The sequence below is a fragment of the Microbacterium sp. HM-570 genome, assembly GCF_054165885.1.
Genome location: NZ_CM135111.1, coordinates 1,598,540 through 1,712,664, shown reverse-complemented (window position 1 = coordinate 1,712,664; position 114,125 = coordinate 1,598,540). Strand labels below are relative to the sequence as shown.

106 protein-coding genes and 1 tRNA gene (2 of these 107 running past the window's edge) are annotated in these 114,125 nt (G+C 67.6%); 52 read left to right on the top strand and 55 right to left on the bottom strand.

Translation table 11 applies throughout. The annotated features are described in order from the left end of the window. From ACT9TC_RS08115 to ACT9TC_RS08090, 6 genes are all read left to right on the top strand, one after another. Positions 1–551 carry the 3' portion of a DNA-3-methyladenine glycosylase gene (locus tag ACT9TC_RS08115; protein WP_458040060.1) on the top strand. 124 nt of this gene lie to the left of the window's left edge, so 551 of the gene's 675 nt are visible here — the last part of the coding sequence; its start codon lies off the left edge, out of view; it ends in the stop codon at positions 549–551. A gap of 192 nt (positions 552–743) precedes the next feature. Further along, entirely contained in the window at positions 744–980 is a 237-nt protein-coding gene (gene rpmB, locus ACT9TC_RS08110) for a 50S ribosomal protein L28 (RefSeq protein ID WP_036301133.1), read from the top strand. Further along, entirely contained in the window at positions 980–1,150 is a 171-nt protein-coding gene (gene rpmG / locus ACT9TC_RS08105) for a 50S ribosomal protein L33 (protein ID WP_029145259.1), read from the top strand. Before rpmB ends, rpmG begins: the two co-directional genes overlap by 1 nt. Positions 1,151–1,152: 2 nt before the next feature. After that, complete coding sequence (gene rpsN, locus ACT9TC_RS08100) at positions 1,153–1,458, top strand: 30S ribosomal protein S14 (RefSeq protein ID WP_036301128.1); 306 nt, start codon at positions 1,153–1,155, stop codon at positions 1,456–1,458. Positions 1,459–1,866: 408 nt separating this feature from the next. Next, the gene (locus ACT9TC_RS08095; RefSeq protein ID WP_036301126.1) at positions 1,867–2,154 is read left to right on the top strand and encodes an HU family DNA-binding protein; all 288 of its coding nucleotides are present in this window, start codon (positions 1,867–1,869) and stop codon (positions 2,152–2,154) included. 132 nt (positions 2,155–2,286) lie between these two features. Next, complete coding sequence (locus ACT9TC_RS08090) at positions 2,287–4,275, top strand: cytochrome c oxidase assembly protein (protein WP_458042899.1); 1,989 nt, start codon at positions 2,287–2,289, stop codon at positions 4,273–4,275. Here the strand turns inward: ACT9TC_RS08090 and ACT9TC_RS08085 are convergent. After that, positions 4,247–5,380, bottom strand: a complete 1,134-nt coding sequence (locus ACT9TC_RS08085; RefSeq protein ID WP_458040059.1) for a hypothetical protein — start codon at positions 5,378–5,380, stop codon at positions 4,247–4,249. The two genes, ACT9TC_RS08090 and ACT9TC_RS08085, sit on opposite strands and share 29 nt — an antisense overlap. A 79-nt stretch (positions 5,381–5,459) precedes the next feature. Between ACT9TC_RS08085 and ACT9TC_RS08080 the strand changes: the two genes are divergently transcribed. Next, complete coding sequence (locus ACT9TC_RS08080) at positions 5,460–6,842, top strand: ATP-dependent DNA helicase (protein ID WP_458040058.1); 1,383 nt, start codon at positions 5,460–5,462, stop codon at positions 6,840–6,842. Positions 6,843–6,908: 66 nt separating this feature from the next. Here ACT9TC_RS08080 and ACT9TC_RS08075 read toward each other — a convergent pair whose 3' ends face one another. Both ACT9TC_RS08075 and ACT9TC_RS08070 read right to left on the bottom strand, forming a co-directional pair. Next, a complete protein-coding gene (locus ACT9TC_RS08075) occupies positions 6,909–7,565 on the bottom strand; it encodes a biliverdin-producing heme oxygenase (RefSeq protein ID WP_458040057.1) in 657 nt (218 codons plus the stop codon). A gap of 43 nt (positions 7,566–7,608) precedes the next feature. After that, on the bottom strand, positions 7,609–7,917 hold the full coding sequence (locus ACT9TC_RS08070; protein WP_458042844.1) for a DUF2470 domain-containing protein: 309 nt from the start codon (positions 7,915–7,917) through the stop codon (positions 7,609–7,611). An 81-nt stretch (positions 7,918–7,998) separates the two neighbouring features. Between ACT9TC_RS08070 and ACT9TC_RS08065 the strand changes: the two genes are divergently transcribed. Together ACT9TC_RS08065 and ACT9TC_RS08060 are read left to right on the top strand one after the other, a co-directional pair. Further along, a complete protein-coding gene (locus ACT9TC_RS08065; protein ID WP_458042843.1) occupies positions 7,999–9,261 on the top strand; it encodes a serine hydrolase domain-containing protein in 1,263 nt (420 codons plus the stop codon). Beyond that, positions 9,252–10,136 carry an EamA family transporter gene (locus tag ACT9TC_RS08060; protein WP_458042898.1) on the top strand — a complete coding sequence of 295 codons (885 nt, stop codon included), beginning with the start codon at positions 9,252–9,254 and terminating at the stop codon, positions 10,134–10,136. Before ACT9TC_RS08065 ends, ACT9TC_RS08060 begins: the two co-directional genes overlap by 10 nt. A gap of 110 nt (positions 10,137–10,246) precedes the next feature. Here the strand turns inward: ACT9TC_RS08060 and ACT9TC_RS08055 are convergent, their stop codons facing one another. Further along, positions 10,247–11,284, bottom strand: coding sequence for a nucleoside hydrolase (locus ACT9TC_RS08055; protein WP_458042842.1), 1,038 nt, complete (start codon positions 11,282–11,284; stop codon positions 10,247–10,249). A 62-nt stretch (positions 11,285–11,346) separates the two neighbouring features. Between ACT9TC_RS08055 and ACT9TC_RS08050 the strand changes: the two genes are divergently transcribed. Beyond that, complete coding sequence (locus ACT9TC_RS08050; protein WP_458042841.1) at positions 11,347–12,195, top strand: ribokinase; 849 nt, start codon at positions 11,347–11,349, stop codon at positions 12,193–12,195. Positions 12,196–12,286: 91 nt separating this feature from the next. Here the strand turns inward: ACT9TC_RS08050 and ACT9TC_RS08045 are convergent, their stop codons facing one another. Then, the gene (locus ACT9TC_RS08045; protein WP_458042840.1) at positions 12,287–12,685 is read right to left on the bottom strand and encodes an SRPBCC family protein; all 399 of its coding nucleotides are present in this window, start codon (positions 12,683–12,685) and stop codon (positions 12,287–12,289) included. 60 nt (positions 12,686–12,745) lie between these two features. On the opposite strand from ACT9TC_RS08045, the gene ACT9TC_RS08040 reads away from it, so the two are divergent. Both ACT9TC_RS08040 and ACT9TC_RS08035 read left to right on the top strand, forming a co-directional pair. Further along, positions 12,746–13,426, top strand: a complete 681-nt coding sequence (locus tag ACT9TC_RS08040; protein ID WP_458042839.1) for an SDR family NAD(P)-dependent oxidoreductase — start codon at positions 12,746–12,748, stop codon at positions 13,424–13,426. A 72-nt stretch (positions 13,427–13,498) separates the two neighbouring features. Next, entirely contained in the window at positions 13,499–15,226 is a 1,728-nt protein-coding gene (locus ACT9TC_RS08035; protein WP_458042838.1) for a hypothetical protein, read from the top strand. A 219-nt stretch (positions 15,227–15,445) separates the two neighbouring features. Here ACT9TC_RS08035 and ACT9TC_RS08030 read toward each other — a convergent pair. Continuing rightward, positions 15,446–15,519: transfer RNA gene (locus ACT9TC_RS08030), tRNA-Gly, on the bottom strand. A gap of 58 nt (positions 15,520–15,577) precedes the next feature. After that, positions 15,578–16,420: a DMT family transporter gene (locus ACT9TC_RS08025; protein WP_458042837.1), complete on the bottom strand. Its 843-nt coding sequence runs from the start codon at positions 16,418–16,420 to the stop codon at positions 15,578–15,580. A 39-nt stretch (positions 16,421–16,459) separates the two neighbouring features. Between ACT9TC_RS08025 and ACT9TC_RS08020 the strand changes: the two genes are divergently transcribed. Continuing rightward, positions 16,460–16,954, top strand: a complete 495-nt coding sequence (locus tag ACT9TC_RS08020) for a MarR family winged helix-turn-helix transcriptional regulator (protein ID WP_458042836.1) — start codon at positions 16,460–16,462, stop codon at positions 16,952–16,954. Positions 16,955–17,109: 155 nt separating this feature from the next. Then, positions 17,110–17,715, top strand: coding sequence for a dCTP deaminase (gene dcd, locus ACT9TC_RS08015; RefSeq protein ID WP_458042835.1), 606 nt, complete (start codon positions 17,110–17,112; stop codon positions 17,713–17,715). Between the two features lie 155 nt (positions 17,716–17,870). Here the strand turns inward: dcd and ACT9TC_RS08010 are convergent, their stop codons facing one another. Then, positions 17,871–18,677 carry a MarR family winged helix-turn-helix transcriptional regulator gene (locus ACT9TC_RS08010; RefSeq protein ID WP_458042834.1) on the bottom strand — a complete coding sequence of 269 codons (807 nt, stop codon included), beginning with the start codon at positions 18,675–18,677 and terminating at the stop codon, positions 17,871–17,873. A 116-nt stretch (positions 18,678–18,793) separates the two neighbouring features. Here ACT9TC_RS08010 and ACT9TC_RS08005 point away from each other — a divergent pair, with 116 nt between their 5' ends. Both ACT9TC_RS08005 and ACT9TC_RS08000 read left to right on the top strand, forming a co-directional pair. Further along, positions 18,794–19,363: a MarR family winged helix-turn-helix transcriptional regulator gene (locus tag ACT9TC_RS08005; RefSeq protein WP_458042833.1), complete on the top strand. Its 570-nt coding sequence runs from the start codon at positions 18,794–18,796 to the stop codon at positions 19,361–19,363. A gap of 128 nt (positions 19,364–19,491) precedes the next feature. Next, entirely contained in the window at positions 19,492–20,883 is a 1,392-nt protein-coding gene (locus ACT9TC_RS08000; protein WP_458041077.1) for an IS1380 family transposase, read from the top strand. Between the two features lie 214 nt (positions 20,884–21,097). Here the strand turns inward: ACT9TC_RS08000 and ACT9TC_RS07995 are convergent, their stop codons facing one another. Continuing rightward, positions 21,098–22,489: an MFS transporter gene (locus ACT9TC_RS07995; protein ID WP_458042832.1), complete on the bottom strand. Its 1,392-nt coding sequence runs from the start codon at positions 22,487–22,489 to the stop codon at positions 21,098–21,100. A gap of 296 nt (positions 22,490–22,785) precedes the next feature. Here ACT9TC_RS07995 and dnaK point away from each other — a divergent pair, with 296 nt between their 5' ends. The 12 genes from dnaK to ACT9TC_RS07935 all read left to right on the top strand — a co-directional run bounded on the left by dnaK (position 22,786) and on the right by ACT9TC_RS07935 (position 35,378). Further along, positions 22,786–24,666 carry a molecular chaperone DnaK gene (dnaK, locus tag ACT9TC_RS07990; RefSeq protein WP_458042831.1) on the top strand — a complete coding sequence of 627 codons (1,881 nt, stop codon included), beginning with the start codon at positions 22,786–22,788 and terminating at the stop codon, positions 24,664–24,666. 3 nt (positions 24,667–24,669) lie between these two features. Continuing rightward, positions 24,670–25,311: a nucleotide exchange factor GrpE gene (locus ACT9TC_RS07985; protein WP_458042830.1), complete on the top strand. Its 642-nt coding sequence runs from the start codon at positions 24,670–24,672 to the stop codon at positions 25,309–25,311. Between the two features lie 12 nt (positions 25,312–25,323). Next, positions 25,324–26,310, top strand: coding sequence for a DnaJ C-terminal domain-containing protein (locus ACT9TC_RS07980; protein ID WP_458042829.1), 987 nt, complete (start codon positions 25,324–25,326; stop codon positions 26,308–26,310). A 28-nt stretch (positions 26,311–26,338) separates the two neighbouring features. Continuing rightward, on the top strand, positions 26,339–26,782 hold the full coding sequence (locus ACT9TC_RS07975; protein WP_458042897.1) for a heat shock protein transcriptional repressor HspR: 444 nt from the start codon (positions 26,339–26,341) through the stop codon (positions 26,780–26,782). 147 nt (positions 26,783–26,929) lie between these two features. Then, positions 26,930–27,616, top strand: coding sequence for a GntR family transcriptional regulator (locus ACT9TC_RS07970; protein WP_458042828.1), 687 nt, complete (start codon positions 26,930–26,932; stop codon positions 27,614–27,616). Between the two features lie 79 nt (positions 27,617–27,695). After that, positions 27,696–28,685, top strand: coding sequence for a tripartite tricarboxylate transporter substrate binding protein (locus ACT9TC_RS07965; RefSeq protein WP_458042827.1), 990 nt, complete (start codon positions 27,696–27,698; stop codon positions 28,683–28,685). Between the two features lie 57 nt (positions 28,686–28,742). Continuing rightward, the gene (locus ACT9TC_RS07960) at positions 28,743–29,273 is read left to right on the top strand and encodes a tripartite tricarboxylate transporter TctB family protein (RefSeq protein WP_458042826.1); all 531 of its coding nucleotides are present in this window, start codon (positions 28,743–28,745) and stop codon (positions 29,271–29,273) included. Further along, positions 29,270–30,955: a tripartite tricarboxylate transporter permease gene (locus ACT9TC_RS07955; RefSeq protein WP_458042825.1), complete on the top strand. Its 1,686-nt coding sequence runs from the start codon at positions 29,270–29,272 to the stop codon at positions 30,953–30,955. The genes ACT9TC_RS07960 and ACT9TC_RS07955 overlap by 4 nt, the downstream gene beginning before the upstream one ends. Then, complete coding sequence (locus tag ACT9TC_RS07950) at positions 30,952–31,821, top strand: dihydrodipicolinate synthase family protein (RefSeq protein ID WP_458042824.1); 870 nt, start codon at positions 30,952–30,954, stop codon at positions 31,819–31,821. The genes ACT9TC_RS07955 and ACT9TC_RS07950 overlap by 4 nt, the downstream gene beginning before the upstream one ends. Before the next feature lie 3 nt (positions 31,822–31,824). Continuing rightward, positions 31,825–32,811 carry an FGGY family carbohydrate kinase gene (locus tag ACT9TC_RS07945; protein WP_458042823.1) on the top strand — a complete coding sequence of 329 codons (987 nt, stop codon included), beginning with the start codon at positions 31,825–31,827 and terminating at the stop codon, positions 32,809–32,811. Positions 32,812–32,835: 24 nt separating this feature from the next. After that, on the top strand, positions 32,836–34,467 hold the full coding sequence (locus ACT9TC_RS07940) for a fucose isomerase (RefSeq protein ID WP_458042822.1): 1,632 nt from the start codon (positions 32,836–32,838) through the stop codon (positions 34,465–34,467). Between the two features lie 20 nt (positions 34,468–34,487). Further along, a complete protein-coding gene (locus tag ACT9TC_RS07935) occupies positions 34,488–35,378 on the top strand; it encodes a ribokinase (protein ID WP_458042821.1) in 891 nt (296 codons plus the stop codon). Between the two features lie 197 nt (positions 35,379–35,575). On the opposite strand, the gene ACT9TC_RS07930 is transcribed toward ACT9TC_RS07935, so the two are convergent. The 3 genes from ACT9TC_RS07930 to ACT9TC_RS07920 all read right to left on the bottom strand — a co-directional run bounded on the left by ACT9TC_RS07930 (position 35,576) and on the right by ACT9TC_RS07920 (position 38,290). Continuing rightward, positions 35,576–36,937 carry a DUF2252 domain-containing protein gene (locus ACT9TC_RS07930; RefSeq protein ID WP_458042820.1) on the bottom strand — a complete coding sequence of 454 codons (1,362 nt, stop codon included), beginning with the start codon at positions 36,935–36,937 and terminating at the stop codon, positions 35,576–35,578. A gap of 41 nt (positions 36,938–36,978) precedes the next feature. After that, positions 36,979–37,617 carry an LON peptidase substrate-binding domain-containing protein gene (locus tag ACT9TC_RS07925; protein WP_458042819.1) on the bottom strand — a complete coding sequence of 213 codons (639 nt, stop codon included), beginning with the start codon at positions 37,615–37,617 and terminating at the stop codon, positions 36,979–36,981. A gap of 79 nt (positions 37,618–37,696) precedes the next feature. Further along, the gene (locus ACT9TC_RS07920) at positions 37,697–38,290 is read right to left on the bottom strand and encodes a hypothetical protein (RefSeq protein WP_458042818.1); all 594 of its coding nucleotides are present in this window, start codon (positions 38,288–38,290) and stop codon (positions 37,697–37,699) included. A 249-nt stretch (positions 38,291–38,539) separates the two neighbouring features. Here ACT9TC_RS07920 and ACT9TC_RS07915 point away from each other — a divergent pair, with 249 nt between their 5' ends. The 3 genes from ACT9TC_RS07915 to ACT9TC_RS07905 all read left to right on the top strand — a co-directional run bounded on the left by ACT9TC_RS07915 (position 38,540) and on the right by ACT9TC_RS07905 (position 42,164). Further along, complete coding sequence (locus tag ACT9TC_RS07915; protein WP_458042896.1) at positions 38,540–39,688, top strand: glycosyltransferase; 1,149 nt, start codon at positions 38,540–38,542, stop codon at positions 39,686–39,688. Between the two features lie 9 nt (positions 39,689–39,697). Beyond that, entirely contained in the window at positions 39,698–40,924 is a 1,227-nt protein-coding gene (locus tag ACT9TC_RS07910; RefSeq protein WP_458042817.1) for a glycosyltransferase, read from the top strand. Positions 40,925–41,171: 247 nt separating this feature from the next. Then, entirely contained in the window at positions 41,172–42,164 is a 993-nt protein-coding gene (locus ACT9TC_RS07905; protein ID WP_458042816.1) for a GlxA family transcriptional regulator, read from the top strand. An 8-nt stretch (positions 42,165–42,172) separates the two neighbouring features. Here ACT9TC_RS07905 and ACT9TC_RS07900 read toward each other — a convergent pair whose 3' ends face one another. The 7 genes from ACT9TC_RS07900 to ACT9TC_RS07870 form a co-directional block, all read right to left on the bottom strand. Further along, positions 42,173–42,883, bottom strand: coding sequence for a M48 family metallopeptidase (locus ACT9TC_RS07900; protein WP_458042815.1), 711 nt, complete (start codon positions 42,881–42,883; stop codon positions 42,173–42,175). Then, positions 42,880–46,122, bottom strand: a complete 3,243-nt coding sequence (locus ACT9TC_RS07895) for a type I restriction endonuclease subunit R (protein WP_458042814.1) — start codon at positions 46,120–46,122, stop codon at positions 42,880–42,882. Before ACT9TC_RS07895 ends, ACT9TC_RS07900 begins: the two co-directional genes overlap by 4 nt. A gap of 118 nt (positions 46,123–46,240) precedes the next feature. Beyond that, positions 46,241–46,987 (bottom strand): DUF3800 domain-containing protein, encoded by a 747-nt coding sequence (locus ACT9TC_RS07890; RefSeq protein WP_458042813.1) that lies wholly within the window; start codon positions 46,985–46,987, stop codon positions 46,241–46,243. After that, positions 46,980–48,161 carry a restriction endonuclease subunit S gene (locus ACT9TC_RS07885; RefSeq protein ID WP_458042812.1) on the bottom strand — a complete coding sequence of 394 codons (1,182 nt, stop codon included), beginning with the start codon at positions 48,159–48,161 and terminating at the stop codon, positions 46,980–46,982. Before ACT9TC_RS07885 ends, ACT9TC_RS07890 begins: the two co-directional genes overlap by 8 nt. Then, entirely contained in the window at positions 48,158–48,928 is a 771-nt protein-coding gene (gene rhuM, locus ACT9TC_RS07880) for a RhuM family protein (protein ID WP_458042811.1), read from the bottom strand. Before rhuM ends, ACT9TC_RS07885 begins: the two co-directional genes overlap by 4 nt. Next, complete coding sequence (locus tag ACT9TC_RS07875; RefSeq protein WP_458042810.1) at positions 48,921–50,447, bottom strand: type I restriction-modification system subunit M; 1,527 nt, start codon at positions 50,445–50,447, stop codon at positions 48,921–48,923. The genes rhuM and ACT9TC_RS07875 overlap by 8 nt, the downstream gene beginning before the upstream one ends. Then, positions 50,444–51,037: a hypothetical protein gene (locus ACT9TC_RS07870; RefSeq protein ID WP_458042809.1), complete on the bottom strand. Its 594-nt coding sequence runs from the start codon at positions 51,035–51,037 to the stop codon at positions 50,444–50,446. The genes ACT9TC_RS07875 and ACT9TC_RS07870 overlap by 4 nt, the downstream gene beginning before the upstream one ends. A gap of 208 nt (positions 51,038–51,245) precedes the next feature. Here ACT9TC_RS07870 and ACT9TC_RS07865 point away from each other — a divergent pair, with 208 nt between their 5' ends. After that, entirely contained in the window at positions 51,246–53,447 is a 2,202-nt protein-coding gene (locus ACT9TC_RS07865; RefSeq protein ID WP_458042808.1) for an ATP-dependent Clp protease ATP-binding subunit, read from the top strand. Between the two features lie 29 nt (positions 53,448–53,476). After that, the gene (locus tag ACT9TC_RS07860; RefSeq protein ID WP_458042807.1) at positions 53,477–54,319 is read left to right on the top strand and encodes a UbiA family prenyltransferase; all 843 of its coding nucleotides are present in this window, start codon (positions 53,477–53,479) and stop codon (positions 54,317–54,319) included. On the opposite strand, the gene ACT9TC_RS07855 is transcribed toward ACT9TC_RS07860, so the two are convergent. Genes ACT9TC_RS07855 through ACT9TC_RS07845 form a run of 3 tightly spaced genes read right to left on the bottom strand, consistent with a single transcriptional unit; the run spans position 54,308 to position 57,419 of the window. Then, the gene (locus tag ACT9TC_RS07855; protein ID WP_458042806.1) at positions 54,308–55,507 is read right to left on the bottom strand and encodes an FAD-dependent oxidoreductase; all 1,200 of its coding nucleotides are present in this window, start codon (positions 55,505–55,507) and stop codon (positions 54,308–54,310) included. The two genes, ACT9TC_RS07860 and ACT9TC_RS07855, sit on opposite strands and share 12 nt — an antisense overlap. Next, positions 55,504–56,229, bottom strand: a complete 726-nt coding sequence (locus ACT9TC_RS07850; protein ID WP_458042805.1) for a methyltransferase domain-containing protein — start codon at positions 56,227–56,229, stop codon at positions 55,504–55,506. Before ACT9TC_RS07850 ends, ACT9TC_RS07855 begins: the two co-directional genes overlap by 4 nt. Next, entirely contained in the window at positions 56,226–57,419 is a 1,194-nt protein-coding gene (locus ACT9TC_RS07845; RefSeq protein ID WP_458042804.1) for a type III polyketide synthase, read from the bottom strand. Before ACT9TC_RS07845 ends, ACT9TC_RS07850 begins: the two co-directional genes overlap by 4 nt. A 148-nt stretch (positions 57,420–57,567) precedes the next feature. On the opposite strand from ACT9TC_RS07845, the gene ACT9TC_RS07840 reads away from it, so the two are divergent. Beyond that, entirely contained in the window at positions 57,568–57,948 is a 381-nt protein-coding gene (locus ACT9TC_RS07840) for a VOC family protein (protein WP_458042803.1), read from the top strand. Positions 57,949–57,964: 16 nt separating this feature from the next. Here ACT9TC_RS07840 and ACT9TC_RS07835 read toward each other — a convergent pair whose 3' ends face one another. Then, entirely contained in the window at positions 57,965–59,332 is a 1,368-nt protein-coding gene (locus ACT9TC_RS07835) for a glucose-6-phosphate dehydrogenase (RefSeq protein ID WP_458042802.1), read from the bottom strand. Positions 59,333–59,420: 88 nt separating this feature from the next. On the opposite strand from ACT9TC_RS07835, the gene ACT9TC_RS07830 reads away from it, so the two are divergent. Both ACT9TC_RS07830 and ACT9TC_RS07825 read left to right on the top strand, forming a co-directional pair. Beyond that, positions 59,421–61,277 (top strand): glycoside hydrolase family 15 protein, encoded by a 1,857-nt coding sequence (locus tag ACT9TC_RS07830; protein ID WP_458042801.1) that lies wholly within the window; start codon positions 59,421–59,423, stop codon positions 61,275–61,277. A 47-nt stretch (positions 61,278–61,324) separates the two neighbouring features. Continuing rightward, positions 61,325–62,500 (top strand): GAF domain-containing sensor histidine kinase, encoded by a 1,176-nt coding sequence (locus ACT9TC_RS07825; protein WP_458042800.1) that lies wholly within the window; start codon positions 61,325–61,327, stop codon positions 62,498–62,500. Between the two features lie 86 nt (positions 62,501–62,586). Here ACT9TC_RS07825 and ACT9TC_RS07820 read toward each other — a convergent pair whose 3' ends face one another. The 6 genes from ACT9TC_RS07820 to ACT9TC_RS07795 all read right to left on the bottom strand — a co-directional run bounded on the left by ACT9TC_RS07820 (position 62,587) and on the right by ACT9TC_RS07795 (position 68,501). Beyond that, positions 62,587–63,699, bottom strand: a complete 1,113-nt coding sequence (locus tag ACT9TC_RS07820) for an ABC transporter permease (RefSeq protein WP_458042799.1) — start codon at positions 63,697–63,699, stop codon at positions 62,587–62,589. Continuing rightward, positions 63,696–64,580 (bottom strand): ABC transporter ATP-binding protein, encoded by an 885-nt coding sequence (locus tag ACT9TC_RS07815; protein WP_458042798.1) that lies wholly within the window; start codon positions 64,578–64,580, stop codon positions 63,696–63,698. Before ACT9TC_RS07815 ends, ACT9TC_RS07820 begins: the two co-directional genes overlap by 4 nt. Before the next feature lie 104 nt (positions 64,581–64,684). Continuing rightward, positions 64,685–65,317, bottom strand: coding sequence for a response regulator (locus ACT9TC_RS07810; RefSeq protein ID WP_458042895.1), 633 nt, complete (start codon positions 65,315–65,317; stop codon positions 64,685–64,687). A gap of 59 nt (positions 65,318–65,376) precedes the next feature. After that, the gene (locus ACT9TC_RS07805; RefSeq protein ID WP_458042797.1) at positions 65,377–66,654 is read right to left on the bottom strand and encodes a sensor histidine kinase; all 1,278 of its coding nucleotides are present in this window, start codon (positions 66,652–66,654) and stop codon (positions 65,377–65,379) included. Positions 66,655–66,716: 62 nt separating this feature from the next. Then, positions 66,717–67,562, bottom strand: a complete 846-nt coding sequence (locus ACT9TC_RS07800) for an exodeoxyribonuclease III (RefSeq protein WP_458042796.1) — start codon at positions 67,560–67,562, stop codon at positions 66,717–66,719. 9 nt (positions 67,563–67,571) lie between these two features. After that, positions 67,572–68,501 carry a DMT family transporter gene (locus ACT9TC_RS07795; RefSeq protein ID WP_458042795.1) on the bottom strand — a complete coding sequence of 310 codons (930 nt, stop codon included), beginning with the start codon at positions 68,499–68,501 and terminating at the stop codon, positions 67,572–67,574. A 60-nt stretch (positions 68,502–68,561) separates the two neighbouring features. Between ACT9TC_RS07795 and ACT9TC_RS07790 the strand changes: the two genes are divergently transcribed. Further along, on the top strand, positions 68,562–69,173 hold the full coding sequence (locus tag ACT9TC_RS07790) for a TetR/AcrR family transcriptional regulator (RefSeq protein WP_458042794.1): 612 nt from the start codon (positions 68,562–68,564) through the stop codon (positions 69,171–69,173). Positions 69,174–69,183: 10 nt separating this feature from the next. Further along, complete coding sequence (pyrE, locus tag ACT9TC_RS07785; RefSeq protein ID WP_458042793.1) at positions 69,184–69,759, top strand: orotate phosphoribosyltransferase; 576 nt, start codon at positions 69,184–69,186, stop codon at positions 69,757–69,759. A gap of 186 nt (positions 69,760–69,945) precedes the next feature. Here pyrE and ACT9TC_RS07780 read toward each other — a convergent pair whose 3' ends face one another. Then, on the bottom strand, positions 69,946–70,518 hold the full coding sequence (locus ACT9TC_RS07780; RefSeq protein WP_458042792.1) for a YdeI/OmpD-associated family protein: 573 nt from the start codon (positions 70,516–70,518) through the stop codon (positions 69,946–69,948). Between the two features lie 59 nt (positions 70,519–70,577). Continuing rightward, positions 70,578–71,408: an HAD-IIA family hydrolase gene (locus tag ACT9TC_RS07775; protein ID WP_458042791.1), complete on the bottom strand. Its 831-nt coding sequence runs from the start codon at positions 71,406–71,408 to the stop codon at positions 70,578–70,580. Positions 71,409–71,509: 101 nt separating this feature from the next. Here ACT9TC_RS07775 and ACT9TC_RS07770 point away from each other — a divergent pair, with 101 nt between their 5' ends. Then, complete coding sequence (locus tag ACT9TC_RS07770) at positions 71,510–72,496, top strand: SDR family NAD(P)-dependent oxidoreductase (protein ID WP_458042790.1); 987 nt, start codon at positions 71,510–71,512, stop codon at positions 72,494–72,496. Here the strand turns inward: ACT9TC_RS07770 and ACT9TC_RS07765 are convergent. Together ACT9TC_RS07765 and ACT9TC_RS07760 are read right to left on the bottom strand one after the other, a co-directional pair. Then, positions 72,485–73,126 (bottom strand): metal-dependent transcriptional regulator, encoded by a 642-nt coding sequence (locus tag ACT9TC_RS07765; RefSeq protein ID WP_458042789.1) that lies wholly within the window; start codon positions 73,124–73,126, stop codon positions 72,485–72,487. The genes ACT9TC_RS07770 and ACT9TC_RS07765 overlap by 12 nt on opposite strands. 65 nt (positions 73,127–73,191) lie before the next feature. Continuing rightward, positions 73,192–74,472 (bottom strand): Nramp family divalent metal transporter, encoded by a 1,281-nt coding sequence (locus tag ACT9TC_RS07760; RefSeq protein WP_458042894.1) that lies wholly within the window; start codon positions 74,470–74,472, stop codon positions 73,192–73,194. A 273-nt stretch (positions 74,473–74,745) separates the two neighbouring features. Between ACT9TC_RS07760 and ACT9TC_RS07755 the strand changes: the two genes are divergently transcribed. After that, entirely contained in the window at positions 74,746–75,390 is a 645-nt protein-coding gene (locus ACT9TC_RS07755) for a TrmH family RNA methyltransferase (protein ID WP_458042788.1), read from the top strand. 19 nt (positions 75,391–75,409) lie between these two features. Here the strand turns inward: ACT9TC_RS07755 and ACT9TC_RS07750 are convergent, their stop codons facing one another. After that, a complete protein-coding gene (locus ACT9TC_RS07750) occupies positions 75,410–76,777 on the bottom strand; it encodes an MATE family efflux transporter (protein WP_458042787.1) in 1,368 nt (455 codons plus the stop codon). A gap of 86 nt (positions 76,778–76,863) precedes the next feature. Here ACT9TC_RS07750 and ACT9TC_RS07745 point away from each other — a divergent pair, with 86 nt between their 5' ends. Both ACT9TC_RS07745 and ACT9TC_RS07740 read left to right on the top strand, forming a co-directional pair. Next, complete coding sequence (locus ACT9TC_RS07745; protein ID WP_458042786.1) at positions 76,864–78,825, top strand: M13 family metallopeptidase; 1,962 nt, start codon at positions 76,864–76,866, stop codon at positions 78,823–78,825. A 37-nt stretch (positions 78,826–78,862) separates the two neighbouring features. Next, positions 78,863–79,780: a serine hydrolase gene (locus ACT9TC_RS07740; RefSeq protein WP_458042785.1), complete on the top strand. Its 918-nt coding sequence runs from the start codon at positions 78,863–78,865 to the stop codon at positions 79,778–79,780. Positions 79,781–80,114: 334 nt separating this feature from the next. Here the strand turns inward: ACT9TC_RS07740 and ACT9TC_RS07735 are convergent, their stop codons facing one another. The 6 genes from ACT9TC_RS07735 to ACT9TC_RS07710 form a co-directional block, all read right to left on the bottom strand. Beyond that, the gene (locus ACT9TC_RS07735) at positions 80,115–80,696 is read right to left on the bottom strand and encodes a PadR family transcriptional regulator (RefSeq protein ID WP_458042784.1); all 582 of its coding nucleotides are present in this window, start codon (positions 80,694–80,696) and stop codon (positions 80,115–80,117) included. Positions 80,697–80,801: 105 nt separating this feature from the next. Next, positions 80,802–82,211 carry a vanillate/3-O-methylgallate O-demethylase gene (gene ligM / locus ACT9TC_RS07730; RefSeq protein WP_458042783.1) on the bottom strand — a complete coding sequence of 470 codons (1,410 nt, stop codon included), beginning with the start codon at positions 82,209–82,211 and terminating at the stop codon, positions 80,802–80,804. A 48-nt stretch (positions 82,212–82,259) separates the two neighbouring features. Then, on the bottom strand, positions 82,260–83,132 hold the full coding sequence (purU, locus tag ACT9TC_RS07725; protein ID WP_458042782.1) for a formyltetrahydrofolate deformylase: 873 nt from the start codon (positions 83,130–83,132) through the stop codon (positions 82,260–82,262). 9 nt (positions 83,133–83,141) lie between these two features. Next, a complete protein-coding gene (locus ACT9TC_RS07720) occupies positions 83,142–83,948 on the bottom strand; it encodes a methylenetetrahydrofolate reductase (RefSeq protein WP_458042781.1) in 807 nt (268 codons plus the stop codon). 177 nt (positions 83,949–84,125) lie between these two features. Further along, positions 84,126–84,671, bottom strand: coding sequence for a MarR family winged helix-turn-helix transcriptional regulator (locus tag ACT9TC_RS07715; protein WP_458042780.1), 546 nt, complete (start codon positions 84,669–84,671; stop codon positions 84,126–84,128). A 109-nt stretch (positions 84,672–84,780) separates the two neighbouring features. Beyond that, on the bottom strand, positions 84,781–86,265 hold the full coding sequence (locus tag ACT9TC_RS07710) for an aldehyde dehydrogenase family protein (protein WP_458042779.1): 1,485 nt from the start codon (positions 86,263–86,265) through the stop codon (positions 84,781–84,783). A gap of 279 nt (positions 86,266–86,544) precedes the next feature. On the opposite strand from ACT9TC_RS07710, the gene ACT9TC_RS07705 reads away from it, so the two are divergent. The 9 genes from ACT9TC_RS07705 to ACT9TC_RS07665 all read left to right on the top strand — a co-directional run bounded on the left by ACT9TC_RS07705 (position 86,545) and on the right by ACT9TC_RS07665 (position 96,449). Continuing rightward, positions 86,545–87,423, top strand: coding sequence for a transketolase (locus tag ACT9TC_RS07705; RefSeq protein WP_458042778.1), 879 nt, complete (start codon positions 86,545–86,547; stop codon positions 87,421–87,423). Beyond that, complete coding sequence (locus ACT9TC_RS07700; RefSeq protein ID WP_458042777.1) at positions 87,423–88,388, top strand: transketolase family protein; 966 nt, start codon at positions 87,423–87,425, stop codon at positions 88,386–88,388. The genes ACT9TC_RS07705 and ACT9TC_RS07700 overlap by 1 nt, the downstream gene beginning before the upstream one ends. Positions 88,389–88,440: 52 nt before the next feature. Further along, a complete protein-coding gene (locus ACT9TC_RS07695) occupies positions 88,441–89,535 on the top strand; it encodes a zinc-dependent alcohol dehydrogenase (protein WP_458042776.1) in 1,095 nt (364 codons plus the stop codon). Continuing rightward, positions 89,532–91,043, top strand: a complete 1,512-nt coding sequence (locus tag ACT9TC_RS07690) for a sugar ABC transporter ATP-binding protein (protein ID WP_458042775.1) — start codon at positions 89,532–89,534, stop codon at positions 91,041–91,043. The genes ACT9TC_RS07695 and ACT9TC_RS07690 overlap by 4 nt, the downstream gene beginning before the upstream one ends. Continuing rightward, the gene (locus ACT9TC_RS07685) at positions 91,040–92,038 is read left to right on the top strand and encodes an ABC transporter permease (RefSeq protein ID WP_458042774.1); all 999 of its coding nucleotides are present in this window, start codon (positions 91,040–91,042) and stop codon (positions 92,036–92,038) included. The genes ACT9TC_RS07690 and ACT9TC_RS07685 overlap by 4 nt, the downstream gene beginning before the upstream one ends. A 75-nt stretch (positions 92,039–92,113) precedes the next feature. Then, positions 92,114–93,106 (top strand): sugar ABC transporter substrate-binding protein, encoded by a 993-nt coding sequence (locus ACT9TC_RS07680; RefSeq protein ID WP_458042773.1) that lies wholly within the window; start codon positions 92,114–92,116, stop codon positions 93,104–93,106. 88 nt (positions 93,107–93,194) lie between these two features. Continuing rightward, positions 93,195–93,974, top strand: a complete 780-nt coding sequence (locus tag ACT9TC_RS07675; RefSeq protein WP_458042772.1) for an SDR family NAD(P)-dependent oxidoreductase — start codon at positions 93,195–93,197, stop codon at positions 93,972–93,974. 9 nt (positions 93,975–93,983) lie between these two features. Beyond that, positions 93,984–94,913: a sugar phosphate isomerase/epimerase family protein gene (locus ACT9TC_RS07670; RefSeq protein WP_458042771.1), complete on the top strand. Its 930-nt coding sequence runs from the start codon at positions 93,984–93,986 to the stop codon at positions 94,911–94,913. 48 nt (positions 94,914–94,961) lie between these two features. Then, complete coding sequence (locus ACT9TC_RS07665) at positions 94,962–96,449, top strand: aldehyde dehydrogenase family protein (RefSeq protein ID WP_458042770.1); 1,488 nt, start codon at positions 94,962–94,964, stop codon at positions 96,447–96,449. Between the two features lie 13 nt (positions 96,450–96,462). Here the strand turns inward: ACT9TC_RS07665 and ACT9TC_RS07660 are convergent, their stop codons facing one another. The 15 genes from ACT9TC_RS07660 to ACT9TC_RS07590 form a co-directional block, all read right to left on the bottom strand. Next, entirely contained in the window at positions 96,463–97,563 is a 1,101-nt protein-coding gene (locus ACT9TC_RS07660; RefSeq protein WP_458042769.1) for an NAD(P)-dependent alcohol dehydrogenase, read from the bottom strand. Continuing rightward, a complete protein-coding gene (locus ACT9TC_RS07655) occupies positions 97,560–99,053 on the bottom strand; it encodes an aldehyde dehydrogenase family protein (RefSeq protein ID WP_458042768.1) in 1,494 nt (497 codons plus the stop codon). The genes ACT9TC_RS07660 and ACT9TC_RS07655 overlap by 4 nt, the downstream gene beginning before the upstream one ends. Before the next feature lie 25 nt (positions 99,054–99,078). Further along, positions 99,079–99,813: an alpha/beta hydrolase gene (locus ACT9TC_RS07650; protein WP_458042767.1), complete on the bottom strand. Its 735-nt coding sequence runs from the start codon at positions 99,811–99,813 to the stop codon at positions 99,079–99,081. Positions 99,814–100,043: 230 nt separating this feature from the next. Then, positions 100,044–101,312 carry a DUF222 domain-containing protein gene (locus ACT9TC_RS07645; protein WP_458042766.1) on the bottom strand — a complete coding sequence of 423 codons (1,269 nt, stop codon included), beginning with the start codon at positions 101,310–101,312 and terminating at the stop codon, positions 100,044–100,046. A gap of 88 nt (positions 101,313–101,400) precedes the next feature. Beyond that, positions 101,401–103,671 (bottom strand): ATP-binding protein, encoded by a 2,271-nt coding sequence (locus ACT9TC_RS07640; protein WP_458042765.1) that lies wholly within the window; start codon positions 103,669–103,671, stop codon positions 101,401–101,403. A 33-nt stretch (positions 103,672–103,704) separates the two neighbouring features. Next, the gene (locus tag ACT9TC_RS07635) at positions 103,705–105,000 is read right to left on the bottom strand and encodes a Bcr/CflA family efflux MFS transporter (RefSeq protein WP_458042764.1); all 1,296 of its coding nucleotides are present in this window, start codon (positions 104,998–105,000) and stop codon (positions 103,705–103,707) included. After that, entirely contained in the window at positions 104,997–105,869 is an 873-nt protein-coding gene (locus tag ACT9TC_RS07630) for an ABC transporter ATP-binding protein (RefSeq protein WP_458042763.1), read from the bottom strand. The genes ACT9TC_RS07635 and ACT9TC_RS07630 overlap by 4 nt, the downstream gene beginning before the upstream one ends. After that, positions 105,859–106,635, bottom strand: coding sequence for an ABC transporter permease (locus ACT9TC_RS07625; RefSeq protein WP_458042762.1), 777 nt, complete (start codon positions 106,633–106,635; stop codon positions 105,859–105,861). The genes ACT9TC_RS07630 and ACT9TC_RS07625 overlap by 11 nt, the downstream gene beginning before the upstream one ends. A 145-nt stretch (positions 106,636–106,780) precedes the next feature. Continuing rightward, entirely contained in the window at positions 106,781–107,485 is a 705-nt protein-coding gene (locus ACT9TC_RS07620) for an ABC transporter permease (RefSeq protein ID WP_458042761.1), read from the bottom strand. Between the two features lie 13 nt (positions 107,486–107,498). Further along, positions 107,499–109,046 (bottom strand): o-succinylbenzoate--CoA ligase, encoded by a 1,548-nt coding sequence (gene menE / locus ACT9TC_RS07615; RefSeq protein ID WP_458042760.1) that lies wholly within the window; start codon positions 109,044–109,046, stop codon positions 107,499–107,501. Between the two features lie 74 nt (positions 109,047–109,120). Continuing rightward, positions 109,121–110,107: an ABC transporter substrate-binding protein gene (locus tag ACT9TC_RS07610; protein ID WP_458042759.1), complete on the bottom strand. Its 987-nt coding sequence runs from the start codon at positions 110,105–110,107 to the stop codon at positions 109,121–109,123. Positions 110,108–110,165: 58 nt separating this feature from the next. Next, positions 110,166–110,618: a MaoC family dehydratase gene (locus tag ACT9TC_RS07605; RefSeq protein WP_458042758.1), complete on the bottom strand. Its 453-nt coding sequence runs from the start codon at positions 110,616–110,618 to the stop codon at positions 110,166–110,168. A 20-nt stretch (positions 110,619–110,638) separates the two neighbouring features. Further along, positions 110,639–111,823 (bottom strand): acyl-CoA dehydrogenase family protein, encoded by a 1,185-nt coding sequence (locus ACT9TC_RS07600; RefSeq protein WP_458042757.1) that lies wholly within the window; start codon positions 111,821–111,823, stop codon positions 110,639–110,641. Beyond that, complete coding sequence (locus ACT9TC_RS07595; RefSeq protein WP_458042756.1) at positions 111,820–112,713, bottom strand: amidohydrolase family protein; 894 nt, start codon at positions 112,711–112,713, stop codon at positions 111,820–111,822. Before ACT9TC_RS07595 ends, ACT9TC_RS07600 begins: the two co-directional genes overlap by 4 nt. A 48-nt stretch (positions 112,714–112,761) precedes the next feature. Then, entirely contained in the window at positions 112,762–113,691 is a 930-nt protein-coding gene (locus ACT9TC_RS07590) for an SDR family oxidoreductase (protein ID WP_458042755.1), read from the bottom strand. 91 nt (positions 113,692–113,782) lie between these two features. On the opposite strand from ACT9TC_RS07590, the gene ACT9TC_RS07585 reads away from it, so the two are divergent. Beyond that, positions 113,783–114,125, top strand: the 5' portion of a protein-coding gene (locus tag ACT9TC_RS07585; RefSeq protein WP_458042754.1) for a MarR family winged helix-turn-helix transcriptional regulator. It continues 149 nt past the right edge of the window; only the first 343 of its 492 coding nucleotides appear in the window; its start codon is at positions 113,783–113,785; its stop codon lies beyond the right edge, outside the window.

Genomic DNA, 114,125 nt, shown 5'->3' with positions numbered 1-114,125 from the left:
CCGAGGTCGAGGCCTATCACGGCCTCGGGACCGGGGATGTCAGCGACCCCGGTTCGCATGCGCGCATGGGACAAACCCCGCGGAACGCCACAATGTGGGGCGAACCCGGGCACCTCTACGTCTACCTCAGCCATGGCATCCACTCCTGTGTCAACGTCGTCGCCGGGCCCGCGGGCGTGGCGGGCGGGTTGCTGTTGCGCGCGGGAGAGATCATCGAGGGAGCGGATGTCGCGGCTGTGCGCCGGCCGGCTGCCCGACTCCCTCGGGATCTCGCACGCGGACCCGGGCGTCTCGGTCAGGCGCTGGGCCTCCGGCATCCGATCCATGACGGTATCGACGCGATCGCCGGGGTGGCGCCCTGGCCACCCGAGCGGGCCGGGGCCGTCGCCCGCCTCGACCTGGCGCGCGAACCGGTGCGCGACGTGTCGCGCGGTCCCCGGGTCGGCGTGGCCGGTGTCGCGGGCACGAGCGTCTTCCCGTGGCGGTTCTGGATCACCGGCGATCCGACCGTTTCGGTGTTCCGTCCCGGGCGCGGCGCCGTCGAGACCTGACGCCTACCGCGCCCGTCAGGCTGGGCCCGCAGACACGCCGTGCTAGGATCATTGTTTGTCTGCGCGCTTTCCCGTGCGCAGTTCGTGCCCATTCATCCCTTTCGAGCCGGAAACGGTTCCCTCGGGCGTGGGCGCAGACAAGGGATCTTGGGTGAGACCGTCCGGTCTCACGGTATTGAAGGAGAAATCACTATGGCAGCAGTGTGCCAGGTGACAGGAGCCGTTCCCGGCTTCGGTCACTCGATCAGCCACTCGCACCGCCGGACGAAGCGTCGCTTCGACCCGAACGTGCAGAAGAAGACGTACTTTGTTCCGTCGCTGGGCCGCAACATCAAGCTCAACGTTTCGGCCAAGGGCATCAAGGTCATCGACGCGCGGGGCATTGAGTCCGTCGTCAAGGACCTCATCGCGAAGGGTGTGAAGCTCTAATGGCGAAGAAGGCTCAGGACGTACGTCCGATCATCAAGCTGCGTTCGACCGCCGGCACGGGATACACCTACGTGACGCGCAAGAACCGCCGCAACAACCCCGACCGCATCGTGCTGAAGAAGTACGACCCCGTTGTGCGCAAGCACGTCGAATTCCGCGAGGAGCGCTAAACATGGCGAAGAAGAGCAAGATTGCTCGCAACGAGCAGCGCAAGGTCATCGTCGAGCGCTACGCCTCGCGTCGCGCCGAGCTGAAGAAGGCCCTGGTCGACCCGACCTCGACCGACGAGCAGCGCGAAGAGGCCCGCCTGGGTCTGCAGAAGCTGCCCCGCAACGCGTCGCCCGTGCGCGTGCGTTCGCGCGACGTCATCGACGGCCGCCCCCGTGGTGTGCTGACGAAGTTCGGCATCTCGCGTGTGCGTTTCCGCGACATGGCCCACCGTGGCGAGCTGCCCGGCGTGACCAAGTCGAGCTGGTAACCACCCGCATCCGCCGAAAGGGCGGGGATTCTTCGGAATCCCCGCCCTTTCGCGTGCGCCCGCGTCGTCCCCGGCCGGACGGCTCACCTGGCAGTAGATGCGGGCCTGGGTGCTCAGCACCGACACCTACTGCCAGGCGAGCGGGTCCATTGGGCCGAGCGAAACGGAGAGCGGACGGTGCGCAGGCCGTGCGCGAGGGGCGCGGGAAGGGCGCCACACGAGTCACATCCGTCACTCGAGCACCGAAAATGCCTCGAAGTTGGACAGAAACCCGCGGAAAGCCGCGGAAATACGCGGCGGGCGGCGGTTCGCGGGGTAGATTCGACGCGGTCGATCGACCAGCCGGGCTGAACGGTCCGGTCACGTTTACATGAGGCGGCGCTTCGGCCGCCGCTGGAGGGTAACCCCATGGCTGACAAGTCCATCACCAAGACCGAGCTCGTTGCGAGCATCGCCAGCGCCACCGGTGAGAGCCAGGCCACGGTTTCGCGCGTCGTCGACGGTCTGTTCACGACCGTTGCCGAGGCCGTTGCCAAGGGCACCAAGGTCTCGATCCCGGGCTGGCTCGCGTTCGAGCAGGTCGACACGGCCGCTCGCACGGGCCGTAACCCGCAGACGGGCGCCGAGATCAAGATCGCCGCTGGCAAGCGCGTCAAGGTCACCGCGGGCTCGAAGCTCAAGGCTGCAGCGAAGTAGTCAGAGGTTCCGAGAGGGAGGATGCCGCACGCGCGGCATCCTCCCTCTGTCTTTGCCGGGCGGGGCCGGGCGTGCACACCGTCCGCCTAGGCTGGGTGGGTGAGCCCCCGAACCCTGCGCGTAGCCGGGCCTATGATCCTCGTGGTCACCGCCCTTACCGCCGCCGTCGTGGCGCTCGCCTACGGCGGGGGAGCGGATGCTCTTCTCGTGGGGGATCCCGGTCCCGTCGTGCGCTGGGGTCTTCCGATCGCCAATCTCGGCGTCAACCTCGGTGCCGCCGCGATGGCCGGGTCGCTCGTGCTCGCCCTCTTCGCGCTCCGCGCCGGTGACACCGAATTCGACACCGCTCTCGATGTGGCGTCCGTGGGCGCCGCCGTCTTCACGATCGCGGCCGGCGCGACGGGCTACCTGACGTTCCTCAACGCCTTCAACGCGACACCCAGCGCGGACGCCGTCTTCGGCCAACAGCTAGGCCGCTTCCTGCTCGACCTGGATGTCGGCCGCGCGTGGCTCATCACGACGCTGGCTGGAGCCGTGATGACGGTTCTCGCGTTCGCGGTGCGCTCGTGGACCTCGACGCTGCTCGTGGGCATCCTCGGCCTCGCGGCTGTCGTGCCGATGGCGACGACCAGCCACGACGGGGCCGCGGCCAGCCACACCGCCGCGGTGACGAGCCTCGCGCTCCACATCGTCGGGGCCGCCGTGTGGCTCGGCGGACTGGTGTTGCTGGTCGTGCTGCGGGCGTCATCCACGCCGCAACGAATGGCGCACGTGCTGCCGCGCTACTCGACCATCGCGCTCGTCGCCTTCGTCGTCGTCGCCCTCTCCGGCTACGCACGCGCGGCACTCGGCTTGGGCTCGTGGGATGCGCTGCTCTCGGCCTATGGCGTCATCATCGTCGTGAAGGTCGTGGCGCTGCTGGCCATCGGCCTGCTCGGTGCCCGCTACCGCCGCCGGCTCATCGCACGGATGGGCGAGACGGCCGCAGCACGAACCTTCTGGGGCCTGATCGCCCTCGAGCTGGCTTTCATGGGAATCGCGAGCGGTGCCGCGGCGGCGCTCGCGCGAACGGCACCGCCGATCGGAGACATCCCGATCACCGATCCCACCCCCGCAGAGACCCTGACGGGCTCACGCCTTCCGCCCGAACTCGGCCTGACCCAGTGGTTTACCGTGTGGGACATCGACCTCCTGTGGGTTTTGGTGTGCGGCTTCGCGATCTTCTTCTACATCGCGGGCGTCATCCGTCTGCACCGCCGCGGCGATGCGTGGCCGATCTACCGCACGATCAGCTGGTGCGCGGGCATCCTGCTGCTGTTCTGGGTCGTCGGCGGCCCGGTCGCCGCCTACGAAAACTACCTCTTCAGCATCCACATGGTCGGGCACATGCTGCTGACCATGGCGATCCCCCTCCTGCTCGTGCCGGGGGCGCCGGTTACGCTCGCGGCGCGGGCGATCCGCAAGAGGGATGACGGAACGCGCGGCGGCCGGGAGTGGATCCTATGGACGGTGCACACGCCCGTGGCGCGGGTGCTCACGAATCCTCTAATCGCGGCGGCGCTCTTCATCGGCTCGCTCTGGGTGTTCTACTACACCGACATCTTCCGCTGGGCGCTGAACGACCACCTCGGGCACCTCTGGATGATCGCCCACTTCGTCATCACGGGGTACCTGTTCGTGCAGTCGCTGATCGGGATCGATCCGGTGCCGTACCGCCTGCCGTACCCGTTCCGGCTGATTCTGTTGATCGGCATCATGGCGATGCACGCGTTCTTCGGAATCTCGATCATGTCGCAGTCGGGTCTGATGCTGGCCGACTGGTTCGGGTCGATGGGGCGCACCTGGGGCGTGCCACCGCTCGAGGATCAATACATCGGCGGGGGCGTCGCCTGGTCGGTCGGCGAGATCCCGACCCTGATCCTCGCGATCGCCGTTGCGATCCAATGGAGCCGCAACGACGACCGTGCACAGCGCCGACGCGACCGCCACGTCGATCGGGTCGGCGACGACGAACTGGACGCCTACAACGCGCGTCTCGCCGCACTCGCCGACCAGGATGCGCGAGGGGATTCCACCCGCGGCGCGAAGGTCACTAGCCCTCCGGCGACCCCACGAGAATAGAAGCCGAACCGTCGGGCAAGACGGTGATCTCGGCGTCGAGACCGAAGGTGACGTCCTCTTCCACCGTTCGCACCGAGCCGTCGAACAGCGAGCGGATGTCGACGCTGATGTGGGCCACGGCTTCCGCCGGCTGCATGGCCCAGCCGGCGCCGTCCGGCACGAGCGTGACGGTCGGGTAGTCGACGATCGACCACGTGGGTAGGTTCGCGATGCGGTTCTGCACGACGAAGCCGAAGGGGCATGCAGTGGGCTGCAGCACCTGTTGCGTCGCGCAGTCGTCGAGGAACGAGTCGACGCGTTCTTGCACGACGCTCACGAACTCTGCCGTCGGCTCGGCCTGCAGTTCGAGCGGAACACGTGCAAGCGGTTCATCCGCCAGCACATCGGCGCCGGTCGTTTCGGCGATCGCGGTGTCGACCGAGACCCGGTAGAGCCCGGGTGAGAACACCAGGAGCGCGACGGGGTCGAGCGGGGGCGCGTCCACACCGAGGGGCGAGACCTGCCTTTTGTCGAGCGTGAATCCGTTGACCTCGAACGCCATGGACCCACGAACGGTGACGTCGATCACCGCGAGTGGGCTCTCGGTGAATCGCCACGAGGGGAGGATGCCCCTCCATCCGTCCTGCTCGACGGTGAATGTCGAGGCGCCCTCGTTGCCGCCGGCGCGGAAGCCGATCGTCACCTCGACAGCGCCGTCGACGATACGCTCGCCGACGGCGCGGATATCGCTCAGTGCGGTGAGAGCATCCCGCCGCAGGAGGGCGTCCGACGCCGTCTCGGGCAGGCCCGCGTCGGCGAGATGTGTTGCATCGACCGCGACCCCGGGGACTTCGAGGGCGTCGGCGGCGCGGCCCGCCGCGATCAAGCCCACGTAGCGCTCGACGAAGGCGCTCGGGCCCCAGAACTGTTGGTACAGGGTCGCCCAGCCCGCGCCGAGGGCGGAGATCAGCAGAACCCCGACGATCGCGAGGATCGTGAGATCCCGGGAGAGGCTGGAGCGCCGGGGTGCACGCTGCGCGCCGCGCCGCGAGCTCGTGTCCACCGCACCCGGCGCGCGGACGGTCGCCGCGTCGTGCGCGCGCGTGTTTACAGCCCCCTCGTCCACCTGGCCAGTTTAGGCGGCGGACTTCACGGACCCGGCAGGCCCGGGCGGGCGAGCGCCGTGGCGCGAATAGCATGTTGCAGTGACCACGCCGCTGCTGTCCTCAGAACAGGACGCGTTGTTCCGGCGCATCGAAGACACCAACGACCACATCTTCGTCACCGGTCGGGCGGGAACCGGCAAATCGACGCTGCTGCAGCATTTCGCGGCGAACACGGCGAAGCAGATCGCGGTCTGCGCCCCGACAGGTGTGGCGGCGCTCAACGTCGAGGGTCAGACGATCCACTCGCTTTTTCGCCTTCCCATCGGGTTGATCGCCGATCAAGAGCTCGAACAACCGGAGGCGACGCGCAAGATCCTGGGCGCGATCGACACCCTCGTGATCGATGAGATCTCGATGGTCAACGCGGATGTGATGGATGGCATCGACCGTTCCCTGCGCCAGGCTCGGGCGCGCCGCGCCGAACCGTTCGGCGGGGTCCAGGTCGTCATGTTCGGTGACCCGTATCAGCTCGCCCCCGTCCCTCCGCGGGGGGACGAACTCGCCTACATCCGCGACCACTACCGCTCGTTCTGGTTCTTCGACGCGCACGTGTGGGCCGGTGCGGACGCGGGTGGCGGCAGCGGTAATGACGGCGGGACCGCGCTCGCCGGCTTCGGGGAACTCGGTCGCTACGGGTCCGAGCTGAACGTGCACGAACTCGTCGACATCCATCGCCAGTCCGACGCGGCGTTCAAGGCGATGCTCAACGCGGTGCGTTACGGACGCGTCACGGCAGACATCGCGGGCGTGCTGAACGGCATGGGCGCTCGAACGCCCCCCGCGCCGGAGGCATCCGAGGCCCCCACCATCACGCTCGCAACGCGCAACGATCGCGTTTCGGCGATCAATCGCAAGCACCTCGAGGCTCTGCCCGGACGATCGCAGACCGCTATGGCCGAGATCACGGGCGACTTCGGGCGGGGCGAGGGCGCGTACCCCGCGGACGTCGAATTACAGATCAAAGTGGGCGCACAGGTCATGTTCCTGCGCAACGACATCGCCTCGTTCGGTGAGGCGCCCCGCTGGGTGAATGGCACGATCGGCACGGTGACGCGCATCACGGGCGGAACGGTACGGGTCGAGGTGGATGGTCGCGAACACGATGTCGAGCCCGCGGTGTGGGAGAAGTACCGCTACAACTACTCGCCGCTGACCAAGCGCATCTCGCGCGAGATCGTCGCCGAGTTCCACCAGTTTCCGTTGCGACTGGCGTGGGCCGTGACGATCCACAAATCTCAGGGCAAGACGTACGACCGTGCCGTGATCGACCTGGGTCAGGGGGCGTTCGCGCCGGGGCAGACGTACGTCGCGCTCAGTCGGCTGACATCGCTCGAGGGCCTCTACCTCTCGCGTCCTCTTCGACCGAGCGATATCCGCGTCGATCCGGACGTCGAACGCTTCATGCGCTCCGTCCGCGGCTGACATCCGGCGGGGGCCCCGTCAGGCGGACGACGTCTCAGGCGACGGATGCCCCAGGCGACCGATGCCTCAGGCGACGGATGCTTCGGTGCGCGCGCGCTCGAGGTCCTGGAACAGATCGGTGTTGAACTGGTACGCCCGCAGCACCTCGTCGACGACGCGCTCACGCTCTTCGTCGTCCCACGGAACGGCGTCCAGCTGCTCGCGGTAGACGTCCTTGAACGCGCGGGGGTCCGCGATGTCGTCGAAGACGTAGAACCCGACGCCGTTCGTTTCGAACCCGAAACGGCGCTGCATGACGCGTCCGATGAAGATGCCGCCGGAGAGGTCGCCGAGGTAGCGTGTGTAGTGGTGCGCGATGAAACCGCCCGGCCACGTCGATCCGACCTCTTCGATGCGAGCGACGTAGCGCTCGGTGGTGGGGAGCGGACGGATGCTGTCGGCCCAGTCGGGTCCGATCAGGAACTCCAGGTCCGCCTCGAGCGCCGGCAACCGGGTCAGTCGCTCGGTGATGAAGGGAGCCGCGACGGGATCGCTCGACATCCGATCCGCGGCCGCCTCGAGGGCCCGATAGATGAAGTAGTGCTGCGCGACGAGCGAGATGTAGTCGTCGCGGGTGCCCTCACCCTTGAGCAGGCCGGACATGAAACCCTCGCCCTCGCTCGCGGAGTGGGCGCCGCTCGAGCGCTGACGGAGCAGGGTGGAGAACGGAACGACGTTCGACATGCAGACAGCATAGCGGGCGAATTTAGGATGCCCTAAGTAAATTTTACGCGTGGGGCCGAGGTTCGATTCCGAGCTCAGCGCAGGCCGCGTCGTAGAGGGCGACGACCTCGCGGCGCACCTCGGGACGTTCACTGATCGGGGCGCCGGGCCACGGTACACGCAACGCCGAAGACGTGCCCGCGGCATCCGTGACACTCCACTCGGCACCATCGCCGTCGAACCCGGTCATGACGGCGCCCACCGCTGCCGGGTGACCGAAGGCGCGCGCGATCAGAAGGTTGTCGTTGTTGTGATCGCTGTTCATGTGGTGCAGCACCGCCGAAACGGTGGCGTCGTCGAAAGCATGCGGCATTCGCACAGCTTAGGACGGCCGGGCGTGATGGAACCGTGACATCGAAGCCATAAACTTCTGAGGACGACGCCGGAGGTGAGCATGGCCGCACGATGGACGCGTCGGCGTGCCCTCGGTGCCACAGCGGCGCTGTTGGCCATGACTCTGGGCCTCGCGGGATGTGCCCCCGACGGTCCCCAGGACGTCGACTTACCGGCGCAGGCAGACGCCGCCCTCGCGGATGACGTCGTCGCTCAGTTGGACGAGGCCGTCCGCAGTGCGATGGCGGCCACCGCGTCCACGGGCGCCATCGCCGGGGTGTGGTCGCCGTGGAGCGGCAGTTGGGTCTCGGCGATCGGGACGGATGCGACGGGATCCGCGCTCACGTCCGATATGTCCTTCCGTGCGGCCGATGTGACCCGCATGATGACGTGCGACGTGCTCTATGCAATGGTCGACGACGAGCTCGTCGCTCTCGACGATTCGGTCGTCGATTACGTCCAGGGCGTCCCCTCGCTCGAGGCCGTGACGCTGCTCGATCTGTGCAACGGCACGGGCGGCATCGGGGCATACGAGCCGGTCGTCGGCGCGTCGTGGGTCACCAACCCGGAGCGGGTGTGGCATCCGCTGGAGATCGCATCGTTCGGCGTCGGCCAGCCGCGGTCCGCGGTCGGTACCGAGTACCGCGGCGCGGACTCCGGCTATGTACTGCTCGGTATGGCTCTCGAGCGGGCATCGGGTGAGACGGCGGCCGAGCTCTACGACCGCTACATCTTCACCCCTCTCGCCCTCGACAACACCACGCTGCCGGGCACGCGGGCGGCCCTCCCCGGTACGCTTCCGCTGCACGGCTATCGCATCCTCTCGAACGCGGACGGATCGCTCGCGTGTGATGCCCCGTTGGATGTCTCGACCCTGTCCTCGTCCGTCGGCTTCACGGACTCGGGTGTCGTGTCGACCGTGACCGATCTCGGCCGCTACGTGCAGGCCGCGGCGGTCGGAGCGCTCGCGCCGGAATCCGCCGAAGGACGCTGGTCCGCTCCGCTACCCGTGTACGCCGGAGCGCCGGCGTGGTTCACGGCGACGGGCGGAGCACTCCAGGCGGGGTCGCTCATCGGCCAGTACGGTGGACTGCCCGGCTACCTCACGGCCGCATTTGCCGATCCCGAGACCGGAATGACCGTCGTCGTCGTGCTCAACAACTCGACCGCCCCGGCCCAGGTGATCGGAGATCTCGCCTTCGAGCTGGCCGCGATCGCTTCCAAGGCCCCGGCCGCCTCCGGCGCGACGGCACCCGAGTTCGGGCTGCCCTGGACCGCACAGCAGTACCACGACGCGATCAACCAGACGAACATCTGCCGGTGAGCCGGGCGCCCCTCGGCCGCCCCGGCGCCGTGGCGCTCGTCGTCGGCGGCCTGGCGTGCCAGGAGTTGGGGGCGTCGCTCGCCGTCTTGCTGTTCCCCTCGACCGGACCACTCGGCATGGTCATGTTGCGCCTGGTCTTCTCGGCGATCCTGTTGTTCGCGATCGCGCGTCCGTCGCTGCGGGGACGGAGTCCGGGGGCGTGGCGAGCCGTCGTCGCCTTCGGGCTCGTGCTCGCCCTGATGAACGGCTTCTTCTACCTGGCGCTCGAGCGCTTGCCGCTCGGTGTGACGGTGACGATCGAGGTGCTGGGCCCGCTTGCCCTGTCGGTCATCGTCGCGCGCCGGCTTTCGGCCTGGCTCTGGGCGGTCGTGGCACTCGCGGGCGTCGTGCTTTTAGCGGGCGGTGGCTGGGACGACCTCGACCTGCTCGGTGTGTTGTTCGCGCTTGCCGCGGCGGCATGCTGGGCCGGATACATCCTGTCGTCGGCGCGAGTCGGACGCGAGTTCTCGCAGCTCGACGGGCTGGCCATCGCGATGGGAATCGGCGCGGTCGTCGCGCTTCCGTTCGGGATCGCGGACGCCGGCGCGGCCCTGCTCAGTCCCGTCACGCTCGGACTCGGGGCCGCCGTCGCGGTGCTCTCATCGGCCATTCCGTATGCGCTGGAGCTCACCGCGTTGCGTCGGCTGCCCGCATCCGGGTTCGCCATCCTGATGAGTCTCGCCCCCGCCATTGCGACGCTTGCGGGCTGGATCCTGCTCGGGCAGATGCTCACGGCAATCGAACTGGCGGGCATCGCGCTCGTGATCATCGCGAGTATCGGCGCTGTCCGCGCGAGCGCACGGGCGGCGGATGCGGCGGCTCGGCCCCTCGGCTGAGCCCGTCGGGTCCACTCACCTGGCAGTACCCGGGGTTTACAGCGCTATCGGGGCGCAACTACTGCCAGGTGAGCCTCTCGGAGTGAGTCCGATGGCGGGGTCCGCAGTGCTTACGGCGTGGCCATTCCCGTCAGGACCTCGACCAGGTGCGGTCCGAGGGGCCGATCGATCTCACGGACGAAGCGCGTGCGGTGCCCCTCGTGGTGCAGATCGCCCAGGCGCTGATTACGCAGGTCGGCGATCGTCTGCCCGCGGCCCGGGCCATCGCTCGTGTCGACCGTGATCGGCACGAGCGGAGCACGGGTCGCCGTGACATCGCCCACGGCGAGTGCGGCAGCGAGCGGGTCGTGCAGTGCGCACATCCGTCGCCCGTAGGTGGGTTCGTAGAAGTCGAAATAGTGGTCGAGGATCTGACCGAGGGCGCGGGGGAAGGGTGCCGCCGCCGCGAGGAAGGCGTCGCGGTCGGCCTCTTCCAGGGTGTGCTCCATCGTCACATCGAGCGGCACGAGGGTGACGTCCCAGTCCGCGGCGAACACCTCGGCCGCTGCCTCGGGGTCGTTGCCGATGTTGGCCTCGGCGACCGCGGTGATGTTGCCCGCGGCGACCCCCGCGCCGCCCATGATCGTGACGGACCGGATGCGTTGGGTCAGGGTCGGGTCGGCCTGCAAAGCCAGCGCGAGGTTCGTCAGTGGGCCGATCGCGACGATTTCGAGGTCGCCCGCGTACTCGTGCGAGAGCTCGAGCAGCAAGTCGACAGCGTGGCCGTCGCGCGGCTCGCGGGTGCTGCGCGGCAGCTCGACATCGCCGATGCCGTTCGCGCCGTGCACGTGGGGTGCGCCGCCTCCGAAGCCGTGGCTGAGGTGGTCGTGAGCGCCGATCGCAACCGGGACATCCGGCTGCCCGGCGAGAGCCAGGAGGTCGAGGGTGTTGCGCGCCGCGGGGGCAGAGGCGAGGTTACCGCTCACGGTCCCGATGCCGACGAGGCGGACGGCGGGGGATGCGAGCAGATACCCGAGGGCGACGGCGTCGTCGACACCCGTGTCGCAGTCGAGGTAGAGAGGGCGGGGCGTGGCGGCGATGATGATCTCCTTCGGTGGGGGGAGCGACGCCATCGTCGTCCGAGCGCCCGGCGGTACGAACGGGCTCACTGGGTTATACCCCGGCGAGGGCTAAGACGGCAAAACGCCCCGGGGATGGTGGAATGGCCGGTATGGCTCTTCCCCCTCGCGCGCCCCTCGCCGTCGTCGGCAGCATCAACGTTGACCTGACCGCGAGTGTCGCGCGACTACCCGGACCGGGCGAGACCGTGCTCGGCGGCACGCTCGCCCGTGAGCCCGGCGGCAAGGGGGCGAACCAGGCCGCCGCGGCCGCGCGGCTCGGCGCACCGGTTCGCATGATCGGCTGCGTCGGTGACGACACGGACGGGCGGTGGATGCTCGAGGGGCTCGCGAACGCCGGCGTCGATGTCAGCGGCGTGTGGCTCGGCGATGAAGCAACCGGCACGGCGCTCATCACGGTCGACGCGGAGGGCGAGAACCAGATCGCCGTCTGCCAGGGCGCGAATGCGGATGTCTCGCTGCTCGGTGTCTCGTTCGAGCCCGCAGAGGCGGTGCTCGTTCAGCTCGAGGTTCCGATGGATATCGTGTCGGCGCTCGCCGTATCGGTGCCCGGGTATCTCGCGATCAATGCGGCCCCCGCGACTGCCCTGCCGGAGGCGGTGGTCGCGCGCGCCGACCTGATCATCGTGAACGAGACGGAGTACGCGCTGCTGCCCGAACTCGCCGGAGCGCGGACGGTCGCCGTGACCTACGGCGCGGACGGCGCGGCGCTCCGCCGCGACGGGGTGGAGGTGGCGCGGGTCCCTTCGCCGCGCGTCGAAGCCGTCAGCTCGGTCGGGGCGGGCGATGCATTCTGCGCCGCCCTGACCCTGGCGCTGCATGCCGGCTGGGATGACGAGGCTGCGCTGACGGCCGCCTGCGCCGTCGGGGCCGATGCGGTGCGGCATCCGTCGGCGCAACCGCCGCTTCGGCCGCTCGCGGACTACGCCCCGCTCGCCTGAGTGATTCACGCTTCGGCTGCAGGCTCGCGCATCCGCACCACTGATTCACGTAGCGGATGTCGCGAACTGGAGCCCTTGCGGTGCTCGAAGGTCAGGCGGTGGGAGGGGACACTCGCGCGGCCAATCGATCAAGATCTGCCTCGACCATGCGGATATCCCGAGCGAACTCGTCGTCGGTCAGCTCGATCTGACGAACGGTGAAGATCACCTCGGACCCCTCGGGGTGCGCGACGACGCGAAGAGGGTTGGTCACGACCGTGCCCGAAGGCAGGGTTACGTCGTGGTCGAGCACGCCGAATGGGTTCCGCTCGACGAAGCGGACGCGCACCGGACCCATCGGTGACGCGACCACGAGGTCGTCGCCGTCGCGGGTCACGTCCGACTGGGCCAGGCCAGCAGCCCACGCGGGGAGGTTCTCAACCTTCAACGCGTATGCGTAAACGACCTCGGCGGGTGCGTTGATGACACGGCTGACGTGATGGCTCCTCATGATGCCAGCCTGACACGCGGGCACCGCCGATTCGTTGTACCCGCGCGCTACCGTTGCCGGATGGATCTGCAGCTTCGTGACCGAGTCATCCTCGTCGTCGGTGGTCATGGCCTTCTCGGCCGTGCGATCGTCGAGCAGCTGACGGCAGAGGGAGCTGTGGCCGTTCCCGCGTCGCGAACGAGCGCCACTGGCATCGTGATGGACGCCGCCGACGACGCATCCGTTTCCGCGGGGATGGCTCGGATTCTCGAATCTCACGGGCGCCTGGACGGCGTCGTCGTGGCCGCTGCCCCGAGCGCGCGAACGTTGGATCCCGCGAAGAACTCCGAGCCCGCACAGGTGGGCGATGCCGTCGACGGGAAGGCGCTGACCTTCGTCCGCGTCGCCAACGCCGCCCTCCGGCACATGCATGACATCTGCTACGGGCGCATCGTCGGGATCAGCGGTCAGAACGCTTTCGTCACGGGCAACATGGCGGGTTCGATCCGGAACGCGGCACTCATCATTGCCGCAAAGCACCTTGCGGATGAAGCGGCGGGAACGGGCGTGACCGTGAACGTCGTGAATCCCGGGATCGTCGCGGACGACCCCTCGCCGGATGTGCCGGTGGGCGCGAGCGGCCAGTCGACGCCCGCGGACACGGCGCGGCTCGTCACATTCCTGCTGTCCCCGCTCTCGGGAACGGTGTCGGGTGAATCCATTGCGGTGGGGCATCGCACGCGAGGATTCGTGGGGCTCTGAGCCCCGGGAGCGGTCGGACTCTTCCCTGACGAGCGCCACAAGGCGGCAGCGGCGTTATGGAATACTGACCGCGTGAGGACACCCCGCGTCGCCGCTCTGCTCCTGACCGTCCTGGCCCTGGGGGGACTGACGTCGTGCACGTTCGGTGCTCCGACGCCCGAAGCCGACAGCGCCGCATCGCCCTCGGCGTCCCCGCGTTCGACGCCCGCGCCCACGCCGAGCCCCGCGCCGACGTCCTCACCCCTGCCGACCGTATCGCCGTCACCGAGTGCATCTCCGACGGACCCGGGCGGGTCCCGCGGCGGCTCTCGGGGCGGCCGCTCGGGCGGCGGGGGGAACTCGGGCGGCGGCAACTCGGGGGGCGGCGGCACTCCGCAGCCCCAGCCGACCACACATCCCACTGCGGCACCCACCCCTACGCCCACGCCCACCGTGCCTCCGGCATGCCCGACAAGCAGCACCGATCCGGTCATCCCCGTCCTGGATTTCGGTTCCATCGCCGCGTTCTCGACGACCGCGTTGGCTCAGGGCGAAGACTGCACGGGCTTCAGATCGTTCCTCTCGACCGGTTTACCGCAGTACGACTCGCAGTCGTTCGAGTTCTTCGGTCACCTCGTCGACGATCAGGGCGCGACCAATTCCATCGCGCTGATGTCGCAGGGCAACACCGTGATCCCCGGGCTCCAGGTGCCGTGGTTGACGATGGAAGAATCGGGCCTGATCTTCAACCGACTTTCGCTCAACCAGGGTCCGACCTTCGGTGGCATCGACGGTCTCGCCGACATCTCGGTGCCCACCACGATCAGCTACCAGCCGTGGAACATCCACGTCGAGCAGCAGAACACCGGCGATCCCGAGCAGATCGTCGATATGCGTGTCGTGTCCGGCGCGATCGGCGCGGTGGGGTCGGTGTATCAGCTGACCGTTTCGGTCGAGACAGGAATGGCCGGGTCCAACGCGAGGGAGTGGACGACGCTCTCGGTGCGAGCGAAAGACGTCACCGGCATCATCCAGTGGGGGTATGGCCCCAACGGATTCTTCCCGCTGTGGATGTTCGACGGCGCCCCCCTTCCCGCATCCGGTGGTCCGATCCCCACCACGGACCAGCGCACGCCGATCATGAACCAGTACGGCGGCGACATCGGCGCGTACCTCGAAGCGACCGGTGACCCCATGACCGGTCAGGGATCGCACTACTACTCGATGCCCCTGGTGAAGGTCGAGGAGTGGTCGGTGCAGATCGGGTCGACGTACGTGGCAAGCGGCACCGAAGGTCTGCTGTTCTTCGACAACCTCACCGAGACCTACAACGACGCGGCACAGTACGTCGTGGGCAACGGATATGAATGGACCGAGTTCTCGGTGCAACTCCCCGACAGCCTGCAGGGCATGCTGATCGCGACGACCGGGCAGCAGGAGGTCGGACAGCTGCATTACGCGATGATCGGCGGTGCGGGCTCTTCGCAGTCGGCCAACGGCACCCTGCAGCCGACCGCCAACTGGCCACAGGATGCGATTCACATCACACCGACCGCCGACACCTGGACCTCGCCGCACAGTTGCTACGTCTATCACCTGGACTACACCGTGCAGCTCGACGGATCATCGACCCGCCCCGCGGCGGACCTCGTCTTCAGCGCCACCGCGTCCGATCAAGAACTCAATGCCCTGAACCGCGCGGTGTACGAGGGCCTCTTCTCCTACACGGGCACCCTCGGGGGCGAGGCCGTGAGCGGATACGCGTGGGGCGAGATCCAGGGCGTCCCGCCGACCGGAAATCCCGTTCCGCCGAACTGCTAGCCCTGCTCGTTCCGGCGGCGTCTACGCGAGAGTCCCGCCGCGCGGCCCGTGGCGACACGTCGGGACAGTGGAGGGGCTGACGGGAATCGTCCCCACCGCCTCTCCACACGTCGCTGCGCGACGCGCGGAGCCTCCGGCGGCGTGGGCCCACCGTCGGTTCGATTCCCGCCCACACGACAATCGCCCCGCCGCTCGGCCTGCGGCCGAACGTCGGAGCGATGGAGGGGCTGACGGGAATCGAACCCGCGCTATCTGCTTGGGAAGCAGAAGTTCTGCCATTGAACTACAGCCCCAGAGCACCTTGCGGTGCCCGGCCAGCCTAGCAAACGGGCACTGTTGCGCTCGCGCGGTTCACAATTCAGTCTCCACGGCCCGAGTCGGACGCCGGTGAGCCGGAAGTCCGCGGGATCTCAAGGGAATGTCGCGCGGGCCGTTTCGCAGAGACTGAGTTACGAACGCGATCGGCTCGGGATGCGGAGGGGGTACTCGCCGTGGCGCGGGCAGATGCCGCAGCCCCGCGAACCAGCACAAGAAGGCAAGCGCCGTCGCGATCACGGCGACGAACGCGTACGCAACGACCCCCGCGGTATCCACTCGAGGCGGTGCGCCCTCCACCGTGACGGCCAGGATCGTGAGGACGAGCCCGCCGGCGAGCAGCTGCCAGGATGTCGTGGCAACCAGGGGGGTGGAATCCACCCACCGGGTCGTGAGGATCGCGCCGAACGACGACAGCAGCAGGGCGGCCACTGACGCCACGATGCCCCAGGCATCCATGCCTGCCGCGCCGAGGCCGACGACGAGTGTGACGCCTCCGATCCCCAGCGCCGCGCCCAGCGCGAGGCGGAGCGTCGGGCGTTCGCCCAGCAGGGGCCACGCCATGCCCGCGAGCGCCAGGGGTGCGAGAGCCATGACGGACGCCGCAATGGAGGTTGGCAAGAGCTGGGCCGAGACGTAGACCAGGACGAAGAACCCGCCGAAGTTGAGCGTTCCGAGGATGAGCGAGCGCCACCACCATGAGCCGCGCGGCAGGCGTCGCGTTATGAGCAACAGCAGCAGACCCGCTGGCAGAGCGCGGAGCGCGGCGCCCCAGAGCGGCGAGTCCGCGGGCAGAAACTGGCGTGTCACAAAATATGTCGCGCCCCACGCGACGGGGGCGACGGCCGTGATCAGAAACCAGCGCCATTTAACTTCCATGGAAGACACTATAGCTTCTATGGAAGATATAGTGGGCGGATGAGTGTTCTCGATCGTGTCGATCAGATCCAATCGGAGTGGCGCAGGGAGCGGCCCGACCTGGATGTATCTCCGATGGCGCTGATTGGGCGCATCCATCGCCTGGGCGATCGCCTGCGGGACGAACTGCTGATCGTCTACCGCCGCTTCGGGCTGAACGAGGGCGAGTTCGACCTGCTCGCGACGCTGCGCCGCGCGGGGGCGCCCTTCGAGGCAGCGCCCGGCGAGCTCGCGCGCCACACGATGGTCACGACGGGCGCGGTGTCGAAGCGCCTGGACCGACTCGAAGCCGCGGGTCTCGTGCATCGACGCGAGAGCGACGCGGATGGCCGTGGCCGAGTCGTCGCGCTGACGGAAGCGGGCCGTCGCACAATTGACGAGGCCTTCGCCGCGCACATGAGCAATGAGGCTCGTCTGGTGGAGTCGCTCACTCCCGGCCAGCGCGCGCAGCTCGAGCCGCTGCTGCGGGCCTGGCTGTCCCCCCTCGAAGGGTGACCGGATTCGGACGCGTCGCGCGGTTCGCAATTCAGTCTCGGCGGGGCGGGCTCGGCGGCTGCGGGCCCTGCGCCCCCGTGTTTTCGGGTGGTCACAGCGCGGTCGGGTTCGCGGAGACTGAATTGCGAACACGACGGGCTCGGTAGGCTGAGGCCGTGCTGCTCTCGGACCGTGACATCAAGCTCGAACTCGACGCGCGGCGGATCGGGCTCGAGCCCTACGACCCGCAGATGGTGCAGCCATCCAGCGTCGACGTGCGGCTCGACCGGTACTTCCGGCTCTTCGACAACCACAAGTACCCCTTCATCGACCCGGCCGAGGATCAGCCCGAGCTGACCCACCTGATCGAGACCGCACCGCACGAGCCGTTCATCCTGCATCCGGGGGAGTTCGTGCTGGGCAGCACCTTCGAACTGATCACGTTGCCCGACGACGTGGCGGCCCGGCTCGAGGGCAAGTCGTCGCTCGGACGCCTCGGCCTGCTCACGCACTCGACCGCCGGGTTCATCGACCCGGGATTCTCGGGCCACGTCACGCTCGAGCTCTCGAACGTCGCGACCCTGCCGATCAAGCTGTGGCCCGGCATGAAGATCGGACAGCTGTGCTTCTTCCGGCTGTCTTCGCCGACCGAGAACCCGTACGGCTCGGGTCCCTACGGCAACCGATATCAGGGGCAGCGCGGGCCTACCGCGTCCCGATCGTTCCAGAACTTCCACCGCACCGACGTCGGCGTCACCGACTCGGGTGCCGCCGGAGGCTGACACGAAACGATCCTCGCGCCCAACCTGTTCGGTCGGATGCGAGGATCGATGTCTGCGCGGCGAGTGCGCCGGTTATTGCCGAGATGTGCGTTTAGTCGCGGGCAATGACCGGCTCTTTCGAGCGCAACGGGCGCACTCGCGCGCCGGCCGAGGCATCAGGATGCCTCGGCGCGCTCCTTCGCGGCGCGGAAGCCTGCGTCGAAGCCGCGCTCGAACGCGCGCTCGCCGTGGCGCTCGCCGCGGTGCCCGTGGTGGTGGCCCTTCGCGCCGTGACCCTCGGGGCCGCAGTGCTCGGGGGAGCCGCGGTGTCCGAAGCCAGGGCCGAATCCGGCGTCGGCGCCCGGAGCGAAGCGAGCACCGAACGCACGACCCGGACCGAAGCCCGGACTGAAGCCCGGGCCAAAGCCGGGCCGGAAGCCCGGGTCGAACCCGCGGCCGGGGCCGAAGCCCCGACCGGGACCGAAGCCCCGACCGGGACCGAAGCCCGGGCGTCCGCGCTCGCCGCGAGGCATCCGCTCGCTCCCATCCCAGCCCAGTTCGCGGGCGATGGCCTCGAGCGAGGCGGTCAGGGTCGCGTAGTCCTCGGGGCTCACGGCGCCCGAGACGCGCTCGCGGATGCCGTCGACGATCCCGCCGAGGCGTTCTTTCGCGGCGCGTCCTTCGTCGGTGAGTGCCCAGGCGTCATCCGTGCGAGCGACCCAACCGCGTTCGGCCAGGGCGCGCAGACGTTTGCCGCCGCGTCCGTGCACGCGGGAAGCGAGCCAGCCGGGCACGTCAATGTCGCCGGACACCGCGTTCAGCAGCATCCGATCGCGTCGTTCGACGTCCTCCGCGGCGAGAGCCGTCGCGAACTCGCGACCGATCATCGCTTCCACGGCGCGCAGCCAGTAGCTGAGAGGGAGGGCAGGGGTGGGGCGATCCTCGTCGGGGCCGCCGTTCGGGGTGTTCTGTGTGTCAGTCATGAAAAGTCCTTTCAGGTGTCCGGATGAACAGCCGGACACAATTGCATGTCATATTGCATGTGCATGTACTGTCACATGTAAATCGGTCTATGTCAAGTCGCATGTAAATTGGTGGCATGGCCGACGAAGATTCCGGAGCTGCGGGCGCGCATCAGCCCGACGATGCCGACGCGATCGCCGCGGCTCTCGCCCGACTCCGCGGCCGACGGATGCCCCGACCACCCTGGAGCGAGGACGGACCCCCGCGCAGCGCCGGCATGCACGGCGGACCCCCGTGGATGCGCGGCGGCCCGCACCGTGGCGGACATCCGCACGCGGGCTCACCTCCATGGGTGCCGCCGCGCCTGGGTGGACCTGCGCGAATGCGGTTGCTCGAGACCCTTGCTCAGGCATCCGGTCCCCTGTCCGTTGGCGAGATCGCCGACGCGATCGGCGTCGATCAGCCCCGGGCATCCCGCCTGGTGCAGCAGGGCGTCGACCTCGGTGTCGTGCGTCGGGAGGCCGACCCCGACGATGCGCGTCGAACCCGCGTCGCACTGACGGATGCCGGATCTGCCCTTGTGCGCGGCTTCCGCGGCGACCGTCGCGAGGCTGTGGATCGCGCTCTGTCGACCTTCACCGACCAGGAGCGCGCGGATCTTGCGCGCCTGTTGAACAAGCTCGCGGACGGATGGCCGAGCGCCTGAGCCCTAGCCTCGGGCTTTCACGCTTGTGGTCCGGCGACCGTGCGTGTTGGATAGGGAAAGTGCTCCTGACCTGGGAGAATAAGGCTTGTCGAGAGTCGTATTGATCCGCAAGAAGGAGCACCTTCAGGGTGAAGAATACCGGAGCGTATCCCCGCGTGAATGTTGACACCGCGAGGGTGTCCGCGATCGGTCAAGCGGGCGGTGTGCTGCTGACCGAAACCGCACGCGCCACTGGTCTTGACCGGGCGCTGTCCGAGGCTCTCGGGCCGTGGCGGAAGCCGTTTGCGATCCATGATCCCGGGAAAGTTGTCGTGGATCTTGCGATCGCGCTCACGTTGGGTGGTGACGCTCTCGCTGACATCGGGGTGCTCCGCGGCGAGCCAGGGGTGTTCGGGCCGGTCGCATCAGACCCGACGGTGTCCCGCACGATCGCGGCCCTCGCTGCTGACCCGGACCGCGCGATCGCTGCGATCAACACCGCGAGAGCCACTGCTCGGGAGCGGGCGTGGTCGCTGGCCGGTGAGCACGCGCCCGGTCACGCCGCGACGGTGAAGGACCCGCTGATCATCGATCTGGATGCGACGTTGATCACCGCGCACTCCGAGAAAGAACACGCCGCACCGACATACAAGCGCGGCTTCGGCTTTCATCCGTTGTGCGCGTTTCTCGACCACGGGAAACCCGGGGCGGGTGAGGCGCTCGCGATCAAGCTCCGCCCGGGCAACGCCGGCTCGAACACCGCCGCGGACCACATCGACGTCGTGAAACAAGCGCTCGCGCAGTTGCCCGGAGGTTCGGCCCGGCCGGGGAAGAGCGTGCTGATCCGCGCCGACGGTGCCGGTGGAACGCACGAGTTCGTGAAGTGGCTCAGCGGGCGCCGGTTGGCGTATTCGGTGGGGTTCACGCTCCCTCAGTTCACCCCGGAGCTGTATCGGAAGATCCCCGAGAAGGTGTGGGCACCGGCCTACAACGCGGCCGAAGAAGGCCGCCCGGGTGCGGATGTCGCCGAGTTCACCGGGATCCTCGACCTCACGAAATGGCCGCCAGGGATGCGTGTCATCGTGCGCCGCGAACGACCACACCCCGGCGCGCAACTGCGGTTCGATGACGTCGACGGTTACCGCCTGACCGCGTTCGCCACGAACACGGCCCGCGGGCAACTCGCCGCCCTCGAGCTGCGGCACCGTCGGCGGGCGCGCTGCGAGGACCGCATCCGTATCGCGAAAGACACCGGACTGCGCAACCTGCCCCTGAAAGCGTTCGATCAGAACCGCATTTGGTGCCACCTCGTGGCCCTCGCGTCCGAACTGATGGCCTGGATGGGAATGCTCGCGCACCCCACCGATGCCGCCCGCCGGTGGGAACCGAAACGGTTACGGCTGCGGCTGTTCTCCATCCCGGCAGCGATCGCGCGGCACGGCCGGCGCACGACCCTGCACCTCTCCGACCGGGCAACCTGGGTCGCCACGGCCCTCGCGGCGATCACCGGGCTGCGCGCTCACGCGCGGGCGCCCGGCTGACGCCGGCAGCCTTCAGTCCACCCACGACAGCACCGCCCCGGACCGGAACCCCGCCCACGCAGCGACACGCGACTCATTGTCGTACCCAGGCGACAGAATCAGGTTCAAGCGAGCGCACCCACGCTCATTCGACCCCGCTCACAACGACCATGAAAGGTCGAGGCTAGGCATCCGTCGGCCGTCATCCGCGCCGCACGGGTAGGGGGAGCGGCGGTCAGGCGCGGTCGGCGATGCGCTGCCCGGTTTTGACCGGCACCAGAAGCAACAGGCCGACCAGCAGCACGAGCACGATGCCGAGGATGCCGAAGTAGGCCTCGCCCGAGACCCCCACGAAGATCGCGAACATCGTCGGCGCGAGGAACGAGACAGCGCGTCCCGTTGTCGCGTAGAGCCCGAAGACCTCGCCCTCGCGTCCCGGCGGGATCGAGCGCGCGAGAAAGGTTCGCGACGCGGATTGGGCGGGCCCGACGAAGAGGGTCAGCGCGAGGCCGGCCGTCCAGAACACGATCTGCCCGCCGTCGTGGAGGAAGAAGACGAGCGATCCCGAAACGATGAGACCGATCAGGGCGATGACAATCACGGGCTTCGCGCCGATGCGGTCGTCGAGCGATCCGACGGCGATCGTCGAGATTCCCGCGACGATGTTCGCGGCGATCGCGAAGATGATGACCTCGCCGGGCGAAAAGCCGAAGACGGATGCCGCGAGCACCCCGCCGAACGTGAACACCCCGGCCAGCCCGTCCCGGAACACCGCGCTGGCGAGCAGGAACCAGACCGTCTGGCGGCTGTCGCGCCAGAGGTGCGCGATGTCGCGCCCGAGTCGCGCGTAGGAGGTGAAGAATCCGACCTTCTCGCGGCGCGTGCCCGCGCCTTTGTACTCGGGTACCACGAACAGGACGGGGAGCGCGAAGAGGCCGAACCACACCGCCCCGACGATCATCGACAAGCGCACGTCGAGACCGTTCTCGCTCGGTAGCCCGAAGAGGCCCTGAATGAAGCCGAAGTACACGATCAACAGCAGGACGATCCCGCCGATGTAGCCCATGCCCCAGCCGAAGCCGCTGACGCGTCCGATCGAGCGGGGAGTCGAGACCTGCGTGAGCATCGCGTTGTAGTTGACACCCGCGAATTCGAAGAAGACGTTGCCCGCGGCCAGGAGCAGGAGGCCGAGCCACAGGAACGAGGGGTCCGGCTGCACGAAAAACAGGGCGAGGGTGATGCCCACGACGATGTAGGTGTTGACCGCGAGCCAGAGCTTGCGGCGTCCCGAGGTGTCGGAGCGCTGGCCGGTCACGGGCGCGAGAAGCGCGATCAGCAGGCCCGCGGCAGCGAGGGCCCACCCGAGCTGCGCCTCGACGGTGCCCTCCGGGCCGAAGCTCGAACTCGTCAGATAGACGGCGAAGACGAAGGTCGTCACGACCGCATTGAACGATGCCGAGCCCCAGTCCCAGAGACCCCAGGCGATGACGCGCTTGCGGCTGGTGCTCGCAGGTCCGTCGCCGGTGGCGCCGAGGGCGGCCAGGGCATCGGTGGATGTCGCGGGTGCCACCCGGGCGAGGTTCTCGGGCGTGCGGGCCTCAGCGTTCGGGTGGTCGGGGTCGCTCATGTGCGGCAAGTTATGGCCCTTCGGTGAACGGCGGGTGACCCGGGGCCGCGACGGTGCGGCGCGCTCAGGCTATACCCGGGTCGCCGCTATGACATTGCGGGTGCCGCGGCAACGGCGTTCGAGCAAAGTTGAGCCGGTTCATATCAAGTTCATTTGACGTTCTCGCGGGTGAGGGATACCCTTGAGTCATAACGGCTCAACCCGTCTGATTCACCCCGAACCGGACGACGTCGAGACGCACCAGACTTCAGGCCGCGGCATCCGCCCGGCCTCACACGAAGAAGAGAGAGACACACATGCCACGTGCAGTTGGAATCGACCTCGGCACGACCAACTCGGTCGTCAGCGTCCTCGAGGGCGGCGAGCCCAAGGTCATCGCAAACGCCGAGGGCTTCCGCACGACCCCCTCAGTCGTCGCATTCACGAAGGACGGCGAGGTGCTCGTCGGCGAGACCGCCAAGCGCCAGGCCGTCACCAACGTCGACCGCACGATCTCGTCCGTCAAGCGCCACATGGGCACCGACTGGACGTTCGACGTCGACGGCAAGAAGTGGACGCCGCAGGAGATCTCGGCGCGCATCCTCGGCAAGCTCAAGCGCGACGCCGAGGAATACCTGGGCGACAGCGTCACCGACGCCGTCATCACCGTTCCCGCGTACTTCAACGATGCCGAGCGCCAGGCGACGAAGGAGGCCGGCGAGATCGCGGGTCTCAACGTCCTGCGCATCATCAACGAGCCCACCGCTGCTGCCCTGGCCTACGGCCTCGACCGCGGCAAGGAAGACGAGCTCATCCTCGTCTTCGACCTCGGTGGCGGCACGTTCGACGTCTCGCTGCTCGAGGTGGGCAAGGACGACGACTTCTCCACGATTCAGGTCCGCTCGACCGCCGGCGACAACCGCCTCGGTGGAGACGACTGGGACCAGCGGGTCGTCGATCACCTGATCAAGCAGTTCAAGGACACCACGGGCGTGGATGTCGCGGGCGACAAGATCGCCCTGCAGCGCCTCAAGGAGGCCGCGGAGCAGGCGAAGAAGGAGCTCTCGAGCTCGAGCTCGACGAGCATCAACCTGCCCTACCTGTCGCTGACCGAGAACGGCCCCGTGTCGCTCTCCGAGACGCTGACACGCGCCAAGTTCGAGGACCTGACGAAGGACCTGCTCGACCGCACCAAGAAGCCGTTCGAGGATGTCATCCGCGAGGCCGGCATCAAGGTTGCGGACATCGACCACGTCGTGCTCGTCGGTGGCTCGACCCGTATGCCCGCCGTTGCCGAACTCGTCAAGCGCGAGGCCGGCAAGGAAGCCAACAAGGGCGTCAACCCGGACGAGGTCGTCGCCGTCGGCGCGGCCCTCCAGGCCGGTGTGCTGAAGGGTGAGCGCAAGGACGTTCTGCTCATCGACGTGACCCCCCTGAGCCTCGGCATCGAGACCAAGGGCGGCATCATGACGAAGCTCATCGAGCGCAACACGGCCATCCCGACCAAGCGCAGCGAGACCTTCACGACGGCCGACGACAACCAGCCGTCCGTGGCGATCCAGGTCTTCCAGGGCGAGCGTGAATTCACACGCGACAACAAGCCGCTCGGAACGTTCGAGCTCACCGGCATCGCTCCGGCTCCCCGCGGCATCCCGCAGGTCGAGGTCACCTTCGACCTGGACGCCAACGGAATCGTGCACGTGTCTGCCAAGGACAAGGGCACCGGCAAGGAGCAGTCGATGACCATCACGGGTGGCTCGTCGCTGCCCAAGGAGGACATCGAGCGCATGGTGCGCGAGGCCGAAGAGCACGCCGCGGAAGACAAGAAGCGCCGCGAGTTCGCCGAGGTCCGCAACCAGGCCGAGACCCTCTCGTACTCGATCGAGAAGCTCATCCAGGACAACGCCGACAAGCTGCCCGAGGACGTCAAGTCGTCGGTGCAGGCCGACGTCGACGCGCTGAAGACGGCTCTTGCGGGCGACGACGACGAGGCTGTGAAGGCCGCGTTCGACACCCTCAACGCCAGCCAGGGCAAGCTCGGCGAAGCGATCTACGCCTCGTCGCAGGCGGCGGGCGATTCGGCGGGCGCAGGGACCGACCCTGACGCGACCGAACCGGGTAACGGCGAGACGCCGAACCCGGAAGAGGACGTCATTGACGCCGAGGTCGTGGACGACGAAGACGAGAAGAAGCAGTAGGACATGACAAACAAGGACGACGAACGCCCCGAGGGGCAGGGCGCCGGTCCTGATGGCACGCAGGGGCCGGAGGAGCAGTCCTCCGGCCCCGTGTCGCAGGACGGGGTGTCGCAGGACGGGGTGTCGCAGGATGGCTCGGACGCCCAGGGTGACGAGCTGACGCTCGACGACATCCTCGGTGCGCCGCAGAACGCGGATGCCGCAGCTCAAGAAGCCGTGCTGGCCGATCTCGAATCGGCCCTATTGGGTGATCTCAAGCGCCTGCAGGCGGAGTACGCCAACTACCGCCGCCGCACGGAAGAACAGCGCGAGCGCGAGATCGAGCGTGCGAAGGGCGAGGCCGCAAAGGGCCTTCTCCCGGTGCTCGATGATCTCGACCGCGCCGCCAAACATGGCGACCTGCAAGAGGGCACACCGTTCTCGGCGATCGGCGAGAAGATCCGCACGGTCGCTGAGCGGCTCGGCGTGACCTCGTTCGGTGTCGCCGGCGAGGCTTTCGACCCGCAGGTGCACGAGGCGATCTTCCAGCAGCCCATCGCGGGAACGGAGGCGCCGACGGTGCTCGAGGTCGTCGAGGTGGGCTACCGTCTCGGCTCGGTTGAACTTCGGCCTGCCAAGGTCGTCGTCGCCGTGCCCGCAGAGTAGACGGAGGCAGCGATGGCTAGCCAGGACTGGTTCGACAAGGACTTCTACAGCGTGCTGGGCGTCCAAAAGGACGTCACGCCCGCCGACCTCAAGAAGGCCTACCGCAAGCTTGCGCGCACGTATCACCCCGACTCCAACCAGGGTGATGTCAAGGCCGAGTCGAAGTTCAAAGAGATCAGCGAGGCGTACTCGGTGCTCTCGGATGCCGGTCAACGCGAGGAGTACGACCAGATCCGCGCTATGGGCTCGGGGGCACGTTTCACCGCTGGCGGTGGCGGCAACCAAGGCTTCGAGGATGTCTTCAGCCGCTTCGGCCAGGGCCGCGGCGGACCCCAGCCCGACTTCGACGACATCTTCTCGATGTTCAACCAGCAGGGCGCGGGCGGGTCGTTCGGATCCGGCCGGTTCGGTCAGACATCCGGCGGTTTCCGTGGCTACGGCGGACCGACGCGTGGCGCGGACATGACGGCGCGGACGACGGTCGACTTCGTCACGGCGACCAAGGGCGAGACCATCACGCTCCAGGGTGAGGACGGCAGCCCCTTCAAGGTCAAGATCCCCGCGGGCGTCGCAGACGGGCAGAAGATCCGTCTGCGCGGACGTGGACGGCCCTCGCCGGATGGCGGCGAGACCGGCGACATCGTCGTGCAGGTCACGGTCCGCCCGCACCCCGTCTTCACGCGCGATGGCCTGAACCTGCGCGTGACCGTGCCGGTGACATTCACCGAGGCGGCGCTCGGCGCAACGATCGAAGTTCCGACGCTCGGTGGCGACCCCGTCAAGCTGCGGGTTGCCCCCGGAACGCCCTCGGGTCGCGTGCTACGCGTCAAGGGGCGTGGCGTGCAGACGCAGAAGGGCACGGGCGATCTGCTCGCCGAGGTGCAGGTGGCTGTTCCCGCGCATCTGGACGACGCGGCTCGCGAGGCACTCGAGCGGTTCCACGAGCTGGAGCCGAAAGAGAACCCGCGTGCCGACCTGATGTCCAAGGCGCGGGGCTGAGAGGCTCGGTGATGGGGTGGTGAGCGGAATGCAGGGCGACGAGGTCGACGAGGATGCGCCGATCTTTGCCATCGCCGTCGCAGCCGAGCTCTCTGCCATGCATCCGCAAACCCTCCGCCAGTACGATCGGCTCGGATTGGTCGTGCCCGCCCGTACGCAGGGCGGTTCGCGGCGCTACTCCATTCGACACGTGCGGGAGCTTCGTGAGGTGGCCCGGTTGTCGGCCGAAGGCATGAGCCTGCCGGCGATCGCCCGCATCTTGCAGCTGGAGAACGAGGTGCGGGCGCTCCGGCGTCACGTACGGGAGCTCGAGCAGCGGGTTCGTGCCGAGCGCGACAACCGCCCTGGGGCCAGGGTTTTCGCCGCCGGAACCGAGGGCGCCGTCGTCACGCTCCGTCACGGCAAGCGGGTCCGCCGAGCCACCGACATCGTCCTCTGGCGTCCCCGGCATCTCCCGGACTCCGGCTCCTGACGTGCGCCGCGAAACTCCACCTATGTCACCTTTGAGGGTGGCAGTTTCAAGACGTATACGACGTTTCGCGGGGCGGGGGCGGCGGACGGCAGGGGCCCGGGACTATCCTGACCGTAATCTGTTGACTGTCAACGAGGAGGTGCCCGCGTGTCGAGACGGGTGGAGCGTGCGGTATCGCTCGGGACGCAGGTGGCCGACATCCTGCGGCAGCGGATCGTGCGCGGCGAGCTCAAGCCGGGTGAACGTTTGACGGAAGAAGCGCTCGCGGAAGAGTTCGATGTCAGCCGGGGGCCGATACGCGACGCCATCACGCAACTGAGTTTCGAGAAGCTGGTCGAGGTTCAACGCCCACGCGGCGTCTACATCGTCGGATTGACGGAAGAGGATGTCGAACAGCTCTACAGCCTGCGCGCCGCGCTGGAGCAGCTGGCCCTGCGTCGGGCCATGCGCGTGGAGGACGATGCGCTATGGCAACAGTCGAGGGACTGCGTGGCCCGCATGAAGGGCGCCGCGGATGACCGCGATGCACCGGAATTCGCGCGCGCCGACCTCGAGTTCCACTCCTATATATACGAGCTCTCCGCCCACCCCCGGCTGCAGGCGGCTTGGCAGCAGTACCTCCCCACGTTCGCGGCGCTGCTCGAGGTGACGATCAACCACGACGAGGATCTTCACGAGTCCGCTGAGGATCACGTGCTGCTCTACGACGTGATGCGCTCGGGAGACATCGAGGCGGCAGCGCGGGTGCTGGAGGCGCATCTCGCCGGCGCAGAGGAGCGGATGTCGCTCGAACTCGCGGCCCGTCGCCCGGCGGTGGAGGTCACAGCTTCGTGAGCATCGTTGACTGTTAACAGTCAACGATGTAGGTTTGGCGAGTCGACAACAACGTCGATCCCGCACCAGAGGAGCAAAGATGCCCCGTCCGCGCATCATCCGAACCGCAGCAGGTTTCGTCGCCCTCGCCCTCGGAGCCGCAAGCCTTGCCGCCTGCACGCCCGTGGCCGATGAGCCCGACGCCGCAGAGTCCGGCGAGACCGTCGAGTCGACATACCCCGAAGGCGACATCCGCCTCATCATCCAGGCCAACCCGGGTGGTGGGTCCGACCTGTCGTCCCGCGCGCTGGCCACCGAGCTGGAGTCCATCCTCGGGGTCAGCGTGATCCCCGAGAACATGCCCGGCGCATCCGGCGCGCTCGCGATGGAGTACGTGGCGGCACAGCCCGCCGACGGCTACACCATCGGTTTCGGGCCGGTCGAGATCGCCATGCTCAACACGACGCAGGGCGCCGACGTGCTTCCCGAGAACTACGACCTGCTGGGCCAGATCATGCTGGCGCCGGGCGTCATCTCGGTCGGTGCCAACAGCGGGATCGAGACGCTCGAAGACCTGATCGCACAGGCCGAGAGCGGTGCGGTCACCGTTGCCAACTCGGGAGCCGGCTCGATCTGGGAGGCGGCGACGCTCGGTCTCGGCGCCCAGACCGGCGCCGAGTTCACGCCCGTGGCCTATGACGGCGGTGCCACCGCCGTCGCCGCAGCAGCGTCGGGAGAAGTCGTGGCAGCGGTCTCGGGCCTCGGCGAGGCCCTCGCGCAGCAGGGTGCCGTGCGCATCCTCGCCGTGATGAACGATGAGCGGCACCCGAGCGTCGAGGACGTTCCGACGGTCGAGGAAGCCATCGGCGAAGAGGTCGAGTTCGGTGGATGGGGCGGAATCTACGCACCCGCGGGCCTGCCCGATGATGTGCGCGAGACCCTCGAAGCCGCAATCGCCGAGGCGGTCGAGAGCGAGGGCTACCAGGAGTTCCAGGCCAGCGCCGGCAACCTCGTCGTCTACCGCGACTCGGCCGAGTTCACGTCCTTCGTCGACGAGCAGTTCGCCCTGTTCCAGGACCTGCTGGGTTGATCCGAACGGGGCGGGAAGGCATCCTTCCCGCCCCGTTCCTTCACGGAGAAGACGATGATGTCCACGACTGACGGCACCGACGTGCCCATCACCCACGACGGGGCACGGCCCGCGCGTTCGCTCGAGATCGCCCTGGCGATCGTGGCCCTCGCGTTCACGGCGACATACCTGTTCCTGTCTACGCGGATCGAGCTTCGCCTGGAGGCTGCCCCGGGCCAGCTCGATGCGCGCTCCTGGCCACTTCTTCTCGGCACCCTCGGCGTGGCGATGTCGGTCGTGCTGCTCGTGATCGCGATCGCCCGCCCCGCGCCATCGCGGGAGGACCTCGAGGTCCGGCGCCCGGGCGGCGTCGTCCGCGTCATCGTCACCTTCGCCATCACCGCGGCGTTCGTCTTCGTGTGGTCCTTGTCATCCATCGTCGCCTTCGGCTACCGGTTCGAGCTCTTCCCGATCGTGACCGCTGTCTACCTGTTCGTGCTCATGCTCGTCTACGGGCAGCGCAAGCGGCTCGGCCTGGTCATCTATCCGCTCGCACTCACCGCGTTCATCTACGTGCTGTTCGGCATGCTCCTGAGGATCCCCCTATGAACCCCTTGGTCGATGGGATCAGCGCGCTGCTGGACATCTCCGTCCTCTTGTACATGCTCGTCGGTCTTCTGCTGGGCTTCATGGTCGGTGCCTTCCCGGGCATCACGGCCACGATGGCGATAGCGCTGGCGGCCGGCTTCACCTTGACGCTCGAGCCCGTGCAGGGCTTGGCGGTGCTGCTGACGATCTATGTCGCCGCGAACTTCGGCGACCGCGTGCCGTCCATCCTGATCAATACGCCGGGCACGCCCGCATCCATCGCCACCACGCTCGACGGATACCCGATGGCCAAGCAGGGCCGCGCAGGGCTCGCCCTGACGATCTCGGCGATCGTGTCGGCGATCGGCATCCTGGCATCCCTCGTGCTCTTCGCCCTGGTAGCCGTGCCCGTCGCGAATTTCGCCCGCGACTACTTCCGCTCGCCTGAGCTGTTCGCGCTCGTCGTCTTCGGCATCGCGATCATGATCGGCATCTCGTCGAAGTCGATGATCAAGGGAATCCTGGCCGGCGCGTTCGGCCTCATGCTCGGCACCGTCGGCACGTACTCGGCGACGGCCGATCAGCGCTTCACCTTCGGCATCCTCGAATTGGTCGAAGGTCTCAACTTCATCGCCGTCATCATCGGACTGTTCGGAATCGCCGAGCTGTTCGACCAGATGCTCACCTACCACCAGAACAAGATCAAGCCGGTTTCGAGTCTGGGCCGCTGGTGGCCCAATCGCGCCGAGCTGAAGCAGACCCGGCGTGCGCTCGGCGTCGGCGGCGCGGTCGGCCTGGGGGTCGGGCTCGTGCCGGCGGCCGGCGGCGATATCGCCGGGCTCATCGGATGGGAACGGGCCCGCAAGGTCTCGAAGCACCCCGAGATGTTCGGCAAGGGATCGATCGAGGGCATCACGGCGTCCGACACGGCCTCGAGTGCCACCCTCGGCGGGTCGCTGACCACGACCATGGCGCTGGGGATCCCCGGCGACTCCGTGATGGCCGTCATGATCGGGTCGATGATCATCTGGGGCATCGCCCCGGGGCCGAACCTCTTCGCCAACCGGCCGGACCTGGTCGTCTCGATCACCGGGATCATGCTCATCGCGACCCTGCTCTCGCTCGCGCTGAGCCTTGTGCGCATGCGCGGCATGGTGAAGCTTCTGGACGTGCCGCACCCGTACCTCTGGAGCGGCATCCTGATCTTCTGCATCATCGGAACCTTCGCGACGTCGAACAGCCTGTCGACGGTCGTCACCATGCTCGTCTTCGGCGTGATCGGGCTGCTCATGAAGCGGATGGCCGTCCCCGCCGGACCCGTCGTCCTCGGACTTCTCCTCGGGCCCCTCGCGGAGGAGAACTTCGCCAGAACCCTCGCGATCCTGCCCACGCGTCCGTTCTTCGAGGTGTTCAGCCCGATCGCGCTCGTCCTGCTCGCGCTCGCCGTGCTGTCGATCGCGGTTCCCGCCATCCGCAACGCCCGCCGGCCCGCCGGAAGCCGCGCGTCACTCGCTGATTCGATTCTGGAAGACGAGGTCGTCGACGATATCGAGCAGAAGCACGCAGCGCTCCAATACCTGCCGGACCCCCGCACCGACACGATCCGCACCCAGGCCGAGCTCGATGAGCTCATGCGCCGACCCAACCGCACGCCGACCTCGACCGTCGAGAACCCGGCAGACGCCCCGAAGGACGAAAAGTGACCCGCCGAGACATCGTGACCGCCGTTCCTACCAGCTTCCACGCCGATGGCGTGCTGGACGTAGATGGAACCCGCTCCATATTCCGGTACGTCGCGCGCTCGGGAAACGAGGGTGCGCTGGTGCTCGGGACGACGGGGGAGTTCCCCGCCATCGATGATGCCGAGTTCGAAACGATCATCGGCCTCGCACTGGACGAGCTCAGCGGATCGATGCGTGTCATCGTGCACGTCGGCCAGCCGAGTGCGTTCGAGGCCGTGCGCCGCGTCCGGATTTCCCAGGCGCTCGGCGCTCGAGAGTTCGCGGCGCTGACGCCGTACTATCTGCCCTCGACAGATGAGGCACAGTTCGAGTACTTCCGCCAGGTCGCGGATGCCGTGGGGAACGGGCAGCTGTATATCTACATCTATCCTGCGCGCAGCGGCAATACCGTCAGCCCCGATCTGCTTCGCAGGCTTGCCGACCTCCCGGCCGTCGTCGGCGCCAAGATCAGCGAGCTCTCACTCGATGACATCGCCGCCTACCGCGCGGCAGTGCCCGCGGACTTCGTGATTTACACGGGAGCCGACAAGGATCTCGTCGCCGCGGGTCAGGTTGGCGCTCAGGGAGTCGTCTCCGGCGTTTCGTCGGTTACCCCCGCTCCGTTTCGCGCACTCGTGGCAGCCGCCGCCTCCGGTGATCCAGAGGCGCTCGCGCGGGCCCAGGCGGACGTCGACGATGTCTGTACCGTCATCGGCGGTGACATGGCCCGCATGAAGGCGGCTTACCGCATTCTCGGTGTGGCCGACGGCACGTGCCGCATGGCTCTCACGGCGCCCGATCAAGCCGCCATCTCCGAGCTTGATCGCGTGCTGACTGCGTACGTCTGAGCGATGGCCACTCGCTGCACGCTCGGGCTCGACATCGGCACGTCGAGCAGCAAAGGAGTTCTTGTCGACTACTCGAGCGGGCGGACCGTTGCGTCGGCAACGGTCGCGCATTCGGTCGAGCGTCCGCGCGCCGGGCACGTCGAGATGGACGGCGGGATTTGGTGGGACGAATTCGTCGAGCTGTCACGGCAGTTGCTGACGGACCCACGGGATGTCGGGATCGTCGCAGTCGGAGTGAGTGGCATGGGTTCCTGTGTTCTCCTCGCCGATCTGACGGGTGAGCCGGTGCGTCCTGCTGCTCTCTACGGCGTCGACACCCGCGCTACGGCTCAGATAAGGCGGATGACCGCGGAGCTGGGGGTGGATGAGGTCAGCCGTGTCGGAGGCTTGACACTCACGACACAGGCAGCGGGCCCCAAGATCGTGTGGGTCTGCGAAGAAGAGCCCGAGGCGTACGCGCGCGCTCGGCAGTTCTTCATGCCGGCCTCGTGGCGGGCGTTTCGCCTCACTGGGAACTACGTGCTCGACCATCAGTCGGCGTCGCAATGCTCGCCCCTGCACGACGTCGAACGCGGGGCGTGGCACGAATCCTGGTGGGATCGGTTCGCGCGGGGAATCGAGCGGCCCGAACTCCTCTGGGCGGGGGACATTGCGCGAAAGGTGACGGAGAATGCCGATATACGTCGCATTGTCGCGGTCGGTGGGGGCACCCAGAGGCGATTCTGGTTGCAGCTGGTATCGGACATGGCCGGACTCATCCAGGAAGTGTCGCGAACGACCGTGGGTGCAAGCTCAGGCGCCGCTTTCCTCGCCGCCTGCGCCCTTGCCGAAGCCGACACCATCCGAATCGAAAACTGGAACCCCGTCGCGGAGGCGATCATCCCGGATACCCGGACCACCGCGTCGCACGATGAGCTCTTCGCACTCTATCTCTGTCTCTATGCCGGGACGAAAGACGTCGCCCATGCACTTGCAGCCCGACAGCAATGACCCGATCTCTCGAAGGAGCCCCCCATGACTTATGCACTTCCCATGACTGCGCCCCGCCCCGCATCCGTGCCGAAGACGGCGTACCTGATTTCGTCCGGCGACCTGCGAGAATCGGCGAACACGGCGGGATGGCCGACGCAGGTAGAGCTCGAAGCGGGCGTGACCGGCGTGCTCGAGCGGCTCGGGTGGACCGTCATCCGGGCAAACGAGGTCGACCCGAAGACGGGCCACGGATTCATCTCGAGCCAGCGCATGGGGCTCGAGGTCTTCAAGAAGATCCCGACCGATGCGCCGCTCGTCGTTGCCGAGGCGGTGTGGCAGTACTCGCATCACGTCCTGGCGGGGCTGCGCACGCACGCCGGTCCCATCCTGACGGTCGCGAATTTCTCGGGCGAATGGCCGGGTCTCGTGGGCTTGCTCGGCCTCAACGCGGGACTCACCAAGATGGGCAAACCCTACTCGACGATATGGTCGGTCGACTTCTCGGACGAGTGGTCCGTGTCAGGCATCCGCGAGTGGACAGAGACCGGTGCGATCACCCACGACGCCTCGCACGTCCGCGACCTGCCCGTGCTCCCGGGGAGCCCCGAAAAGGCGTTGGGCGAGGCGCTCGCCGATCAGTTGCTCGCAGACAAGGCCATCATCGGCGTGTTCGATGAGGGGTGTATGGGCATGTACAACGCGATCTTCGACGACGAGATCCTGAACTCGACGGGCATCTACAAAGAGCGGCTCTCACAGTCGGCGCTGTACGCCGAGATGCTGACCGTGACGGACGCCGAGGCGGATGCTGCATATGACTGGCTGATCGCGGCCGGCATGACCTTCATGTTCGGCGAGGACCCCGCGACTGAGCTCGTGCGCGAGCAGGTGCAGTGGCAGCTGAAGATGTACATCGGGGCGCTGCGCATCGCAGACGACTTCGGCCTTGACGCCGTCGGGATCCAGTATCAGCAGGGGCTCAAGGACCTGACGCCGGCCTCTGACCTGGCGGAGGGGATCCTGAACTCGACCGAACGACCGCCGGTGTTCTCGCGCGACGGTCAGCGTGAACTGTTTGCCGGTCGCGCGTTCCCGCACTTCAACGAGGCTGACGAGGGGGTGGCTGTCGACGCGCTCATCACTGACCGTGTGTGGACGGCGATGGGACTTGTGCCCGACAATACGCTCCACGACGTGCGCTGGGGTGAGGACTTCGATGGCCAGTTCGTCTGGGTGTACGAGATATCGGGATCAGTTCCGGCTTCGCACCTGGGGGGCTGGGATAGGGCCGAGGGCTGGAGGCAGGGTCACGTGTTCTTCCCCGCAGGCGGGGCCACGATCAACGGTGTGAGCAAGCCTGGCGAGGTCGTCCTGTCGAGAGTATTCATCGCCGACGGCATCCTGCAGGTGGATATCTTCCGCGGTACCGTGGTCGAGCTGCCCGCGGATGAGACGAAGCGCCGCAAGTACGCAACGAATCCGGAATGGCCGATTGCGCACGTCGTGCTGCACGACATCACCCGCGATCAGTTCATGGCCCGTCATAAGGCCAACCACGTGCAAGTCGTGTACGCCCCCGACGCCGACACGGCGGACAGGGCACTGATCGCGAAGGCCGCGATGTTCGACCGGATCGGGATCACGGTGAGCCTCTTGGGCTCGGTCCGCATCTGACGCACGGAGAGGTTGAGGGAATGGGCAGAATCGCCGTACTCGGCAGCGCGAACATGGACCTCGTCGTCCGTCAGCCGCGGGCCGTCAGACCGGGCGAGACCATCTTCGGCACCTCCTTCGAGGCAGGGGCCGGAGGGAAGGGGCTGAACCAGGCGATCGCCGCAGTGCGAGCCGGGGCCGAGGTGGCTTTCGTGGGCGCGGTCGGGGACGACTCGTTCGGAGAGCTCCTGCGCGCACGCCTCGCGGGTGACGGCGTCGATACGGTCGCGCTTCGGACGATCGCGGATCCCACCGGTATCGCGGCGATCACCGTGACCGACGACGGCGAGAACGCCATCGTCGTCGTCTCGGGAGCCAACGCGCAGCACGATTTCGACGATCGGGATCGCGCAGTGATCGCGGGTTCGTCGCACCTCGTCGTCCAGTTCGAGCGGCCGGCGGCGCTGCTTCGAGAGGCGCTCGCCTACGCGCGCGAACGAGGGATCACGACCGTGCTGACCCCGGCACCAGCTCGCACCGGCCTAGCTGACCTGGTCGCCCTGGCCGACATCCTCGTTCCCAACGAGGGTGAAGCTATCCTCCTGTCCGGGGAGCCGGATGCAGAGGATGCCGCGATCGCGCTGAGTCAAGCCGGAGGGACGGTCGTCGTCACGCGCGGTTCGCGCGGGGCGGTCGTCGCCCGTGCGGGACGGGTCATCCACACCGTGGCGGCCTACCCCGCCACGGTCGTCGACACGACGGGAGCCGGCGACACGTTCACGGGAGCCCTCGTCGCGTGGCTCGCAGCCGGCGCCGACCTATCCGAAGCGCTGAGCGCCGCCGCGGCCGCGGCCTCCCTGGCAGTCGGGCGACCGGGTGCGGCTGATGCGGCTCCGACCCGCGCGGAGATCCGCGAGATCGTCGCGGGGTGAGCCAACGGCGGCCGCGCGCACGTTCAGGCGAGCGCGCCCAGACGGGGCCCATGGAGCGGAGGTACCCGAAGTTTCGCGGGTCTCGCGCCCCCTTGGGCTCGTAAGACTCCTGGCGGGCGGCGCGAGACTTCACCTATGTCACCTTTGCTGGTGGCGGTTTTCAGTACATAGCTGAAGTTTCGCGCGCTGGGCGGGCCTCAGGACTGGGCGGCGAAGGTCGCGTGGTCATTACGGGACAGCTCCGCGTAGGCGTACGACCAGTCGACGATCGCCTCGGCGACGGCCCGGCCCCCGCCGATGTACCCGGCGACCTCGGGAGCGGCGGGCGACTGGCTGTGCGCGCGGGCCAGCACGATCGCGCACGCCTGCGCGTAGCGACGGAACGGGCGATCCTCGAGAGTCTCGATGTCGATGCCGCCCTTCATGTCGTGGAACTGACGCACGTAATAGTCGTTGCCGTTCGCCCGCAGGTGACCGAGGAACGGGTCGGACACCGCCTGCAGGATGCGTTGCATGGCCACGACGCGCGCGCCCTCGCCGTTCAGGTCGATGTGCTGGGTCAGGCTCGTCGGCTGGTGGATGCCGCCGTACTGGGCCAGGACGCTCGGCCCGGCCTGCTTCGCCTGCAGGAGCAGGACGTTGCCGTCGCCGTCCTGGAACGCCGTCAGGTAGCACCGCGTGCCGACGCTGCCGACGCCCACGACACGGCGGGCCATGTCGGATGCCACGTACTGCTGCACGACCATGCGCACATCGACGTTCGCGGACGCCAGGTAGTCGGCGATGACCCGGTGCAGTCCTTCTTCGATTTCGTCCGAAACGTGCGTCATCGTCGGGGTCTGTTCGACGAAGGTCACTCGCCCGTCGATGACCTCGGTCAGGCGCCGGGCGGCGCGCTCGGACGTGCGCCTCTGGGCGTCGCGGATGGCGGCACGCAGGGCGTTGGCCGACACGGGATCCATCGCGTCGATCCCTGCGGACGCATCGAAGTGCTCGTAGTAGCGGTGCAGGGGGCTGTGCCGACGCCCGGACGAGAGGGACTTGGCGTACCTCTTCACGGTCGCGAGAGCCGTCGCCCGCACGACCGCTTCGTCGCGGCCCGTGTCCTGCCCCGCGATGATGATGCTTGCGACCAGCCGCTTGACGTCCCATTCCCAGGGTGCCCAGGCGGCCTCGTCGAAGTCGTTCAGGTCGAAGACGAGGGTGCGGAGGGGGCTCGCGTAGAAGCCGAAGTTGGCCACGTGTGCGTCACCCGAGGAGCCGACCAGGATCCCCGAGTGCGGGTCGCGCGCCAGGTCCGCCGCCATGACCGCCGCCGCGCCCCGGTAGAAGGCGAAGGGGCTCGCCGCCATCCGTTCGCGTCGAATCGGCACCAGTTCGGGAACGCGGGGTTCGTTCTGCTCCGACAGGATGCCGAGCGGATCGCGACCCGTCGTCGTGAGCGTCGAAAGTGCGGCGCGGGGGATGCGCGAACGTGCGGACCGACCCGCCTGAGCCTGCCTGTCGCGCGAGGGGGGCGGGGCCCAGCGGGCACCGTTTGTCGAATCGGCAGCGCTCATGAGCCCATCATGCCGTCAGGGAGCGCGCAGCCGGTGGACGCTCAATCGTCGAGTTCGAGTGGCGACGCCGTCATTCGGATCAGTTCCTCCGCCTCGGCACAGACATCCTCGATCCGATCGAAGAGCTGGGTCAGCGACGTCGATCCGAGCAGCGCGTACCGGTCGATCGTCTGGATCGGGGCCATCCCGGCAAGCTGCCAGGCCGCGGTCACGGGATCGTCGGCCAGTTCCTCGTCGACGGACCACGGCACATCGACGTATTCGGAGGCCGTCGCGAGCAATCTCCGGACGCAGCGCTCGGTCTGCCGGTGTCTCTCTGCGAGGTCCGGCGTCCACTCCAGGGGCGGCAGATCCCGCACCTCCGCCAGCGGGTAGTCGTGATCGAGCCAGCGGACGACCTCGATGCGCCGACCCCCGCCGGCGACGACCATGGTCGAGCTCTCGAGGGCGTAGTACGCCCGCACGTGCGCGACCGTCCCGATAGAGAAACGCTGGTCGCCGCCGCCGACCTCGGTTCCGCGCTCGATCAGCACCACACCGAACTCCGCATCCCCGCCCGCGATGTCCCTGCCCATGATGTCGGCGAACATCGTCAGATAGCGCGGCTCGAAGAGGCGCAGGGGCAGCGGCATACCCGGCATGAGCACCGACTCGAGCGGAAACATCGGCATGATCGCCATGCTCTCAGGGTGCCACCGGTCGGAGGGGGTGGGGGCGATTCCGCCATGATCCGTCCCGAGGAAGAACGGTCGCGCGGGGTCAGGCGGGATCGATCCGGAGCGTCTGCGCGCCCTCACCGACCGTCATGTCATCGACGAGCCGGATGCTTCGAGCCACCTCGTCGACCGCGGGCAACACGGTCCCGAATCGCGTGCGGTCGCTGCACACGGCGTTGACCGTCACGAAATGCGTCCCGGTGTCCCACGTGTAGGTCGCGAAGGGTGGTGTGCGCTCGTCGGGCGGCAGATCCATCACGAGCTTCTCGCCGATGCCGAGATAGGTGCCGCGGAACGATTCGGTGTCGTCGTACTCCATCGGCATCATGGCGCGGGCCGTACGTAGTTGCGGCGTCGCCTCCTGCACCTGCGCCAACAGGACGACGAGCTCGGGATCGGTCTTCCAGACCCACACGAGCACCCGGCCCTCGGCGCGGCGCATCAGCAGCGGGGCGGCCTGGCTCATCGCCCACGCCGCGAAGCCGGACGCGGGGCGCTCGGCCGCGCCCATCGCGCGATTCGCCTGTGACAAGAGCATCCCGATCGCGGCTTTGCGGTGTCTGCGGCCACGCCAGCCGAGCGATCCCGTCACCGCCACCCAGCGGCTCGGATCGGCATCGGCCTGCAGTCTTGCCATGTCTCCACAGTAGGGCGGATGCCTGATCATCTGCACGATCGCGGGCGCGGCGCGTGGCCCCCGAGTCTGCGAGGGCGCTCGGGTAGAGTGGGCCGCGCGCAGCACCCGACCGTGCGACCCCGTTCCGCCGCACAGATTGGCACCCAGCATCCCGTGAGCTCCCCCGAGACCCACGGCGGCCCTCGCGAGTCCGCCTCAGCGGCGCCCGCCCGGGATGCGAACGCTTCTGCGCGTCCGTTGACCATCGTGATGGGTTGCGACACGTTCTTCCCCGACGTCAACGGGGCGGCCCGCTTCAGCGAACGCCTCGCCGCGGGTCTTGTCCAGCGCGGCCATGACGTGCATATCGTGGCCCCCAATCAGGCGTATCGACGCAAGGCACCCGGGATCGAGATCATCGAGGGTGAGCCCATGACGGTCCACCGGCTACCGTCGGTCCGTTGGCCCCCGCACGACTGGCTGCGTTTCGTCTGGCCGTGGCGCGTGCGCCCCTACTCGCGCCGGATCCTCGATTCCGTGCGCCCGGACGTCGTGCACATCCAGTCGCACATCCTGATCGGCCGCGGCCTGACCCGCGAAGCGGTTGCGAGAGACATCCCCGTCGTCGCGACGAACCACGTCATGCCCGAGAACATCCTCGACCACACGACCCTGCCGGCGTGGATGGACCGGTTGCTGGTGAAGTGGGCGTGGGCGGACGCCAACCGCACGTTCCGGATGACCCGGGCGGTGACGACGCCGACGCGCAACGCCGCGAACTTTCTCGAGGCTGCGATCGACATCACGGGGGTCGTGCCGATCAGCTGTGGCATCGCCGCGTCCAACTATCGGCCCGACCTCACCCCGCGCGAACGGAACCGCGTGCTGTTCGTCGGGCGGCTGACCCGCGAGAAGCAGATCGATCTGCTTCTCGAGGCGGTCGTCGGCCTCGATCCCGCGCTCGATGTGCAGGTCGACATCGTCGGCGGCGGGGATCAGCGCAAGCATCTGGAGCAGCTCGCCGAACGGCTCGGGCTCGCCGATCGCGTGACGTTCCATGGTCGCGTCGAGGAAGACGAGCTGCGGGCGCTGTACTCGCGCGCGAGTGTGTTCGCCATGCCTTCGGTGGCCGAGCTGCAGTCGATCGCCACGATGGAAGCGATGGCTTCGGGTCTGCCCGTCGTCGCCGCCAACGCCATGGCGCTGCCCCACCTAGTGCACGACGGCGAGAACGGGTACCTCTTCGACCCGGCGTCGTCCGCCGATCTGGCCGCGAAGCTCACGACGGTGCTGACGGCCGCACCCGAGGAGCGGCGCCGGATGCAGGAGGCCTCGCTCGCGGGCGTTCGCATCCACGACATCGACCGGACGCTGCGCACCTTCGAGGCTCTGTACCGGGGCCAGCCGGTCGAGGACTAGGGCGAGCCCGTGGCCGTTGGGGTGCGTCGGGTGGCGCTGGTGTGCGACTATTCGCTCGATTACCTCGGCGGCGCCCAGAGCGCTTTCCTGGACGAGGCGCGGCTGCTGCGTGACCGAGGGCACGAGGTGGTCATCGTCGCTCCTGCATCGCGCCGGGCGGACGGGGGAGCGCTTCGCCGCTGGCAGGACGAGGGCGGTGACGTGATCGCCGTGCGAGCTCGGGTGACGCTGCCGGGTGTCCAGCTTCCCGTGATCCGCAACACCCAACGCCTGCGGGAGCGGTTGGCGGATGGATTCGCGGAACGTGACATCGATGTCGTGCACGTCCACTCCGAGTTCGGGCTGTCGGCCGGCGCCGTCTCGGTTGCGCGGGCTCGAGGCATCCGTACCGTCCAGACCGTGCACACGTTCTTCTGGCGCGCGGATATGCCCGACGGGTTCGGAGGGGCCCTGGCTGCCACGGTCGGTGCCTTCGGGCGCTGGCTGCGCGGATTTCCCACAACGCGTGCCGAACTCGCACCGGCGCCCGTCGATTCGGCGCTCCGCAACCTGACCCTGTCGCTCGCCCTGCGGGTGGACATCGTGGTCTCGCCCTCAGCTCACCAGGCCGAACGGCTTCGTGCCGCAGGGGTCCGGGCGGTGCGGGTCGTGCCGAACGCCGTTGCCCCCGGACCCGTGGGCGAGCCGCTGACCGAGGCCGGCCCGCCGCTGCGCATCCTCTGGGTCGGCCGCTTGGTTCCTGAGAAGCGCCTGATCGAGTGGATCGACGCCGTGGTTCAGACCGCCGCCGTGGTGAATCCCGGCAGCTTCGAGGTCGAGATCGTGGGCGAGGGTCCGTTGCGCGCAGCCGCGGAGCAGCGCGTCGGTGACGCGCCGGTGCGATTCCTCGGGCGCCTGTCCCGAGAGGCGGCGCAGGAGCGGATGCGTGCGGCCCATCTCATCGCCCTGACGTCGTTCGGATTCGACAACCAGCCCGTCACCATCGTCGAGGCGCTCGAGGCCAGGCGCGGGATCTTCTACGTCGACCCCGCGCTGACCGAGGGTACGGAGCTGTCGGGTATCCGTGCGGCCGGTCCCGACGTTCGAGCGATGTCGCAGCTACTGACGACACTGGTGCGCGACCCCCGCCCGGTGGTCGAGGCATCCGCTCGCGCACGCGAAGCGGCCCGCGAGTTCAACCCGGTGCTCCACGTCGCGCGCATCACCGACGCGTACTCGGCGACCCCGCCGCTCTGACGCGCGGGCGCGGCGTCGCGCGGTTGGCGCGTCACGGCAGGCGCGAGCTGTCGACAGGTACTCGGCGGTAGCCGTCGCGGAGCACGACGACGATCGTCGCCGTGACGCCGAGGGTGGATAGGGCTGCGACAACCAGGAACAGGATCATGGCAGAAAAGCTACGGCGGTCGAGATAGTGCCACGAGTGGCAGGAAAGCCGTGTACCGTATGAATCCTGCCAGCGGGTCCGGTTCATCGAGGAGCACGCATGAAGACAGTTGCCGTGATCGTCCAAGACGGATTCGCACCGTTCGAATTCGGCGTCGCGTGCGAAGCCTTCGGGCTCGATCGTTCCGACGACGGAGTGCCGAACTTCGACTTCCGCGTGGTGACGCCCGAGCCGGGCGCGGTCGCATCCAGCATCGGATTCACGATCAACGTCGAAGCCGACCTGTCGTTCGCGGACGAGGCGGATCTCGTCATCGTGTGCCCCGTCCCACGCCGGACGTGGGGCAGCATCGATCCGCGCGTCCTAGACACCGTGCGTCGTGCGGCCGGTCGGGGCGTCTGGCTGCTCAGTGTGTGCAGCGGATCGTTCGTCCTTGCGGCGTCCGGCGTCCTCGATGGGGGCCGCGCCACGACTCATTGGCGCTACGCCGACACGATGGCAGAGATGTACCCCCGTATCGAGGTCGATCCGGACGTGCTCTACGTGCAGGATGGCCGGATCATCACGAGCGCAGGCACCGCGGCGGGCCTGGACGCCTGTCTGCACCTCTTGCGGATCGAACTCGGCGCCGAACTGACGAACATCATCGCCCGACGAATGGTCGTGCCCCCGCAGCGCGACGGCGGGCAGGCGCAGTTCATCGCGCAGCCCCTGCCCGAGGCATCCTCTCTCTCGCTGTCGCCGGTGACCGACTGGATGCTCGCAAACCTGCAGCGCGACCTCGCGGTCGAGGACCTGGCGGCACGCGCGCACATGTCGCCGCGGACGTTCGCGCGACGGTTCAAGGCCGACCTGGGGACCACCCCCGCGGCCTGGCTCGCGCGGCAGCGCATCATCCATGCGCAGCGCCTGCTCGAGACGACAGACCTCGCGCTCGACCGCATCGCGTACGAGTGCGGCTTCGGTTCGGCCGCCGTGCTGCGGCAGAACTTCGCGCGGGTGCTCGGGACGACCCCGACCGCGTATCGGGCGACGTTCACCTGTGTTTCGGATGTCTCGGACGATCGAGTCCTCGAGGGCTCCGTCGCCTGACCCCGTCTCTAAGAGGCCGCGCGCTCGAGGCGGTTCTTTCGTAGGCGATGGTCCGGCATGACATCGTCGAGCAACGCCGCAAAGCGAGGGCCGTGGTCGGGCGCAATTCGATGAGCGAGTTCATGAACGAGGACATAGTCGATAGCGTCCGTCGGAGCGCGCACGAGATCGGGATTCACCGTCAGCCGTCCGGCCGATGACATGGATGCCCAGCGTGATGTCATCGAGCGCACTGTCACTTCTCCGGGCGCCACTGGCGCACGGAACAACGCGACGCAGTCGGGCAGTCGGCGGGTGATCACCTCGCGAGTGCGAGCGCGGTACCACGCTCGCACGACGCGTTCGATCCCGACAGTGTCGTCGTATTCGATTCCGTCCATGAGCAGAAAGTCGCCGACGCGACGCACTTGCTGAGTTGATGTCGCGCCAACACCGATGCGCAGGCGGTACTGGCGGCCGAGGTACCGGTGTGTCTCGCCCGGTACCCATCGTCGGGCTGGGGTGCGTGGCCGGAATTGAGCGAAGTAGCGTTGCTGTTCCAGAATCCACCGAGCGCGTGTGCGAACCCGCGCTCCTATCGCCTCGAGCTCCGCGGCCAGCGGTGCGATGACGAGAACATCCCCATCCGGCGATACCGAGATGTCGAGCGTCGCGCGATCCGCCCTGCGGACCTCGACGGTGAGGACTTGGTCGCCGTAGACGACGGTTAGCGAGTTCACGGGAACCGTGCGCGAGCGATCCGGAGTACGTCTGTCCGGATCGCTTCTTCATCGTCAGCCGTAAGCGTCATCCCCATGTCGGCTTCGACGACGTCCCACAGGTACATGTCTATGGCGGTTTCGAGATCGTTACGCGCGGTGGAGTTCCCATCCCAGATTCCGACGACAAGATGTGACTGGACGATATCGATCAGGCCAGATGCGACGGCGGCAACGGCATCTGGTGCAGGCGCCTGGCCGCCAACGGCCTCCGCGAACCGACCGCCGATCGCTTCGAAGACCGATGCCGCGTGCGGGTCGCCGCGCACGGCCTCGGGCAGATCTGCCTTTTCGTTCCCCCGCCCCCGTGCGACGCTCTCGGCCACCTGACGCACATGTGCGAGGTACGCGAGCTCATCGAGGCGATGAGCTCGGTGCGCATCGATCGCCTCCTGCAGCATGCGCGAAAAACGTTCGTAGAAGGCAGGGTCTTCGTCCATCTGTTCAGAGATCCGGCGACGCGTTGCATGGGCTATCCGGTCGGCGCGAGCTGCGGGCGATACTCCCGCCTCTTCTGCGGCAGCGCTCACCGCGGCGGGGTCGCTCAGATCGAGCGGAGGGATGTGCTCCACCGGGGGGAGCGCGGTGACGTGATCGTCGAGCAGCTTGCGAATCTTGGGTTCATAGTCACGGAGGTCGACGCGTTCGTTGTAGCGATGCTGCGCAGCGCGGCGAAGTGAGACGAACCAGGCCCAGTCGGTCTTGTATCGCTCGAGTCGTTCTGCCGGAACGACCTCATCGATGAGCTCGCTCGAGAGAGCGATGTGTAGGGTGCGGGTGAACGCGCTGAGCCGAGCGTAGAACTCGTCACGGATGTCATCAGGGGCGACGCGCTGTTCCTGTGCTTCTCGGTCGTCGCGACGCGTGCCATCGAAGATCGCCCACACCGCCGACCAGCGCCCGTCGAGTCGGCCGATCTCTTCGCGCACGCTTGCCACCGCTCCCGCGATGTCGGCCGGGTCGAAGTCGCCGAGCGCGCTGTACTTGTCGAGCGCCTGATCAAGCTCTTGCAGCAGCCCTTCGTAGTCGATGACGACGCCGAAGTCCTTCGTCGGGGCGTCGGACGACGGAGGGTCGTAGAGACGATTCACCCGCGCGATCGCTTGCAGCAGGGTGTGGTCGCGCAGCGCCCGGCAGATGTAAAGCACGGTATTGCGGGGGGCGTCGAAGCCGGTGAGGAGCTTCGACACGACGATGAGGATCTCGGGTTCCCCCGGTCCCTTGAATGCCTCGATCACCTGCTGGTTGTAGGCGGTTTCGGTGCCGTAGCGGCCCATCGTGTCGTCCCAGAATCGCTGGACGAGTTCGCGGGATTCGCGGTCGCCCGCTTCGGCATCCGTATCGTTCCCGGGTGCCGAGATGACGACTTCGCTGCTGACGTCACCGATCTCGTCCAGCACTTCTTTGAACCGGATGGCGGCTGCCTTGTCGGGGGCGATCAGCTGCGCCTTGAGCCCCGTGCCTTGCCAGTGCCGGCGGTAGTGCTCCGAGATGTCGAAGGCCTTGGCCCTGATCACCTGCCCGGTCGCGGTGAGCGCCTTCTCGGTCGAGAAGCGACGCTTGAGGTCGCGGCGTTGCTCGGCTGTCAGGTCTCGGCTGACCAGATCGAACCATGAGTCGAGGCCGGCCTCAGAGATGCGCTTCTCGACGTAGCGGCCTTCGTAAAGCAGGGGGACTACCGCCTTGTCGGCGTTCGCGTCCGCGATCGTGTAGCGATGAATGAGATCGCCGAACGTGCGGAAGCTGCTGCGCTCCCTTGTCATCAACGGGGTGCCGGTGAAGGCGATGAAATTTGCCGAGGGCAGTGAACGTCGCATCTTTTTGGCGAACTGACCGAAGTCGCCGGCGCGCGCTGAATGGCCGCGATGGCCCTCGTCGACGAGAACGAAGACGTTGGGGTCGGGTTCGATTTCGAGCGTCTCGAGCGTCTTGGCGGCGTTCTCGAACTTGTTGACGATCGTGGTCACGAGCGGTGCGCGGTCGCGGATCAGCTCAGCAAGGTGACGCCCGCTGCGGGCGCGGACGGGGTCGAGTCCGCACGAGCGGAACGTGTCGCGAATCTGCACGTCGAGATCGTCGCGGTCGGTCACGAGAATCACACGGGCATTTGGGATGCGGGTGTACTCATATTCGAGCGCCTTGGCGAGCATGACCATGGTGAGCGATTTGCCCGAGCCCTGGGTGTGCCAGATCAGACCTCCGGGTCGGCGTGCGCCGGGTGCGCCCGAGGTGACCTGTTCGATCGCGCGGGTCACGGCGAAGTACTGCTGATGTCGCGCGACCTTGCGGGTTCCGCCGTCGAACACGGTGAACGTGCGTACCAGTTCGAGCAGACGCTCGGGGCGGGCGAGAGCGAAGATCGTCGCGTCCTGCTCGCTGGGAGTGCGGGCAGCGAGACCCTCGAGTTCGAGTGCGGCGGTGCCGAAAAGCGCGGTCATCGTTGCGGGGTCGAGCGCCGTGCTGGTCGCCTCTTCGAGGGCGGCCTGTTCTGTGGCGGTATCGGGCTCGGCGTCGGGGTGCCGCCACGTTGTCCAGAACTTTTTCGGAGTTCCGACCGTGGCGTATCGGGCCGCGCTGCCATTACCCGCGAGGAGCAGCTGCGCGAAGTGGAAGAACCCGGGGATCTCTTTCGGCAGCTGGTAGCGCAGTAGCTGCCGGTCGGCCGTCGCGATCGCCTCGTCGGGCTTCTTGCATTCGATGGCCACGAAGGGGATGCCGTTGACGAAGGCGACCACGTCGAGTCGGTCGGTGGTGGTCGATCCTGTGCGCTCGACGGCGTACTCGACGGTGACGTGGTAGCTGTTTCGGCTCGGATCGGTCCAGTCGATGAAGGCGACCTGCGGGCTGACCGAGACGCCGTCGATGGTCTGTGAAATCGCGACCCCCCGCACGAGGTCGTCGTACACCTTCTGGTTGACCTTCTTGAGGTCGGAGAGGTTGCCGGGGTCGGTGAGCTTGCGGATGGCTTCGCGGGCACCGGAAGGGTCGAGCGGATAGTCGCGCCCGCGATGACGCACGGAGTTGAGGGCGAGCACGCGTTCTTCGAGCACCTCGTCGAGCACGACGTTGCGGCGCTTGCCTCCGCGCATGGCGAGGGACTCGGCGGGGGAGAGGGGCTGGAAGCCGGTGGCCACGAGCACCTGTACGGCGGGGAGTTGCGACTGCGCGCGCTCCCGCGCATCACGGAGCGGTTCGGTCATCGTGGTCCCCGTTCGTTGACGGTGTCGGTGCACTGAAGTAGCTTGGAGGCGGATTGGGCATCTCCCGATCGGCGACAAGGACCTGGGAATGCCCGGGTCCTTTCGTTTTCCTGCCGGATCATGGGAACACCTTCCCGTAGCGGAGCTTCGGGTCGATCAGGTCGTAGGCGCGATTCGGCTGGTCTGGCCGCAGTGCACGCAGGGCGATGGGTCGAGCGACGAGATCGGCGAGTTGCAGCCCGCTTGAGTTGGCGGCCTTCGGGACGATCAGACACTCGAAATCGATCAGACCGAAATCCATTCGCCGATACCCCCAGCCGGAACGGTTGGCGCTGATGCGCCGGAACTCGAGTTTTAGATCGCGGTCTTCATTGCGTCCGCGGCTCTCGAAGACGATCTGAACGCGTCGTCCGCGCTGAAACCGGTTGATGAGCAGCTCGAGCAGCCGTTCCATGCAGAAAAGCAGCGCGATTTCGTACGGGCTCATCGGTGCCGGGTAGCGGTCGACCAATCGCCGTTTGTCGATTGTGGACGCGATCACGTCGAATGCGGCGCCTTCTATCGCGCTGTTGAGTCGTTCGAAAAAGCGAGCGCGAAGCGCGGGGTCGCTACGCAGGATGCTGAACGCGCCCGTCTGCTTGCAGATGTCGGCCTCGTGAAGAACCACAGCGTCATGGCCCCAGAAATCAAACTTCAGTCGTTCGAGGGTGGGCACCACGCCATCGATGTAGTTCTCCTTTTTGAAGACGCAGAAAGCGAGCGTGAACATCGGAAAGTCCGCGTTGATCGGCGTCAGGCTGTGGTCGCCGCTCTCGTCGACGTAGACGATGTAGTCCGAGAATGCCGCTTCGGTCGCACTAGTCATCGGGTGCCTCCGCAGTGACGCGGATCTCGCCGGAGAGGAGTTTTTGCGCGAGTCCGCGCTTCTGCTCGCGGAGGAGCGCGACCTTACGGTCGAGGAGCGCGACCTCGTCGCGCATCGCGTCGAGAGCGCCGGCGATGCGCCGCTGCTCGTCGATCCCTGGCAGATGGATGCGGATCGCGGCCAAATCGTCGTAGTAGGTGCGGGTCCTCACGCTCCCGGACGCTCCAGCGCCGACGTCATGTCGCCAGCGCTGCGTCTCGAGAACGTGATCGAGGTACTCGGGCAACAGGTCGGCGTCGCAGGCGAAGAGCACGTAGTCGGGGCTGACGATCACGTCTCGATCGAGGCGTGACATCGCGATCGAGCCCACGTCGATACGCATCGGGTTATAGGCGAAGGAGCGAGGGGGAAGAATCTGGTATCGCGAAAGGTCGAGAGCGATCGTCTGTGCTCGCATGGGCACGATGCCGTTCTTGTTCGAGACTCCCATGACATCGGAGCGTTCGAAACGATCGGTGGCGTTGCGCGCGGTCAACTCATGGGTCGCGTCGCCGAGGCGGTGGGAGTCGGATCGAACGCCCGCTAGGACGTTGACGGTCACGGCGTACCTTGACTGTGCAGAAACGATCAGTCTTTCGACCGCGGCGATCGCGCTATCCCATGCGCGGAGAATATCGGCGATTCTTCGCTGCTCAGGGAGCGAGGGGAATCTCAGAGGGAGGGACAGGAAGACCTCGCGATTGAGGTTCTTCATCGTCGATTGTGTGCCGCTAGCACTCAACCGAATGCGTTGCCGCATATGGTCTGACTGGAGAGCGTACGCAAGCCAGTGTGAGCTGACATCAAGCGCGGGGGTGAGCTCCCAAATCAGGTCGGAAAGATAGAGCGAGGGATGGTCACTATCGATGTGAACAGCGGCGCCCACCATCTCCGCAGAGTTCTTGCGCCCCAACAGGACTGTGTTCCGCCTGACGGGCACTCGAAGCAGCTCCGGCTTGTCCGTGACTGCCTTATGTTCTTGCGCTCTGAACCTGCTGCCGAGGACAGCACCCGTCTTGAGTACGCCCAGTTCACCTTCTCTCGCGGGACGATCGTTGCCCGACGCGCTAAAACCCGCTCTAATGCGTGTGACTGCGTCCGCGACGGTTCCATCGGTCCATCCCTCGTTGCTCACTCGGCATCCCTCCCGAGCTTCTCGATCGTGGCGAAGTCTGCGACATCCGCTTCGACAGACTCGATATTGCGACGCTGGGCGTCGAACTCGTCGTAGCGAGTCTCGGCCAGACGCTTTGCGACCGCAGCCTGCATTCCACCGGCGTTCGTGAGCAGGTCTCGGCCGTTGAACTGGAGGAACGCGTCGAGCTTGTCGGCCCACTCCGCCATCGTCACGACCTGGCGGCGGCGGGCCTGGTCCTCAGCGAAGTCGAGGTACATCGTCACCACACGGTTGAGTTCTGAGAGTTCGTTCTCGTTCAGGTAGTTCTTGCCGACGCTCACATCGCGCTCGAGCCACTCGTCGAAGTAGTCCCACTGCGGCGCGTCTTTGAGCTTCGCGTCATCCATCGCGAACCCCTTGACGAGGTACTCGGCGAGCACAGTCGTCGCCCACCGCCTAAATTGCGTGCCCCGCGGCGATCGCACGCGGTAACCGATGGCAAGGATCATGTCGAGGTTGTAGTGCCGCACCGAGCGGGTCACTTCGCGCGCACCCTCGGTTCGAACTTGTAAGTAATCGTTACAAGTTGCGGCCTCGGTCAATTCACCGTCGCCGTAGATGGTTTGGACGTGTTGCGTGATCGCCTGTGGAGTCACCTGGAACAGTCCCGCGATGTCGCGCTGCGACAGCCACGCCGTGCCGTCGATCGCACGCAGTTGGACGTTCGCCAAGCCGTCCTCTGTCGTGTAGAGGACGATCTCGCCCGCGGGCTCGGACTCAGCCATCGATGCCCAGCTCCTTCAGGTAGCCGGCCATGCGTACGCGCACCTCGACAAGCTCGGCCTCAACCTGCTCGATCTCGCGTTGCACGGCGGCGATGTCGACCTCGGCCTCCGGTTCGAAGGTGTCGACGTAGCGAGGGATGTTGAGGTTGAAGTCGTTCTCTGCGATCTCTTCTATACGCGCCCGGCGCGAGTAGCGCTCGATTTCGGCACGGTCGCGGAACGTCTCGACGATCTTGTCGATGTGAAGCGGCTCGAGCAGGCTCTGCGATTTGGCCGGGGTGAACTCGCGGCTCGCGTCGATGAAGAGTACATCCTCGCGGTCGGCGTTCGCCCCACCTGCCTCACGTGATCGGTCGAAGATGAGGATGGCGACCGGAATGCCTGTCGTCGTGAACAGGTTCGACGGGAGCCCGATGACGGCATCCAGCAGATTCTCTTCGATGAGCGCCTTGCGGATGCGGCCCTCAGCCGCTCCGCGAAAGAGCACGCCGTGGGGGACGATGACGGCGACCCGGCCGGTCTGCCGCTTCGCCACCTCGATCATGTGAGTGATGAATGCGTAGTCGCCCTTGCTCTTCGGGGGGACACCGCGCCAGTACCGCTTGTAGGGGTCGGCAGAAGCGTCGTCGGCACCCCACTTGTCAAGAGAGAAGGGCGGGTTTGCGACCACGATGTCGAACTGACGGAGATGGGCACCCTCGAGCAGCTTCGGGTCGGTGAGCGTGTTGCCCCACTCGATCGTCGCCGAGTCGTTCGCGTGCATGAACATGTTCATGCGGGCCAGGGCGGAGGTCGCGCCGTTGACCTCTTGGCCGTAGAGCGCGTAGTTCTTCGAACCGACTTCGCGTGCGGCCTCGACGAGAAGGGACCCCGATCCACAGGCCGGGTCGAAGATCGTGTCGCCGGGCCGCGGAGCGGCGAGCTTGGCGAGCAATGTCGACACCGAGCGTGGTGTGTAAAACTCGCCCGCCTTCTTGCCCGCATCCGAAGCGAAGCGCGAGATCAGATAGATGTACGTCTCGCCGATGATGTCGTCGCTGACCCGCGAGGGGCGCAGATCGAGGGCGGGCTTGTGGAAGTCTTCGAGCAGGTGCACGAGGCGGCGGTTGCGCTCTTTCGTCTCGCCGAGATTTGACTCGGAGTTGAAGTCGATGTTCCGGAAGACGCCATCGAGTTTGACCTTGTTCTTCTCCTCGATGTCGTCGAGTGCGATATTGATGAGCTCGCCGATGTTGGCGGCCTTCCGCTGCTCGTACAGCGCATAGAAGCTGCTGCTCTCGGGCAGGATGAAGCGCTCGCGCTGAAGGAGACGTTCGATCTTCTCGTCGCGACGGGGATCGCCCGCGAACTGTGCGTCGAAGCGCTCACGATCTTCGATCCAGATATCGGAGATGTACTTCAGAAACAGCATCACGAGCACGTAGTCCTTGTACTGCGTCGCATCCACGACGCCTCGGAAGGTGTCGCAGGCGGCCCACGCGGCATTGTTGACCTGCTGCTGGGTGACGGTCGGGCTCATCGGGCGCTCCTGCTGGTAGGTATCTGGGCGGGCTGTCGGGTAGCGGCATCGAGACCGGTCGAGACGAGGGAGTGTTTCAGATCGGCCAAGCGTTGCGCGAGCCGGCGCTCCCGGTCGGCGATCATTGCGGCAGCGGCGATCGCGCGCTGCGTCGCCAGCGGTGGAGCAACGATCGGTAGCCGTTCGAGCACGCCTCGAGAGATCATCTTGACCCCTGTCCCCACGGCCTCGGAGGCCAGGTAGTTCTGAGCGTCGGGACGACCGATGTACCACGCCACGTACGCCGCATCGATGTCGGTGACAGGCGTCAGGATGAACAGGGGCGCGATAGCAACGAGCGGTTCTCGGTAGTCGCCCGGTGCCCAGGCGCTCCAAAAGGGTCCCCGCGATCGGAAGACGAGCTCCTCGGAAGAGATCCGGTGTGACGATCGATTGGGGGCGGCAATGCGGATCGCTTTTGTCGCGACGAACTCACCTGCGGCCGTCAGATCACCCTGCTGCACCGCCAGAGTTCCGCCCTGGCGGACGTCGCTGAGCCTTTCGCGCAGGGTGAGCCCTGAGCGAATGCTGCAGATGTCGCGTAATTCCATGACATCAGAGTAGCTGTGGATGCGTACTGAGAACAATCGCAAGCGTCACCAGTAATTCGAATACTGCAATACTGCCTTCCAGTATGACAAAAAGGGGTGCGCACCGCCTGCGAGCCGCCACGCCGCCAGTCCATTGCTCAACGACTAGCGGGGTGCTAAAGTTGAGTCAATAAGGCTCAACTTTAGAGTCGCAGATTTCAGGAGACACATGAACGCCACGCAACAGCCCGGACAGGAGGAGCAACAAAGCCCCCTCGAACAGTTCGGCATCAACCTCACCGACCGTGCCCGCCAGGGCAAGCTCGACCCTGTCATCGGCCGTGACGCCGAGATCCGGCGCGTCAGCCAGGTGCTCACGCGCCGCACCAAGAACAACCCCGTCCTCATCGGCGAGCCCGGCGTCGGAAAGACCGCCGTCGTCGAAGGTCTCGCCCAGCGCATCGTCGCGGGCGACGTCGCCGACTCGCTCCGCGACAAAGAACTCGTGAGCCTCGACATCTCGGCCCTCGTCGCCGGCGCGATGTATCGCGGTCAGTTCGAGGAGCGCCTGAAGAGCGTCCTGAAAGAGATCACCGAGTCGGATGGCCGGATCATCACGTTCATCGACGAGCTGCACGTGCTCATGGGTGCGGGCGGCGGCGAGGGCTCGGTTGCGGCATCCAACATGCTCAAGCCCATGCTGGCGCGCGGTGAGCTGCGCATGATCGGCGCGACGACGCTCAACGAATACCGCGAGTTCATCGAGAAGGATGCCGCGCTCGAACGGCGCTTCCAGCAGGTATACGTCGGCGAGCCCACGGTCGAAGACACGATCGCGATCCTGCGCGGCCTCAAGGAGCGTTACGAGGCGCACCACAAGGTTGCCATCGCGGACGCCGCGCTCGTCGCCGCCGCGAGCCTGTCGAATCGGTACATTCCGAGTCGTCAGTTGCCCGACAAGGCGATCGACCTGATCGACGAGGCCGCCTCACGCCTGCGCATGGAGATCGACTCGGCGCCGCTCGAGATCGACGAGCTGCGCCGGCACGTCGATCGACTGAAGCTCGAAGAGATGGCCCTGAAGAAGGAGAAGGACGAGGCATCCAAAGAGCGTCTCGGCAAGCTCCGCACCGACCTGGCATCGCAGGAGGAGCGCCTCGGCGAGCTACAGGGGCGGTGGGAGCGCGAGCGCGCCTCGCTCAACCGAGTGGGTGACCTCAAGACGCGGCTCGACGCCGCGCGGGTCGAGGCCGAGCGGGCTCAGCGCGAGGGCAACCTCGAACGCGCATCCCGCCTGCTCTACGCCGACATTCCGGCGCTCGAGCGCCAGTTGATGGAGGCAGAGCGCGCCGAGTCGACCGAGGAGCGCATGGTGGGGGATCAGGTGACCGACGAGGACATCGCATCGGTCATCGCGGCGTGGACCGGGATCCCCGTCGGTCGCCTGCTTCAGGGAGAGACCGAGAAGCTGCTGCACCTCGAGTCCGAGCTCGGCAAGCGCCTGATCGGGCAGAAGGACGCGGTCAAAGCCGTCTCGGATGCCGTGCGCCGCTCGCGCGCGGGCATCAGCGACCCCGCCCGGCCCACCGGATCCTTCCTCTTCCTCGGTCCTACCGGCGTCGGTAAGACCGAGCTGGCGAAAGCGCTCGCCGCGTTCCTCTTCGACGACGAGCACGCCATGGTGCGTATCGACATGTCGGAGTACGGCGAGAAGCACTCGGTCTCGCGGCTGGTCGGGGCCCCTCCGGGGTACATCGGCTACGAGCAGGGCGGCCAGCTGACCGAGGCGGTGCGTCGCCGCCCCTATTCCGTTGTGCTGCTCGACGAGGTCGAGAAGGCGCATCCCGAGGTCTTCGACGTCTTGCTGCAGGTGATGGATGACGGACGCCTGACGGATGGCCAGGGTCGCACGGTCGACTTCAAGAACGTCATCTTGATCCTGACGTCGAACCTCGGTTCGCCGATCCTGATCGACCCGACGCTGTCGATCGAGCAGAAGCGCGACGCGGTGCAGGGACTCGTGCGCCAGGCGTTCAAACCGGAGTTCATCAACCGTCTCGATGACATCGTGATCTTCCAGGCGCTCACGCAAGACGACCTGGCGCAGATCGTCGAACTCTCGGTCGATGCCCTGCAGCGCCGTCTGCACGAGCGCCGGCTGACCCTGGCGGTCACACCCGATGCCCGGGCCTGGCTGGCCGAGCGTGGGTACGACCCCGCTTTCGGGGCGCGGCCGCTGCGCCGCCTCATCCAGTCCGAGATCCAGGACCGCCTCGCCATGGCGATTCTCGCGGGCGGGGTCCGCGACGGCGACACGGTGCGGGTGGATGTCGCGGCCGACGGTTCGTCACTCGCGCTGACGAGCGCCGGCCCGACAACGCCCGCCGCGTCCGACGATGACATCGTCGAGGCCGAGCTGCTCGAGGACTGATCGGTCGGGCGCCGGATAGGGTTTCGGGCATGCGCGCCGTCTTCGCCCTCTGGCGCTCGACCCATCCCGGTCCGACGCTCGTCGTCACCGCCCTCTCGCTCGGCTTGGGCATTGCGGCGGGCCTGGATGCCTGGCGGGTCGCCGTACTCGTGAGCTCGGTCTTCTTCGGGCAGCTCTCGATCGGGCTCTCGAACGATGTGATCGACAGTGACCGTGATCGTCGAGTCGGGCGCACCGACAAGCCCATTGCGCGCGGCGATGTTTCGCTCCGCACGGCCTGGCTCGCGGCGATCACCACCGTTGTCGTCGCGCTCGCGCTTTCGGCAGTTCTCGGACTCGGGATGTTGGGGGCACACGCCGTGTTCCTGGCCTCTGCCTGGGCCTACAACGCGGGGCTGAAGTCCACCGCGATCTCGATCGTGCCGTTCCTCGTGAGCTTCGGCCTCCTGCCTTCGCTCGCGACTCTCGCGTCATCCGAGCCCGAGATCGCCGCGTGGTGGGCGAGCCTTGCGGGGGCGGTCCTCGGTGCGGCCGTACATCTGACGAACGTGCTGCCCGACCTGGACGATGATCGAGCCACCGGGGTCCGCGGCTTCCCGCACCGGATCGGGGCACGCTGGTCAGCGGTGCTCGCAGCGGGAGGAATCGTCGCCGGAGCCGTTGCCGTCGTCTGGGGATCCGTGAACGGAGACATCGGCCGTGTCGGCGTGCTGACCTGGGTGTCCGCGGCCCTCGTCGTGGCCGCGGCGGTCGCAACCGTCGTCCTCGCCGTCAATCGGGCACCGGGTCGCGTGCTGTTCCGGCTGGTGATGTCGGCGGCACTCATCCTGGCCCTGCAGCTCGTCCTCTCGGGCGGTGGATTAACCGGGTGAAGGCTGGTGGCGCGACCCCGAGGTCCGCGCCACGGGATCGAAGCCCATAGCGTACGCCCGCGCCAGGATGCCTCCGGATATCCCGCCGAGGGCCACGCGAACCGCTGCCCCGCGCGCGCGATCGGGAACACGCGTCAATGCACGCCCCAACACCGTGTTGGCTGCCGCGATGCGACCCGAGAGCACAGCGGCCGCCAGGCGACGTTGTTCCCACCGCGCGAGCTCGGGCTCGGGTGCGGCGCCCTCTCGGACCCACTGGGCGAGCAGGGGCGCGAGCGTCGCGGCGTCGACCAGTCCGAGATTCATGCCCTGGCCGCCGATGGGGCTCACCTCGTGCGCCGCGTCGCCGATCGCGAAGACCCGGCCCGCGCGCATCGCCGGGACGAGAGCTCGGCGTACCCCGAAGGCTGTGGCCCACGTGATCGCCTCCGCGCCACCGGCGTAGCCCATCCGTCGAGTGACGATCGAGCGCAGGCGGTCGGCCGCGGCATCCCCCGCCTCCACCCCGCCCGATTCAACCCACGCGACGTACCGGCGCATCCCGTCGGGTAACGGAAAAGACTCGAGCACCCCGTCGGCCTCGAGCCGGACGACCGCGGAGTCGCCGTCATTGCTCGTGTCCGGAGCATCCGTCATCAGATAGCGGTCGGGATAGTTTCGTGTGCGGACCGCTGCCGTCAGCGGACTGACCGCACGGCCTCGGGACCCCGTTGCGATCACGACGATCGGTGCCCGCTCGACCACCGCGGCGCCGTGGTCGTCGCGGAGTTCCAGCTCGACCCCGGACCCGCCGTCGGAAGCAACACGCGTTGCCGTCAACCCGCGGCGCACGTCGGGTGCACCCCAGAACGCTGCCGTCGCGGCGAGCGCGGCCTCGGTCGCGTGCTGGGGGAGGGTGGCGACATACGGATGCTTCGAGCGCAGCCGATCGAAGTGGACGCTCCCGAGCCGGCGACCCTGTGCCGTCGCAATGCCGGTCCGGACTCGTCGGGCGTCGGCGAGCAGCCGCTCGGTCGCCCCCGAGTCCTCGAGGGCACTGAGCGCAGCGGCGTGCAGTCCGACCGCTCGCGTCCCCGCCGAGGGGTTCTCGCGACCATCGATCACCGAGACGTCGACCCCGAGGCGGGCCAGTTCGGCCGCGACCATCACGCCCACCGGGCCGGCGCCGACCACGATCACATCGCTCATGTCGTGAGGTCCCGCACGGCGAGCAGACGGAACGGGGCAGGGCGCTCGACGCGCCATCCGTCCGGCACCAGCTCGGTCAGCTCGGCGCGGGTCCAGCTGCGCCGGATCGAGCGCAGGCCGTCGGTGCGCAAAAAGCTCCCCGGCGCGAGCGGCGTGATGCCGACGGCGTAGGCCGCGTACGCGAGGCGCGAGCGGGCGATGTCTGAGTGCACGGCCAGCCGTGTGGCGAGGCGCCCCGAGTCCTCCAGCACCGTTCGCAACTGACCCGGAGTGAGGTGATGCATGACGTGACTCGAAAGCACGACATCGAAACGCTCGCCAGAATCGGCCAGGCCCGTGCTGTCGATCAGTCGGTACGCGACGCCCCGCAGCGGACCTGCGGCGCGGGCGACGGCCAGGCTTCGATCGTCGGGGTCGATCCCCACGCCGCTCACATCGAACCCGTCCGCTCGCGCACGCAAAACGAGCTCGCGCAGCACATCGCCCCCGCCGCATCCGATGTCGAGAAGCCGCACGGGCCCCGGCGTCGCGGCAAGGGCGGGGCGCACTCTCGTGCGGTAGACGGTGCCCCAGGCGGCGACCAGTCGGTTCACGAGGGTGAATCGCTCCAGAGTTCTGCGCAGCCGCACGGGGTCGCAGTCCGGATCGTCCATGAGCTCGCGCAGGTCCTCCGCGCGCGTGGCGAGGGTCGTCCGGTCGCGCCGCGCCGTCTGGGCCGTCATCCCGCGGCGACCGGCTCGGGTTTCCGGTCGAGCTCGACCGGACCATCAGCACCGCTCGCGTCCACCCGTGCAGCCGCGTCTATCACGGGTGCCGAGGGCACGCGTGCGGTGAGCAGCGCCGACTCGACGGTGAGCCCGGGCCCGAAGGCCACGCCGATTGCGCGCGAGCCATCGGCCAGAGCAGGGTCCTCGAGCATCCACGCCATGATGAACAGCACCGTCGCGGACGACATATTGCCGAAGCGGCGCAAGACATCGCGCGAGAGTTCCAGGGCGTCCGCGGGCAGGTCCAGCGCAGCCTCGAATCGGTCCAGGATGCTTCGGCCGCCCGGGTGCACGAGCCACAGGTCGACCTGCCCCGCGCGGTTGAGGACGGGAGCCAGCGCGTCGCGCACCTCACGTCCGACGATGCGCGGAACCTCCGCAGTGAGCGTCATCTCGAAGCCATGGTCGCCGATGATCCACCGCATGTCGTCCTCCCCCTCGCTCGTCAGCGCGGTGGCGAAACCGTCGAGCTCGAGGCTCGGGGCGACGGGCGAAGGCTCTGCTGACACCACCGCCGCGGCCGCGCCGTCGGCGAAGACCGCGGACGCGACGATCTGCTCGGGATCGAACGATGCGCGCAGGTGGATGCTGCAGATTTCACCGCACACGACCAGGACCATGGCGTTCGGGTCGGCGGCGCATATGCGTGCCGCCTGGCGGAGCGCCGGGAACGCCGCGGCGCAGCCGACGAACCCCAGGTGATCACGCTCGACGGTGGTGCGCAGCCCGAGGTCCCGCACGAGCCGATAGTCGGGACCCGGGGCATAGAAGCCGGTGCACGACGCGGTCACGACGTGCGTGATGGCGGATGCCTCGACATCCGCCCGCGACAGAGCATCCCGCGCCGCCCGCTCGAAGAGTGGCGGGGCCTCGTGGCGATAGACGTCATTGCGCGTTCCCGTCAGCGGCGACAGCACCTGCCGGGTGTCCGCGTCGAGGAATGCGGAGGGTTCGGCGGTGTGCGCCGCGAGCTCGGCAAGCACCGTGTGCCGGGTGTCGATGGCCGACTGATCGAACGCCGCGCCGATCAGTCGTGCCGTCAGTTTCTCGACGCCGGGCTGGGCGAGGAAGAGGTCGCGCACCGCAGATTGCGTCAGAACTGGGGTCGGAACGGCCGTGCCGATGCCGAGGATGTGGGCGGGCATGTCTCAGAGTAACCAGCCCCGGGATGCCGAGGGCCCGGGGGCGACACCTGAGTCCGGTGATGCGAGCGGGTCTGGACAGCGGAGGTGATCGGGAGGAGCCTGGATGCTGATGCGCACCGACGGGTGCGCGCGGGTATGAGGAGGACACATGTTCACGGGTGAGCACGCCTTCAGCGGGTTTTCGGTGGACGACATCGACGCGGCGCGGCACTTCTACGGTGAGCAGCTCGGGTTGACGGTGGAGGACGATCCGATGGGATTCCTCCGCCTACGGCTTTCCTCGGGTCCTCCCATCTTGATCTATAGCAAGCAGGTTCATCAGCCCGCGAGCTTCACGATCCTGAACTTTCCCGTCGATGACGTCGAGGCCGCGGTGGATGACCTGAACGCCCGTGGCGTGGTCACCAAGATCTATACGGACCCCGACTACGGCACGAACGACAGTGGCATTTCGCGGGGGATGGGCCCTGATATCGCCTGGTTCCGCGACCCGGCGGGCAACGTCCTGTCGGTGCTCAAGGTCGACTGAGCCCGGGCGGGCCGTCTCAGTCCAGGCTCGCCCACCCGGTCGGTCCGCTCGACCCGGCGGCGTATTCGTCGAGCGGCACGGTGCCCGCACGCCAGGCGTCGATCGCGGGCTGCACGATGTGCCAGCACTGTTCCGCGGCGTCGGCCCGCACCGAGAGCGTGGCGTCGCCGTCGAGGATGCCCGACAGCACCTCGCCGTAGGCCTTCAGTGCCCCGTCGCCCAGGTCGGCCGTGAGTACCGTTTTCTCGAGCCGGAACGGGTCATCCGCACCGTTGACGTTGAGCTCGAGCGACATCCGGTCGGGACCGAGCGTGAATCGCAGCACCGAACCGTCGGCATCGCCCGTGAAGCCCGCGGGCAGGTGCCGGACCGGGCGGAATCGCACGATGATCTCGGCGTCGCGCGCGGCAAGCGCTTTGCCCGAACGGAGCGTGAACGGCACGCCCTGCCAGCGGGCGTTGCGTACCTCGCAGGTCAGCTCCGCCAGGGTCTCGGTATGGCGGGCGGGATCGACGCCATCCTCATCGACGTACGACGGTACCGGCCGGCCCGCGATCGTTCCCGCCGTGTAGATGGCGCGGCGGGACGCGTGCACGGGATCGTCGTCCCACAGTGCGGTGGCCCGCAGGGCCGCGGATGTCGCGTCCCGCAGGTCGACCTCGTCGAGGGTCGCGGGCGGCTCCATCGCGACAAAGGCGAGCACCTGCAACAGGTGGCTTTGGATCATGTCCGTCAGCGCACCGGCATGGTCGTAGTAGCCGGCGCGGCCCTCGAGCGCGAGGGATTCGTCGTATCGGATGACGACGGATTCGACGTTCTCGGCAGACCACACCGGCTCGAGCACCCGGTTCGCGAAACGAACGCCCAGCAGATTCAGCACCGTCGACCGCCCGAGGAAGTGGTCGACGCGGAAGACCTGCTGCTCGGGGACGAGACCTTGCAGGGTGGCGTTGAGGGTCCGTGCGCTTTCTTCATCGACGCCGAACGGCTTTTCGAGGGCGAGGATGGTTCCCTCCGGTAGCTCGACGTCGGCGAGGGCCTCGCACGCTCGGGCGGCGACCGCCGGGGGTACCGCGAAGTAGAGCGCGAGCCGGCCGGGTGTCGAGGTGACGAGTGCGCGCAGGTCGTCGGGGTTCGTGATGTCCGCTCGCGTGTAGCTCGTGGAGGCGATGACCTCGTTCGCGACCTGTGCGCCGCCGGCAGCGAACGAGGCCCGCACGACATCACGCCAGTGGTCGTCGCTCCAGTCGTCCATCCCGGCACCACGCAGGTGCACGAGCCGCCAACTTTCACGGGTGAGTAGCTCGCCGAGTGCCGGCAGCAGCAGGCGCGAGGTCAGGTCGCCCGAGGCGCCCAGGATCAGAAGCGTGGTCGGGGCCGTCATGCGCCCACCCTATCCGCGAAGGCCGAGACGGAGCCCGACAGGCTCCGGCGGCGGGCTTCTCCCAGGCCCGGCTGACATCATCGGGAAGATGACTTCCCCTATCGCGGACTACGCCATGCTCAGCGACACCCGCACGGCTGCCCTCGTGTCGCGCGAGGGCAGTGTCGATTGGCTCTGTCTTCCCCGCTACGATTCGGCATCCGTCTTCGGTGCGCTTCTCGGTGATAGGCGGCACGGATGCTGGAGTCTGCGACCGACGGATGAATCCGCGATCTCCACCCGGCGCTATGAGCACGACACCTTCGTGCTCGTGACGCGCTGGGAGGGTGCGAGCGGTGTGGCGGAAGTCTGGGACTTCATGCCCCACGGCGGGGACACGATGCCCACCGGAGGCGCCGGGGTGGCCCTCGTCCGTCGCGTCGTCGGGGTCAGCGGGATGATGGATTTCACGCAGCACCTCACGCTGCGCTTCGACTACGCGCGGGCCGTTCCGTGGGTGCGTCAGGTCGGCACCGACGAAGCGCCCGCTCTGCTCGCCGTCGCCGGGCCGGACGCGGTCATCGTGCGTGGGCCCCGCTTGGCGCCGACCGATCACGCGCACGCCGGAAAGCTGACGGTGGAGGCGGGGGAGCACGAGGACCTCACGCTCTCCTGGTTCCAGTCGTATGAGGAGGCGCCCCCGGTGGTCGACGTCGATCGGGCGCTCGCCGCGACGATCGAGTGGTGGCAGGACTGGGCGGCGCGGATCGACCACGACGGCCCGCACCATGACGCCGTGGTGCGCTCGTTGCTGGTGTTGCGTGCCCTGTCCCACCACGACACCGGGGGGATCGTGGCGGCCGCGACGACCTCGTTGCCCGAAGAGTTCGGCGGAACCCGCAACTGGGACTATCGCTACGTTTGGCTGCGCGATGCGGCACTCACGCTCGAGGCGCTGATCAGTCACGGATTCCTCGGCGTCGCCGATCGCTGGCGAGCATGGCTCATCCGAGCTATCGCCGGCGATCCCGCCGAGCTGCAGATCATGTACGGACTCGGCGGCGAACGGGACCTGTTCGAGCGCGAGCTCGACAGCCTCCCGGGCTATGACGGCGTGGGGCCTGTCCGCGTCGGCAACGGTGCCGCGAACCAGTTCCAGGGCGATGTGATCGGCGAGGTCATGGTTGCGCTCGATGAGGCCCGCAGGGCGGGATTGCCCGAGTCCGAGGCGTCCTGGCCCATGCAGCGCGCATTGTTGACGTATGTCGAGGCGAACATGGACCGGCTCGACAACGGCATCTGGGAGATTCGCGCCGAGCCGCGGATGTTCACCCACTCGCGCGTGATGATCTGGGCGGCGCTCGATCGCGGTATCCGCGCAGTGCGCGAGGAGGGGCTGGAGGGACCCGCGGAGCATTGGGAGCAACTACGCGACCGCATGCGTGACGAGATCGACGCGAGCGGCGTCGACCCCGACGGCGGGTTCTTTGTGCAGTTCTACGGCACACGCGAGGTGGATGCCTCGCTGCTCATCCTTCCGCAGGTCGGATACTGCGCACCGGATGACCCCCGGATGCTCGCGACCGTCGCCGAGATGGAGCGGACGCTCATGCCCGACGGGTTGCTGCTGCGGTACCGCACGGAAAGTGGTGTCGACGGGCTGGCGGGCGACGAGCATCCGTTCCTGGCCTGTTCGTTCTGGCTCGTCCAGCAGTACGCCGCGTCGGGACGGGGTGAGGATGCCGCGCGCTTGATGGACCGGCTCTGCGGACTTGCGAACGACGTCGGTCTGCTCGCGGAGGAGTACGACGTCGGTGGACGCCGCCACGCGGGCAACACCCCTCAGGCGCTGTCGCATCTCGCGCTGGTCGGTGCCGCCGACGCGCTCGCCGGTCACTATGGGCGAGCGGCGGCGTCCGCGCTGAAGCATCCTTCTTCCGTCACGTCACCCATCGTTCGCCCCTGAACACGCGTATCCTGATCGCTCCCGTTCGTTCCGCAAGGAGAGCGCGCATGGCTTCACCGCAAGAGCTGACACGTCGGGCCGCGATCGCCGGCTACGAGCTGATCGGGCAGCCCGCGGCGCTGGATCTCGATGGCATCGCCCAGGTCGCGGCGACCGTGTGTGGGGTGCCTCGGGCGGTCGTGAACATCATCGACGAGCGGTACCAGCACTCGGTGGCGGGCGTCGGTGTCGACCCGATGGTGTGCTCTCGCGACGACTCGATGTGCGCCGTCGTCTTCGAGAATCCCGGGCATGTGGTGGTGCCCGATGCGCGCGAAGATCCCCGTTTTTCCGCCAACCCGTTCGTCACCGGGCTGGTGGCGAACGTGCGTTTCTACGCGTCCAGTCCGCTCGTCACTCCCTCGGGGGTGCCGATCGGGACGCTGTGCGTCTTTGACGATGAGGTGGGCGATCTTTCGCCCGAGGCGAGCCACGCACTCGAGTTGCTCGCACACCAGGTCGTCGAGGTGCTCGAGCTGCGGCGTGCCGCCCGCATCCTGCTGCGCACGAACGCCGAACTCGCCCACTTCGCGGGACAGGTGAGCCACGATCTGCGGAACCCGCTGAACGCCGTCTCGGGTTTCATCGAGATCGCCGCCGACGACCCCGAGCTCGCCCACGCGCCCCACGCGGTCCGCGCGCTCGAACGCGCGGAGTCGGCGGTCTCGCGGATGGACTCGATGATCGTTGATCTGCTCGATTACGCCCGGACCGGCGGCGCGATCGCGAGTCGCTCCGATATCGATCTGGAGAGAATCGTCCGCGCCGTCGCGGATGATCTGGATGCTTCGCTGCGGGAGACGCGGGCCCGGATCGTCTACGACGCGCCGGTGCGCGTCACGGGCGACCCGACTCTGCTGCGGGCGTTGTTGCAGAACCTCATCGCGAACGCGGTGAAGTTCGCCGCGGCCGAGGGCGAGGAGCCGTTCGTCGAGGTGCGCGCTTTGCGGGTGTCCGGGGGCTGGCGCGTGACCGTGGACGACAACGGCCCGGGAGTCCCCGTCGAGGACCGCGAGCGCGTGTTCGTCGCCATGGAGCGCGGCAATCACTCGACGCCCGGTATCGGACTGGGCCTCGCAACGTGCCGGCGCATCGTCGAGGCGCACGGTGGCCTGATCGGCATCGAGGATTCGGACCTGGGTGGTGCCAGTTTCTGGTTCGTGCTGCCCGACGGGCCCGCGTAACTCCGCGCCCCGGAGGGCGACAGTTCGCGGCATCCGCTCCACCGATCGATGGCGCGGATGCCGCGAAGAGGAGCCGAAGCTCGTGGTCAGCCCCGCAGCGCCTCGACGAGTTTGACCCGACCGCCCATGCGCAGCAACGAGTTCTCGTAGATCTTCGCGGCGACGAAGATGGCCGCGATGCAGGTTGCCATCAGGATCGCGAGCGACAGCAGCGGCTCCCACCACTGTGCGTCGCCGAGGAACAGCCGCAGCGGCATTCCCACGGGGGCCGAGAACGGCACGTACGACATGATGCCGACCACGAGCGGGTTGTCGTTGAAGAAGATCACCAGGAAGTACGGCGCCATGATCAGCATGGTGAGGGGCGTCGTCGTCGAACCGATGTCTTCCTGACGCGAGACCATCGCGGCCGCGGCGGCGAACAGCGACGCGAGCAGGATGAAGCCGAAGAAGAAGAACACCGCGAACCACGCGATGGGACCGCCGAGACCCTGCAGAAGCGCCGTCTGGCCTGTTACGGATAGGCCGACGACCGCGATGGCGGCGAGTCCCAGAATCTGGGCCATCGCGAGGATCGTGTTGCCGATCACTTTGCCGGCGAGCAGCGCGCGAGTGGGAACGGCCGAGATCAGGATTTCTACCACGCGGGTCTGCTTCTCTTCGACGACGCTCTGCGCGATCGTGCCGCCGAACAGCGAGGCCGCGAGCAGGAAGACGGCCCCGAACCCGATGGCGACCAGGTAGCGGAGCGCGCCGCCGGTCTCGTCCCGGTCGAGCAGTTCGACGGTGGGGGTCTGAGCAAGCAGCAACAGCAGTGTGGTGGGCGCGGACGACTCCGCGATCAGTGTGATGCCGACGGGCGACGAGGAGTCGCCGACGATCGCCGCGTCCACCTCTCCGTCGCGAACGAGGATCTCGGCTGCCGCGCGATCGCCGGCCTCGGTGATGTCGAGACCGTCGATGCCCTGCACCTGTGACGACGCGTCCGGGGTGACCGCGACAGGGATGCCCGAGCTGTCGCTCGCGGTGAACCCTCCCCACACCACGCCGGCGAGGGCGAGCGCGAACAGGATCGCCGTCGAGATCAAGAAGGCCTTCGAGCGGAGCTTCGACCCGATCTCGCGCTCGGCGACCAGGTAGACGCTCTGCGCCGTCGACGGCGCCGGAAGGCTGGCGGGGGATGTCGTGGAGGTGCTCACTGGATGACCTCCTTGAAGATCTGGGCGAGAGTCGGATGCTGGGGCGCGAAGCTCGTCACATCACCGCGGTCGACGGCGCGGCGCAGAACGGCCTGCGCAGTCTCTTCGGTGTCGGTGTCGAACAGGGCATAGCCCCCGTCGAACTCGAGCACGGTGACTCCGGGAACCTCGCGTACCCAGCCGGCGTCGGCCGCGGAGACGAGCTCGAAGCGCTGGGCGGAGTGCTGGGCGCGGAGGCTATCGCGGCTTCCCGCGGCGCGGATCGTGCCGTTGGCGATGATGACGAGGTCGTCGCAGAGGCGCTCGACGACGTCGAGCTGATGGGACGAGAACAACACCGCGGTGCCCTCGGCTGCACGCGCCTGCAGGACGCCCGCGACGACGTCGACGGCGAGGGGGTCGAGACCCGAGAAGGGTTCATCGAGGATCAGGACCTCGGGGTCGTGCACCAGCGCCGCGGCGATCTGAGCGCGCTGCTGGTTGCCGAGAGAGAGGGTCTCGACGTTGTCGCCGAGGCGCTCGCCGAGTCCGAGCTGCTTGAGCAGGCTCTGAGCCCGCGTGGTCGCCTCGGCCTTCGAATAGCCATGCAGGCGGGCCAGGTAGACGATGTGCTCGAGCACCTTCATCTTCGGGTACAGGCCGCGCTCCTCGGGCATGTAGCCGAACCGGCGTCGGTCGGACGATGACACAGCGGCGCCATCGATGGCGACCTGTCCGGCGTCCTTACCGAGGACGCCCAGGACGATGCGCATGGTCGTCGTCTTGCCTGCGCCGTTGCCGCCGACGAATCCCGTCAGGCGACCCGGTAGGACATCGAACGAGACATCGTCGAGCACTCGACGTCCCCCGTAGCTCTTCGTGATACCGGTCAATCGCAGCATCCGTCGTCCTTTCCGTAAGTGTGATTCCACGCTACGGAGGGCGCGGCGGCGGGACATCCCCCTGGTGGGGGGTCTTCGTCCTCCGGCGCGCGGGGGAGGAGGGATCAGGCGAAGCCGTTGCGGTGGGCCCAGACGACCGCAGCGACACGGTCGCGGGCACCGAGCTTCTGCAGAACGTTCGACACGTGGGTCTTGACCGTCGCCTCGCCGATCACGAGTCGTGCGGCGATCTCGGCGTTGCTGAGGGCCTGGGCCAGCAGGCGGAGGACGTCGACCTCGCGCTCGGTGAAGGGCGGCGCGCCACCACCGGGCGCGGCCGACTGAACGGCAGCGGGCTGGGCGTGTTCCGATTCGCCCGCGAACCGGGCGATGACCCGCCGCGTGACTTCGGGCGCGAGCAGGGCGTCACCGGATGCCACGACGCGCACCGCCGCGACGAGGTCTTCGGGTCCCGCGTTCTTCAGCAGAAATCCGCTCGCTCCGGCGGCGAGAGCTTGGAAGAGGTAGTCGTCGCGATCGAACGTGGTGACGATCAGGACGGCCGCCGCGCTGTCGGGATCCGCCACGATCCGTCGCGTCGCCTCGAGCCCGTCGAGTACGGGCATCTGGACATCCATGCAGATGACGTCGGGACGTAGTGAGCTCGCTTGCTCGACCGCTGCCGCGCCATTCTCGGCCTCGCCGACGACGGTGATGCCTCCCGCCGCCTCGAGGATCATCCGAAACCCCGTCCGCATGACGGCATGGTCGTCGGCGAGGAGGACGCGGATGGGTCGCTCCGCCGTTCCTTCGGCGTTCACAAGAGCTCCGCGGCGGGTTGGCGGGGTACTCGCACACGAACGAGGTATCCGCCGCGCGAGCGCGGTCCGGCGTCGATCGTTCCGCCCGAGGCGCTCGCGCGCTCGCGCATGCCGACGAGTCCCAGGCCTCCGCCGGTCGGCACGCCGGTGCGGCCGGTGTTCGTGACTTCGATCTCGACCGCGTCGGGGCTGTAGCGCAGGCGCACATCTGCGCGGGCGTCGGGTCCACCGTGTCGACGGGCGTTCGTCAGGGCCTCTTGCACGATGCGGTACAGGTTCACCTGGACGACGTCCGGAACGCTCCAGGGTTCGCCGAGCTCGGTCAGTGTCGTCGGCAGACCCGCGCCGACGGCGTGCTCGACGAGTCCTGGCAACCCCGTGAGTCTGACGGTGGACGCGGCATCGTCGGCCCCCTCGATGGTGGGCTCATCGGGCGTGCGCAAGGTGCCCAGCAGGTGGCGGAGTTCGTCGAGCGCGTCCCGAGCGGATGTCTCGATGCCCGACAGCGCTCGCCGCGTCGCGGCCGGATCGGTGTCGAGCACCGCACGAGCGGCGCCCGCCTGCACTCCCATCGCTGAGACATGGTGGGCAACGACGTCGTGCAGCTCGCGGGCGATGCGGAGTCGGTCGAGAGCAACCGCCTGCCGAGCGGTCACCTCGCGCTCGCGCGCGAGCTGCGCGGTTCGTTCTTCGAGCTCTGATCGTTCGCGGGCCGCCGCGTAGGCGCGGTTGCCGAAGTAGTAGGCGCCACCGAAGTAGAGGGCGTTGATGAAGAACTGGATCAGCATGAACGCGACGTACGGCGAGAAGACGCCCACGCGCGAGAATCCCTCTTCGGTCGGGGCGGTCGCATCCTGGAACGTCGTCACCAGCAGCCACACAAACATGCCCGCGATGATCACGCCGCGCACGATCGCCGCGCGGCGACGGTCGTCTACCCAGGCGCCCACGGTGTAGATCGCGATAAACATCGCGATGTTCCCGACGTAGATCTCGGGAACCCGCAGGCTGACGGCCACGAAGTAGGCGGCGCACACCACAACGGCCACGGTTGCCGGAAAGCGGCGGCGCAGGGCGAGGGGAGCCGTGACGATCGCGGCGTAGACGAGACCCCATGCGAGGGAGGCTTGCTCGTCGCCGTACAACCCCGCGACCGACGTGAGGGCGGCGCTCAAGACCCCACCCACGAGCAGTACCGCGGCCAGCAGAGTGTCGCTGCGGAGGTACGCGGTCGTGGGCGATCGACGACCGGGCATCGTCAGGTTGTCGCTCATTCCTCCACGCTACGACGACGAGCGCGCCGGGACATCCGTCGGACGGGGGAGAAGGCGACGCGTCAGCCGAAGATCATCGGCACGTCGTCGTCGTCCGCCGTGCCGAGAAGCTCGAGGTCGGCCACGACCGGAACGTGGTCGCTGGGAATTTCGCCCTTGCGCTCGTTACGATGAATGGCTGCGCCACGGACTGCGTCGGACACGGCATGCGAGCCGAGGATGAAGTCGATGCGCAGACCCTCGTTGCGGGGGAATCGCAGCTGCTTGTAGTCCCAGTAGGTGAAGCCGGTCGGCACGAGCGGACGCACGACATCCGCCAGGCCCGCCTCTTCCAGCGCTCGGAAGGCGGCGCGCTCGGGCTCCGAGATGTGCGTCGACACGCCCGGCACGAGCGACGGGTCGCCGTTGTCGGCATCCGTCGGCACGATGTTGAAGTCGCCCACCAGGGCGAGTGCCGAGTCGGGGTCGCGCTGCAGGGTGGTGCGCACGTGGTCGGTCAGCGCACCCAGCCAGTCGAGCTTGTAGACGTAGTGCGGGTCATCGAGCGCGCGGCCGTTGGGAACGTAGAGGCTCCAGACGCGCACCCCGTCGATCGTCGCGCCGATCGCCCGCGCTTCGAGCGGCGCATCCGGCCCCTCGTGTCCCTTGGCGAATCCCGGCATGCCCGGAAAGGAATGTTCGATGTCGGACAGGGGCAGACGGCTCGCAATGGCGACACCGTTCCACTGGTTGAGGCCGTGGGCCTCGACCGTGTAGCCCGCCTCTTCGAACTGCGCGTACGGGAACTGATCGGGGCGGCATTTGATCTCTTGCATCGCCAACACGTCGATGTCTTCGCGGACCGCGAAGGCGACCGTGCGCTCGACGCGTGCACGGATGGAGTTGACGTTCCAGGTGGCGAGCCGCATTTCTCCAGCCTAGGAGGTGGCGGTGACGGTCCGGTGCTGGTCGGTATCGGCCGGCATCGGCTGAACGTCGGTGGCGCGACTCCCGTTGAGCAGGACGATCGCGACCCCCGCGCCGCAGAGGACGAACCCGGCGAGGGTGAGCGGCGTCAGCGGCTCGCCGAGCAGGATCGCCCCGGCGATCGCCGTCGTCGGCGCGATGAGGAAGAGCAGCGCATTGAGTGCCGTGACACCCACCCTGCGTAGCAGCCGCCAGTACAGTCCGTAGGCGGCGAGCGTGGGTGAGAGTGCCGCGAAGGCCGTCGCCATCCAAAACGACGCGGATGCCGGTGGCGCGAGGGTCCCGGTCGCCGCTGCAAGCAGGATCATCGCGAGAGCGGTCACGGTGACGTGCACCGTGAGTGTGACGAGCACCGGCGGTTGGGCGCGTGTGCGCCGCTCGATGAAGGTTCCGACGATCAAGCAGGCCATCGCGAGGGCCGGCAGGAGGTACGCGACCGAAGGAGCATCCGAACCGCCGATCTGCGTCTGCACGACCAGCGCGACACCGGCCGCACCCGTCCCGAGGCCCGCCCACTGCGCGCCCCGCACCCGCAGGCCCAGCAGTGGGCCGACGAGTGTCGCCACGACGAGGGGCTGCACCGCGTCGATGAGCGCGGTCGTACCGGTCGTGATGCCGACGGCGATCGACCCGTACACGCTCACGCAGTAGCCGAACTGCGCGAAGACCCCGATCGTCGCTTGCCGCCGGATCGTCCCGCGCGTGACACCTCGAGCCGCGCCCGAGACCCGGACGATGACGAGTAGCACCGCGGCGAGCGGAACGAAGCGCCAGACCAGCAGGGTGGTCGGCGCGACATCCACCGTGGCAATGGCGGCGACGAGAAAGCCCGAGCTCCACGTCAGTACGAAGGCAGCGGCCGCGATGGTCGTCAGCGTCATCGAAAGTATACCGACCTGTTTACTCACGGCATTGACTATACAGGTTGGTATACTTTCGTCATGACGTCCCCCGTTCCGGTTCTGCCTCCTCTCACCCCGGGCGCTCGACGAGTCCTGGACGCGGCATCCGAGCTGTTCTACGAGCGCGGAATCCATGCCGTCGGGGTCGACACGATCGCCGACGCCGCGGGCGTGACGAAGAAGACTCTGTACGACCGGTTCGGTTCGAAAGAGGCGCTCGTCGTGTCGTACCTACAGCATCGAGACGAGCGGTGGCGGACTCACGTCGCCGACCACCTCGCGCGCGTTCCGGACCCTGGAACCGACCGCATTCTCGCGATCTTCGACGCGGCCATCTCGTGGTCGGGCGCCAACAGTCCGAAGGGATGCAGCGCAATCAACGCCCGCGCCGAGATCGGCGACGGACACGACGGCAGCCCGGTCTTCCCCGAGGTGGCACGGCAGAAAACGTGGCTGCTCGAGCAGTTCAGCGCGCTCTGCCGCGAGGCGGGCGTGCCGCAGGCCGACCAGATGGCGTGTCACCTCATGCTGCTCTACGAGGGCGCGATCGTCACCGTCGGGATGGAGACGTTCACGCAGCCGTTCGAGCTCGCGCGAGGGGTATCTCGCTCCCTCCTCGAGGCGGCGGTGAAGCCCGCCCCCGCGCCCTAGACTCGAGCCCATGACCGCGTCGACACCCGAAATCGAAGCCGACCGCCAGCGGCTCATTGCCCTCATCTCTGACGAGGCCGTGTTCCACGGGGACTTCACCCTCTCGAGCGGCAAGCAGGCGAACTACTACGTCGATATGCGCAAGCTCACGCTCGACCACCGCGCCGCGCCCGCGATCGGCCGCATCATGCTCGATCTGATCGCCGACATCCCCGACGTCGCATCGGTGGGAGGCCTGACCCTCGGCGCCGACCCGATCGCGAACTCGATCATGCACGAGTCGGTGCACGCGGGTCGCCCGCTCGATGCTTTCGTGGTGCGCAAAGAACCGAAGGACCACGGTCGCGGTCGTCAGATCGAGGGCGCGGATGTCGCGGGCAAGCGTGTCGTCGTTGTCGAAGACACGTCGACCACGGGTCAGTCGGCGCTGAAAGCCGTCGAGGCGCTGCGTCGCGAGGGTGCCGAGGTCGTTGCGGTCGCCGTGATCGTGGATCGGGCGACCGGGGCTCAGGCGGCCGTCGAGGCCGCCGGGCTCGAGTGGCGCGCGGCGATCGGGCTGGCCGACCTGGGTCTCGAGCCGCAGTAAGCCGTCTTGTGGGGCCGGGCTGGTCGCCTCGACAAACTCAGCGACCGTGAGGTCGCCCCCGGCCTAGCCGAGATCAGTCGTCGCGGCCACGACCACGCCACCACGCGACGACGAACGCCACGAGCGTGCCCCCGACGATGAGCGTCGACACGGCGAAGATCAGGTCTCGATCTGACATGAGTGTTCCTAGGGTCGGCGCCCCGCCGCAGCCTCGGCCACGATGCGGGCGATACGCGCCGCTCGCGTCTCGGGGCGCTTTGCGCTCGCGATCTGCGTGAGGCCGTAGGTCCGGACGGACGGCGGGAAGCCGTCCCACGCCGCGCGCGCCTCGGGCACGGCGTCGAGTGCCGCGGCGAACTCGGGCGGCTCGATCAGCGCCTCGGGGCCATCGAGCATCGTCCACGTGCCGTTCGCCTTCGCGATCTCGATGGCGCGGATGCCGGCGGCCTCGAGCTGCCCCGCCGCCTCCAGGATCTCGACGCGGGCCTTGTTGGTGCCCGCCCACCCGCTGTTCGCTCGCCGCGGGGCGAACCAGAGCCCGGATGTCTCGTCGTCGAACACGCGGACCGGACCGTCGATCCACCCAAAGCACAGGGCCTGCCGGATCGCGTCTTCGTACGGGATGTGGAGGTGGGTGAAGCCCTTGCGGCCACGCACCAGCCACGCGCCCTTGGAGTCCGCGTGGTTCTCGGCGAGCCACGCGCGCCAGGTTGCGGCATCCGCTGCCCGCACCCGCTCGCCGTCGTCCAACACACCCATGCCGCGACGATACCGCGGGGGTCAGACATCCGTAACGGTGGCCCGCGCCTGAGAGCGGGTCAGATGACCTCGGGCAGCTCGGTCTCGGCGGGCTCCGCAGCGACCAGGTCGGCGACCGAGTCGAGCACCTCGTCGGGCCGGAACGGGTAGCGCTCGATCTCGGCGGCGTCGCTGATGCCCGTGAGGACGAGCACGGTGTGCAGGCCGGCCTCGATGCCGGCCACGATGTCGGTGTCCATCCGGTCGCCGATCATCCCGGTGTTCTCGGAGTGTGCGCCGATTCTGTTCATGGCCGAGCGGAACATCATCGGATTGGGCTTGCCGACGACATACGGTTCCTTGCCCGTGGCCCTCGTGATGAGGGCCGCGAAGGAGCCGGTTGCGGGAACGACACCCGAGGGCGTCGGGCCCGTGGCATCCGGGTTCGTCACGATGAACCGCGCGCCCGCGTTGATGAAGCGAATGGCCTGGGTGATGGCCTCGAACGAGTACTGGCGGGTCTCGCCGACGACGACGTAGTCGGGCTGGGACTCGGTGATGATGTAGCCGGCCTCATGCAGCGCGGTCGTCAGCCCGGCCTCGCCGATCACGAACGCCGTGCCGCCGGGCAGCTGTGAGGCGAGGAAGTCCGCCGTCGCCAGGGCCGAGGTCCAGATACGGTCCTCGGGCACGTCCAGGCCGGAGGCGCGGAGGCGTGCGCTCAGGTCGCGCGGCGTGAAGATCGGATTGTTCGTCAGCACGAGAAACGGGGTGCCCTGGTGGCGCCACTGTTCGAGCAACTCGGCCGCACCCGGGACCGGGCGGTTATCGTGCACGAGCACGCCGTCCATGTCGGTCAACCAACACTCGATGTCGGCCCTCGTGCGCGTGAGGGAGCGGTCTGCGGCCATGCCGCCAGCCTAGGCCGGATGGGTCGGATTGCGCGCTGTCCCAGAGCGGGTTCGACGCCGAGGTGCGGCGCGTCGTCGGCGTCTGGCCGTACTGTCGAGACATGAGCGCCCGACGCGATCAGTGGAACCCGACGTCACTCCCGCCTCAGGCCGGACGCGTCTTCCTCGTGACCGGCTCGAATGCGGGTCTCGGCTATTTCGCGAGCGAGCAGCTGGCTCGCGCCGGGGCGCACGTGATCATGTCGGGGCGAAACCCGAATCGACTCGCCGCGGCCCGTGCCGCGATCGGTCGGCGAATACCGGATGCCTCGGTCGAGACGATGCTGCTCGACACCAGCAACCTGGGTTCGGTGCGTGCTGCCGCGGCATCCGTCGGCGGTCGCGATCGCCTCGACGGGGTGCTGCTGAACGCCGGCATCGTGCACCCGCCCCGCACGCGCGAGGTGACGGCGGATGGCGACGAACTCGTCCTTGCGACGAACGTGCTCGGCCACTTCGCGCTCGCCGGGGCGCTGTTGCCCGTGCTAGAGCGCGCCGAGCTGCCCGCGCGAATGGTCTGGCTCGGCAGCTTGTCGACGGCCATGGGCTCATACGATCCGGTCGACCCCCAGCTGGAGACGGACTACTCGCCCTGGCGGGCATACGTGCAGTCGAAGGTCATCGCGCAGGCGCTGGGTTTCGAAGCCGATCGCCGGCTGCGTGCCCACGGCCTCGCGGTGCGCAGCCTGGTCGCCCATCCCGGATATTCGGTGAGTGGACGCACCACCGGCATCCGTGGAGTCAACGAGCCCACGCGTGGCGCGCGCTTCTTCGACAACCTGCAGGCAGCGGTGACGCAGTCCAAAGAGCGCGGGGCGTGGGCGCCGGTGCGTGCGCTCATCGACCCGGATGCCGAGGGCGGCACGTTCTGGGGCCCGAAGGGTGGACTCAGGGGCATGCCGCGAATAGCGCGTCCGGCTGCGCTGACCGCAGATCCCGCGCGTGGCGAGAGGCTGTGGGCGTTCTGCGAAGAAGTCGCGGCGGTGCAGTGGCCCTCGGATCAGGGGTCTTCCGGCCGGAGGCGCTGGCGCCGTCGGTCAGGCCGATAGCCACACGGCCGCGGCCGCACCCTCGGGGAGCGCAATCGGCCCGCTGTCTCCTTCGAGGATCTCGCGTGAGATCACCCGGACGCTCGCCCCGACCTCGACACCCCGCTCTTCGAGGTGACGCAACAGCGGGGCGTCCCGGTCGCTCACGCGCAGAACGCGGCCCTCGTGCCCCGGGGCGGCATGGGCGAGCAAGACGAACCTCACGCGCTCGACCCGACCCTCGGCATCCGGAATGGCGTCGCCGTGCGGATCGAAGCGGGGGCGACCGAGACGCTCGTCGATTCCCTCGAGCAGCCGGTCGCTGATCGTGTGCTCGAGGACCTCGGCTTCATCGTGCACTTCGTCCCAGCCATACCCGAACTCGCGTACGAGCCAGGTTTCGATCAGGCGGTGCCTGCGGATGATTCCGCTGGCGCGGCGGCGGCCCTCATCCGTGAGCGTCACCGGGCCGTAGGGGCGGTGGGTGACGAGCCCCTGCGCGGCGAGCTTCTGGACCATCTCGGTGACGCTCGAGGGTGCGAGACCGAGTTCGCCCGCGAGCTGCGACGGGGTGATCTGGCGATCTTGCCACTCGGTGTGGTGGTAGATCGCCTTGAGGTAGTCGTCGACCACGGCGCTCGGGGGTGCCATTGCCTCAGGGTACCGTCCGAGGATTACGGCGATGTTTGATCACGGCGCTGTGTGGGTCAGTAACGTCAGGCGCCGGTGAACACGAGGAACAGCAGTACCGCGTTGAGCGTGACCAGGAAGACGCTCGCGAGGATGCCCCCGATCGTCGTGAGGGGCCGGTTGCGGTACTCCCCGAGCGTGCGCTGCTGGGCGGTCAGCACCACCAGTGGGATGAGGGCGAACGGGATGCCGAACGAGAGCACGACCTGGCTGAGCACGAGCGCGAAGGTCGGATCGAACCCCGCGCCGAGTATCAGGAGCGCGGGGATCAGCGTGACGAGGCGGCGGACGAGCAGGGGCACGCGTACCCGCAGCAGGCCGCTCATGATCTCGGCGCCCGCGTATGCGCCGACCGACGTGGACGCGAGCCCCGACGCGAGTAGTCCCACCGCGAACAGGGTCGCGACGAGCGGTCCCAGTCCGTCGCGGAGCGCCGCGTAGGCGCCCTCGAGGCTGTCGGTGCCGGGTACGCCCTCGAGATTCGCCGCCGCGAGCAGAAGGATGCAGAGATTCACCGTGCCCGCGATGATCATGGCGATCGAGACATCCCACCGCGTCGCCCGCAGCAGGCGCTCCGTGCTGACCCCGCGAAGCGTCGCGAGCTCATCGCCCGCGTGACGCGTCGGGGCCGGAGCGAGGGCTCCCCCTGTCGTGGGGTGGGTTGTCGTGGAGCGGGGCGGGGCGAACCGGTCGCGAGAGAGCGCCGAGTGGGCATAGATCGCGTGGGGCATGATCGTTGCGCCGAGGATGGATGCGGCAAGTAGCACCGAACCCGCATCCTCGAAGCGCGGGACCAAGCCCCCGACGATCCCGGCGGGGTCAGGAGGGCCGACGAAGACCCCCGCGGTGAAGCCGACCGCGATGATGACCATCAGGGCGATGACCGCGTTCTCGAACGGGCGGGCACCGCGCTTGGACTGCACGAGCAGCAGGCCGATCGAGACGACGCCGGTGATCACGCCGCCCCACAGCAGGGGGATTCCGAAGAGCAGGTTGAGCGCTACGGCGCCGCCGATCACCTCGGCCACATCGGTGGCCATCGCCACGAGTTCGGCCTGGAGCCAGTAGGCGCGGCGGGCCCATCGGTTGCGCAGGCGTCGACCGAGCACCTCGGGCAGGCTCTCGCCCGTGACGATGCCGAGCTTGGCCGAGAGATATTGGACCAGCCACGCCATGACGTTGCCGATCACGACGACCCAGACGAGCAGGTACCCGTACTGGGCGCCCGCGGTCATGTTGCTCGCGACATTGCCGGGATCGAGGTAGGCGACGCCCGCGACGAGGGCGGGACCGATCAGCCACGCGATCTTCGGCGTGCTGACGGCCCCGCCGACCTCATGCGTCGCGCCTTGTTGCGCGGTCGAATTTTTCGGCACACCGAAACCCTAGCCATATTTCGGGTGCCCGAAAAGAGCGTCTGGCGCCGAGTGCGCCCGTTCGCGTCGAGACCACCCCTTGTCCGCGGTGCAGAACCGGCGGTCTCGGTGCTACCGGGCGCATTCGCGTGCATCGGGCCGGGCTCGGCGGGGCCGCGAAGCGCGCAGAGGAAGAGGAGATGCGACCACGGATACGCTGGCCCGGTGACGGACGCGACCGAGACCGGGCCCGAGGCGGAGGCGGCCGTCGGCGTCGGGCCGTGGCCGGGCGGACCGGATGCCTGGCCCGACGACCCGCGCTTCGACCCGGTTCTTCTCGCCGAGGGTGATCGGCGAAACGTTGTCGATCAGTACCGCTACTGGTCGATGGACGCGATCATCGCGGACCTGGATGAGCGCCGGCATCCGTTCCATGTCGCGATCGAGAACTGGCAGCACGACATGAACATCGGATCAATCGTTCGCACCGCCAACGCGTTCCTCGCCGAGGCCGTGCACATCATCGGTCGCCGTCGCTGGAACCGCCGCGGCGCAATGGTGACCGACCGCTACCAGCACGTCATTCACCACGAGGATGTGGCGGCCTTTGCGGCCTGGGCGGCGGAGCGGCAGCTGCCGATCGTCGCGATCGACAACGTCGAGGGATCCGTCGCGCTCGATCGATCCGACCTGCCCGAGCGTTGCATCCTGATCTTCGGGCAGGAGGGTCCCGGGCTCTCGCCCGAGGCGCTCGCCGCCGCATCCTCCGTCGTCGAGATCACGCAGTACGGCTCGACCCGCTCGCTCAACGCCAGCGCCGCGGCCGCCGTCGTGATGTACGACTGGGCCCGCCGCTACGCCCCATCCTGACCGCTACTGGACAGTGCTCCTAGTGGGCGCCGATGCGCTGCCAGGCCGTGCCGCGCACGCGCCAGCCGAGCGTCAGCAAGCGCGCGCACAGATACACGCCGAAAAAGGATGCCGCGAGCCACGCGAGCCCGCCCGCGCCCGTGACCGCGGTCACCGAGACGATGACCAGCACCGGTAGGAAGACGACGAGGTTCACAACGCCCGCGAGAGCCAGATACGCGGCGTCGCCCGCGCCGATCAGCACGCCGTCGAGCACGAACACCACGCCGGCGACGGGCTGCGCGATGGCGAGGACGAGCAGAGCCGGCAAGATGAGCGCGGCGAGGGCGGGTGATCCCGTGAACACGAGCCCGATCGCGCCCGAGAACACCGCGATCACGGCGCCCACGATCACGCCGAACCACACGCCCCAGGCCACCGTCCGGCCGAGCACGCGGCGCACGCCGGCGGCATCGCCCGCGCCCAGGCCTTTGCCGACGAGGGCCTGTGCGGCGATCGCGAGTGCGTCGAGGGCGAACGCGGCGGCCGAGAAGATCGTGAACACCACCTGGTACCCGGCGAGCTCTTCCGGGCCCATTGCGGTCGCGACGACAACGGTCGAGAGCAGGGCGACCCGCAGACTCACCGTGCGCAAGAACAGCCAGCCGCCCGATCGTGCCGACCCGCCGATTCCCTCGCGTTGGGGACGCAGGCGGGCCGAGTGTCGAGACGCGAGGCGTCCGATCACGACGACGTACGCCGCGACCATTGCCCACTGCGCGATCACGGTGCCGATCGCGGAGCCCGCGATCCCCCAGCCGAAACCGTAGATCAGCAGGAAGTTGAGTCCCGCGTTCGCGGCGAACCCGAGGCCGGCGATCCAGAGCGGCGTGACGGTGTCCTGCATCCCGCGCAGCAGCCCCGTCGCGGCGAACACGATCAACATGGCGGGCAGCCCGCCCATCGACAGCCCCAGGTAGATGCGCGCCTGCTCGGCTACCTCGGGCGTCGGGCCGAAGACACCGACGAGCGCGGGGGTGGCGAGCCATCCCCCGAGAGCCAGAACGGCGCCGACGCCCAGCGCCAGCCACATCCCGTCGATCCCGACCGAGACCGCGCGCGACGGATCACCCGCGCCGAATCGTCGAGCCACGGCGGGCGTCGTGGAGTAGGCAAGGAAGATCATCAGTCCGACGATCGTCTGCAGCACGGCCGACGCGATCCCGAGTCCTGCCAAGGGGTCCACTCCCAGGTGGCCGACCAGGGCCGCGTCGACGATGAGGAACGCCGGTTCGGCGACCAGCGCCCCGAGGGCCGGAACCGCGAGGCGCAAAATGTCTCTATTCAGCCCCGCGCTCGTCGGCCCCGCGCTCGGCACGCGTTCGGCGAAGCGCTCGGGATCGGTCACTCCTCGAGCCTAGGAGGGGCTACCCCTATTCGGCGCGCCCGGTCAAGGGGATACCACGGGTGTCGTCGCGCCCTATTCTGGAACGTATGGCCGACGCTCTGCGCTCCGGTCTCGCGCTCGATGATTTGAGTCCCGAGATCCGCCCCCAGGATGACCTTTTCCGCCACGTAAATGGCGCGTGGCTGGAGAGAACCGAGATCCCCGACGACAAGGCGCGCTGGGGATCGTTCCACGCCCTTGCCGAGCAGGCCGAAGAGCATGTCCGCGAGATCATCGAGCAGTCGCAGCTGGCCGAACCGGGCACCGAGACCCGCAAGATCGGTGACCTGTTCACGAGCTTCATGGATACCGAGCGGATCACCGAGCTGGGTGCGAGCCCGATCGCCCCGCAGCTCGAGCGCGTCGGCGCGATCGAGGATCTCACCGGCCTGCTGACGGTCGTCGGCGACCTCGAGCGCGAGGGCGTCGGGGGACTGCTCGGCCTGTATGTGGAGCCCGACCCGGGCTCGCCGGACCGCTACGTCCCGTTCTTCTTGCAGGGCGGCATCACGCTCCCCGACGAGAGCTACTACCGTCTGCCGAACTTCGCAGAACTGCGCCTCGCGTACCGCGCACACATCGAGCGGATGCTGGAGCTCGCTGGAGTCGCGGATGCCCCCGCCGCCGCGGACCGGATCTTCGCGCTCGAGACCGAGCTCGCCACGCACCACTGGGACAACGTGAAGAGTCGCGACGCGGTCGCGACCTACAACCTGATGTCGTGGGACGACTTCGCGACACTCGCCGGTGTCGATCTCGCGCCCTGGCTCTCGGCCGTCGCCCCGGGTCACGAGGAGGCCTTCGCCGAGGTCGTCGTGTCTCAGCCGAGCTTCGTGGAGGGGCTCGGACCGCTCCTCACCGAAGAACGGCTCGAGGACTGGCGTGCCTGGCTGGCATACAAGGTCATCCACGCCGCCGCCGCGTTCCTGTCGGACGACTTCGTCGCTGAGAACTTCGCCTTCTTCGGGACGCAGATGACGGGTGTTCCCGTGAACCGCGAGCGTTGGAAGCGCGGCGTGAGCCTGACGCAGGCCGCTCTCGGCGAGGCCATCGGCAAGGTCTATGTCGAGCGCCACTTCCCGCCGACGGCGAAAGAGGCGATGGATGAACTCGTCGCCAACCTCATCGAGGCCTATCGCCAGAGCATCACCGACCTCGAATGGATGAGCCCCGAGACGCGGGAGCGCGCTCTCGACAAGCTCGACAAGTTCACGCCCAAGATCGGCTACCCCGACGTGTGGCGCGACTACGACGCGCTCGAGATCGACGCCACCGACCTCGTCGGCAACATCCGCCGCGCTCACGTCGCCGAACACGACCGCCAGCTCACCAAGGTCGGCGGCCCGATCGACCGTGACGAATGGCACATGACTCCGCAGACCGTCAACGCGTACTACAACCCGCTGATGAACGAGATCGTGTTTCCCGCCGCGATCTTGCAGTATCCGTTCTTCGACGCCGACCGCGACGCCGCCGCGAACTACGGGGGGATCGGCGCCGTCATCGGTCACGAGATCGGGCACGGCTTCGACGACCAGGGCAGCCGTTTCGATGGAGACGGTCGCCTGCACGACTGGTGGACGGATGCCGACCGCGTTGCCTTCGAAGAGCGCACCTCGAGCCTGATCGCCCAGTACGACGCTCTTTCGCCCGTGGGATTGCCGGATCATCACGTCAACGGTGCGCTGACGATCGGCGAGAACATCGGCGACCTGGGTGGCCTCGGCATCGCGCTGAAAGCGTACGAGCTGTCGCTCGGTGGCGAGGAGTCGCCGGTCATCGAGGGCTGCACGGGAACGCAACGCCTGCTGCTGTCATGGGCGCAGGTCTGGCAGCAGAAGGGTCGCGATGCCGAAACCATCCGTCTGCTGACGATCGACCCGCACTCGCCCAACGAGTTCCGCTGCAACCAGATCGTCCGGAACATCGATGCGTTCTACGATGCTTTCGAGGTCACCCCCGACGACGCGCTCTGGCTTGATCCGGCGGAACGTGTCACGATCTGGTGACACCCTTCTCATAACCCGCATCGGAAGGACGCCCCTCGTGGGTACGCCCCCTGAGCCCGTCCGGGACGCATCGTCCCGCCCTGGGTCGCGCCGCGGCGGGCATCGCACGAAGCGCCGCGACGCCGCCGGCCGCCGCTCCTTCGCGTCATCGCTGAAGGCGCTCGACGCGCTCGCTGTCTCGGGCGCCCGGGTGTCGGTGCACGTGGCGGACCTCGACACCGACAAGATCGTGCTGGCCGGGGACGACTTCCTGACGAGCCCGATCGGTGGCCTCGGCATCCTGCCCCTCCTCATCGAGGTCGCCGCCCGCTTCGATGACGGATCGCTCGATCCGCTCGAGATCGTCGAGCGCGCCCGCATCGAGCAGGTCGAGGGGGCCGGTGTGTGGCGGCACCTGCGCGCGCCCGCCCTGCCGCTCTGCGACCTCGCGGTGCTGGCCGCCGCGACGGGCGACTCGCTCGCGGTGAACCTGCTGCTGGACCGAGTGGGCATGGATAGCGTGCACACGCGGATCGATTCACTCGGGCTGGAACGTGTCGCGCTCCTCGACCGTCTGCGTGATCGACGGGGTCCGGATCACGCGCCGCATTTCGCACTGGGTTCGGCGCGCGAGCTGGCCGGGCTCTTCGCCGCCATGGTCAACACCAGCCTCGTCAACGCGGCCGTGAGCGCGCAGGTGTCGGAGTGGTTGAGCCTGAACCAGGATCTCAGCCTGGTCGCATCCGCCACGGGTCTCGATCCGTTCGCGCACGAGGACGATCACGGGCTGCTCTTCGTGAACAAGACGGGACGGGATGCCGGGGTGCGTGCCGAGGCGGGTGTGCTGGCCGGCCCCCGCGCGGGCGTCGCCTACGCGCTGATCGTCTGCTTCGATGACCTCTCGATCGCGCATCGCCTGCGTGCGCACGACGCGTTCCGCACGCTGGGCGTCGACCTCATGGAATACGTGTACTGACCCGCCGCGCCGCGCCGGGCCGCGCCGGGCTGATGGCTCGGCCCCGTGCGTCCTTCTCCGCGAGATCTGTCTTCGCGCGTGCATCACATTCGCTCGACGCAGATGGTGGGCGTTGTCGCTAAAGACCCACCATCTGCGACGGTTGAACGTGAGCGGCACGAGTTCAGTCGTCGCGAGTGGTGGATGTGATCGCCGCGCACGCGCAATTTGCGGCGAGTGAAAGAAACGCGAACGGATGCCTCAGATGCCGCTCTGCGCGCTGTCGTGGCGCGGCGTGGGTATTTCGTGGCGCGGTGTTCGGCGACGAGGTGAGGCGAGGCGGGCGAGCGGATGCCTAGGCCTCGAGCGAGTCGACCAGGGTGAGGCCCCGCCGGGCCCACTCGATCTCGCCACGGGCGCGCTCGACCAGCCCCTCATAGGCAAAGCGCTTGTATGCGACAACGCGCCCGCGCTCGGACTCGGGGGTGATCGCGAGGCGGCGCATCAGCATGGGGTTGTCGCGCGCGTCGATGCGGCGGAGCTCCCCCTCCCACTGCTCGAGCTCGCTCTCCCATTGCGCGATATGTGCCCGTAGGAACGCGCGGGCATCGTCGGGTGCCGCGACCTCGAGGTAGGCGGCGCGCAGGTGTGCGGGGTCCCGGACGCGCTGGTAGTCGAGCGGCGCTACCATCCACGCAACGAACGCCGCATCGCCCGCGGGAGTCACATGGTAGAGCCGGCGGGTACCGCGCTCGCCGCGCAGCTGATCCTCACCCTCGACGAGTCCCTCGGACTCCATCTTGCGCAGTTCGGGGTAGATCTGCGAGTCGGGGGCATGCCAGACATGGCCGACCGAGAGCGAGAACTGCTTCTGCAGGTCGTAACCCGATTGCGGCCCCACGCGCAGGAGGGCGAGCAGTGCGTAACGCAGGCTCATCTATCCTCCTCTTCGACGGTCACCCGAGGTTAGCAATCCCGGGGAGCGGGAATGGTGCGAGGGGGCCCGAGCTCATGCCCGGACCCCCTCGAGTCAATCAGCTACTCAGTTCGAGTAGCCCGTGCGCCAACCGCCCTGGTACGTCGCGCGGGCGACGGTGGAGTAGGGGATCGGGCTGACCACGGCGCGAACCTCGGTCTGCTCGTGCGGCTCGACGGAGGCCTTCTTGGTGCCGCCGTTCGGCTCGCCCCAGACGACCTTGATCTCGGTGCCCTCGGGCACGGACGGGTCGATCGTCGCGAGCGAGAGGCCGCGGCGCTCGTTGGAGGAGTAGCCGGTGAACATCGAGTATCCGACGACCGTGCCATCGGCGTCCACGACCGAGTCGTAGTTCGCCGAGCCGTAGTTGGCCAGCGGCAGATCGAAGAACTTGTAGTTCGGGCCGTCGACGTTCAGCAGCGACGTCCAGACCTTGCCGAGGTCGTCGGCGTCCCACGCCAGCGTGACCTTCTTGCGCTGCGCGGACTGGTCCATCTTCTCGAGCGCCTCGCGGCCGATGAAGTCGTGGTCGAACTTCACGAACGAGCCGTAGCCGAGCTCGTACGGCGTGAGGTAGTAGTCCTCGATGTTGTCGGAGACGAACGAGCCGGCGAGCGTGCCGGTGGCCTCGTAGCTGTCGGCCGGCAGCCATTCGCGGTATGCCTGCTCTTCGGCGCCGGTGTAGATCGCGGGGAGGGGCGAGGGAATCCAGCCCGACTCGAGCGTGTTCGACGGGTAAGCGCGCGAACCGACGGGCACCAGGCCGAACTCGGCGCCGGCCTCGACGATGGCGTCGCGGATCTGGTGGTGCTCGGCGTAGGGGCCCCAGATCTCGAGACCGGGCGCACCGGCCATGCCGTGGCGGAGGGTACGCACGTCCATGCCGTCGATCTTCATCGTCGACATGTTGAAGAAGCCGAGCTTCTCGAGCGGTCCGCCGTTGAGCTTCTCGATGACGGCCCAGGCGTTCGGGCCCTGGATCTGGAAACGGTAGTACTTGCGCGAGACGGCGTCGCCGTACGGGCGCGAGGGGGAGCGGCGGTCGACCTCGATCTCGAGGTTCGGGTAGTCGCCCGTCTCAGCGTGGAACATCAGCCAGTTCGACGCGGGCGCGCGGCCGACGTAGACGTACTCGTCCTCGGCCTCGCGGAAGAGGATGCCGTCACCGATGACGTGGCCCGAGGCCGTGGTCGGGACGTACTGCTTGGCCTTGTTGACGGCGAAGTTCGCGACCGAGTTGATCGCGGTGTCCGAGATCAACTTGATGGCATCGGATCCCTTGAGGAACACGTTGTCCATGTGGTGCGACTGGTCGTAGAGGACGGCCGTGTCGCGCCAGGCCTTCTGCTCCTTGATCCAGTTCTGGAAGTCGGCCGGAACGACCGGGTAGATGTACGAGCCGATCTGCGAGTTACGCAGGAGTTCGACGGGGCTTCCTGCCGCGTCGATGACTTCCTGCAGATTCTTAGGTGCCACGTTGGACCTCTCTTTTCTGGGATGCGGGCTGGTGCCCGCGGGGTTGGGTTAAAAGACGATGGTGTGGTTGCCGTGCCGGATGACACGGTCGTCGGCGTGCCATTCGACGGCGCGCGAGAGCACGGCACGCTCGACGTAGGCGCCACGGGCCTGCAGGTCCGCGGCCGTGTGGACGTGGGTGACCCGGGCGACGTCCTGCTCGATGATCGGGCCCTCGTCGAGGTCTTTCGTCACATAGTGGCTCGTCGCGCCGATGAGTTTGACCCCGCGTTCCTTGGCCTTCTTGTAGGGACCTGCGCCGATGAAGGCGGGCAGGAACGAGTGGTGGATGTTGATCACCGGGACTCCGACGTCGGTGATGAAGTCGTCCGACAGGATCTGCATGTACCGCGCCAGCACCACGAAGTCCACGTTGCCGGCGAGCAGGCGGATGATCTCGGCTTCGGCGGCGGACTTGTCCGGTCCCTGTGAGGGAACGTGGAAGAACGGAATACCGAAGGAGCGAACGTCGTCCGCCGTGTTGGTGTGGTTGGAGATCACCATCGGGATGGTGACGTTCAACTCGCCGCGGCGGTGGCGCCACAGCAGCTCGAGCAGGCAGTGGTCGGAGGTCGAGGCGAGTATCGCCATCCGCTTCGGCACCGAACGATCGGTGAGTTTCCACTCCAGGCCGAGCGAGGAGATCGTCTCGGTCAGGTCCGCCTCGATCTCATCGAACGCCGCCGTCAGGTTCGGGCGATGGAAGACGACACGCTGGAAGAACGCGCCCCCGTCCGCGTCGTCGGAGTACTGATCCAGCGCGACGATGTTGCCCTTGTTGCGGGTGATCAGGGCCGAGACGGCCGAGACGATGCCCGGGTGGTCCGGGCCGTAGACGATCAGGCATGCCTGATCGATTCGGGATGCGATGTGCACACTCACGCTGGGCTCCTAGCTCATTCCGTCGACGTACTGGTGTGCCCAGTCTGCCGTGGCCTTGAGTCCACCGAAGGTGTAGAAATGCAGCTTCACCTCGCCCGACGCCGGGTCCTCGGCCAGCAGGGCAGAGAGGTCGGTCACGAACTTGTCGGGGCCCGCGGTGCCCATCAGGTTGGTGAGCGAGAAGCCGTACTTCTTGACGATCATCGCGTTGGCGCCGACACCGAAGCGACGCGCGAAGTTGATCAGGCGCTTGATTCCGGCGGGGCCGGGCGTGCCGATGCGAATCGTGGATTCGATGCCGCGGCCGCGAACACCCTGCACCCACTCGATCACCGGGTCGGTGTCGAAAGCGAACTGGGTGAGGATCGTGGCGTCGAGGCCCTGTTCCTTGAGCGCGGCCGACTTGTCCTCGAGGTGTCGCCAGAGCACGTCCTTGGCGATGTCGGGGTGGCCCTCGGGGTAGCCGGCGATCGAGACTTCCTTGACACCGTACTTCTGGAGCAGGCCGGTCTGGATGACCGACAGCGAGTCGGGGTACGGGCCCTCGGGCTCGGCGGGGTCTCCACCCACGGCGAAAACGCTCTCCGTCGCGCCGACCTCTTGCAGCCGCCCGAGGAACTCTTCGAGCTGGTCTTGAGATGACAGTCGGCGGGCCGAGATGTGCGGGACCGGGATGAAGCCCATGTCACGCACGGCCTTCGAGGCGGTGACGCGCATGTCGAGGTCTTCGTTGCCGAGGAACGTGACGTTGATCTTCGTTCCGGCAGGGATCGAATCCTTCGCCTCGGTCAGGCCCGGGACGTCCTTACCGGTCATCTCGAGGGAGTAATTGCTGACCAATTCCAAAGCTGCGGCCTTATTGACCGGCTGAGTAGAACGTGACACTGATCGAGGTCCTTTCCGCTCTCAGTACGGAGTGCGTCCTCGCAGCTCCTGGTTCCGAGATTACCTATCTACATAGGGAATGTCCAGAGGGAAATCGGATGCGTCGGCTCAGGCGCGTTCGTTCCGTGCGGCCGATGCGACGCCGGCCTCGCTCTCGAGGGTCATGAGCGCGCGGGTTTCTTTGAGCATCGCGAGCAAGAGGTCGTTCAGCTGCGTGATCTGTTCCGCAGCGAGGTGCGAGAGGACGATCTCCTGCCCGCGCAGCGAGATCGGCAACATCATGTCGTGCATCTCGGCGCCGGCGCGAGTGAGGAACATGGGGCGCGAACCACGGGGCCCCTCGAGCAACACGATCAGCCGACGGTCGGTGAGGACGCTGACGCTCTTCGAGACGACGGCCTTGTTCATGGACGTGTACTCCGCGATGTCGGTAGCCGCCATCCCGGGACGCACGCCGAGGGACGAGATCACCCTCCAATCGTTCGTGCCGAGCCCGAATCGTCGACGTAGCTCGTGCGATTCGCGCCAGACGAGGGCGTTGGACAACAGGGCGAGCAGTCGGGGCGTGAAGTGATCGGGATCGATGGCGTTCCCGAGCGGCTCGGTGATGACATCGGGATGGCGATCTACGCCATCCGCCCCGGTGGTGTCCATTCCCAGTCCTTCCATATTGTCGCCTCGTGGCCACAGGCCTGCGATCGGGGTTTGTATGACGCGGCGCCCGGCTCCTGATGGATCCGGGCGCCGCGTCGAGCAAAGTCGATCAGTGCGCCATCTGTGCGAGGGCCTCGGGGTCGATGACCCCGATCGACCGGGTGTCCTGGAACGCCCGGATGCCCTCGATGCCCTGTTCGCGGCCCATGCCCGACTGCTTCATGCCGCCGAACGGAGCCCGCAGGTCGAGGCGCGTGGCGCCGTGGTCGTTGAGCCAGACGTATCCGCAGACGAGCTGGCTGCCGATACGGGTCGCGGTCTCGGGGTTCGCGGTCCAGACGCTTCCGCAGAGTCCGCCCCACGTGTCGTTGGCGACGCGCACGGCCTCCTCTTCGGTGTCGAACGGGAGGATCGGGATGACCGGGCCGAACTGCTCCTGCGTCACGACGCGCAGTGACGGGTCCGGGTCGACGACGATCGCCGGGCGCAGGAAGTTGCCGCCGGCGAGGTCGCCGCCGGGCAGCTCGCCGAATTCGAGCACGGTCGCGCCCGAATCCTTGGCCTCTTCGATGATCTCGGCGACGAACGCCTTCTGCACGGGGGAGTGCAGGGGGCCCATCGTCGTGTCCGCGTCGAGCCCGTAGCCGATGACGACCTTCTCGAGCCGTGCCGACAGCCCGTCGACGACCTCCTGCATCCGCGAACGATGCACGTAAACGCGCTTCGCGTTCATGCAGATCTGTCCCGTGGAGTCGAAGATCGCCGCGTAGAGGCGGTCGAGGTGCACGTCGTCGATGATGGCGTCCTCGGCGAAGATCGCCGCGTCGTTGCCGCCCAGCTCGAGGGTCACCCGCGTCAGCGTTTTCGCTGCCATCTCCATGATCCGCTTGCCGCCGTTGACGGACCCCGTGAAGCACACCTTGGCGATGTCGGGGTTCTGGATCAGGGCACCCATGTTCTCGTCCTTACCCGTGACGACGTTCAGCACGCCCGCGGGCAGCTTCTCGGCCACGCGCTGAACGAGGCGAGTCGTCGCGAGCGGCGCCGAGGGCGGCGGCTTGACGATGACGGTGTTTCCGGCAAGCAGCGCGTGCGGGAGCGACGCGGCGAGAATCGCGATCGGCCAGTTGAACGGGACGATGATCGTCACGACCCCGAGCGACTGGTACGACACCTCGGTGTTGACCGGGATGCCGGGCATGACCGGGAGGGTCTTGCCGGTGTCGACCTCGTCGGCGATCATGAGCGCGAGATTCCAGCGGATCTCGAACACCAGGGCGTCGACCCAGGACTCCATGCGGACCTTGCCGTTCTCCTGCGACAGGATGGCGGCGTCGTTGTCGCGTTCGTCCGCGATTCCGACGATCGCGTCGGCCATCTGGCGCGCGCGTTCGGGTGTCGATAGGGCAGACCAGGCCGGGTAGGCGGCCTTTGCGGCGGCCACGGCGTCGGCGACGTCAGCGGCGGAGGCTGCGGCAGCCTCGCCCACGACGACTCCGGGCTTGGCCGGGTCGGCGACCGAAAGCGTCTCCGCCGTCTGCCGTTCCTGGCCACCGATGAACAATCCCGTACGAACGGGGGCTTCAGTACTCAACGTGTCGGACAAGCCGACCACCCACCTCTCTGTGTGTTTGTCGAACAAAAGCATGCTGCCTTCACCTGCGCCATGATGGCACGGGTTTCGGGCGTCGGTCTCGGGTTTCGTGAAGTCATCTTCGACCTTCCTGAAGTTTACCTACATTCTTGTTTACCTGTAAATGAGTTCGTGCTAACGTCTCCCAGGTCAGCCCCCTCGGGCCCGGCTGACACGGTCGATGGAGACGCAGAGGTGCTGCGCGCATCGACATCCATGTCATCAAAGAGGAGGCAGAGGATGGTTCGAGAGAGCCTTGTCGCACAGGCCGAAAGGCCCGATGTCGCGCAGTTGGAAGATCTCGCGTTCGAGCTGCGGCAGAAGCTTCTGCACCTGTGCGGAACCTACGAGGGCGCGGTGCACATCGGCGGCGACCTGTCGTCGGCCGACATCTTCACCGCGCTGTTCGAGTACGGCCTCGTGGTCGACCCGACCGACATCACCAACCCTTCTCGCGACCGCTTCGTGCTGAGCAAGGGCCACGCCGCCGTCGCGATGTACATCGCCATGGCGATCCGCGGGTTCTTCTCCTACGACGGCATCGTTGACACGTACGGCCAGCTCGACAGCGCGTACGGCATGCACCCCTGCAAGGTCCAGCTGCCGGGCGTCGAAGCATCCACGGGTTCGCTCGGACATGGACTGCCGCTCGCGGTCGGGATGGCCCTCAGCGCCCGCGGCCGCGGCGAGACCCACCGCGTCATCACCCTCATGGGCGACGGCGAGACCGGCGAAGGCTCCGTCTGGGAGGCGGCTCTCGTGGCCAACTCGAACAAGCTCGGCAATCTCGTCGCCTTCATCGACCGCAACCACCAGCTCATGACGAGCTTCGACGAGGAGCGCGTCGTCCTCGAGCCCTACCCCGACAAGTGGGCGGCATTCGGATGGAACGTGATTCACGTCGACGGTCATGACATGAGCGCTCTGGTGGGCGCGATCGACCAGCTGCCCGCGACCGACAGCGACAAGCCCACCGTCGTGATCTGCGAGACGGTCAAGGGCAAGGGCGTCGACTTCATGGAGCGCAACCTCGCCTGGCACGCCGGATCCCTCGGCGCTGCCGACCTCGAACGCGCGATGGCCGCGCTTTCCGCCACCCGTGTCAAGGAGTCCGTCTGATGCCCGTCACCTTCACCTTCGGAGAATTTCTCGGCGCCCGTTCCGTCATCGGCACGACGCTCGCAGAGCTGGGCGACGAATACCCGAACCTCTGGGTGCTGACCCCCGACATCGGGGCCACGCTCGTGGAGTTCCGCGACAAGTTCCCCGAGCGCTTCCTCGACGTCGGACTCTCGGAACAGGCCTGTGTCGGCATCGCGGCCGGGCTCGCCTACGACGGCAACATCCCCGTCGTGTCGGGCATGCTTCCGTTCCTCTCGATGCGCGCGCTGGAGCAGATCCGTACGGATGTCTGCTACCCGAACCTGCCCGTGAAGATCATCGGCACCCACGGTGGTCTCGTCGGCAACGGTGGCTCGACCCACTACGCGGTCGAAGACCTCACCCTGATGGGCGCGCTGACCAACATGACCGTGACATCCATCGGCGACCCGCTCATGGTGGGTGAGGTGCTGCGCCAGTCCATGACGATGACGGGGCCGATCTACATCCGCCTCGCGGTCGGCAAGAAGGACAAGGTCCTGTACGAACCCGGCACCCAGGACATCCGTATCGGCAAGGGGATCATCGCCCGCGAGGGCACCGACGCGACGATCTTCACCCACGGCACCACGGTTGCCCAGGCCCTCGATGCCGCGGACGAACTCGCCAAGGACGGTCGCTCGATCCGCGTCGTGGATATGTGGACGCTGAAGCCGATCGACGAGGAGCTCATCATCCGCTCCGCCGCCGAGACCGATGGCCGGTTCATCGTGCTCGAGGATCACCTGGCCTACGGCGGCCTCGCGACGCGTGTCGCGGATGTCGTCATCGACAACGGCGTGCATCTGAAGGCGTTCGAACGCCTCGGCATCCCGCAGGTCTACGCCGGTTTCGGGGAAGACGAGCAGCTGCGCGACAAGCACGGGTATGGCCTCGAGGCCACGATCGCGGCAACGCGAAGGGTCATCGCCGCCCAGGGCTGACCTTCAACGGGCACCCCCGGTCGATTTCACCGAACGTACTCAACGGAGAGCCATGAGAACAGTAGCCGTCACCAAGGTCGGAAGCCTGCGGGACCCCGACGAGGATTCCCGCGGCGTCATCGGCGTCGTTGACTTCCCCGAGCAACCGCTCGGACCCGAGGACGTCCGCATCCGCATCGCCTACGCGGCGATCTGCGGATCGGACCCGCACCTGGCCGAAGGATTCTTCGGCACCGATGTGCCGATCGGACTGGGGCACGAGATCTCGGGCGTCGTCGAGGCGCTCGGAGATGCCGCTCACCGCAACGGCCTGCAGGTCGGCGACCGGGTCGCCGGCAACTTCCTGCGGTTCTGCGGCACCTGCCGGCCCTGCCAGGAGGGACGCCAGCAGTTCTGCGAGAACATCCAGGAGTACAACCGACCCGGCATGGCTGAGACGGTGACATGGCACGAGTCGCAGGTCTACCGACTGCCCGACGACGTGTCCCTCCTGCAGGGGTGCATCCTCGAGCCCACATCGGTCGCCGTGCGCATCGCGGACAAGACCCGGATCCGCGTCGGTGATCGCGTGGCGATCTGCGGCGGCGGGCCGATCGGGCAGCTCACGCTCCAGGTCATGAAGATGTACGGAGCCACGTCGCTCACGATGATCGAACCGATCGAAGGCCGTCGCGAGATGGCCCTCCGACACGGCGCCGAGCACGTCATCGACCCGGTCGGCGAGAACCAGTTCGAGCGCGCCGATGCCTACACGTCCGGCCGCGGATACGACATCGTGATCGATGCTTCCGGGTCGCCGCGCGCCGTGCAGGGGTTGCTCGACATCGCGGCCAAGGGCGGCACCGTTATCTACGGCGCGATGTATCCCGCGGAGTTCGCGATGCCGCTGAACCTCTCGGACTACCTGTACCTGAAGGAGCTGACGCTCACGGGCGTCTTCGTCTCGCCGTACGCGTTCCCGCGGGCGCTGCAGGTCCTGCCGCACCTCGATGTCGACGAACTCACCGCCGCGGTATTCGATCTCGATGACGCACCAGCCGCGTTCGAAGCGCACATGAGCGGCGCGCATCCCAAGGTCGTCATCCGCTGCAACGACCTGTCACAAGCCGCGATCGACCACGCCGAGAATGTCGAGGAACTCGCATGAGTGCGACGGTTCAGCCGGTGCCGGCCATCGAGGCGCGCGGCATCGACAAGCGGTTCGATGGTGTGCACGCGTTGAAGGGCGCCCGCCTGGATGTGCGCTCGGGCGAGATCCATGCCCTTCTCGGTGAGAACGGCGCCGGCAAATCGACGATGATCAAGGTGCTGACGGGCCTGTACGACTCGGACGCGGGAACGATCTGGCGCGATGGCGAAGAGGTCGCCTTCGCCAATGTCCGTGCTGCGAACCGCGCCGGCGTCGTCGCGCTCTACCAGGAGCTGTCGATCATCCCGTCCCTCACGGTCGCGGAGAACATCCTGCTCGGCGAGCAGACACCGCGCCGTGCGGGAATCGTGCAGTGGGGAGCGCTCCGCAAGCAGGCTCGCGAGCAACTCCAGCGCATCCGTCAGAACATCCCGCTCGGAAAGCTCGCTGGCGACCTCTCACCCGTGCAGCAGACCATGGTCGCGTTCGCCCGCGCGCTGGCGACCGATGCGCGGGTCCTCATTCTCGACGAGCCCACGGCGTCCCTGACAGACCTCGAGATCATCGAATTGTTCGGGGTCTTGCGGAGACTACGAGACGAGGGCGTGGCGATTCTCTATGTGTCCCACCGTCTGGAAGAGGTGTTCGAGCTGTGCGACCGCCTCACCATCATGCGTAATGGCGAGACCATCGTCACTAAGAGTGTCGCCGACTCGCACATCGACGAGGTGATCTCCACCATGGTGGGGCGCGAGAGCGGAGCGCTCTACCCGGAACGCGCGACGGCGACCACCGACGTGGCTCTCGTCGTCGAGGGTCTCGACGGCAGACGCGTGAAGGATGTTTCGTTCTCTGCGTACAAGGGCGAGGTGCTCGGTATCGGCGGCCTCGCGGGCGCCGGACGCAGTGAACTTCTGCGAATTCTGTCCGGGGCGCAGAAGCACGTCGGTGGCACGATCACGGTCGGCGGCAAGGTCCTACCGCACTCCCCGGGCGTCGGAAAGGCCCTGGAGGCGGGGATTGCCCTCGTGCCGGAAGAGCGACGGACGCAGGGGGTGATCCTCGGTGCCACGATCCGCGACAACATCGCTCTCGCCAACATCGCCGCGGTCAGCTCGGCGGGAATCGTCTCGGGCGCGAAGATCACCGACATCGTGAACCGCGGAATGTCCGATCTGCGGATCAAGGCGCGAGGCGGGAGCCAGTACGTCTCGGAGCTCTCTGGCGGAAACCAGCAGAAGGTCGTGCTGGCCAAGATGCTCGCGCGCAATCCCCGCGTGCTTCTGCTCGACGAACCGACCCGCGGGATCGATGTCGGGACGAAGGCGGAGATCTACCGCCTGATCCGCCAACTCGTCGCCCAAGGCACCACCGTGATCGCCGTGAGTTCGGAGTTGCCGGAGCTCATGGGCATGAGCGACCGGATCCTGATCATGCACGAGGGTCGGATCTCGGGCGAGGTTCGTGCCGAAGACGCGGACGAAGAACTGCTGTTGTCCTACTGCTATGGAAAGGCCGACCGATGACTACCCCCACACGAAACCCCGGGCTCGAGGAGACCACGGATATCCGGACCGTGCCGAGCCGTTCCATCGGCCAGCGTTTGCTCGCGGGCGGAACGGTACTGGCTCTCGTGGTCCTGGTGATCTTCTTCTTCGCGATGCGCCCGGACGTGTTCTTGTCCTTCACCAATGTGCGCAACATCCTGTACCAGATCGCGATCCTCGCGATCATCGCGGGCGCGCAGACGCTCGTTATGGTCGTCGGTGACTTCGATCTGTCTGTCGCGGCCACGGCAGCGCTCGCTGGAGCGGTTGCGGCGTCCCTCATGCTCAGTGGTACGCCGGTGCCCCTGGCGATTCTCATCGCCATCATCGTCGGCACGCTCATCGGGCTCGCGAACGGTCTGCTGGTCGCCTATCTGAACCTGTCGGCGTTCGTGGCGACGTTGGCCACCCTGACCTCGGTCACGGGACTCGCGTTCATCGTGACCAGCGGCACCACGCTCTTCAACCTGCCGGCTGAGTTCAACGCTCTGGGGCAGGGTCGATTCCTGGACATCCCGCTTCCGGTCTTCATCGCTATCGCTATCTCGATCATCCTGTGGTTCGTGCTGAAGTACACGACCCTGGGTCGTCGCTGGTACGCCACAGGCGGCAACGTCGAAGTTTCCCGGCTCTCGGGCGTGAACGTGCGATTCGCCCGGCTCACCGCCTTCACCGTCGCAGGCATGGTGGCTGCCATCGGAGGCATCCTGCTCGCCGCGCGGCTCGGAAGCGCCAGCGCCGTGCAGGGCGAGGACAACCTGCTGTTCTCGGTCGCCGCGGTCTTCCTCGGCATGACCGTCGTCCGCTCGGGAGCTGCGAACATCGTCGGCACGATGGTAGGCGTTGCGATCATCGGCGTCATGAGCAACGGCCTGAACATCCTCGGCGTAAACGCCTATGTGCAGCAGGTGGTGACGGGCCTCATCATCATCGCGGCCGTGACCCTTTCGTCGCTCAAGAGTCGAGAACGCTAGCTCGGACTTCCCCGATCTGGGCGGATCCCGATCTGCTCGGGCACCAACAACGCAATTACAACAAAGGAGTGAATTGTGCGAACCACAATCAAGGCGATGACGGCGATAGCCGCCGCCGCAGCATTGGCACTGACCGGCTGCGCAAGCGGCGGCGGCAGCAGCGACGGAGGCGGGGGCGGCGACGACCAGCTCAAGGTCATCGCGTTCACCTCGGGCAACCAGACCCCGATCGGCGCCTGGTGGGTCAAGGCCGTCGAGGCGCAGGCCGAAGAGCTCGACTGGGATCTCACGATGATCCAGGGCGACTTCGACTTCCAGAAGATGAACCCCGCGGTGGAGAGCGCAATCGGTCAGGGCGCCGACGTGATCTACAACGGCTACACGGACGTGGCCTCGATCAGCTCCATCGTCACGGCGGCGAAGGACGCGGGCATCCCAATGTTCGCGATCGATGCGGGCACCGAACCCACCGACGCGTACGCGCTCAACATCACGACCGACCAGCAGGGGATCGTCGACCAGACGCTGGACGCGATCTCCGAGCAGATCGGTGGCCTCGAGGGCAAGAACATCATGGTCATCGGCCATGACCCGCACGCCGGTATCCGGATGCGCGCGGACCTCGCGGCGGCTGATCTCGAAGCCGCCGGCGCAACGCTGGCCGGTGGCGAGATCCAGCAGGTCGTCTCGCCGGCGACGGGTCGCACGGAAGCGCTCGCTATCGTTGCGGACTACCTGACCGCCAACCCGGGCGGCCTCGACGCCGTATGGGTCGGATGGGATGACGCCGCGCTCGGCGCGGTGCAGGCCGTCACCGAGGCCGGCGCCGACACGGTCGTCACCGGAGTCGACGCCGTCAGCGAGTCCATCGCCTCGATCGAAGCCGGCGGGGCGATGCTCGCGACGGTCGAGCAGCCCTGGCCCTCGATCAACGACGACGTCATCGCCGCGATCGTGGAGTTCCTGACGAGTGGCAGCATGCCGGACTCGAATTTCGAGACGGTCAGCACGACACTCGTCAACAAGGCGAATGCGGCGACCATCACGCCGTCCGACCAGCTGGGCTAGCACGACCTCGGTCCGTCGGGGCGCGTGTGCGCACCGCCCCGACGGGCCCTTCCCTACCACCCATATGCAGGCAATGGAGAGAACGCAGATGCGTCTGACAGACAAGGTCGCCCTGATCACGGGCGGCGCAAGCGGGATCGGTCTCGCGACCGTCGAGAAGTTCGTCGCCGAGGGTGCGAGGGTTGTGATCGCCGACATCAACGCCGATCGCGCAGCCGAGGTCGCGACGCGGATCGAAGCACAGACCCCGGGCAGCGCGACCTCTATCGGGGTGGATGTCTCGGTCTACGCCGAGGTGGAGGCGGCCGTGGCGCACGCGGTCTCGGTGTTCGGCAAGCTCGACGTGATCTTCAATAACGCAGGCATTGCGGGCGGCAAGCCGCTTCTGGACCATGACCCGGCGGTCGACTACGCGCCCATGATCCGCGTCGACCAGGACGGTGTCTACTACGGCATCCTCGCCGCCGGTCGGCAGTTCCGCGATCAGGGTACGGGCGGCGTGATCATCAGCACGTCTTCGATCTACGGCGAGCAGGCCGCCGAACTGTCGTTCACCTACAGCGCGGCGAAGGCGGCCGTCATCTCGTTCACGCGCTCCGCCGCCTACGAACTCGCCGAGTTCGGCGTGCGTGCCGTCGCGATCACCCCGGGCCGCGTGGGCACGGCGATCATCAACCAGTTCAGCGACGAGTTGAAGGCGACGTTCGCGGCCGAGCAGCTGCGCAACAAGATGACCGAGCCCGAAGAGATCGCGAACGTCGTGGCGTTCCTTGCGTCCGACGAGGCCAATGTCATCAACGGCACCGTCGTGAGCGTGGACGACGGGTACTCGGTCTTCAAGCAGCGGCTCGACCTGCCGACCTTCTGAGGTGCGCGCATGACTGAAGCTACCGAGACCCCTCCCACTGGGCTCGATGTCGCCTGTCTGCTGAACGTCCTGCTCGCGGACGTCGCGTCGGATCTGATGCCCGCGGCGCTCGACGCACTGGTGGAGGCGGGCTATCGACGGGTTGTTCTGTCGCCCCTGGACCCGACGACGGTAGACATCGCGGACCTGCGGAGGACCTTTGCGGCGCGGGGCATTACACCGATCACGATCGCGGGGCAGGCGCCCGGTGCGGATGTCTCGGCCGACGACGCCGACGAACGTGCAGCGGGAGCAGCGGCGCTGCGAGCGACGGTCGATCTGACCGTCGCGCTCGGTGGCGACCAGATGAACGGCGTGCCCTACGGCCTGTTCGGCCGCGCCAGCGGACCGACGTCACGCGCTGCGTTCGAACGGTCCGCTCTCGAGGTCGGCCGCGTCGCCGACTACGCACATGAGCGCGGCGTCGCGATGACGTTCGAGGTCCTCAATCGCTACGAAACCGCGGCGATCAACACCGCGACACAGGCGATGGAGTACGTCGAGGCGAGCGGATCGGAGCACCTGCGCATCCATCTCGACACCTTCCACATGGCTGTCGAAGAGGGCGACCTCGCCGCGGCGATCACGCACGCGCTGCCGAAGCTCGGCTACCTCGAACTCGGGCAGTCCGGTCGCGGGGGCCTCGGCAGCGGAGCGGTGGACGTGGCCGACCTCGTGCGCCACGCGATCGACAGCGGATACACGGGTCGCATGGGTGTTGAGGCCTTCTCACGCGGGGTAATCTCACCCGAGGCGGGCGACATGCTCGCGATCTGGCGAACCCCTTACCTCGATGGCGTGGGGCTCGCGCAGGAGGCGATGCGCGTCATCCGACGTGGCTTCGGCCTCAGTACCGAGGGTCGTCGAGCGGCGCGGCTCGCGCGGCTCTCGCACGAATAGATCACCGACGGCCCGGGCGATGTCCGGGCATCAACCGAGGAGAACGACATGTCCAGCACGATCACCTCTACCGGCACCCTCATCGATGAGGCGGTGTTCGGCGGCAAGATCTTCATCGACGGCGAATGGGTCGACGGCGAAGGCGGCACGACAGCATCCATCGAACCCGCCACCGGAGCAACCCTCGCGACCGTCGGTATCGCGGGCCCGGGCGACGTCGCCCGCGCCGCGGAAGGCGCCGCGCGGGCCCAGAAGGAGTGGGCGGCGACGCCGCACCCCGTGCGTGCCGCCGTGCTGCGGCGGGCGGGCCAACTGTGGGAGCAGTACGCGGACGAGATCGGCGGCTGGAACACCCGCGAGGTCGGCGCGATCCCGCCCCTCGCCGGATTCGCCCTGCACGTCACCGCGTCCGAATGCTACGAGGCATCCGCTCTGCCCTCGGCTCCGCTCGGGTCGATCCTGTCGAGCGAAGAGCCACGCCTGTCGCTGGCGCAGCAGGTGCCCGTGGGCGTTGTCGGGGTCATCTCGCCGTTCAACGTTCCGCTGATCCTCGGGATCCGGGCCGTGGCTCCGGCCCTCGCCCTCGGCAACGCCGTGATCCTCAAGCCCGACCCGCGCACGATCGTCACGGGTGGCGTGTCGATGGTGCGCATCTTCGAAGAGGCGGGGCTTCCCGCCGGACTCCTGCAGCTCGTCCCGGGTGGCGCGGACGTCGGAGAGGCGATGGTCGCCGACCCCCGCGTGCGCGTCATCGCGTTCACCGGCTCCACGCGAGCGGGCAAGATCGTCGGCGAGCTCGCCGGGCGTCACCTCAAGCGCGCGCACCTCGAGCTCGGCGGAAACTCGGCCTTCATCATCCGCGAGGACGCCGACGTCGCGCAGGCCGTGAACCTCGCGACCTGGGGATCGTTCCTGCACCAGGGACAGATCTGCATGACCGTGGGCCGTCACATCGTGCACGAGTCGATCTTCGAGGCCTACGTCACGGCGCTCGCCGAGAAGGCCGACTCCATGCACGTCGGAGACCCGGCGGCGGGGCAGGTTCACCTCGGGCCGCTCATCGACGAGGTTCAGCGCGATCGTGTCCACACTCTGGTGCAGGATGCCGTCGCGCAGGGCGCCGAACTGCGCGCGGGTGGCACCTTCGAGGACCTGTTCTATCGGCCCACGGTGCTCGCGAACACGCCGAAGGATGCCGCGGCGTATTGCGACGAGGTCTTCGGGCCGGTGGCATCCGTCGTCTCGTACTCGACCGACGACGAGGCCGTGGCTCTGGCCTCGGACACCGATTACGGTCTGTCGCTGGGTATCGTCACGCGCGACGTTTTCGGTGGCCTCGCGATGGCGCAGCGCATCCCCACGGGAATCGTGCACATCAATGACCAGACCGTGAACGATGAGGCCAATTCGCCCTTCGGCGGTGTGGGATCGTCGGGAACCGGATCCCGCCACGGTGGTGCGCAGGCGAGCATCGACGCCTTCACCGAGACGCGCTGGATCACCATGCGCCGCGAGCCGGGTCAGTACCCGCTGTAGAAACTCCCGTACGTCAGTAGACGATGACCGGCTTGACGGTCGCACCGCGGTGCATGTCAGCTGCGGCATCCGCTATCTGGTCGAGCGTGTACGTGCGTTCGAGCTTTTCGAGGGGCAGATTTCCCGCCGCGTGCAGCGCCACGAGCTCGGGGATCAGCGTCCGCGGATCCGTGTCGCCCATCGTCACGCCGCGCAGGATCTTGCCGGTCAGGATGCCCTGGATGTCGACGGGAATCTCGGTGCCGGGCGGCGGTGCGCCGCAGACCAGCACCGTTCCGCGCACGGATGCCGCGTCGAGCGCGCCTCGTGCGACGGTCGGATTTCCGGTCGTGTCGAAGCTCAGCGTCACTCCGCGCCCACCGGTGATCTCGGTCAGGCGGGCTGCGACATCCTCTGTCCGCGCATTGATCGTGTGCGTTGCGCCGAGTTCGCGGGCGAGTTCGAGGCGTTCGTCGACGATGTCGATCGCGATCAGCAGGGCGGGGCTGCGGAGGGCGGCGGCGATCAGACCCGAGAGTCCCACCGCGCCGGTTCCGTAGATGGCGACGGTGTCGGCCGCGCCCGGGTCGAGCACGTTCCACACCGACCCGAACCCCGTGAGCACGCCGCACCCGAGGGGGGCGAGCGCGACGAGATCGGCATCCGCGTCGACCTTGACGATCGACCGTTCGTCGGCGATCGAGAACTGTCCAAAGGATGACTGGCCGAAGAAGTGTGTCGTCAGGGGCTCGCCCGCCCGCGTGACCTGACCGGAGGCGGGATCGCGCAGCATGCCCAGCAGGTTGCGAGGCAGCCACGTTTCGCAATATGCGGGGTGGGTCGACGTGCAGGCCGCGCATTCGCCACAGGAGGTGAAGCTCAGCAGCACCTTGTCGCCGACGTCGACCGACAAGACGCCCGCGCCTACGGCGACGACGACCCCCGCTCCTTCGTGCCCGATGATCCCCGGTGAGGGGAACGGGATGCCGCCCGCGATCACGCCGAGGTCGGTGTGACAGAGTCCCGAGGCCACGAGCTTGACGAGCACCTCGCCGGGACCGGGATCGCCGAACTCGACGTCCGAGACGACCAGCGAGCCCGGGGCATCCAGCACAGCCGCGCGGCCCGCGGTCACTGTGCCGCGCCCTGTTCGAGGTTGAACACGATCGAGTGTGCGCGCTGGTACGACTCCATCGCCTCGGGGCCACCCTCGCGTCCCCACCCGGATGCCTTGACCCCGCCGAACGGCACGGAGGGGTCGAGCAGTGCCCAGCCGTTGACCCAGGTGATGCCGGCCTGCAGCTTCGCGGCGACCCGGTGGGCCTTGGCGAGATCGCTCGTCTGCACACCCGAGGCCAGCCCATACGCAGTGCCGTTCGCGAGCGCGATGGCCTCGTCTTCCGTGTCGAACGGTTCGACGGTGAGCACCGGTCCGAAGACCTCTTCCGCCACGATCTCGGCGCTGCTCGGCAGGCCCGCGAGCACGGTCGGTGCGTAGTAGAAGCCGCCGTCGAGGTCGACCGCGGACCCGCCGGTGATCACCTGGGCGCCGGCAGCGCGGGCGCGCTCGACGATGGCCGAGACCTTGTCGAGCTGGGACTTCGAGGCGAGCGGGCCGATCACTGTTGCGGGATCGTTCGGGCTGCCGAAGGGCACCTGGGGAACGGCCTGACCGAGGATTCCGAGCACCGTCTCGTAGATCGGACGCTCGACGAGCAGGCGGGGACCGGCCATGCAGAACTGCCCGGAGTTGAACACGAATGCCGAGATGATCGTGCCGATCGCCTGGTCGAGGTCGGCGTCCGCGAAGACGATGTTCGCGGCGTTGCCGCCGAGTTCTGCCGTGAAGGGCTTCAGGGTCCGGGCCGCGAGCGCGGCCGCGTGGGCCCCGACATCCGTCGACCCGGTGAAGGCCACCTTGTCGACGTCGGGGTGGCCGACGAGGTGATCGCCGAGCGTCGCCCCCGACCCCGTGACGACGTTGAAGACGCCCGCCGGCACGCCGGCTTCGGTGAGGATCTCGGCCATGATCAGCGCCGACAGCGGGGTGTCGCCGGCCGGCTTGTGGACGATGGTGTTGCCCGCGATGAGGGCCGGGGCGATCTTCGAACTCGACAGGATGAGCGGGAAGTTGAAGGGCGTGATCGCCACGACGACGCCCAGCGGCTCGCGTTTGACGTACGCGTGCGTGTTGCCGGTCGTCTCGCGCACCGATCCGTCGAGGTGGTGACCGAGGCTCGCGTAGTACTCGTAGAGCTCGGCGGCGTTGTTGACGTCCACGAATCGCGCAAACGTGATCGGCTTGCCGACGTTCGCGCTCTCGGCCGCGGCCAGTTCTTCCGTGCGTTCGCGCATGATCTGGTACGCACGCTGCAGGATGCGTGCCCGCTCGCGGGATGACAGCCCCGACCAGACGCCGGAGTCGAAGGCGGCGCGGGCCGCGTCGACGGCGTCGTCGACGTCGGAGACGGTCGCGGCCGCGACCTCGCGCAGGGCGGCACCCGTCGCCGGGTTGACGATGGTCGTGCGGCGTCCGTCCGAGGAGTCGCGCCACTCCCCGTCGATGAATAGGCGTCCCGCGGGGACGGTCGGTGCGACGACGGACGGGTTGTCGATGATGGTCATGATTTCTCATTCCTCAGATGTGGGTTCAGTGCGCCGCGGTCGTGCCGAGCGCGACACGCTCGAGCAGATCGGCGAAGCCTGGGGGGTCTTCTTGGAAGGGCGCGTGGCCGCTCGGCAGGCGCAGAACCTCGCCGCCGGTGCGCGCGGCGAGATGCTCTTGGAACGCGGGCGGGACGACACCGTCGTTCTCGCCGAGGACATACGTCGTCGGCCGCACGCGCCACGCGGCGCGGGTCACGGGTTCCGTGAGCGAACGGTACGACTGGGGTAGGAACAGGTCCGCCATTCCTTCGGCGGCGGGTGCTGCTTCGGGGGGAAGATCGGCCGCGATCATGGCGACGCGCTCCTCGCGCGAACGGCCCATCGTGACCTGGCCGTCCTGGATGCCCCACCACTCCGGCAGCGCGCCACCCATCGATCCCTGCAGGCTCTCGCCGATGTCCAGCGCGAAAGCGCAGACGTACACGAGGTGCTCCACCCGCGGGTGATCGCCGGCGAGCGTGATGGGGACTCCGCCGTAGGAGTGCCCCACGAGGATGACGGGGCCGGGTTCGGCCTCGATCGCGGCGGTCACGGCGGCCGCGTCATCCTCGATTCCGCGCTGTGACGCGGTGGAGGGGAGGGCGACGGCGGTGACGGGCCAACCGCGCTCGCGCAGGATGGCGAGCAGCGGGCCGAATTCCCACGGGCCGACCCAGGCTCCGTGAACGAGGATCAGGCGGGGGCCGGAGCAGTGCGTCATCGTTGACTTCTTTCGCATCGGACGTGCGTACGGCGTCGGTGCCGCGCGACCAGCATGCGCGCATGCGGCGGCGGCGGGTATCCGTAGAACTACCGAATCGGTTGCTGATCGGTATGCGCGCGGTCGTTGAGCGAGCGGAGCGAGTCGAAACGCTCTCCCGTGACGGACGCCGTGGCGCGGTCTCGTCATTTCGTCTCGGCCCTTCGGGCCTCGCTCAATGACCGGGGACGGGCGCGCGCAACGCGTCCCTAGAACGGGGGTGGGTCGGTGTTCGGGCTGAAGTGGACCGCCGGGGGTGGTTTGTCGATGTAGACGTGACCGCCCGGGGATGTCCATTCGAGGATGCCGCCGCCGAGTTGTCGGACCGTCCAGCCCGTTTCACCTTTCAAGGTGTGGTGTCGTTTGCAGAGGCACGCCAAGTTGCCGACATCCGTCGCACCGCCGAGTGCGTAGTCGAGGGTGTGGTCGCGGTCGCACCGGTGGGCAGGTTGCCGACATCCGGGGAATCGGCAGTGCTGATCCCGCGCCCGTAAGAACCGTTTCATGTCTGCGGAGGGTGTGTAGCGGTCCACCGCAAGGACGCACCCGGTGATGGGGTCAGCAAGCACCCGGTCCCAACCCGTCGCGTGCCCCGCAAGTTCGCGGGCCATCGCGGGGTCGACCGGGCAACGCCCCACGAGTTCCGCCGGCTCGTCCGTGACCCCGGCCAACGCGAGGGCGGGAACAGTCACATTCACGATCGCCTTGATCGATCCGAGTCCACCGAATCCGTCCGACATTCCCGCACCTGTCTGCGCATCGGGGGTGGTGGTGAGGAGCATGTCCGCGACCAGGTCCGCACGAATCTGATCGATCGTACGCGCATCGGTGGGGTCGGCGTTCTTGATCGCCTTCGCCTGCTGCGTGACACGGTCGTGCATCGCATGCGCCAACACAGCGGGTTGAACCGACATGAACTCTGCCATCCCGTCCCCGATGTCCCGCACACCCACACCCCGCGACGCCCGTGCCTTCTGGTGGCGTTCGGTCAGTGTCCGGGGCTGCAAAGATTCGGCGAGCCGCGCGAGCGCCGGCCCGAGCCGTCCGGGCGTTGTTCCCTCGGCCCGGACCAGCGCCTCGCGCTCAAACACAGCACGTGCGTCGGCGTCGGTGAGCGGCAACCCGTGTTCCATGATCACCCCAACATGCCCCGAACCGATCCGGCCGTCATCCCACGCTTCGAACGTCGCGGGGAACGACTCCGCCAGCACCGCGGCATCGTTCATCCGGCGCTGCACCGTTCGATCCGACATGCACGCCGCGACCGCCAGCTCCGCCGCCAAAGCACGCACGGGCAGCTCCGCCTCACGCGACGAGACAGACCCCAAATCGGCCACCCGCCGCATCCCGAGATCCGCGGCATCCGCCAGCACCCGCGCCTGCGCAGCCTGCGCCCGCGCGACCGCCCTCGACGCCTCCGCGAACCGGACCGCGAGGTCTCGCGCTTCGGTGTCGACGTCACAGAGATTCGAATACATGTTCTAAATGCTACGGATAGCCTCCGACATCCGAAGCCCGAAAAGCCCCAGAATCACGCCGAAATCGCCACCGCAGAGATGAGAGTTCTCACATCTGCTGATCACCCGCATCCGCGATGGTCGACTCGTACCAGGCCGCGATCTGCGCGCGGGAGGTGAAGCCGAGCTTCACGAGGATCCGTTGCACGTGGGTGTCGATCGTGCGAACCGAAAGCACGAGCCGCTCGGCGATAGCCCGGTTGCTGAGCCCCGCGCGGATGTCCGCTGCCACCTCGGTCTCGCGCGCGCTGAGGCCGGTCGAGGGGCGGCGTGTCGATACGGCGAATGAGACAGCCTCGCTCGGATCGAGTCGTCCACCCGCCGTCATCAATCGTTCGAATGCTCGCTCTCCGAGACGCTCCACGACCACGGCGACGCATCGGTCGTGGTGAGCTGCCATTTGAGGCCCGTGCACGGAGATATCAGAGCCGATGCGCCGCCAGCGACTCTGGGCCGCTCCGAGCAGGATCGCCGATCGCTCGGTCGGCGACCGTGCCGCGTCGACCCAGCTGAGCAGCTCGAGCATGAGACAGTCGCCGACGGGATCGTCGATGCCCTTCTCGGCCGTCAGGGCTTGACGGGCCATCTGCTCGGCACCGTCCAGGTCGTCCTCGATGAAAGAGGACAACGCAAGGGACCACAGTGCGAGGGAACGCATCCATCGCTCGCCGATCGACTCGGCATGGCGCAGCGCGACCTCCGCCGCGACGGACGCGTTGCTCTCGTGCAGGTGGCTGAGGGCGGTCGCCAACTGGAACTGCGCCATCATCGCCTCATCTGGACGTCCGGCCGCCTGCGCGAGCCGGATGGAGTCCTCGAATTCGGCACGCGCGTGTTCCGGTTCGCCCGAGAACAGCGCATGGGTTCCCCTCCAGCGGTGAAATTCGATCTCGAACAGCGCCGAATTCGGCAGGTCGGGGGTCTGGTCGGCGAGAGCCCGCCCTTCCCGCAGATGCTGATCACCCTCGACGAGATCGCCCTGCAGCAGGCACAGCCAGGTAGCCGTGATCAGCGCCGGAATCCGACGTTCGGCACTCGCTCCCGGAAGGGCGAGTACGCGGGTCGCCCACGCCCGGCCCTCGGGCAGAAAGCCGCCCACGCCCCAGTGGTAGCGCAGGTCCGAGAACAATTGGAGGGCCGCGTCAGCGCTCCGTCCGACAGCAGTGGAGAGCGCGGTCTGCAGTTCCGCGTGCTGGACGCGCTGCGTCGCGATGGTCTGTGCCTGGCCGGGACCGTACCAGCGTCGGCATGCGTCTTCCGCGACACGCTGGAAGTGCTCGAGGTGGCGGCGCAGCAACTGGGGCCAGAGTCCGGCCTCTTCGGCGCGCTCCTTGCCGTACTCCCGAATCGTCTCGAGAAGGTGGAAGCGCCCACCCTCGCGGTCCGCCTCGACGACCGACTGGCTGACGAGTTCGTCGAGGGCGTCAACGACCTCGGACTCGCTCCTGCCTGCGACGGCGACCGCCGCGGCGAGGTCGAACGGTCCCGTGAAGACGCTGAGCGATGCCCACAGGGTCCGCTGCGACGGCGTACACAGTTCGTGGCTCCAGTCCACGACAGCGCGGAGGGTTCGCTGGCGAGCGACGGCCGAGCGCGAGGCGCCGCGCAACAGCGTGAACCGCGAAGACAGCCGCCCGGCGAGATCGGGAATGGTGAGTGTGCGCAGTCGAGACGCCGCGAGTTCGATCGCCAACGGCAGCCCGTCGAGCGCGCGGCAGAGTTCCACCGCGGCCTCTTGGTCGTCGGCGCCGAGGCTGAACGAGACATCCGCGGCGCGCGCACGCGCAACGAGCAGTGCGACCGCTTCCGAGGGCTGTCCCGTCGTCGACCTGTCCGTCGAGAGCGGCGGGCCGATCGAGAGGGGAGGGACGGCGAAGGCCTGCTCGCCGTCCAGTTCCAGACGGCGTCGGCTGGTGGCGAGGATGGATAGCTGGGGCATGGCATCCAGCAGGTCATCCACGAGAGCGGCGACGGCGTCGATCAGATGCTCGCAGTTGTCGAGCACGAGCAGGGCGGGTCCGTCGCCGAGCACGTCGATGATGAAGTCCAGCGGGTCGCGCGCCGACTGGTCACCGAGGGGGAGGGCACGCGCGACGGCGAGGGGCAGCAGACGCGCGTCGTGCACGGTGTCGAGCGGCACGAACCAGCAGTCGATCCCCGCGTGCTCCGCATGGGCGTTCGCGGCGCGCGTCGCCAGGCGTGTTTTGCCCGCGCCGCCGACGCCCGTCAGGGTGACCAGGCGCGAGGTATCCAGGAGCGCGGCCAGCATGTCCAGCTCACGGTGGCGACCCACGAACTCGCTGCGAGGCTCTGTGATCATCGAGTTTCCGGCACCTTTGCTTCGGTCTCGCCATTATCCCGCGCGGACCGCGCCGTCCGCGCCGTCCGCGCGGTCCCGCGTTCGCCCGAATGTCGACGATTCCGGGATTTCGGGATAAGCGGAACCGTGGGTGCGTCGGCGCCCGACCTCGCCGCTGATCAGGCCGATCACGGCGAACCCGGCCATCGCGGCGAGCGCGGGAACGGGCGTCTGGGTTCCGAGGATTCCACCCAACGGTGACGCGCCCGCGCCGAACACGAACTGCGTGAAGCCGAGCACCGCCGATCCCGCGCCCGCGATCCCGACGGCCGCGCCGACCGCGAGCGCCGACGCGGTCGACATGACGGCGCCGCAGCCCACCGCGAAGACGCAGACGAGCACGATGTAGACCGGCAGTGTCAAGACACCCACCGTGGCGATGGCGGCCGCGGATCCTGCGGCGAGCAACACCAGCAGCTGGGCGTAGCGCAGCGTCGATGCCGCACCGATCCGGTCGCCCACATGTGCGGTGATCGCCGCCCCGAACATGATGGCGACCGAACTCAGCGAGAAGATCAGCGAATAACCGAGCGGCGAGACGCCGAAGACCTCCTGTGCGAGGAACGAGGACGAACTGATGTACGCCATCAGGGCCCCGTACCCCGCCGCGAAGGCGATGGCGTACCCGAGGTAGCCGCTGTCACGCAGCAGTCGGCTCACGTTCGTCACCAGAGCGCGGATCGTCAGGGGATGCCGCGACGCTCGCGGGAGGGTCTCCGGGATCTTCAGCATCGCGGCCAGCAGCATCCCGGTCGCGATGATCGCGAGCCCCAGCAGCGCCGTGCGCCACCCACCCCACTGCGTGAGCAAGGCGCCGAGCGGACTGGCGATCGCGGGACCCAGAGCGATGAAGACGAACAGGGTGCCGAAGGCGCGGACGGCCGCAGCGCGGTCCGCCAGATCGGAGACGATCGCGCGCGCCAGCACGACCCCCGCCGCCCCCGCCGCCCCCTGTACTGCCCGCACCGCGACGAGCACCTCGAGCGTCGGGCTCATCGAGGCCACGTAGCAGCACAGGGTGAAGACGGCGAGCGCGACGGTGAGGGTGCGCCGCCGACCGAGCGCGTCCGATACCGACCCGATCAGCAGCTGCCCGATGGCGGCGCCCAGCAGGAAAGCGGTGAGAGTCAGCTGCACGGCCGAGGCCCCGACCCCGAGGTCCTCCATGATTCCGGGGAACGACGGCAGGTAGAGGTCGGTCGAGAGCGACCCGGCCATCGCGACGTAGCCGAGCACGACCATGAGTCCCGGCCGGATGCCCCGGGGGGTCGGTGCTGCGGCGGATGTCACCCCCGTGACTGCGCCACGGCGTCGTCCGGGCGGAATCCCTTTTTGGCCAACTGGATCTGCTCGTACACGTGGTGGCGGAGCTCGGTAAACCGCTGCATCGACCGGGTCTCGAGTTGATCCCGCTCGTCGGGGAGGTCGACGATGAGGTCTTCCTGGACGATTGTGGGCGAGCTCGAGAGCATGATCACGCGGTTGCCGAGGTAGACGGATTCGTCGATGTCGTGCGTGACGAAGAGCACCGAGATCCCGAGCTCCTTACGGACCTTGCGCACGAGGTCTTCGAGGTCGGCACGGGTCTGCGCGTCGACGGCTGCGAAGGGCTCGTCCATCAGGAGAACCTCGGGCTGGTACGCGATCGCCCGGGCGATCGCGACGCGCTGCTGCATTCCACCCGAGAGCTGCCACGGATAGGACTTCGGCACGTGAGAGAGCCCGACGTTGTCGAGGGCCTCGGCGACGAGGCGTGAGCGCTCCTCCTTCGGCATACCCGCATTCTTGAGCGGCAGCTCGACGTTCTCGGCGACACGCAGCCAGGGGAAGAGCGAGCGGCCGTACTCCTGGAAGACCACGGCCATCTTCTTCGGGGGTGAGGTCACCCTCTTCCCGTCCAGCACGACGTCGCCGCTCGTGGGCGAGAGCAGGCCAGCGATGCATTTCAGCAGCGTGGTCTTGCCCGAGCCCGACGGACCGACGAGGCACGTGAGCTCGTTTTTGCCCAGATCGAAAGTCAGGTCGCGGACGGCCTCGATCGGCCCGCCGTCGGTTTCGTAGATCTTCTGCAGCCCGCGCACCGACAGCAGCGTTTCCTCCGGCGGGAGGGTCCGGCCGTGCGAGACGGTGTTGAGGGGAGCGGAGGTGTCAGGAAGCATTTTCGAGGTCCTTCAGTCCGTGGTACCAACGCAGGATGCGTCGCTCGAAGATTCGGAAGACGACGGCGACGCCGTAGCCCAGAAGTCCCAGCACGAGGATGCCCGACCACATCTCGGGAATCGCGAAGGTGCGCTGAAACTGGATGATCGTGAAGCCAAGGCCCGCGGTCGTGTTGAACATCTCGGAGATGACCATGAGGATCAGTCCGATCGGCAGGCACTGTCGTACCCCGGCCATGATCTGCGGCGCTGCGCCGGGCAACACCTGGAAGCGCACCCGTCGGAAACCCTGGATGCCGTACGAGCGGCTCGTTTCGTTCTGCACCGAGTCGGCTGCGCGCACGCCCTCGACCGTGTTGAGCAGAACGGGCCAGATCGATGCCAAGGCGATGATGAAGATCTTCATCGCGTCGTTCGGGCCGATCAGCAGCAGCAGCGGCGGGATCAGCACGGGCGCGGGAAGGGCACGGAAGAACTCGAACGTCGGCTCGGTGAGCGAGCGCAGGTCCCGGTTGAGGCCGACGACGACGCCCACCAGCACACCGAGAACGATGGCGATGACGACACCGATACCGAAGCGCATGATGCTCGGCAGCACGTCCAGCCAGAGTCGTGGACCGAACCACGTCTCGAAGAACGTGACGAGGATCTCGCCCGGGCTCGGGAAGAAGAAGTTCGGCGAGATCGCCGTGGCGAGCCACCACAGGCTGATCAGGATGACTGGTAGGCCGAAGGTGAACCCGATCCAGACGAGTGGCTTTCTCATTCCGCCGCCTCCCCTCGGACCGACTGATGCCACGACAGCGTCGCGCGCTCGAGGATGCGAGCGCCCGTGTTGATGAGAATGCCGAGAAAGCCGGTCGCGAGCAGCAGGGCATACATGGTGGAGTACTGTCCGCCGTTCTGCGCCTTCAGAATCTCGGCCCCGAGTCCCGCGTGCCGATGATCAGCTGTGCGGTGATCGCGAGGATCAGTGCCACCGCCGCCGCCAGGCGGATACCGGTCATGAGATAGGGGAGGGTAGTCGGGAAGACGATGTCGCGCACGCGCTGCCACTTCGAGAAGCCGTAGCTCCGGCCCGTAGACATCGCGACGGTGTCGACATCGGCGACGCCGTAGAGCACCTGGATGAAGATCTGCCAGAACGCGGCGTAAACGATCAGCAGCAGGCTGGCCTCGATCCGCAGGCCGAACAGCAGCACCGCGAGCGGGATCAGTGCGACGGAGGGGACGGGGCGGAGGAACTCGACCGTGGAGTTAGTGAATCGCCGCAGGAACGGCGACAGCCCGATGACGATGCCGAGCACGGTAGCCAGCACGAGGGCGATGCCGAGGCCCAGGCCCCAGGCGAAAAGGGTCTGTCCCACGGCGACCCAGAAGTCGCCCAGCGTGAGCACCTGGACGAGCCGGGGAATCACCTCGGTCGGTGGGGGCAGGTAGCGGGGATCCGCCAGCCCGAACCGTGAGGCACCTTCCCACAGCAGAAGGACGATCAGGATGCCTGTTCCGCCCAAGATCGCGCGGCGCGAGCGGTAGCTGCGCTTTCGGGTGCGGGCACGCGCTATCGCGACGGTCGTGGTGACGGTCTGGCCGTCGTCGGGCGGTGCGATGGTCATCGGCGTCCCTCTCTCAGCGTCCCGCGAGTTCCGTGTCGAGTTCGGCGGCGAAGCGGGCGCGGAGGTCGGCCTTGCGCACCTTGCCGCTCGCCGTGCGCGGCAGTTCGTCGACGAAGACGACCCGCTTGGGGATCTTGTAGCGCGCGAGGCGGCCCGACAGGTGCTCGGCGATTGCGCCCGACTCGAGCGACTCGCCTGGCTTGAGGGCGACGATCGCGACAGGGACTTCGCCCCACTTCGGATCGGGTACCCCGATGATCGCCACCGCGGCGATCGAGGGGAGCTCCATGATGCGACCCTCGACCTCGGCAGAGTAGATGTTCTCGCCACCCGAGATGATCATGTCTTTGAGCCGGTCGGAGATGAAGATGTATCCGTCCTCGTCCACATAGCCGAGGTCGCCGGAGCGGAACCAGCCGTCGACGAAAGCGGCAGCCGTCGCCTCGGGGCGGCGCCAGTACTCCGTGATCACGTTCGGGCCCTTGACCCAGATCTCACCGACCTCGCCCGGGGCGACGGTGCGACCGTTCTCGTCGACGATCTTGACGTCTGTGAAGAAGTGCGAGACCCCCGAGGAGCCCATCTTGGCCAGACTCGCGCGTGGCGGCATGGCGGTCGCACCCGGTGCGGTCTCAGTCATGCCGTAGCCGCACGAGAAAGCCAGCCCGCGCTCTTCGTATGCCCGCAGCATCCGTTCGGGCATCGTCGAACCGCCGCACGTCAAGTGTCGGAGGGTGCTGATGTCGGTGCTGTCCCACGCCGCGTGCTCCTGCAGCATCTGGAACGTCGTCGGCACGCCCGAAAGCATCGTGATCTGCTCACTCTCGATCGTGGCTAGCACCGCGCCCGGATCGAACTTCTCGTGGATGATGACGGCTCCGCCCTGCAGCAGCACGGGCAACGCCCCCATGCTGAGGGCTGCGACGTGGAAGAGGGGAGAGATCAGCAGCACGCGCTCGTCGCCGGTGATCCCGTAATCCACGAGCGCGTTGAAGCAGTTCCAGGTGATGTTGCCGTGTGTGAGGACGGCACCCTTCGGGTGGCCGGTGGTGCCGGAGGTGTAGAGGATGATCGCGGGATCGTCGAGCGTGACCGGCTCGTCGCGCGCGGTGAGGTCGCCGGATGCGAGGACCGCGTCGTACTCTTCGACCGCCGAGTCGGCGGGGCCGCCCACGACGATGCGGCGGACCACCCCGGTAGGCCAGCTTCCGGCTCGCGCGAGGTCGCGGAGCTCTTCTCGCAGGATGAGTGTGGTGGCACCGGAGTCCTCGAGTGCGAACTCGATCTCGGGTGCCGCGAGGCGGGTGTTCAGGGGCACGAAGATCGCACCCAGGGTTGCCGTCGCGAAAAGCGTCTCGAGGAATGACGGGTGGTTGTTCCCGAGGTATGCGACCCGGTCGCCGCTGCGGACGCCGCGATCCGCGAGCGCGTTCGCGAGCTGGGTGATCCGGTCGGCGAGCTCTTCGTACCGGATCTGCTCACCGCGGAAGGTGATCGCGATATCGCCTTTCGAGCGTTCACGCCGACGCGACACCCATGGGCCGATTCCCTGATTCTGCACGACTGCTCTTCCTCGAGTGTGTGGATGGGGTGGACGTCCGGCGCCGCCGGGACAGCACGGCGCCGGACAGTCGACTACGGAACCGCGATGACTGCGTCGAGGTCCGGCTCGCTCTCGAGGAACCCGTATGAGAGCGCGAGGGCGGTGAGCTCTTCGAGGATTCCCCGGTCGAGGTCACCCGAGAGAACCTCGAGCTCCAGGTCGCCCACGACCTCGGCGGGCATGCCGGTGTACGCGACGATCGCCTCGCGGTTGAGGTCATCGTTCTCCATCGCGAACGCGGTCGCGTCGGCGATTCCGGCCGCAAACGCCTTTACGATCTCGGGGTTCGCCTCGGCATAGGCGGCTGACGTGAACGTGACCGTCGAGTACAGGCCGGGGATCACATCGAACGTGTTGCCGAGGTACTCCATGCCCTCCATGGCGAGCGCCCCGCTGATGAACGGTTCGGGAATCCAGGCGGCGTCGATGTTGCCCTGCTCGAGTTGCGCGAGCTGGTCGGGGAAGGCGATCTCGGTGAACTGGACGGCTTCGGGGTCGCCGCCGTCCTGCTCGACGAGTCCCATCGTGCCGAGGTCTCCGAGGGTGTTGACCGCGTTGACAGCCACGGTCTTGCCTTCGAGGTCCTTCCAGCTCGCGATCCCCGAGTCGGAGCGCACGACCAGGCCCGAGGCGGGTACGCCCAGGTCTTGGTGCGAGTAGCCCGCGACGATCTGCATCTCGAGGCCCTGACTGGCGGCGACGAGCACCGACAGCGGGTTGCCGACGGCGAACTGGATCGATCCGCTCGACACGGCGGGCAGGAGGGCGGCGCCGCCCTGTCCCAGCTGGATGGTGACGTCGAGCCCGTGTTCCTCGAAGATCCCCTCGTCGATGGCGAGCTGCACGGCGGCAGCCGGGGCGATCTGCAGCAGTCCGACGGTGATCGGGATGAGTTCTTCCGACATGGTGTCGTCGGACGGAGCCGCGGATTCGCCGGAGAGATTTCCGGATGAACATCCGGCCAGCATGAGACCCGCTGCGGCAATCGCTGCGAGTGCGGAGAGGTGTGACTTTCGCATTTCAGTAACTCCTTTGTGACTGTTGGTGGCGCGAGGTATTCAGTTGTGATGACGCCGCTCAGGCGTAGAAGCGCTGCAGACTCCGCGCGACGACCGCGGGCTTGGTGCCGCCCTCGGTTTCGATAACGATGTCGACGACGAGCTGGTACCCGCCCGCGACCTCGATGACCTCGGCGATGGTGCCCGTCAACCGGATGCGTGCGCCGACCTTGACGGGAGAGACGAATCGCACCTTGTCGAGGCCGTAGTTGACCTTGGTCGAGACGCCTTCGACGTCGAAGACCTGGGTCTGCAGGGGGATGATGAGCGACAGGCTCAGGAAGCCGTGCGCGATGGCCCCACCGAACGGTCCTTCGGCTGCGCGATCCGGGTCGACGTGAATCCACTGGTGGTCGTCCGTGGCATCCGCGAACGTGTCCACGCGCTCTTGCGTGACTTCGAGCCAGTCCGACGGGCCGATCTCGGCGCCGGCGAGCCCGGCGAGTTCGGTGTACGAAGCGATGAGGGTCATGACGTGGTTCTCCTTGATGGTCAGACGAATGCGGACAGGCCAGTGAGGCCGCGCCCGACGATGAGTGCGTTGATCTCGTGGGTGCCCTCGTACGAGTACACCGCTTCGGCGTCCGCGAAGAAGCGGGCCGCGTCGTTCTCGAGCAGAATGCCGTTGCCGCCGAGTACTTCGCGTCCGAGGGCCACGGTCTCGCGGGCCATGAGGGCCGTCTGCATCTTGGCGAGGGCGGAGTTCTCGTCGTCGGCCGCTCCGGCGTCCTGGCGCGCCGAGAGCTGCACCGCCATGGCGAGAGAGGCGACCGTGTTGCCGAGCATCCGGGCGAGCTTTTCCTGTACGAGTTGGAAGCCCCCGATGGGACGGCCGAACTGCTCGCGCTCGCGGGTGTACCGTACGACGGCCTCGAGCGCCCCGGACTGCAATCCCGCCGCGATCCAGGCGACGTCGGCGCGCATGGACCCGAGGATGCGCGCGACATCCTTCCAGGAGTTCACGGACTGCAGGCGGTCCGCGTCGGTGACGCGCACGCCGTCGAGGTGGATGAGGGCGTTCTGCATGGGACGGAGCGAGATCTTGCCGGTGATCGTCTCGATGCGGACCCCGGGCGTGGTCCGAGGGACCAAGAAGGCCTTGACCTGGCCGTCGGTGACATCGCGCGCGAACACCGCGATGACATCAGCGCTAATTGCCCCGCCGATCCACTTCTTGGTGCCGTCGATGACCCACTCGTCGCCCTCGCGCCGGGCCGTGGTGGCGAGGCCGCCCGCGATGTCCGAGCCGTGTTCGGGCTCAGTCAGCGCGAACACGCCCTTCAGTGCGAAGGAGCGCACGTCGGCCTCGAGATGCTCCGCCTGCTCGGGCGAACCTCCGAGGGCGACGGCCGCACGGAAGAGCCCGGCCTGGGCGTTGTAGACGGTGACGACCGAGACATCCGTGCGCGCGAGCACCAGCGTGCGAAAACCCGCGAACATCGATGTCGACGCCTCCTCGGGGGTGACTCCCGCCGGGTTCATCAGATCGAGCGGAACGAGCGTGTCGAGCACACCCGCGGGCATGGTCGCCGTCTCCCATGCGTCGTTCATCAGCGGGGCAACCTGCGTGCGGAGCGTCTCGGCCAGCCGCGCCAGCATTTCCCGCGCCGCGGGCGACAGGTGCGTCTCGGCAAACCCATACGGGTCGTAGCCGAGCGGGGTTGGTTCGATCTTCATTCTGCGCTCCCGAGTCCCAGCAGGCGGGCGGCGTTGTCTTTCATGATCCCGTGCATGACTTCGGGCTTGAGGGTGGTGTGCTCCACGTCCCGGATCCACCTGTCGGGGGCGATCATCGGGAAGTCGGAGCCGAACAGCACGCGCTTCTTCAGGTACGAGTTCGCCGCGCGCACAAGCTCGGCGGGGAAGTACTTCGGGCTCCACCCCGACAGGTCGATCCAGGTGTTGTGTTTGTGGGTTGCGACCGACAGGGCCTCGTCCTGCCACGGCACGGAAGGATGCGCCATGATGATCTGTAGGTCCGGATGCTCCGCCGCCACGTCATCCAGCAGCATCGGGTTCGACAGCCCGAGGCGCAGCCCGCGCCCGCCGGGCATGCCGGCCCCGATCCCGGTCTGACCCGTGTGGAAGAGCGCGACGACTCCCGCCTCCTGCAGTGCTTCGTAGAGCGGGAAATGAACGGGATCGCTGGGATCGAAACGCTGCACCGTCGGGTGGAACTTGAACCCGCGTACGCCGTTCTCGTCGATCAGACGCCGCGCAATATCGATCGCCTCCGGTCCTCGGTTTGGGTCGACCGAGCCGAACGGGATGAGGACGTCGTTGTTGCGCGCCGCCCCTTCGGCGATTTCGACACTCGAGATCGGCGGATGCCCGAGGTTCGTTTCGGAGTCGACGGTGAAGACGACGGCTGCCATCTTGCGTTCGCGGTAGTGCGCGGCGATGCCGTCGATGTCCGGCCGCGGACCGTCGGAGCTGAAGTACTTCGCGGCGGCTTCGGCGAGGTCGTTCGGCAGCGAGGTGTGGCCGTGGCCGTCGATCTCGACGTGAACGTGCACGTCGATCGCCTCGATCGCATCGAGGTCGATGGTGGATTCGTACCGGGTCATGTTCGCTCCATCGCGAGGGTCCGTGTCAGCGGAAAGAACCGTGGGCGCTTACGGCGTGGTTGTGGGTTGGAGGTCCTCAGGTAGGGGTGGGAACGTCTCGCCCACGCTCTGCAGCTGGCCTCCGATCAGTGCCGGGAACTGCTCCACGAGACTGTCGTACGTCCAACCGCCCTCGCGGTACTCGGTCGCCACGGGCTCGGGGTGCGACCAGAGCTGGGGGCGGTCCCCGCCGACGCCGATTGCCTGACCAGTTACGTCGGCCGCTGCATCCGAGGCGAGGTACGCGATGAGTCCGGCGACGTCGTCGGCGGTGCCGAAACCGAGGTCGTGGCGGAAGAATGCGGGCATCGCCTCGCCGCGATCTGATGCCTCGACGGCGGCGGCGAAATACGGGATCGTCGCGGTCATGGCCGTCGCGGCCACGGGGATGACCGTGTTTGCCGTGATTCCCGCGCGCTTGAGTTCGAGCGCCCACGTTCGCACCATGCCCACGATGCCGGCCTTGGCGGCGGCGTAGTTGGTCTGACCGAAGTTTCCGCGCTGTCCGGTGGGGGATCCGATGCAGATGATCCGCCCGGCGACGCTGTTCTCGCGCATGTAGGTCGCGGCGGCGCGCACGCAGGTGAAGGTGCCACGGAGATGCACGTTGATGACCAGATCGAAGTCTTCGTCGCTCATCTTCCACAGCACGGTGTCGCGCAGGACGCCGGCGTTGGTCACGAGGATGTCGAGGCCACCGAACGTATCGACAGCGACCTGCACGAGTCGATCAGCCGTTTCGGTCGACCCGACCGGTGCGACGACCGCGACCGCGCGACCGCCTTCGGCTTCGATCGAGGCGACGGCTTCGGCGGCGACATCTGCGTCCACATCGTTGACGACGACCGTAGCGCCTTGACGAGCAAGTTCTTGTGCGTAGGCCAACCCCAGGCCCCGTCCCGAGCCCGTGACGATGGCGACTTTACCTGCTAGTGACATGCGGACTCCCTTGTCGTCGGATCCATTGAATCCTTAATGATTGACATTGTCAATGATTCTCTTCCGGCATTAGGTGAGTTAGCATTCGGTCATGCCAGCGCTACGCGGTACGGCCGCGCCATCGACGTCGCCGGGGCCGGAGCGGCTGTGGGAGACGACCGTCGGGGGCGACATATCGTTCCTTCTTGCGCGTGCGAACGCCATCTCTCTGGCGACGACGAACGAAGCCCTCGCGATGCACGGGCTCAAGGTGAGGTCCTACTCGGTGCTGGGGGTGGCGGCGAGTGATGCCCGCCCCACGCAGCGTGAACTCTCCGAGTTCCTGCGCCTCGATCCGAGCCAGATCGTCTCCATCATCGACGAGCTGGAAACACGGGGCCTTGTGCGCCGCGAGCCGGACCCGAACGACCGTCGGGTGAACGTGGTGGTCGTGA

Bases quoted from the DNA above. Each gene is read 5' to 3' on its own strand.
- ACT9TC_RS07980 (WP_458042829.1), top strand. From the start codon at position 25,324: ATGGCTAGCCAGGACTGGTTCGACAAGGACTTCTACAGCGTGCTGGGC.
- ACT9TC_RS07960 (WP_458042826.1), top strand. From the start codon at position 28,743: ATGTCCACGACTGACGGCACCGACGTGCCCATCACCCACGACGGGGCA.
- ACT9TC_RS07965 (WP_458042827.1), top strand. From the start codon at position 27,696: ATGCCCCGTCCGCGCATCATCCGAACCGCAGCAGGTTTCGTCGCCCTC.
- dnaK (WP_458042831.1), top strand. From the start codon at position 22,786: ATGCCACGTGCAGTTGGAATCGACCTCGGCACGACCAACTCGGTCGTC.
- ACT9TC_RS07640 (WP_458042765.1), bottom strand. From the start codon at position 103,671: ATGATCACAGAGCCTCGCAGCGAGTTCGTGGGTCGCCACCGTGAGCTG.
- rpsN (WP_036301128.1), top strand. From the start codon at position 1,153: ATGGCGAAGAAGAGCAAGATTGCTCGCAACGAGCAGCGCAAGGTCATC.
- ACT9TC_RS07775 (WP_458042791.1), bottom strand. From the start codon at position 71,408: ATGGCCGCAGACCGCTCCCTCACGCGCACGAGGGCCGACATCGAGTGT.
- ACT9TC_RS07745 (WP_458042786.1), top strand. From the start codon at position 76,864: ATGGCCGACGCTCTGCGCTCCGGTCTCGCGCTCGATGATTTGAGTCCC.
- ACT9TC_RS07790 (WP_458042794.1), top strand. From the start codon at position 68,562: ATGACGTCCCCCGTTCCGGTTCTGCCTCCTCTCACCCCGGGCGCTCGA.
- ACT9TC_RS08065 (WP_458042843.1), top strand. From the start codon at position 7,999: ATGGCCGCACGATGGACGCGTCGGCGTGCCCTCGGTGCCACAGCGGCG.
- ACT9TC_RS07940 (WP_458042822.1), top strand. From the start codon at position 32,836: ATGACTTATGCACTTCCCATGACTGCGCCCCGCCCCGCATCCGTGCCG.
- pyrE (WP_458042793.1), top strand. From the start codon at position 69,184: ATGACCGCGTCGACACCCGAAATCGAAGCCGACCGCCAGCGGCTCATT.
- ACT9TC_RS07925 (WP_458042819.1), bottom strand. From the start codon at position 37,617: ATGGCGATCATGCCGATGTTTCCGCTCGAGTCGGTGCTCATGCCGGGT.
- ACT9TC_RS07620 (WP_458042761.1), bottom strand. From the start codon at position 107,485: ATGACCATCGCACCGCCCGACGACGGCCAGACCGTCACCACGACCGTC.
- ACT9TC_RS07875 (WP_458042810.1), bottom strand. From the start codon at position 50,447: ATGAGCCCGACCGTCACCCAGCAGCAGGTCAACAATGCCGCGTGGGCC.
- ACT9TC_RS07945 (WP_458042823.1), top strand. From the start codon at position 31,825: ATGGCCACTCGCTGCACGCTCGGGCTCGACATCGGCACGTCGAGCAGC.
- ACT9TC_RS07905 (WP_458042816.1), top strand. From the start codon at position 41,172: ATGAAGACAGTTGCCGTGATCGTCCAAGACGGATTCGCACCGTTCGAA.
- ACT9TC_RS07780 (WP_458042792.1), bottom strand. From the start codon at position 70,518: ATGGGTGTGTTGGACGACGGCGAGCGGGTGCGGGCAGCGGATGCCGCA.
- ACT9TC_RS07625 (WP_458042762.1), bottom strand. From the start codon at position 106,635: ATGAGAAAGCCACTCGTCTGGATCGGGTTCACCTTCGGCCTACCAGTC.
- ACT9TC_RS07595 (WP_458042756.1), bottom strand. From the start codon at position 112,713: ATGACCCGGTACGAATCCACCATCGACCTCGATGCGATCGAGGCGATC.
- ACT9TC_RS07765 (WP_458042789.1), bottom strand. From the start codon at position 73,126: ATGGCACCCCCGAGCGCCGTGGTCGACGACTACCTCAAGGCGATCTAC.
- ACT9TC_RS07860 (WP_458042807.1), top strand. From the start codon at position 53,477: ATGCGCGCCGTCTTCGCCCTCTGGCGCTCGACCCATCCCGGTCCGACG.
- ACT9TC_RS07800 (WP_458042796.1), bottom strand. From the start codon at position 67,562: ATGCGGCTCGCCACCTGGAACGTCAACTCCATCCGTGCACGCGTCGAG.
- ACT9TC_RS07700 (WP_458042777.1), top strand. From the start codon at position 87,423: ATGCCCGTCACCTTCACCTTCGGAGAATTTCTCGGCGCCCGTTCCGTC.
- ACT9TC_RS07630 (WP_458042763.1), bottom strand. From the start codon at position 105,869: ATGCTTCCTGACACCTCCGCTCCCCTCAACACCGTCTCGCACGGCCGG.
- ACT9TC_RS07645 (WP_458042766.1), bottom strand. From the start codon at position 101,312: ATGTATTCGAATCTCTGTGACGTCGACACCGAAGCGCGAGACCTCGCG.
- ACT9TC_RS07715 (WP_458042780.1), bottom strand. From the start codon at position 84,671: ATGGACACCACCGGGGCGGATGGCGTAGATCGCCATCCCGATGTCATC.
- ACT9TC_RS07865 (WP_458042808.1), top strand. From the start codon at position 51,246: ATGAACGCCACGCAACAGCCCGGACAGGAGGAGCAACAAAGCCCCCTC.
- ACT9TC_RS07995 (WP_458042832.1), bottom strand. From the start codon at position 22,489: ATGAGCGACCCCGACCACCCGAACGCTGAGGCCCGCACGCCCGAGAAC.
- ACT9TC_RS07665 (WP_458042770.1), top strand. From the start codon at position 94,962: ATGTCCAGCACGATCACCTCTACCGGCACCCTCATCGATGAGGCGGTG.
- ACT9TC_RS08025 (WP_458042837.1), bottom strand. From the start codon at position 16,420: ATGGAAGTTAAATGGCGCTGGTTTCTGATCACGGCCGTCGCCCCCGTC.
- rhuM (WP_458042811.1), bottom strand. From the start codon at position 48,928: ATGGCTGAGTCCGAGCCCGCGGGCGAGATCGTCCTCTACACGACAGAG.
- ACT9TC_RS07705 (WP_458042778.1), top strand. From the start codon at position 86,545: ATGGTTCGAGAGAGCCTTGTCGCACAGGCCGAAAGGCCCGATGTCGCG.
- ACT9TC_RS07805 (WP_458042797.1), bottom strand. From the start codon at position 66,654: ATGAGCGACAACCTGACGATGCCCGGTCGTCGATCGCCCACGACCGCG.
- ACT9TC_RS08090 (WP_458042899.1), top strand. From the start codon at position 2,287: ATGATCCTCGTGGTCACCGCCCTTACCGCCGCCGTCGTGGCGCTCGCC.
- ACT9TC_RS07810 (WP_458042895.1), bottom strand. From the start codon at position 65,317: ATGCGGACGGGGTTTCGGATGATCCTCGAGGCGGCGGGAGGCATCACC.
- ACT9TC_RS07975 (WP_458042897.1), top strand. From the start codon at position 26,339: ATGCAGGGCGACGAGGTCGACGAGGATGCGCCGATCTTTGCCATCGCC.
- ACT9TC_RS07735 (WP_458042784.1), bottom strand. From the start codon at position 80,696: ATGAGCCTGCGTTACGCACTGCTCGCCCTCCTGCGCGTGGGGCCGCAA.
- ACT9TC_RS07920 (WP_458042818.1), bottom strand. From the start codon at position 38,290: ATGGCAAGACTGCAGGCCGATGCCGATCCGAGCCGCTGGGTGGCGGTG.
- ACT9TC_RS07915 (WP_458042896.1), top strand. From the start codon at position 38,540: ATGGGTTGCGACACGTTCTTCCCCGACGTCAACGGGGCGGCCCGCTTC.
- ACT9TC_RS07840 (WP_458042803.1), top strand. From the start codon at position 57,568: ATGTTCACGGGTGAGCACGCCTTCAGCGGGTTTTCGGTGGACGACATC.
- ACT9TC_RS07770 (WP_458042790.1), top strand. From the start codon at position 71,510: ATGAGCGCCCGACGCGATCAGTGGAACCCGACGTCACTCCCGCCTCAG.
- ACT9TC_RS08095 (WP_036301126.1), top strand. From the start codon at position 1,867: ATGGCTGACAAGTCCATCACCAAGACCGAGCTCGTTGCGAGCATCGCC.
- ACT9TC_RS07720 (WP_458042781.1), bottom strand. From the start codon at position 83,948: ATGACCGGTAAGGACGTCCCGGGCCTGACCGAGGCGAAGGATTCGATC.
- ACT9TC_RS08010 (WP_458042834.1), bottom strand. From the start codon at position 18,677: ATGACTGACACACAGAACACCCCGAACGGCGGCCCCGACGAGGATCGC.
- ACT9TC_RS07835 (WP_458042802.1), bottom strand. From the start codon at position 59,332: ATGACGGCCCCGACCACGCTTCTGATCCTGGGCGCCTCGGGCGACCTG.
- ACT9TC_RS07690 (WP_458042775.1), top strand. From the start codon at position 89,532: ATGAGTGCGACGGTTCAGCCGGTGCCGGCCATCGAGGCGCGCGGCATC.
- ACT9TC_RS07845 (WP_458042804.1), bottom strand. From the start codon at position 57,419: ATGCCCGCCCACATCCTCGGCATCGGCACGGCCGTTCCGACCCCAGTT.
- ACT9TC_RS08075 (WP_458040057.1), bottom strand. From the start codon at position 7,565: ATGTCGAACGTCGTTCCGTTCTCCACCCTGCTCCGTCAGCGCTCGAGC.
- ACT9TC_RS07855 (WP_458042806.1), bottom strand. From the start codon at position 55,507: ATGAGCGATGTGATCGTGGTCGGCGCCGGCCCGGTGGGCGTGATGGTC.
- ACT9TC_RS08050 (WP_458042841.1), top strand. From the start codon at position 11,347: ATGGCTCTTCCCCCTCGCGCGCCCCTCGCCGTCGTCGGCAGCATCAAC.
- ACT9TC_RS08070 (WP_458042844.1), bottom strand. From the start codon at position 7,917: ATGCCGCATGCTTTCGACGACGCCACCGTTTCGGCGGTGCTGCACCAC.
- ACT9TC_RS07610 (WP_458042759.1), bottom strand. From the start codon at position 110,107: ATGCGAAAGTCACACCTCTCCGCACTCGCAGCGATTGCCGCAGCGGGT.
- ACT9TC_RS07895 (WP_458042814.1), bottom strand. From the start codon at position 46,122: ATGACCGAACCGCTCCGTGATGCGCGGGAGCGCGCGCAGTCGCAACTC.
- ACT9TC_RS08005 (WP_458042833.1), top strand. From the start codon at position 18,794: ATGGCCGACGAAGATTCCGGAGCTGCGGGCGCGCATCAGCCCGACGAT.
- ACT9TC_RS07955 (WP_458042825.1), top strand. From the start codon at position 29,270: ATGAACCCCTTGGTCGATGGGATCAGCGCGCTGCTGGACATCTCCGTC.
- ACT9TC_RS07650 (WP_458042767.1), bottom strand. From the start codon at position 99,813: ATGCGAAAGAAGTCAACGATGACGCACTGCTCCGGCCCCCGCCTGATC.
- ACT9TC_RS07825 (WP_458042800.1), top strand. From the start codon at position 61,325: ATGGCTTCACCGCAAGAGCTGACACGTCGGGCCGCGATCGCCGGCTAC.
- ACT9TC_RS07930 (WP_458042820.1), bottom strand. From the start codon at position 36,937: ATGAGCGCTGCCGATTCGACAAACGGTGCCCGCTGGGCCCCGCCCCCC.
- ACT9TC_RS07605 (WP_458042758.1), bottom strand. From the start codon at position 110,618: ATGACCCTCATCGCTTCGTACACCGAACTCGCCGGGCTCGCCGGCGCC.
- ACT9TC_RS08045 (WP_458042840.1), bottom strand. From the start codon at position 12,685: ATGAGGAGCCATCACGTCAGCCGTGTCATCAACGCACCCGCCGAGGTC.
- ACT9TC_RS07675 (WP_458042772.1), top strand. From the start codon at position 93,195: ATGCGTCTGACAGACAAGGTCGCCCTGATCACGGGCGGCGCAAGCGGG.
- ACT9TC_RS08020 (WP_458042836.1), top strand. From the start codon at position 16,460: ATGAGTGTTCTCGATCGTGTCGATCAGATCCAATCGGAGTGGCGCAGG.
- ACT9TC_RS07985 (WP_458042830.1), top strand. From the start codon at position 24,670: ATGACAAACAAGGACGACGAACGCCCCGAGGGGCAGGGCGCCGGTCCT.
- ACT9TC_RS07870 (WP_458042809.1), bottom strand. From the start codon at position 51,037: ATGGAATTACGCGACATCTGCAGCATTCGCTCAGGGCTCACCCTGCGC.
- ACT9TC_RS07685 (WP_458042774.1), top strand. From the start codon at position 91,040: ATGACTACCCCCACACGAAACCCCGGGCTCGAGGAGACCACGGATATC.
- ACT9TC_RS07695 (WP_458042776.1), top strand. From the start codon at position 88,441: ATGAGAACAGTAGCCGTCACCAAGGTCGGAAGCCTGCGGGACCCCGAC.
- ACT9TC_RS08040 (WP_458042839.1), top strand. From the start codon at position 12,746: ATGGATCTGCAGCTTCGTGACCGAGTCATCCTCGTCGTCGGTGGTCAT.
- ACT9TC_RS07935 (WP_458042821.1), top strand. From the start codon at position 34,488: ATGGGCAGAATCGCCGTACTCGGCAGCGCGAACATGGACCTCGTCGTC.
- rpmB (WP_036301133.1), top strand. From the start codon at position 744: ATGGCAGCAGTGTGCCAGGTGACAGGAGCCGTTCCCGGCTTCGGTCAC.
- ACT9TC_RS07655 (WP_458042768.1), bottom strand. From the start codon at position 99,053: ATGACCATCATCGACAACCCGTCCGTCGTCGCACCGACCGTCCCCGCG.
- ACT9TC_RS07830 (WP_458042801.1), top strand. From the start codon at position 59,421: ATGACTTCCCCTATCGCGGACTACGCCATGCTCAGCGACACCCGCACG.
- ACT9TC_RS07850 (WP_458042805.1), bottom strand. From the start codon at position 56,229: ATGACGGCCCAGACGGCGCGGCGCGACCGGACGACCCTCGCCACGCGC.
- ACT9TC_RS07890 (WP_458042813.1), bottom strand. From the start codon at position 46,987: ATGACTAGTGCGACCGAAGCGGCATTCTCGGACTACATCGTCTACGTC.
- ACT9TC_RS07795 (WP_458042795.1), bottom strand. From the start codon at position 68,501: ATGACGCTGACGACCATCGCGGCCGCTGCCTTCGTACTGACGTGGAGC.
- ACT9TC_RS07670 (WP_458042771.1), top strand. From the start codon at position 93,984: ATGACTGAAGCTACCGAGACCCCTCCCACTGGGCTCGATGTCGCCTGT.
- ACT9TC_RS07590 (WP_458042755.1), bottom strand. From the start codon at position 113,691: ATGTCACTAGCAGGTAAAGTCGCCATCGTCACGGGCTCGGGACGGGGC.
- rpmG (WP_029145259.1), top strand. From the start codon at position 980: ATGGCGAAGAAGGCTCAGGACGTACGTCCGATCATCAAGCTGCGTTCG.
- ACT9TC_RS07815 (WP_458042798.1), bottom strand. From the start codon at position 64,580: ATGCTGCGATTGACCGGTATCACGAAGAGCTACGGGGGACGTCGAGTG.
- ACT9TC_RS07600 (WP_458042757.1), bottom strand. From the start codon at position 111,823: ATGAAGATCGAACCAACCCCGCTCGGCTACGACCCGTATGGGTTTGCC.